Source organism: Acinetobacter sp. ANC 3832 (genome assembly GCF_002135415.1).
In the GTDB taxonomy this organism is placed as follows: Bacteria; Pseudomonadota; Gammaproteobacteria; order Pseudomonadales; family Moraxellaceae; genus Acinetobacter.
This window is the reverse complement of record NZ_NEGJ01000002.1, coordinates 1-115343: the sequence shown is the minus strand read 5'-3', so window position 1 is coordinate 115343 and position 115343 is coordinate 1. Positions and strand designations below refer to the sequence as shown.

The 115343-nt window shown below is 38.2% G+C and carries 120 protein-coding genes, 4 tRNA genes and 1 pseudogene (1 of these 125 running past the window's edge); 80 read left to right on the top strand and 45 right to left on the bottom strand.

Features of this window, described 5'->3' with window-relative positions; translation table 11 throughout:
* Nucleotides 1-2061, top strand: the 3' portion of a protein-coding gene (locus B9T35_RS03000; RefSeq protein ID WP_086189646.1) for a hypothetical protein. The gene continues 309 nt to the left of window position 1, outside the view; only the last 2061 of its 2370 coding nucleotides appear in the window; the start codon falls outside the window, past its left edge; its stop codon occupies nucleotides 2059-2061.
* Between the two features lie 127 nt (nucleotides 2062-2188).
* On the opposite strand, the gene aroE is transcribed toward B9T35_RS03000, so the two are convergent.
* The 4 genes from aroE to ribA form a co-directional block, all read right to left on the bottom strand.
* Nucleotides 2189-2977 (bottom strand): shikimate dehydrogenase, encoded by a 789-nt coding sequence (gene aroE / locus B9T35_RS02995; protein WP_086189645.1) that lies wholly within the window; start codon nucleotides 2975-2977, stop codon nucleotides 2189-2191.
* A 167-nt stretch (nucleotides 2978-3144) separates the two neighbouring features.
* Nucleotides 3145-3282 (bottom strand): hypothetical protein, encoded by a 138-nt coding sequence (locus B9T35_RS18370; RefSeq protein ID WP_171264202.1) that lies wholly within the window; start codon nucleotides 3280-3282, stop codon nucleotides 3145-3147.
* 334 nt (nucleotides 3283-3616) lie between these two features.
* Nucleotides 3617-4558: an oxygen-dependent coproporphyrinogen oxidase gene (gene hemF / locus B9T35_RS02990; protein WP_086189644.1), complete on the bottom strand. Its 942-nt coding sequence runs from the start codon at nucleotides 4556-4558 to the stop codon at nucleotides 3617-3619.
* A gap of 151 nt (nucleotides 4559-4709) precedes the next feature.
* Nucleotides 4710-5312 carry a GTP cyclohydrolase II gene (gene ribA, locus B9T35_RS02985; RefSeq protein WP_171264201.1) on the bottom strand — a complete coding sequence of 201 codons (603 nt, stop codon included), beginning with the start codon at nucleotides 5310-5312 and terminating at the stop codon, nucleotides 4710-4712.
* Between the two features lie 306 nt (nucleotides 5313-5618).
* Between ribA and dxs the strand changes: the two genes are divergently transcribed.
* From dxs to B9T35_RS02940, 9 genes are all read left to right on the top strand, one after another.
* The gene (gene dxs, locus B9T35_RS02980; protein WP_086189642.1) at nucleotides 5619-7538 is read left to right on the top strand and encodes a 1-deoxy-D-xylulose-5-phosphate synthase; all 1920 of its coding nucleotides are present in this window, start codon (nucleotides 5619-5621) and stop codon (nucleotides 7536-7538) included.
* A 119-nt stretch (nucleotides 7539-7657) separates the two neighbouring features.
* Entirely contained in the window at nucleotides 7658-8488 is an 831-nt protein-coding gene (locus B9T35_RS02975; RefSeq protein ID WP_086189641.1) for an inositol monophosphatase family protein, read from the top strand.
* A 73-nt stretch (nucleotides 8489-8561) separates the two neighbouring features.
* Entirely contained in the window at nucleotides 8562-8723 is a 162-nt protein-coding gene (locus B9T35_RS18600; protein ID WP_228147068.1) for a shikimate kinase, read from the top strand.
* 994 nt (nucleotides 8724-9717) lie between these two features.
* Nucleotides 9718-11670 carry a DEAD/DEAH box helicase gene (locus B9T35_RS02965; RefSeq protein ID WP_086189640.1) on the top strand — a complete coding sequence of 651 codons (1953 nt, stop codon included), beginning with the start codon at nucleotides 9718-9720 and terminating at the stop codon, nucleotides 11668-11670.
* Nucleotides 11671-12094: 424 nt separating this feature from the next.
* Entirely contained in the window at nucleotides 12095-12913 is an 819-nt protein-coding gene (locus tag B9T35_RS02960; protein WP_086189639.1) for an ABC transporter ATP-binding protein, read from the top strand.
* Complete coding sequence (mlaE, locus tag B9T35_RS02955; protein ID WP_086189638.1) at nucleotides 12910-13689, top strand: lipid asymmetry maintenance ABC transporter permease subunit MlaE; 780 nt, start codon at nucleotides 12910-12912, stop codon at nucleotides 13687-13689. The genes B9T35_RS02960 and mlaE overlap by 4 nt, the downstream gene beginning before the upstream one ends.
* Entirely contained in the window at nucleotides 13689-14363 is a 675-nt protein-coding gene (locus B9T35_RS02950) for an outer membrane lipid asymmetry maintenance protein MlaD (protein ID WP_086189637.1), read from the top strand. The genes mlaE and B9T35_RS02950 overlap by 1 nt, the downstream gene beginning before the upstream one ends.
* 20 nt (nucleotides 14364-14383) lie before the next feature.
* Complete coding sequence (locus tag B9T35_RS02945) at nucleotides 14384-15013, top strand: MlaC/ttg2D family ABC transporter substrate-binding protein (RefSeq protein WP_086189636.1); 630 nt, start codon at nucleotides 14384-14386, stop codon at nucleotides 15011-15013.
* Nucleotides 15014-15030: 17 nt separating this feature from the next.
* A complete protein-coding gene (locus B9T35_RS02940; protein ID WP_086189635.1) occupies nucleotides 15031-15318 on the top strand; it encodes an STAS domain-containing protein in 288 nt (95 codons plus the stop codon).
* Between the two features lie 164 nt (nucleotides 15319-15482).
* On the opposite strand, the gene B9T35_RS02935 is transcribed toward B9T35_RS02940, so the two are convergent.
* Nucleotides 15483-16496 carry a magnesium and cobalt transport protein CorA gene (locus tag B9T35_RS02935; protein WP_086189634.1) on the bottom strand — a complete coding sequence of 338 codons (1014 nt, stop codon included), beginning with the start codon at nucleotides 16494-16496 and terminating at the stop codon, nucleotides 15483-15485.
* Nucleotides 16497-16654: 158 nt separating this feature from the next.
* On the opposite strand from B9T35_RS02935, the gene B9T35_RS02930 reads away from it, so the two are divergent.
* Together B9T35_RS02930 and B9T35_RS02925 are read left to right on the top strand one after the other, a co-directional pair.
* A complete protein-coding gene (locus tag B9T35_RS02930; protein WP_086189633.1) occupies nucleotides 16655-17263 on the top strand; it encodes a TIGR00730 family Rossman fold protein in 609 nt (202 codons plus the stop codon).
* An 11-nt stretch (nucleotides 17264-17274) separates the two neighbouring features.
* The gene (locus tag B9T35_RS02925; protein ID WP_086189632.1) at nucleotides 17275-17664 is read left to right on the top strand and encodes an NUDIX hydrolase; all 390 of its coding nucleotides are present in this window, start codon (nucleotides 17275-17277) and stop codon (nucleotides 17662-17664) included.
* Nucleotides 17665-17708: 44 nt separating this feature from the next.
* Here B9T35_RS02925 and B9T35_RS02920 read toward each other — a convergent pair whose 3' ends face one another.
* Both B9T35_RS02920 and recG read right to left on the bottom strand, forming a co-directional pair.
* Nucleotides 17709-18338, bottom strand: coding sequence for a ComF family protein (locus B9T35_RS02920; RefSeq protein ID WP_086189631.1), 630 nt, complete (start codon nucleotides 18336-18338; stop codon nucleotides 17709-17711).
* Nucleotides 18339-18594: 256 nt separating this feature from the next.
* Nucleotides 18595-20640, bottom strand: coding sequence for an ATP-dependent DNA helicase RecG (recG, locus tag B9T35_RS02915; protein ID WP_086189630.1), 2046 nt, complete (start codon nucleotides 20638-20640; stop codon nucleotides 18595-18597).
* Between the two features lie 82 nt (nucleotides 20641-20722).
* Between recG and B9T35_RS02910 the strand changes: the two genes are divergently transcribed.
* On the top strand, nucleotides 20723-21490 hold the full coding sequence (locus B9T35_RS02910; RefSeq protein ID WP_086189629.1) for an NAD(P)H-binding protein: 768 nt from the start codon (nucleotides 20723-20725) through the stop codon (nucleotides 21488-21490).
* A 10-nt stretch (nucleotides 21491-21500) separates the two neighbouring features.
* On the opposite strand, the gene B9T35_RS02905 is transcribed toward B9T35_RS02910, so the two are convergent.
* Nucleotides 21501-22997: a DKNYY domain-containing protein gene (locus tag B9T35_RS02905; RefSeq protein ID WP_086189628.1), complete on the bottom strand. Its 1497-nt coding sequence runs from the start codon at nucleotides 22995-22997 to the stop codon at nucleotides 21501-21503.
* A 70-nt stretch (nucleotides 22998-23067) separates the two neighbouring features.
* Nucleotides 23068-25638, bottom strand: coding sequence for a glycerol-3-phosphate 1-O-acyltransferase PlsB (gene plsB / locus B9T35_RS02900; protein WP_086189627.1), 2571 nt, complete (start codon nucleotides 25636-25638; stop codon nucleotides 23068-23070).
* 305 nt (nucleotides 25639-25943) lie between these two features.
* Here plsB and B9T35_RS02895 point away from each other — a divergent pair, with 305 nt between their 5' ends.
* Together B9T35_RS02895 and B9T35_RS02890 are read left to right on the top strand one after the other, a co-directional pair.
* On the top strand, nucleotides 25944-26819 hold the full coding sequence (locus B9T35_RS02895) for an acyl-CoA thioesterase (RefSeq protein ID WP_086189626.1): 876 nt from the start codon (nucleotides 25944-25946) through the stop codon (nucleotides 26817-26819).
* 143 nt (nucleotides 26820-26962) lie between these two features.
* Nucleotides 26963-28213 (top strand): dicarboxylate/amino acid:cation symporter, encoded by a 1251-nt coding sequence (locus B9T35_RS02890; RefSeq protein WP_086189625.1) that lies wholly within the window; start codon nucleotides 26963-26965, stop codon nucleotides 28211-28213.
* Between the two features lie 102 nt (nucleotides 28214-28315).
* On the opposite strand, the gene B9T35_RS02885 is transcribed toward B9T35_RS02890, so the two are convergent.
* The 6 genes from B9T35_RS02885 to B9T35_RS02860 form a co-directional block, all read right to left on the bottom strand.
* Nucleotides 28316-29263 (bottom strand): metal-dependent hydrolase, encoded by a 948-nt coding sequence (locus B9T35_RS02885; RefSeq protein ID WP_416202415.1) that lies wholly within the window; start codon nucleotides 29261-29263, stop codon nucleotides 28316-28318.
* Nucleotides 29264-29405: 142 nt separating this feature from the next.
* Nucleotides 29406-30275 (bottom strand): ribosome biogenesis GTP-binding protein YihA/YsxC, encoded by an 870-nt coding sequence (gene yihA / locus B9T35_RS02880; protein ID WP_086189623.1) that lies wholly within the window; start codon nucleotides 30273-30275, stop codon nucleotides 29406-29408.
* Between the two features lie 90 nt (nucleotides 30276-30365).
* Nucleotides 30366-30809 carry an RrF2 family transcriptional regulator gene (locus B9T35_RS02875; RefSeq protein ID WP_086189622.1) on the bottom strand — a complete coding sequence of 148 codons (444 nt, stop codon included), beginning with the start codon at nucleotides 30807-30809 and terminating at the stop codon, nucleotides 30366-30368.
* Between the two features lie 134 nt (nucleotides 30810-30943).
* Nucleotides 30944-31705 (bottom strand): globin domain-containing protein, encoded by a 762-nt coding sequence (locus B9T35_RS02870; protein WP_086189621.1) that lies wholly within the window; start codon nucleotides 31703-31705, stop codon nucleotides 30944-30946.
* Nucleotides 31706-31937: 232 nt separating this feature from the next.
* The gene (locus tag B9T35_RS02865; protein WP_086189620.1) at nucleotides 31938-32519 is read right to left on the bottom strand and encodes a hemerythrin domain-containing protein; all 582 of its coding nucleotides are present in this window, start codon (nucleotides 32517-32519) and stop codon (nucleotides 31938-31940) included.
* 48 nt (nucleotides 32520-32567) lie between these two features.
* Nucleotides 32568-33389: a DUF3050 domain-containing protein gene (locus B9T35_RS02860; RefSeq protein WP_086189619.1), complete on the bottom strand. Its 822-nt coding sequence runs from the start codon at nucleotides 33387-33389 to the stop codon at nucleotides 32568-32570.
* A gap of 370 nt (nucleotides 33390-33759) precedes the next feature.
* Between B9T35_RS02860 and B9T35_RS02855 the strand changes: the two genes are divergently transcribed.
* On the top strand, nucleotides 33760-34197 hold the full coding sequence (locus tag B9T35_RS02855) for an RrF2 family transcriptional regulator (protein WP_086189618.1): 438 nt from the start codon (nucleotides 33760-33762) through the stop codon (nucleotides 34195-34197).
* Nucleotides 34198-34247: 50 nt separating this feature from the next.
* Here the strand turns inward: B9T35_RS02855 and B9T35_RS02850 are convergent, their stop codons facing one another.
* On the bottom strand, nucleotides 34248-35819 hold the full coding sequence (locus B9T35_RS02850) for a helicase HerA-like domain-containing protein (RefSeq protein ID WP_086189617.1): 1572 nt from the start codon (nucleotides 35817-35819) through the stop codon (nucleotides 34248-34250).
* 29 nt (nucleotides 35820-35848) lie between these two features.
* Nucleotides 35849-37051, bottom strand: a complete 1203-nt coding sequence (locus tag B9T35_RS02845) for a PLP-dependent transferase (protein WP_086189616.1) — start codon at nucleotides 37049-37051, stop codon at nucleotides 35849-35851.
* Nucleotides 37052-37214: 163 nt separating this feature from the next.
* On the opposite strand from B9T35_RS02845, the gene B9T35_RS02840 reads away from it, so the two are divergent.
* From B9T35_RS02840 to B9T35_RS02690, 31 genes and pseudogenes are all read left to right on the top strand, one after another.
* Nucleotides 37215-37943: a type 1 glutamine amidotransferase gene (locus B9T35_RS02840; RefSeq protein WP_086189615.1), complete on the top strand. Its 729-nt coding sequence runs from the start codon at nucleotides 37215-37217 to the stop codon at nucleotides 37941-37943.
* A 274-nt stretch (nucleotides 37944-38217) separates the two neighbouring features.
* Nucleotides 38218-38529: a 30S ribosomal protein S10 gene (rpsJ, locus tag B9T35_RS02835; RefSeq protein ID WP_004725677.1), complete on the top strand. Its 312-nt coding sequence runs from the start codon at nucleotides 38218-38220 to the stop codon at nucleotides 38527-38529.
* 59 nt (nucleotides 38530-38588) lie between these two features.
* Entirely contained in the window at nucleotides 38589-39227 is a 639-nt protein-coding gene (gene rplC, locus B9T35_RS02830) for a 50S ribosomal protein L3 (RefSeq protein WP_086189614.1), read from the top strand.
* 11 nt (nucleotides 39228-39238) lie between these two features.
* Nucleotides 39239-39841, top strand: coding sequence for a 50S ribosomal protein L4 (rplD, locus tag B9T35_RS02825; protein ID WP_086189613.1), 603 nt, complete (start codon nucleotides 39239-39241; stop codon nucleotides 39839-39841).
* A complete protein-coding gene (rplW, locus tag B9T35_RS02820; RefSeq protein WP_086189612.1) occupies nucleotides 39838-40158 on the top strand; it encodes a 50S ribosomal protein L23 in 321 nt (106 codons plus the stop codon). The genes rplD and rplW overlap by 4 nt, the downstream gene beginning before the upstream one ends.
* A gap of 11 nt (nucleotides 40159-40169) precedes the next feature.
* On the top strand, nucleotides 40170-40994 hold the full coding sequence (gene rplB / locus B9T35_RS02815; RefSeq protein WP_086189611.1) for a 50S ribosomal protein L2: 825 nt from the start codon (nucleotides 40170-40172) through the stop codon (nucleotides 40992-40994).
* A 19-nt stretch (nucleotides 40995-41013) separates the two neighbouring features.
* Nucleotides 41014-41289 (top strand): 30S ribosomal protein S19, encoded by a 276-nt coding sequence (rpsS, locus tag B9T35_RS02810; RefSeq protein WP_086189610.1) that lies wholly within the window; start codon nucleotides 41014-41016, stop codon nucleotides 41287-41289.
* Nucleotides 41290-41298: 9 nt separating this feature from the next.
* Nucleotides 41299-41628 carry a 50S ribosomal protein L22 gene (rplV, locus tag B9T35_RS02805; RefSeq protein ID WP_086189609.1) on the top strand — a complete coding sequence of 110 codons (330 nt, stop codon included), beginning with the start codon at nucleotides 41299-41301 and terminating at the stop codon, nucleotides 41626-41628.
* A 1-nt stretch (nucleotide 41629) separates the two neighbouring features.
* Nucleotides 41630-42446 (top strand): annotated as a pseudogene (gene rpsC, locus B9T35_RS02800) (30S ribosomal protein S3).
* Nucleotides 42386-42799 (top strand): 50S ribosomal protein L16, encoded by a 414-nt coding sequence (rplP, locus tag B9T35_RS02795; RefSeq protein WP_086189607.1) that lies wholly within the window; start codon nucleotides 42386-42388, stop codon nucleotides 42797-42799. The pseudogene rpsC and the gene rplP overlap by 61 nt, the downstream one beginning before the upstream one ends.
* Nucleotides 42799-42996 (top strand): 50S ribosomal protein L29, encoded by a 198-nt coding sequence (rpmC, locus tag B9T35_RS02790; protein ID WP_086189606.1) that lies wholly within the window; start codon nucleotides 42799-42801, stop codon nucleotides 42994-42996. The genes rplP and rpmC overlap by 1 nt, the downstream gene beginning before the upstream one ends.
* On the top strand, nucleotides 42993-43250 hold the full coding sequence (gene rpsQ, locus B9T35_RS02785; protein ID WP_086189605.1) for a 30S ribosomal protein S17: 258 nt from the start codon (nucleotides 42993-42995) through the stop codon (nucleotides 43248-43250). Before rpmC ends, rpsQ begins: the two co-directional genes overlap by 4 nt.
* A 92-nt stretch (nucleotides 43251-43342) precedes the next feature.
* Nucleotides 43343-43711 (top strand): 50S ribosomal protein L14, encoded by a 369-nt coding sequence (gene rplN, locus B9T35_RS02780; protein WP_053579510.1) that lies wholly within the window; start codon nucleotides 43343-43345, stop codon nucleotides 43709-43711.
* A gap of 11 nt (nucleotides 43712-43722) precedes the next feature.
* On the top strand, nucleotides 43723-44040 hold the full coding sequence (rplX, locus tag B9T35_RS02775) for a 50S ribosomal protein L24 (RefSeq protein WP_086189604.1): 318 nt from the start codon (nucleotides 43723-43725) through the stop codon (nucleotides 44038-44040).
* A gap of 15 nt (nucleotides 44041-44055) precedes the next feature.
* Nucleotides 44056-44592: a 50S ribosomal protein L5 gene (gene rplE, locus B9T35_RS02770; protein ID WP_086189603.1), complete on the top strand. Its 537-nt coding sequence runs from the start codon at nucleotides 44056-44058 to the stop codon at nucleotides 44590-44592.
* A 9-nt stretch (nucleotides 44593-44601) separates the two neighbouring features.
* On the top strand, nucleotides 44602-44907 hold the full coding sequence (gene rpsN / locus B9T35_RS02765; RefSeq protein ID WP_086189602.1) for a 30S ribosomal protein S14: 306 nt from the start codon (nucleotides 44602-44604) through the stop codon (nucleotides 44905-44907).
* Nucleotides 44908-44918: 11 nt separating this feature from the next.
* Nucleotides 44919-45314, top strand: coding sequence for a 30S ribosomal protein S8 (rpsH, locus tag B9T35_RS02760; protein ID WP_086189601.1), 396 nt, complete (start codon nucleotides 44919-44921; stop codon nucleotides 45312-45314).
* A gap of 13 nt (nucleotides 45315-45327) precedes the next feature.
* The gene (gene rplF / locus B9T35_RS02755; RefSeq protein ID WP_086189600.1) at nucleotides 45328-45861 is read left to right on the top strand and encodes a 50S ribosomal protein L6; all 534 of its coding nucleotides are present in this window, start codon (nucleotides 45328-45330) and stop codon (nucleotides 45859-45861) included.
* A 14-nt stretch (nucleotides 45862-45875) separates the two neighbouring features.
* Nucleotides 45876-46226 (top strand): 50S ribosomal protein L18, encoded by a 351-nt coding sequence (gene rplR, locus B9T35_RS02750; protein ID WP_002049741.1) that lies wholly within the window; start codon nucleotides 45876-45878, stop codon nucleotides 46224-46226.
* Between the two features lie 2 nt (nucleotides 46227-46228).
* Nucleotides 46229-46726 carry a 30S ribosomal protein S5 gene (rpsE, locus tag B9T35_RS02745; RefSeq protein ID WP_086189599.1) on the top strand — a complete coding sequence of 166 codons (498 nt, stop codon included), beginning with the start codon at nucleotides 46229-46231 and terminating at the stop codon, nucleotides 46724-46726.
* A 6-nt stretch (nucleotides 46727-46732) separates the two neighbouring features.
* Nucleotides 46733-46909 (top strand): 50S ribosomal protein L30, encoded by a 177-nt coding sequence (gene rpmD / locus B9T35_RS02740; protein ID WP_086189598.1) that lies wholly within the window; start codon nucleotides 46733-46735, stop codon nucleotides 46907-46909.
* 3 nt (nucleotides 46910-46912) lie between these two features.
* Entirely contained in the window at nucleotides 46913-47353 is a 441-nt protein-coding gene (gene rplO / locus B9T35_RS02735) for a 50S ribosomal protein L15 (RefSeq protein ID WP_086189597.1), read from the top strand.
* 45 nt (nucleotides 47354-47398) lie between these two features.
* Nucleotides 47399-48715 (top strand): preprotein translocase subunit SecY, encoded by a 1317-nt coding sequence (secY, locus tag B9T35_RS02730; RefSeq protein WP_171264206.1) that lies wholly within the window; start codon nucleotides 47399-47401, stop codon nucleotides 48713-48715.
* Between the two features lie 20 nt (nucleotides 48716-48735).
* Complete coding sequence (gene rpmJ / locus B9T35_RS02725; RefSeq protein WP_017395330.1) at nucleotides 48736-48852, top strand: 50S ribosomal protein L36; 117 nt, start codon at nucleotides 48736-48738, stop codon at nucleotides 48850-48852.
* 106 nt (nucleotides 48853-48958) lie between these two features.
* Nucleotides 48959-49315 carry a 30S ribosomal protein S13 gene (rpsM, locus tag B9T35_RS02720; protein ID WP_086189595.1) on the top strand — a complete coding sequence of 119 codons (357 nt, stop codon included), beginning with the start codon at nucleotides 48959-48961 and terminating at the stop codon, nucleotides 49313-49315.
* 19 nt (nucleotides 49316-49334) lie between these two features.
* Complete coding sequence (gene rpsK / locus B9T35_RS02715) at nucleotides 49335-49721, top strand: 30S ribosomal protein S11 (RefSeq protein WP_004281491.1); 387 nt, start codon at nucleotides 49335-49337, stop codon at nucleotides 49719-49721.
* A gap of 12 nt (nucleotides 49722-49733) precedes the next feature.
* Nucleotides 49734-50360, top strand: a complete 627-nt coding sequence (gene rpsD / locus B9T35_RS02710) for a 30S ribosomal protein S4 (protein WP_086189594.1) — start codon at nucleotides 49734-49736, stop codon at nucleotides 50358-50360.
* Nucleotides 50361-50377: 17 nt separating this feature from the next.
* Complete coding sequence (locus tag B9T35_RS02705) at nucleotides 50378-51385, top strand: DNA-directed RNA polymerase subunit alpha (RefSeq protein WP_086189593.1); 1008 nt, start codon at nucleotides 50378-50380, stop codon at nucleotides 51383-51385.
* A gap of 18 nt (nucleotides 51386-51403) precedes the next feature.
* On the top strand, nucleotides 51404-51769 hold the full coding sequence (rplQ, locus tag B9T35_RS02700; RefSeq protein ID WP_004650463.1) for a 50S ribosomal protein L17: 366 nt from the start codon (nucleotides 51404-51406) through the stop codon (nucleotides 51767-51769).
* Between the two features lie 197 nt (nucleotides 51770-51966).
* Nucleotides 51967-53457: a flavin-containing monooxygenase gene (locus B9T35_RS02695; RefSeq protein WP_086189592.1), complete on the top strand. Its 1491-nt coding sequence runs from the start codon at nucleotides 51967-51969 to the stop codon at nucleotides 53455-53457.
* 194 nt (nucleotides 53458-53651) lie between these two features.
* Nucleotides 53652-54440, top strand: a complete 789-nt coding sequence (locus B9T35_RS02690; protein ID WP_416202416.1) for an alpha/beta fold hydrolase — start codon at nucleotides 53652-53654, stop codon at nucleotides 54438-54440.
* A gap of 38 nt (nucleotides 54441-54478) precedes the next feature.
* On the opposite strand, the gene B9T35_RS02685 is transcribed toward B9T35_RS02690, so the two are convergent.
* The gene (locus B9T35_RS02685; RefSeq protein WP_086189590.1) at nucleotides 54479-55651 is read right to left on the bottom strand and encodes an acyl-CoA dehydrogenase family protein; all 1173 of its coding nucleotides are present in this window, start codon (nucleotides 55649-55651) and stop codon (nucleotides 54479-54481) included.
* A gap of 187 nt (nucleotides 55652-55838) precedes the next feature.
* Here B9T35_RS02685 and B9T35_RS02680 point away from each other — a divergent pair, with 187 nt between their 5' ends.
* From B9T35_RS02680 to B9T35_RS02655, 6 genes are all read left to right on the top strand, one after another.
* Nucleotides 55839-56096, top strand: coding sequence for a succinate dehydrogenase assembly factor 2 (locus tag B9T35_RS02680; RefSeq protein WP_086189589.1), 258 nt, complete (start codon nucleotides 55839-55841; stop codon nucleotides 56094-56096).
* Nucleotides 56089-56496 carry a hypothetical protein gene (locus B9T35_RS02675; protein ID WP_086189588.1) on the top strand — a complete coding sequence of 136 codons (408 nt, stop codon included), beginning with the start codon at nucleotides 56089-56091 and terminating at the stop codon, nucleotides 56494-56496. Before B9T35_RS02680 ends, B9T35_RS02675 begins: the two co-directional genes overlap by 8 nt.
* Before the next feature lie 556 nt (nucleotides 56497-57052).
* Complete coding sequence (locus B9T35_RS02670; RefSeq protein ID WP_086189587.1) at nucleotides 57053-58147, top strand: hypothetical protein; 1095 nt, start codon at nucleotides 57053-57055, stop codon at nucleotides 58145-58147.
* A gap of 79 nt (nucleotides 58148-58226) precedes the next feature.
* A complete protein-coding gene (rrtA, locus tag B9T35_RS02665; RefSeq protein WP_086189586.1) occupies nucleotides 58227-58808 on the top strand; it encodes a rhombosortase in 582 nt (193 codons plus the stop codon).
* Nucleotides 58809-58984: 176 nt separating this feature from the next.
* Nucleotides 58985-61204: a TRAP transporter large permease subunit gene (locus B9T35_RS02660; RefSeq protein WP_086189585.1), complete on the top strand. Its 2220-nt coding sequence runs from the start codon at nucleotides 58985-58987 to the stop codon at nucleotides 61202-61204.
* A 299-nt stretch (nucleotides 61205-61503) separates the two neighbouring features.
* A complete protein-coding gene (locus tag B9T35_RS02655) occupies nucleotides 61504-63696 on the top strand; it encodes a TRAP transporter large permease subunit (protein ID WP_086189584.1) in 2193 nt (730 codons plus the stop codon).
* A 372-nt stretch (nucleotides 63697-64068) separates the two neighbouring features.
* On the opposite strand, the gene B9T35_RS02645 is transcribed toward B9T35_RS02655, so the two are convergent.
* Complete coding sequence (locus tag B9T35_RS02645; RefSeq protein WP_086189582.1) at nucleotides 64069-64839, bottom strand: AraC family transcriptional regulator; 771 nt, start codon at nucleotides 64837-64839, stop codon at nucleotides 64069-64071.
* Nucleotides 64840-64959: 120 nt separating this feature from the next.
* Between B9T35_RS02645 and B9T35_RS02640 the strand changes: the two genes are divergently transcribed.
* Nucleotides 64960-65874 (top strand): DMT family transporter, encoded by a 915-nt coding sequence (locus B9T35_RS02640; RefSeq protein ID WP_086189581.1) that lies wholly within the window; start codon nucleotides 64960-64962, stop codon nucleotides 65872-65874.
* Between the two features lie 67 nt (nucleotides 65875-65941).
* On the opposite strand, the gene B9T35_RS02635 is transcribed toward B9T35_RS02640, so the two are convergent.
* From B9T35_RS02635 to rnr, 5 genes are all read right to left on the bottom strand, one after another.
* Nucleotides 65942-66385, bottom strand: coding sequence for a hypothetical protein (locus B9T35_RS02635; RefSeq protein ID WP_086189580.1), 444 nt, complete (start codon nucleotides 66383-66385; stop codon nucleotides 65942-65944).
* Between the two features lie 13 nt (nucleotides 66386-66398).
* Nucleotides 66399-66608 (bottom strand): YheV family putative zinc ribbon protein, encoded by a 210-nt coding sequence (locus tag B9T35_RS02630; protein WP_171264205.1) that lies wholly within the window; start codon nucleotides 66606-66608, stop codon nucleotides 66399-66401.
* 54 nt (nucleotides 66609-66662) lie between these two features.
* Nucleotides 66663-68705 (bottom strand): M3 family metallopeptidase, encoded by a 2043-nt coding sequence (locus B9T35_RS02625; protein WP_171264204.1) that lies wholly within the window; start codon nucleotides 68703-68705, stop codon nucleotides 66663-66665.
* 300 nt (nucleotides 68706-69005) lie between these two features.
* Nucleotides 69006-69200 (bottom strand): hypothetical protein, encoded by a 195-nt coding sequence (locus B9T35_RS02620; RefSeq protein WP_086189577.1) that lies wholly within the window; start codon nucleotides 69198-69200, stop codon nucleotides 69006-69008.
* A gap of 368 nt (nucleotides 69201-69568) precedes the next feature.
* Nucleotides 69569-72010, bottom strand: coding sequence for a ribonuclease R (gene rnr, locus B9T35_RS02615; protein WP_086189576.1), 2442 nt, complete (start codon nucleotides 72008-72010; stop codon nucleotides 69569-69571).
* A gap of 266 nt (nucleotides 72011-72276) precedes the next feature.
* Here rnr and B9T35_RS02610 point away from each other — a divergent pair.
* From B9T35_RS02610 to B9T35_RS02590, 4 genes are all read left to right on the top strand, one after another.
* Nucleotides 72277-72368: transfer RNA gene (locus B9T35_RS02610), tRNA-Ser, on the top strand.
* 15 nt (nucleotides 72369-72383) lie between these two features.
* Nucleotides 72384-72460 (top strand) — tRNA-Arg (locus B9T35_RS02605).
* A 50-nt stretch (nucleotides 72461-72510) separates the two neighbouring features.
* A tRNA-Arg gene (locus B9T35_RS02600) sits at nucleotides 72511-72587 on the top strand.
* Between the two features lie 595 nt (nucleotides 72588-73182).
* Nucleotides 73183-73259: transfer RNA gene (locus tag B9T35_RS02590), tRNA-Arg, on the top strand.
* Between the two features lie 326 nt (nucleotides 73260-73585).
* On the opposite strand, the gene B9T35_RS02585 is transcribed toward B9T35_RS02590, so the two are convergent.
* Nucleotides 73586-74881: a hypothetical protein gene (locus tag B9T35_RS02585; RefSeq protein ID WP_086189574.1), complete on the bottom strand. Its 1296-nt coding sequence runs from the start codon at nucleotides 74879-74881 to the stop codon at nucleotides 73586-73588.
* A gap of 166 nt (nucleotides 74882-75047) precedes the next feature.
* On the opposite strand from B9T35_RS02585, the gene B9T35_RS02580 reads away from it, so the two are divergent.
* From B9T35_RS02580 to B9T35_RS02570, 3 genes are all read left to right on the top strand, one after another.
* The gene (locus B9T35_RS02580) at nucleotides 75048-75548 is read left to right on the top strand and encodes a YcxB family protein (RefSeq protein ID WP_086189573.1); all 501 of its coding nucleotides are present in this window, start codon (nucleotides 75048-75050) and stop codon (nucleotides 75546-75548) included.
* A gap of 43 nt (nucleotides 75549-75591) precedes the next feature.
* Nucleotides 75592-76230 (top strand): fumarylacetoacetate hydrolase family protein, encoded by a 639-nt coding sequence (locus B9T35_RS02575; protein ID WP_086189572.1) that lies wholly within the window; start codon nucleotides 75592-75594, stop codon nucleotides 76228-76230.
* A 427-nt stretch (nucleotides 76231-76657) separates the two neighbouring features.
* Nucleotides 76658-78019: an NAD(P)-binding domain-containing protein gene (locus tag B9T35_RS02570; RefSeq protein WP_086189571.1), complete on the top strand. Its 1362-nt coding sequence runs from the start codon at nucleotides 76658-76660 to the stop codon at nucleotides 78017-78019.
* A 65-nt stretch (nucleotides 78020-78084) separates the two neighbouring features.
* On the opposite strand, the gene B9T35_RS02565 is transcribed toward B9T35_RS02570, so the two are convergent.
* Nucleotides 78085-79230 carry a TIGR00341 family protein gene (locus B9T35_RS02565; protein WP_086189570.1) on the bottom strand — a complete coding sequence of 382 codons (1146 nt, stop codon included), beginning with the start codon at nucleotides 79228-79230 and terminating at the stop codon, nucleotides 78085-78087.
* A gap of 400 nt (nucleotides 79231-79630) precedes the next feature.
* Here B9T35_RS02565 and yddG point away from each other — a divergent pair, with 400 nt between their 5' ends.
* Nucleotides 79631-80518, top strand: coding sequence for an aromatic amino acid DMT transporter YddG (gene yddG / locus B9T35_RS02555; RefSeq protein WP_086189569.1), 888 nt, complete (start codon nucleotides 79631-79633; stop codon nucleotides 80516-80518).
* Between the two features lie 94 nt (nucleotides 80519-80612).
* Here the strand turns inward: yddG and B9T35_RS02550 are convergent, their stop codons facing one another.
* Nucleotides 80613-81857 carry a YihY family inner membrane protein gene (locus B9T35_RS02550; protein ID WP_086189568.1) on the bottom strand — a complete coding sequence of 415 codons (1245 nt, stop codon included), beginning with the start codon at nucleotides 81855-81857 and terminating at the stop codon, nucleotides 80613-80615.
* Between the two features lie 114 nt (nucleotides 81858-81971).
* Here B9T35_RS02550 and wrbA point away from each other — a divergent pair, with 114 nt between their 5' ends.
* On the top strand, nucleotides 81972-82568 hold the full coding sequence (gene wrbA, locus B9T35_RS02545; RefSeq protein WP_086189567.1) for an NAD(P)H:quinone oxidoreductase: 597 nt from the start codon (nucleotides 81972-81974) through the stop codon (nucleotides 82566-82568).
* Between the two features lie 136 nt (nucleotides 82569-82704).
* Here wrbA and B9T35_RS02540 read toward each other — a convergent pair whose 3' ends face one another.
* From B9T35_RS02540 to B9T35_RS02520, 5 genes are all read right to left on the bottom strand, one after another.
* Nucleotides 82705-83070, bottom strand: a complete 366-nt coding sequence (locus B9T35_RS02540; protein ID WP_086189566.1) for a hypothetical protein — start codon at nucleotides 83068-83070, stop codon at nucleotides 82705-82707.
* Between the two features lie 201 nt (nucleotides 83071-83271).
* Nucleotides 83272-84141 (bottom strand): acyl-CoA thioesterase, encoded by an 870-nt coding sequence (locus B9T35_RS02535; RefSeq protein WP_086189565.1) that lies wholly within the window; start codon nucleotides 84139-84141, stop codon nucleotides 83272-83274.
* A gap of 148 nt (nucleotides 84142-84289) precedes the next feature.
* The gene (locus tag B9T35_RS02530; protein ID WP_086189564.1) at nucleotides 84290-84865 is read right to left on the bottom strand and encodes a xanthine phosphoribosyltransferase; all 576 of its coding nucleotides are present in this window, start codon (nucleotides 84863-84865) and stop codon (nucleotides 84290-84292) included.
* Between the two features lie 103 nt (nucleotides 84866-84968).
* Nucleotides 84969-85673: a DUF3108 domain-containing protein gene (locus B9T35_RS02525; protein ID WP_086189563.1), complete on the bottom strand. Its 705-nt coding sequence runs from the start codon at nucleotides 85671-85673 to the stop codon at nucleotides 84969-84971.
* 165 nt (nucleotides 85674-85838) lie between these two features.
* Nucleotides 85839-86519 carry a hypothetical protein gene (locus tag B9T35_RS02520; RefSeq protein WP_086189562.1) on the bottom strand — a complete coding sequence of 227 codons (681 nt, stop codon included), beginning with the start codon at nucleotides 86517-86519 and terminating at the stop codon, nucleotides 85839-85841.
* A gap of 233 nt (nucleotides 86520-86752) precedes the next feature.
* Here B9T35_RS02520 and B9T35_RS02515 point away from each other — a divergent pair, with 233 nt between their 5' ends.
* Nucleotides 86753-87634 (top strand): energy transducer TonB, encoded by an 882-nt coding sequence (locus B9T35_RS02515; RefSeq protein WP_086189918.1) that lies wholly within the window; start codon nucleotides 86753-86755, stop codon nucleotides 87632-87634.
* 159 nt (nucleotides 87635-87793) lie between these two features.
* Entirely contained in the window at nucleotides 87794-87970 is a 177-nt protein-coding gene (locus tag B9T35_RS18365) for a hypothetical protein (RefSeq protein WP_171264200.1), read from the top strand.
* 35 nt (nucleotides 87971-88005) lie between these two features.
* Here the strand turns inward: B9T35_RS18365 and ptsP are convergent, their stop codons facing one another.
* Both ptsP and B9T35_RS02500 read right to left on the bottom strand, forming a co-directional pair.
* Entirely contained in the window at nucleotides 88006-90300 is a 2295-nt protein-coding gene (gene ptsP, locus B9T35_RS02505; protein ID WP_086189560.1) for a phosphoenolpyruvate--protein phosphotransferase, read from the bottom strand.
* Nucleotides 90301-90373: 73 nt separating this feature from the next.
* On the bottom strand, nucleotides 90374-90874 hold the full coding sequence (locus B9T35_RS02500) for an RNA pyrophosphohydrolase (protein ID WP_086189559.1): 501 nt from the start codon (nucleotides 90872-90874) through the stop codon (nucleotides 90374-90376).
* 184 nt (nucleotides 90875-91058) lie between these two features.
* Between B9T35_RS02500 and B9T35_RS02495 the strand changes: the two genes are divergently transcribed.
* The 3 genes from B9T35_RS02495 (at nucleotide 91059) to B9T35_RS02485 (ending at nucleotide 92749) form a co-directional block, all read left to right on the top strand.
* Nucleotides 91059-91709 (top strand): HAD family hydrolase, encoded by a 651-nt coding sequence (locus B9T35_RS02495; protein ID WP_086189558.1) that lies wholly within the window; start codon nucleotides 91059-91061, stop codon nucleotides 91707-91709.
* Between the two features lie 175 nt (nucleotides 91710-91884).
* On the top strand, nucleotides 91885-92127 hold the full coding sequence (locus tag B9T35_RS02490; protein WP_086189557.1) for a DUF2789 domain-containing protein: 243 nt from the start codon (nucleotides 91885-91887) through the stop codon (nucleotides 92125-92127).
* A 115-nt stretch (nucleotides 92128-92242) separates the two neighbouring features.
* Nucleotides 92243-92749 carry a DUF2628 domain-containing protein gene (locus tag B9T35_RS02485; protein ID WP_086189556.1) on the top strand — a complete coding sequence of 169 codons (507 nt, stop codon included), beginning with the start codon at nucleotides 92243-92245 and terminating at the stop codon, nucleotides 92747-92749.
* Nucleotides 92750-92801: 52 nt separating this feature from the next.
* Here the strand turns inward: B9T35_RS02485 and B9T35_RS02480 are convergent, their stop codons facing one another.
* A complete protein-coding gene (locus tag B9T35_RS02480) occupies nucleotides 92802-93659 on the bottom strand; it encodes a LysR family transcriptional regulator (protein ID WP_086189555.1) in 858 nt (285 codons plus the stop codon).
* Between the two features lie 416 nt (nucleotides 93660-94075).
* On the opposite strand from B9T35_RS02480, the gene B9T35_RS02475 reads away from it, so the two are divergent.
* Nucleotides 94076-94756: a hypothetical protein gene (locus tag B9T35_RS02475; RefSeq protein WP_086189917.1), complete on the top strand. Its 681-nt coding sequence runs from the start codon at nucleotides 94076-94078 to the stop codon at nucleotides 94754-94756.
* 30 nt (nucleotides 94757-94786) lie between these two features.
* Here the strand turns inward: B9T35_RS02475 and B9T35_RS02470 are convergent, their stop codons facing one another.
* On the bottom strand, nucleotides 94787-95032 hold the full coding sequence (locus tag B9T35_RS02470) for a DUF2061 domain-containing protein (RefSeq protein WP_086189554.1): 246 nt from the start codon (nucleotides 95030-95032) through the stop codon (nucleotides 94787-94789).
* 241 nt (nucleotides 95033-95273) lie between these two features.
* On the opposite strand from B9T35_RS02470, the gene leuC reads away from it, so the two are divergent.
* The 4 genes from leuC to leuB all read left to right on the top strand — a co-directional run bounded on the left by leuC (nucleotide 95274) and on the right by leuB (nucleotide 99195).
* Nucleotides 95274-96722, top strand: a complete 1449-nt coding sequence (gene leuC, locus B9T35_RS02465; RefSeq protein WP_086189553.1) for a 3-isopropylmalate dehydratase large subunit — start codon at nucleotides 95274-95276, stop codon at nucleotides 96720-96722.
* A gap of 22 nt (nucleotides 96723-96744) precedes the next feature.
* Complete coding sequence (leuD, locus tag B9T35_RS02460) at nucleotides 96745-97395, top strand: 3-isopropylmalate dehydratase small subunit (RefSeq protein ID WP_086189552.1); 651 nt, start codon at nucleotides 96745-96747, stop codon at nucleotides 97393-97395.
* Nucleotides 97396-97499: 104 nt separating this feature from the next.
* On the top strand, nucleotides 97500-98069 hold the full coding sequence (locus tag B9T35_RS02455) for a hypothetical protein (RefSeq protein ID WP_086189551.1): 570 nt from the start codon (nucleotides 97500-97502) through the stop codon (nucleotides 98067-98069).
* 46 nt (nucleotides 98070-98115) lie between these two features.
* A complete protein-coding gene (leuB, locus tag B9T35_RS02450) occupies nucleotides 98116-99195 on the top strand; it encodes a 3-isopropylmalate dehydrogenase (protein WP_086189550.1) in 1080 nt (359 codons plus the stop codon).
* A 242-nt stretch (nucleotides 99196-99437) separates the two neighbouring features.
* On the opposite strand, the gene B9T35_RS02445 is transcribed toward leuB, so the two are convergent.
* Entirely contained in the window at nucleotides 99438-99842 is a 405-nt protein-coding gene (locus B9T35_RS02445) for a hypothetical protein (RefSeq protein ID WP_086189549.1), read from the bottom strand.
* A 640-nt stretch (nucleotides 99843-100482) separates the two neighbouring features.
* Entirely contained in the window at nucleotides 100483-100704 is a 222-nt protein-coding gene (gene infA / locus B9T35_RS02440) for a translation initiation factor IF-1 (RefSeq protein WP_001284370.1), read from the bottom strand.
* A 228-nt stretch (nucleotides 100705-100932) separates the two neighbouring features.
* Between infA and B9T35_RS02435 the strand changes: the two genes are divergently transcribed.
* Nucleotides 100933-101943, top strand: coding sequence for an AraC family transcriptional regulator (locus B9T35_RS02435; protein ID WP_086189548.1), 1011 nt, complete (start codon nucleotides 100933-100935; stop codon nucleotides 101941-101943).
* A gap of 130 nt (nucleotides 101944-102073) precedes the next feature.
* Entirely contained in the window at nucleotides 102074-102853 is a 780-nt protein-coding gene (locus tag B9T35_RS02430) for an SMI1/KNR4 family protein (protein ID WP_086189547.1), read from the top strand.
* Between the two features lie 70 nt (nucleotides 102854-102923).
* Here B9T35_RS02430 and truA read toward each other — a convergent pair whose 3' ends face one another.
* The 5 genes from truA to asd form a co-directional block, all read right to left on the bottom strand.
* On the bottom strand, nucleotides 102924-103721 hold the full coding sequence (gene truA / locus B9T35_RS02425) for a tRNA pseudouridine(38-40) synthase TruA (RefSeq protein WP_086189546.1): 798 nt from the start codon (nucleotides 103719-103721) through the stop codon (nucleotides 102924-102926).
* 17 nt (nucleotides 103722-103738) lie between these two features.
* The gene (locus B9T35_RS02420) at nucleotides 103739-104704 is read right to left on the bottom strand and encodes an asparaginase domain-containing protein (protein WP_086189916.1); all 966 of its coding nucleotides are present in this window, start codon (nucleotides 104702-104704) and stop codon (nucleotides 103739-103741) included.
* 51 nt (nucleotides 104705-104755) lie between these two features.
* Nucleotides 104756-105988, bottom strand: a complete 1233-nt coding sequence (locus B9T35_RS02415; protein ID WP_322853538.1) for a hypothetical protein — start codon at nucleotides 105986-105988, stop codon at nucleotides 104756-104758.
* A gap of 55 nt (nucleotides 105989-106043) precedes the next feature.
* Nucleotides 106044-107498, bottom strand: a complete 1455-nt coding sequence (locus B9T35_RS02410; RefSeq protein WP_086189544.1) for a FimV family protein — start codon at nucleotides 107496-107498, stop codon at nucleotides 106044-106046.
* 139 nt (nucleotides 107499-107637) lie between these two features.
* The gene (gene asd, locus B9T35_RS02405) at nucleotides 107638-108756 is read right to left on the bottom strand and encodes an aspartate-semialdehyde dehydrogenase (protein WP_086189543.1); all 1119 of its coding nucleotides are present in this window, start codon (nucleotides 108754-108756) and stop codon (nucleotides 107638-107640) included.
* Between the two features lie 185 nt (nucleotides 108757-108941).
* Between asd and B9T35_RS02400 the strand changes: the two genes are divergently transcribed.
* Nucleotides 108942-110054 carry an endonuclease/exonuclease/phosphatase family protein gene (locus B9T35_RS02400; RefSeq protein ID WP_086189542.1) on the top strand — a complete coding sequence of 371 codons (1113 nt, stop codon included), beginning with the start codon at nucleotides 108942-108944 and terminating at the stop codon, nucleotides 110052-110054.
* Between the two features lie 526 nt (nucleotides 110055-110580).
* Nucleotides 110581-110793, top strand: a complete 213-nt coding sequence (locus tag B9T35_RS02395) for a hypothetical protein (protein ID WP_228147067.1) — start codon at nucleotides 110581-110583, stop codon at nucleotides 110791-110793.
* Between the two features lie 99 nt (nucleotides 110794-110892).
* On the opposite strand, the gene B9T35_RS02390 is transcribed toward B9T35_RS02395, so the two are convergent.
* Both B9T35_RS02390 and B9T35_RS02385 read right to left on the bottom strand, forming a co-directional pair.
* A complete protein-coding gene (locus B9T35_RS02390) occupies nucleotides 110893-111420 on the bottom strand; it encodes a hypothetical protein (protein WP_086189541.1) in 528 nt (175 codons plus the stop codon).
* A gap of 98 nt (nucleotides 111421-111518) precedes the next feature.
* Nucleotides 111519-112121 (bottom strand): 2OG-Fe(II) oxygenase, encoded by a 603-nt coding sequence (locus B9T35_RS02385; RefSeq protein WP_086189540.1) that lies wholly within the window; start codon nucleotides 112119-112121, stop codon nucleotides 111519-111521.
* Nucleotides 112122-112237: 116 nt separating this feature from the next.
* Between B9T35_RS02385 and B9T35_RS02380 the strand changes: the two genes are divergently transcribed.
* The 3 genes from B9T35_RS02380 to B9T35_RS02370 are packed head-to-tail and all read left to right on the top strand — an operon-like array spanning nucleotide 112238 to nucleotide 115069.
* Nucleotides 112238-113095, top strand: coding sequence for a 23S rRNA (adenine(2030)-N(6))-methyltransferase RlmJ (locus tag B9T35_RS02380; RefSeq protein ID WP_086189539.1), 858 nt, complete (start codon nucleotides 112238-112240; stop codon nucleotides 113093-113095).
* A 59-nt stretch (nucleotides 113096-113154) separates the two neighbouring features.
* Nucleotides 113155-113982, top strand: a complete 828-nt coding sequence (pssA, locus tag B9T35_RS02375; RefSeq protein ID WP_086189538.1) for a CDP-diacylglycerol--serine O-phosphatidyltransferase — start codon at nucleotides 113155-113157, stop codon at nucleotides 113980-113982.
* Between the two features lie 16 nt (nucleotides 113983-113998).
* The gene (locus tag B9T35_RS02370) at nucleotides 113999-115069 is read left to right on the top strand and encodes a DUF6670 family protein (RefSeq protein ID WP_086189537.1); all 1071 of its coding nucleotides are present in this window, start codon (nucleotides 113999-114001) and stop codon (nucleotides 115067-115069) included.
* Nucleotides 115070-115343 lie beyond the last annotated feature (274 nt).

Genomic DNA, 115343 nt, shown 5'->3' with positions numbered 1-115343 from the left:
GATTTATACCAAGCCATTGCCAAGAAAGATCGGACATCGTCATCAAAAACTTTTGAGAAGTTTGGTCAGTCGATTATGGATCTTATCAGTACGATGCAATTTAGCTATGATGGTTCGGTGCATTATAAAGAGAAATTGGCATCTTTAAATTTAACTGCAAAATATGAAAAACCAACGCTTTTAGTCCAAGCGAAAGTACCGATGGTGCTTGATTTTCAGAATCATAAGTTTTACACCAATTATTTTGCTTTAATGCCGTATTTGGTCAATAAAGAAAGTCAAAATAGTTTTGCCTATATTGATTTCTCTAAATATAAGCATGAAATTGATCGGGTTGATTTTAAAAAACTAGTGGCTTATTTAAAACAATCGACAGCTTTGCCTTATTTATTGGCAGATCATCAACAGATTCAAAATATTAATTTAAGTGCACAAGATAAAGCACAAGGTGTGGTTGAAAAAATTCGCTTAAATGTTTCTTTGGAAGAAATGTTATTACAAATGCGTTTATTTGAATTGGTCAATAAGCCTTATTTTGCACAATCGATTGTGGGTATATCGAATGCTGAGCAAGCGAAGGACGCAACGAAGAATATCGAAGGAAAAGATGATGAAAGCTCTGATGACTTATCAGGTTTGGCAACGTATGGAATGAGCGCGGCAGAAGCGGAAGCATATCGTTCAAGCAAAAAGTTGTATAAGTTGGTGAGTCAACGCTTTGGTCATGATGATGAAGCGCAGTCTGATTCTGAGACAGAAATAGATGAAGAGGCTACAGCAACAGCAGAAGTGGTAAGCAATGAGAGTGACACTGTAATAGCAACTCAAACAGGTGCGACGACCAGTTTAAATGATTCGGAAGAAGAAACAACAGAAGATGGTTATTTAACAAAAACACAATGTGAAGCACTCATCACACAAAAAACTCAAGTGGCAATGGGCGATTTAACATTCTGTAATGCTGAATATAGAATTGATGTATTAAACAAAGACGCACAGTCAAAACAGAAGCCAACCATTTTTTCTACTGATACAACAGCATTGGATCATCTTTTTGAGCGATATGCCTCAACTGACTTTAAAGATGCAGAGACTTTTAAACAGTTGTGGAATAAACATCATGTTGAAATCAAAAAATATCTATCCGATGTTAAACCGCTCAATCCATTTGTGATTGATATTGGCTTAGATGCAAAAGGTCGTGCGGTTAAAATGGATTATGATGTCGCGTATTCTATTCAGGACTTAGGTAAATTCAAGCTTAAGGCGGATATGAATGTGTTGAATTATGGTCAAGGTACTGCAATTAATCGCGCTGAATTAAAAAATGCCAAGTCCATTGAGGAAGTAAGTAAAGGCTCAATGCTTGAAAATATGGTAAAAGGCTTTAGTAAATCTTTGGGTGTGTCTGATACAGATAAAAGTAAATCAAAACAGAATGTAGTTGCATCTTTAGATGATCAATTAGAACAGCTAGCGACACAGGTTTATGATCATTCAAAATCATATATCAAGACGTATCAAGCTGTTTTTATTATGAAGCTTACAGCAGAGCAGCCAGATGTAGTGAAGCATTATAGTACGCAAGAGCTAAATGAAATTGCACGAGTTTATGCCTATGGTTATGCAGGTGAAAGTATTTACAATCCAAAAGGCAAAGAGCTTGCTGAGCTAGAAAGCCTCGGTAAAAAGCATCATATTGAACGCAGTGAACAATATGATGATGAGGTGGGTGAAGAGACCTACAATATTGTGGTTAAAGCAATAAATGGTACTGCAGGTCGCCAAGAATGGAATACATTTGTACAGCAATACAAACAACCTCAAGCTATTTTTGCGCAGTATTATTATCAACAATTTCTGAAAGATGAAGATTTAGATCCATCACAAAAAGCCAGTTTAAAAGCAACATCTCAAATTCTAGCCAAAGCTTTTGAGGATTCAAGAAAGAATCAATTGACGATGAAATCAATTGAAAACTTGAAAGACGAAAGTACTGAATATATTGATTATGATCTGTATCGTACAGTGTATGAGAAAGTACAAAAATCAGTTCAGTAATAAGATCGTTAAGTAAAAAAGCCAGTCTATGTTTAGCAGACTGGCTTTTTTATACATCTAAAATTTAGATGTATTATTCTGCGTTTTAAAAGCCTTTTTATCTTTTTAAGACAGAGTTAGGCGGCTCCTATATAAAATCTTTTAAATTGGGTTTTACCCCATTCCAAATTGAAAATGCTTCAATTGCTTGTCCCACCAACATACCAAAACCTTCAGATGTAGGAACACCTCGGCTTTTGGCTTGATCCAAAAAGCTAGAAGGCTTGCCATACGCCATTTCATATGCATATTTAAAGTGTAAGTTATCAGGTAAAGCTAATACATCCCCAGATAAGCTGGCAGATGTGGCATTAATCACAAGGTCAAAATCACCTTGTAGCTGATCTAAGCCACATGCTTTAAGTTGCGCTTCGGGTACAGCATGTTGTAGATCTGAAATAAGCTGTTCAGCACGTGCTAAAGTACGATTTGCAATCACAATTTCTTTTGCACCCGCTTTAACCAATGGATAAATCACACCACGGGTCGCACCACCTGCACCAATAATTAAAATTTTACTCTTTATTAAATTCCAATCTAAAGCTTGAATCGCCTCAACTAAACCTTGCCCATCGGTATTATCACCATGTAGCATGCCATTTTGCATCCATAATGTATTTACAGCTTTGGCAATTTTTGCTCGTTCAGTCAGTTGCTCACATAAGGCAAAAGCTTGCTCTTTAAATGGCACAGTGACATTCATACCGATACCATTGTCAGCAAAAAATTGTTTTACACTGCTTTCAAAGCCATCGAGTGGCGCTAAACGTTGGGTGTAATTTAGATCAATTCCTGTTTTTTCAGCAAAAGCATGATGTAACTCAGGAGAACGGGATTGTTCAATCGGATTACCAATGACAGCAAATTGCTTACTCATGTGAAAATGTCCAAATTAGTAGAATTGAGATGGCAATAATATACGTGAATTCTGAGTAAGCGCCAAAGTATCTAAATGTTATTGTTTAATTTATTTTATTGGAATAATGATGTTGTTTTAGGGGGATATTAAAATACATATTTTAGAAGTACAAATAAAGAGTTATTTTATGGATTACAAATGGATTCAAGCGTTTCTAGAATAACAGCGGAAAATACAACGACAATCGCTAAACAGATAAATACACTAACCGCAATAGACACGCCATCCGTGACATCGTTTTCAAAAGAAAAAGTAGTTGCCATAGAGCAGAATAAAGAAAACAGCAGAGCAATAGACAATATAATTTTCTGATTCATTTTCAAATTCAACATCATTATTCGCTCTGTCGTGTACCCATATTCATCCGATTCAAAAATATTGCATCTTAGGATACATCTACTTTTGATCGATCAGTTGCGAAGTGTAGTCCGATGTTTGCCGGAATGATATTTAAAAATGAGAATGATTCTTAAAAATTGTGAGATTTCATTTCTGAAAATAAAATTAAAAGATGAATAGAATGAAAAGAAAAAATAAAAAGCGACCTTTTATTGGATGTGAATGGTGTCCCGCATCATTAAAAGGTCGCCAAGAATACTATTTAAGTTCTGCTAACCAATCCTGTGGTTTTAAATAATAATCGGTTAAACGTTTTTCAGGAGAATCAGCATCCCATTCAGGACGATAAGACCAGCCTGCTAAGTTGGGTAAACTCACTAAAATCGATTCAATTCTGCCACCTGTTTGCAAACCAAACAAAGTGCCACGGTCATAGACCAAATTATATTCTACATAGCGACCACGGCGGTAAATTTGGAACTCACGCTGTGCTTCGGTATAGGCTTTATCTTGGTTTCTCTTGAAGATGGGTAAGATGGCTTCTAAATAACCATTGCCTACAGCTTGAATATATTGAAAGCAAGTTTCGAAATCCCATTGATTTACATCATCAAAGAATAAACCACCCACACCACGCTGTTCATCACGATGTTTTAAATAAAAATAGTCATCACACCATTTTTTATGTTCAGCATAAACGTGATCACCAAAAGGGACACAAAGATCATGGGCTTTTTGATGCCAAGCCAACACATCTTCATCATTTGGGTAAAATGGTGTCAGATCAAAACCACCGCCAAACCACCAAATTGGTTCTTGTCCTTCAGGCTCTGCCACAAATAAACGAACATTAGCATGTGAGGTTGGGACATTCGGATTTTTAGGATGGATAACCAGAGATACACCCATGGCTTGTGCTTTTGCACCTGCAATTTGAGGATGTCGTTCGGTGGCTGAAGCAGGTAAATTTGAAATATTGATGTGAGAGAACATCACACCACCTTTTTCAATCACAGTGCCATTTTGCAAGACACGTGAACGACCACCGCCACCTTCAGGACGTTGCCAATCATCTATTTCAAACTGTGCAGTACCGCCACCTACTTGTTCCTGTTGTTCCAAAGCAGCACAAATACGTGCTTGTAAATCAAGAAGAAATTCACGTACGCGTTGAATATCCGCTGAAGTTGGATTCTGCATGATGACCCTCTCAGAGAGAATTTAAGAATGAAGATTTAATGACTAAATACATCAAAACACAAAACCATAAAAAAATTAAGGGATTTTTTAATCTTTTGTTAAAAAACCCCTATCATCGGTTTGATGTCATCTGAATGGTTAAAATAATGACTTAGAAGTCATCTTTCTGATACATATGCGACATACGATCATGCTTTGTTTTTAAATATTCAGCATTAAAAGGGTTTAAACCCACCGTAAGCGGAACACGATCAGTCACATCAATTCCCAAATCTTTTAAAGCAGCAAGTTTTAATGGATTGTTGGTAATTAACTTCACCTGTTCGATCTGCAAGTGTCCGAGCATGATGCTGCACATATCATATTTACGGGCATCCGCAGGTAAGTTCAGCAATAAATTGGCATCAACCGTATCATGGCCTTGATCTTGTAAAGCATAAGCGCGGATTTTATTGGTCAAACCGATACCACGTCCTTCTTGGCGTAGATATAAGATCACGCCTTGTCCTGCCTCATTAATCATTTGCATGGTGTTATGCAGTTGAGGACCACAATCACATTTTAATGAAGCAAAGGCATCGCCCGTTAAGCATTCAGAGTGAATTCTGACCAATACAGGTGCTGTCGGTGGCGTATCTAAGCCTTTAGAAAGTGCCACATGTTCTTCACCTGTTTTCGGATCTTGAAAGACCGTGATTTTAAAATCACCAAAAGCCGTTGGGAGTTTAGAGGTTGCAACAAATTCAATTGGCACTGGCGCATCCATTTATTGTTTAGAAATTGCTTTAAAGTATAGCCTAATGCTAGGACATTGGTAGAATTGCTCATCACGTTTTTTATACAAGAAAAATTCTTTTTTGTATAAAGAGAACGATAATAGTTGATAAGTAGTAAGATTATTCAGGATAATCACACTGAAGAGCACATGGCTTGCTAAGTACTTCTCAAAAAGCATCATTATAAGTGTGGCTGATTGGATGTGATATTATGCAATCTCACGATCGTGCTAACCCGTTTACCTAGCTTAGGATTTGCCAGGCTTTAGAAGGCTTTGCCACATATGTTGTATACAGAAATACCAACTCAACGTCCAGTTACACCATTGTTAGATGGAATTGATCATCCTCAACAATTGCGTGACCTAGAGCAAGACCAATTGGAACAAGTCTCGGATGAGTTGCGTCAATATATTTTATATGCTGCTGGTCAAAGTGGCGGGCATTTTGGTGCAAATCTGGGTGTCGTTGAACTGACAGTGGCTTTGCATTACTGTTTTAATACGCCAAATGACCGTTTGGTCTGGGATGTGGGTCATCAGGCTTATCCACATAAAGTACTCACAGGTCGCCGTGAACAAATTACAACAATACGTGCAAAAGATGGTTTAGCTGCTTTTCCAACACGTGAAGAATCAGAATTTGATACTTTTGGGGTAGGACATTCATCGACTGCAATTTCAGCAGGATTAGGAATGGCTTTAGCAAGTCGTTACCAAAAGAGTTTGCGTGAAGTTGTGGCAATTGTCGGTGATGGTGCAATGACTGCTGGAATGGCTTTTGAAGCCATGAATGATGCTGTGGCACATCATGCTGATTTAATTGTGGTCTTAAACGACAATGATATGTCGATTTCATGTAGTACAGGTGGTTTCGCAAAACACCTCGCTGCGATTTGGGAAAAAGGTCAGTCTGTTCATATTGATGAGAATGGTGATGCGTTCATTCAATCTCATCCAGATTGTTGGGACTACAATTCACGTTTACATCAATCTGCCACAGATGCAGCAGATAATTTATTTAAAGCGATTGGCTTTGATTATTTTGGTCCATTTGATGGGCATGATGTTAAGCAATTAGCGAACGTATTTGATGCCTTGAAAAAACGTAAAGGGCCACGTTTAATTCATATTTATACCGTCAAAGGCAAGGGCTTTGCACCTGCTGAAGCTGAACAAATTAAATACCATGCCATTGGCAAAGTGAATGCTGCTCAATCGACTTCGAAAGCACCTAAATATGCCGATGTGTTTGGGCAGTGGTTATGCGACCAAGCTGAGCTAGATGATAAATTGCTAGCGATTACACCAGCAATGTGTGAAGGTTCAGGTATGGTGGAATTTGCCAAAGCTTATCCTGAACGCTATTTTGATGTCGCGATTGCAGAACAACATGCAGTGACTTTAGCTGCGGGTATGGCATGTGAAGGTTTAAAACCCGTTGTTGCGATTTATTCAACATTCTTACAACGTGGTTATGACCAACTGATTCATGATGTCGCATTACAAAACTTAGATGTTACTTTTGGGATTGATCGTGCTGGCTTGGTAGGTGAGGATGGCCCAACGCATGCAGGTGCATACGATTATGCCTATATGCGTACTGTTCCCAATATGGTAATCATGGCACCAAAAGACGAAAATGAATGTCGTCAGATGTTGCATACGGCTTATTTATACAAAGGCCCTGCTGCTGTGCGTTATCCACGCGGAGTAGGCATGGGTGTAGAAATTCAAAAGCAAATGACTCAGCTTGAGATGGGCAAAGCAGAAGTTGTGGCGAGTTTTAATACATCTAATAATGCAGGGCATGATGAACACATCAGTATTCTTGCATTTGGTAGTCGTGTTCAAGCTTCCATTGTTGCTGCTGAAAAGTTTGCACAAGCGCATGACTTGGCTGTCAAAGTCGTTAATATGCGATTTGTGAAACCTCTAGATGAAACACTTATTTCTCAATTGGCTGAACATACCAGTTTATTCGTGACTGTTGAAGAACATGCGGTGATGGCAGGTGCAGGTAGTGCTGTAAATGAATATTTGGCACATGCTCAAATTTTAAAGCCAATGTTAAACTTAGGTTTAGCCGATGACTTTATGGCTCAAGCCACGCATGAGCAAATGCTTCAACAAGCTGGATTGGATGCAGCAGGTATTCAAAACTCGATTGAAAAAGCATGGTTGAAGCTAATGCAAACCGTGTAAATACAATGATGTAAAAATTTAGAAATATTTTTTCCCTAAAAGCGCCGATATTTGTTAAAATATTGGCGCTTTTATGCATTATTCTTTATCAGTATCTTCAGATTTGTAGTGAGTGTTCAATGGAACCTATGGTGGTTATGGCTGCGCGCGCGGCTCAATTAGTTGGTCAAGAGCTTTTAAAGGCGCATCAAAATCGTCATAAACTCGATCTACAAGTCGAAGAAAAAGGGATTGATGGTCCTGTTACACGTGTAGATCGCTATTTAGAACAATTGACGATTGATACACTGAAAAAAAGCTATAAAAATCACAGCTTCCATGGTGAAGAGTTTGGTCTACAAGAAGGTAAAGGTCACGATGCTGATTGGTGTTGGGTAATTGATCCACTTGATGGCACTTTAAACTTTATTAATGCATTCCCTCATTTTTGTATTTCTATTGCTGTTCAGCATAAAGGGATCACTCAACACGGCGTTATTTATGACCCTGTGAAAGATGAGTTATTCTCTGCAAGTCGTGGTCGTGGTGCCATGATGAACCAACGCCGTATTCGTGTAAATGTAAAAGATAGCCTTGAAAATACATTCATGGGTGTTGGACATGCTTATCGTGCGAAACGCAATGGTGAAGTAATTTCTTATGCAAAAAACCATTTTGAATCGCTTCTTAAAGTAACCGAAGCGGGTGCTCAATACCGCCGTTCAGGTTCTGCTGCTTTAGATTTAGCTTATGTTGCTGCGGGTCGTTTTGATGGTTACTTTGAACTTGGTTTAAAACCATGGGATATCGCTGCGGGTGAACTTCTTGTGAAAGAAGCGGGCGGTACTGTTGTAGATGCACGCGGTGGTGCGGATTCTATGGAAAATGGTCAAGTGATTGCTTGTTCAATGAAAATGTTAAAACCGCTTATGCAAACTGTTGTTCCTGCATGGGGCGATGCTGCTAAATAAGCAGACGAATTTGTTAGATAAAAACCCTCCGAATATGTGAGGGTTTTTTTATAAAAAGAATAGGCAGATTTGTATGATCATACATTTTATTGGTTTGGGTGGAGTAGGGAAAACAACAACAGCGAAGCTACTTGCCCAGCAACTAAAATTAGATTGTTATGCTTTAGATGAATACTTCATGCAAGTTGAAGGAGATATTTCACAGTTCATACAGAAATATGGTTATCACTCTTAGACAAAGCGAAATTTTGAATTCTATTTAGAGCTTAAGCAAAGTATTTATAATAGTGTATTGAGTATTATTGTGTGCTCATTAGGATTCATGACTTATTTCAGATCAGACCCATTTAGAGTACATACAAACAAAACAAGAAATTGAATATCATCTACCGACTTTTCTTTTAATGCCATCATTGGAGTTAGAGGAATGTGTCAATATTCTTATCAAAAGACAAATATATAGAGAGTATCTACATACAACTCTGGAAAAAGAAGAGGTGAAAATTAGAAAACGGTTTCAGCTTTACTCAAATTTAAATTGTGAAATAATTTTGACAGATAATGAACCGAATAAAACTGTTGAAAAAATAAGGATGAAAATATCTCAATTGATCGATAATGAAACCTAAAATTTATTATCCGAATAGATATGATAAAAAGGGAAATCATCAATCGTATGATTTGGTTTCTCACATCAAGTCTTTTAATTTCTCCTTCTGGAAAAACTATAAACTCATACACGATACGTATTATTGAGTATTGTATTGAAGCTGTGACTAATATCTTAGATAGAATTGTTTTGGATCATTGATATCTTAATAGGTGAAAAATAGGTTGCACATTTAATTGATCAATTGTGTTAAAAATAAAATATTCTAATTAAACAGTGCATAAGCTAGATATACAGGAAAAAACAATAAAACTTGGTGACATTATTAAAAATTCTGCTATAATCCGCCCACGCACTAAATTTCGTTCATTACCTGAACATTTCTCTTCTATATTGTGTATGCGCGTCCGGTCCCAAGAGAGGACAATATTTCGCGCCCCACCCAATCGCTTAAGCGATTCCTTCAGGTTGCGGCTGTTATCAAATGTGCGTTATACGCATCGTCGTTCTCGGATCGCCGCTGATTCTATATTTTCAGCGATTATTGCTGTGCCGCTTTTTGCCGATGTCCATCAGACCATATATTTAATGGAGCACCCACATTAGGGTGAATACCTCTATGAGCAAAACTTTTGCTGACTTTTCTTTAGACGAATCTCTTCAAAAGGCCCTTGAAAGCCTAGGTTTTACTGCACCTACAACAGTACAAGAACAAGCGATTCCTGCAGCTATGGAAGGTAAAGACCTTCTCGTATCAAGCCAAACTGGTTCTGGTAAAACTGCTGCATTTTTACTTCCTACATTAAATGCTTTAGCGGGTGAAGACACGCTAAACTCATTTAAAGATCGCATGAAAGCGGTTACTCAGCCAAATATTTTGGTGATTTCACCTACTCGTGAACTTGCACAGCAAGTATGTCAAGATGCAATCGCACTTGTACGTCACATGAAAGGTGTTCGTGTTGCTGCAATCATGGGTGGTATGCCTTTTGGTAAACAAATCCAGCAATTAAAAGGTGCACAAGTTGTAGTAGCGACTCCAGGTCGTTTACTTGATCTTGTAAACCGTCGTCAAATTAAACTTGATTTAGTTGATGCTTTAATTGTCGATGAAGCTGACCGTATGCTTGATCTAGGTTTCTCTGAAGACCTAGAAGCAATCAGCGATTTGGCTTTAAATCGTAAACAAACATTAATGTTCTCTGCAACATTTGCACCACGTATTATTAGTCTTGCTGAACGCATGATGAAAGATCCTGTACGTATCGCAATTGAAACAGGTCATTCTACAAATACTGATATTACACAGACTTTACATTGGACTGATGGCTTTGAGCATAAGAAAAAATTGCTTACGCATTGGTTAAGTGCTGATGATGTAGATCAGGCAGTTGTTTTTGCTTCAACTCAAGAAGACACCGATATGCTTGCTGAAGAGCTTGCAGAAGCAGGTCTTTCAGTTGTAGCGCTTCATGGTGCTATGCCACAAACTGTACGTAACCGTCGTTTACGCAGTATCCGTGAAGGTCGTGCAAAAATCCTAGTTGCAACAGATGTAGCAGCTCGTGGTCTTGACGTACCAACAATTTCACACGTAATTAACTTTGGTCTTCCAATGAAGAACGAAGATTATGTACATCGTATCGGTCGTACAGGTCGTGCAGGTCGTACTGGTAAAGCAATTACATTAGCGACTTACCGTGAACGCGGTAAAATTCGTGCATTAGAAGAATATTTAGAAGCGCGTTTAAACGTTTCTGAAATCGAAGGTCTTGAGCCTTCTCCACCTCCTGCACGCGGTAGTCGTGATGGTGGCGGTCGTGGTCGTGATGGCGGCGGTCGTGGTCGTGATGGCGGTCGTGGCGGTTTCGGCGGTGGTCGTGATGGCGGTCGTGGTCGTGATGGCGGTGGTCGTAGCTTCGGTGGCGAAAGCAGCTTTAAACGTCGTGAAGGCGGTGATGATCGTCCTAAGCGTGATTATGGTGATCGTCCAGCGCGTCCTGCATTTGGTGGTGATGATCGTCCTAAGCGTGATTTCGGTGATCGTCCAGCTCCACGTCGTGAAGGCGGTTTTGGTGATCGTCCACAACGTTCGTTTGATGACCGTCCAAAACGTGATTTCGGTGATCGTCCAGCTCCACGTCGTGAAGGCGGTTTTGGTGATCGTCCACAACGTTCTTTCGATGATCGTCCTAAGCGTGATTTCGGTGATCGTCCAGCACGTCCAGCGTTTGGTGACAAACCACGTTCGGCTGATGACAACCGTGGTAACCGTGTAGATTACAAACCAAGTGGTGATCGTCCACAACGTTCGTTTGATGACCGTCCAAAACGTGATTTTGGTGATCGTCCAGCTCCACGTCGTGAAGGCGGTTTTGGTGATCGTCCACAACGTTCTTTCGATGATCGTCCTAAGCGTGATTTCGGTGATCGTCCAGCACGTCCAGCGTTTGGTGATGACCGTCCAAAACGTACTTTCGGTGGTGAAGATCGCCCTAAACGTGAATTTAATTCAGATCGTCCACGCCGTGAAGGTGGTGAAGATCGTCCACGTCGTAAATTTAACGACTAATCGTTAGATTTATCGATATAAAAAACCAGTCTTCGGACTGGTTTTTTATTGTCCAAAATATTTGCACTTATTAAATAAAAGTGTATACTTTGTCATGGTTTGGATATAAAAAGATAATTATGGATAATAAAAATTCGTTGCAAATGTGTGGGGACGCCAATTTTGGAGCTATTATGTTTTATCTTTTTTCAGTTTTATTAATCTCAAATATTACTTATTTTGCTTACAGTATGTTGTCTTAAACAAATAAATAGCTGTGCCTAATAAAAATAAGTATATCAATTTAAAATCAATAAAATAATAACAAACAGTTTTTCTGCATAAAAATGATACAATAGTTCGCGATTTGTTATCCTTTTATAACAACAAATTTCAGTGGGTTCGGAGTATAGTAGTCGAGCTGAAAAATGCAGGAAATGTTCATATGAATAATCAAACGCTTCCCGATGGTCAAGCTTTAATTGAAGTTAGAAATTTAAGCTTTAACCGTGGTGAACGTGTCATTTATGATAATGTTAATTTAAAAATTCGTCGTGGACAAATTACCGCAATTATGGGGCCATCTGGGACAGGAAAAACTACATTGCTTCGATTGATTGGTGGGCAATTGACACCAGATCACGGTGAAGTCTTATTAGATGGTACAAATATTGCGAGTATGTCGCGTTCAGAATTGTTCGCTGCACGCGCTCGAATGGGGATGTTATTTCAAAGTGGTGCATTATTTACAGATATGCCAGTCTATGAAAATGTCGCATTTCCAATTCGGGCACATACCAAACTCCCTGAAAACTTAATCGCAGAATTAGTGGCATTAAAATTAGAATCTGTGGGTTTACGTGGTGCAGAACAATTGATGCCTGCTGAATTATCAGGTGGTATGAATCGTCGTGTGGCATTGGCTCGTGCAATTGCGCTTGATCCAGATTTGATCATGTATGATGAACCCTTTGCTGGACAAGATCCAATTGTGATGGGTGTGCTAACGCGTTTAATTCGTTCTTTACGTGATGCTTTGGATTTAACTTCTATCATTGTCTCGCATGATGTGTCTGAAACGCTTTCTATTGCTGATTATATTTATGTGGTCGCAGAAGGTAAGGTTCAGGGCGAAGGTACGCCGAATGAGTTGCGTGTACATGCTTCACCTTTTGTGCAACAGTTTTTGACAGGTTCTATGGAAGGTCCTGTAGATTATCAGTTTAGCCATAAAGCCTATTTAGATAATGAGGTGCGTTCATGAATGCAATTGCCTTATTAGGTAGACGCGTAATTGAACGTGTTGAAGGCATTGGTGTAGCAGCTTTAATGTTGTTACGAATTTTATGCTCAATACCAACACTATTGGGTGTGAAGTTATTTATTTATCAGATGTATCGAGTAGGTGTTTTATCACTGCTTATTATTTCTGTATCTGGTTTATTCATCGGTGCCGTACTTGGTTTACAGATGTATAGCATTCTAGTCAATTTCGGCAGTGAAGCGATGTTGGGAACAGCGGTATCCTTAACATTATTCCGCGAATTGGCACCTGTAGTCGCTGCATTATTATTTGCTGGTCGTGCGGGTTCAGCATTAACAGCTGAAATTGGCTTAATGAAAGCAACAGAACAACTTTCCAGTATGGAAATGATTGGGGTTGATCCATTAAAACGTGTGGTTTCACCGCGTTTATGGGCAGGAATTATTAGTTTACCGATGTTATCTGTTATTTTTGCTGCCATTGGTGTGATGGGCGGTAAAATGGTGGGTGTTGACTTTTTAGGTGCCGATGAAGGCTCTTATTGGGGCGGCATACTGAATAGCGTTGATTTTTATAAAGATGTTTTGAATGGTACGATTATTAAAAGTTTTGTATTTGCTTTGATTTGTACTTGGATTGCTGTGTATCAGGGTTATGCATGTGAGCCGACATCTGAAGGTATTGCGACATCTACAACACGTACAGTCGTTTATTCATCACTCTGTGTTTTAGGTTTTGATTTTGTGTTGACTGCGGTCATGTTTGGAGGTGTTTAATGAAATCACGTGCAAGTGAATTGGCCGTAGGTATATTTGTCGTTATCTTTGGTATTGCATTATTTTTTATTGCAATGAAAGTGAGTGGTTTAGTCGGTACAAATTTAAAAGACAGCTATAGCATGACAGCGACTTTTGACAATGTGAATGGCTTAAAACCGAAAGCAAAAGTCAGTATGAGCGGTGTTAAAATTGGTGAAGTTGAATCGATTAGTTTAGACCCTGTCACCCGTTTAGCGACGGTTACGTTTGATTTGGATGGTCAATTAACCACATTTAATGCAGCACAATTAAAAACTGTTGAACAAAATGCTTTAGATGAATTGCATTACAGCTCAGATTATAAGTCTGCTGATCCTGCGCAACAAAAAACTATGGAACAGCAACTGTTAGCTAACATGAAATCCATCACCAGTATTGATGAAGATGCTTACATTATGGTTGCAACTAATGGTTTATTGGGCGAGAAATATTTGAAAGTTGTACCTGGTGGCGGATTGAATTTCCTTAAACGTGGTGGCCGTATCTCAAATACTCAAGGCACAATGGATCTTGAAGATTTAATTACTAAATTTATTACTGGTGGTGCAGGGAAATCTGTAGGTGGTACAACAGATTCGAAAGATGCTACTACACCTGAAACTACAGATGCCCAAACATCATTTGCTGAATAGCATTAGAGGAGTTATTGAAAATGAATATGTTATTAAAACAAACTTTGACTGCAAGTGTATTAGCAACAATGCTAGCAGGTACAGCTTTTGCTGCACCAGCAGAAGCACCACCAGCATTTATTAAACGTGTTGCAGATGGCTTAATTACACGCTTAAAAGCAGATCATAATAAATTGCAAAATAACCCAGCAGCGGTTAAAGCGATTGTTCGTCAAAATTTAGACCCATTTGTTGACTCACAATCATTCACACGTATTGTGCTTGGAACTTATGCGACCAATCAAAATAGTACAGCAGCGCAACGTGCACAGTTTGAACAAAATTTCCGTGAAACGTTAATTGAAAACTATGGTTCTGCTTTTGCGAAATATAGTAATCAAAATTATTCAATGCGCCCGTATAAAGCAACAGATAGTCAGTTTCCAGTTGTGACACTTGATTTTAGTAATAATGGTGAAAAAATTCCTGTGTCTTTCCAATTGGTAGACAAAGGCACACAATGGAAAATTCGTAATATCAATGTTTCTGGTATTGATCTAGGTTTGCAATTCCGTAATCAGTTTGCTGCTAACGTAAAACGTAATGGTGGTAATTTAGATAAAGCAATTGCGACATTCCAACCAGATGCTGACGCAGCTGTTAAAAAATAAATAAAGATAGGTGTCGGGTGATAGAGTTAAAAAATCAGGAACTATGTGTTTCTGGAAAAATTGGTTTTAAAAATGCTGGCACTATTTATAGTCAAGGTCTAGCATTGATTCAACATCAGAATGTTTTTCCAGTCACAGTGAATTTGGCACAGCTTGAGCATGGAAATACTTTGGCTTTGGCTGTATTGGTGCAATGGTTGCGCCAAACCCCAAAATCAAAAGGCTTACATTTAACAAATGTGCCTGAGAAAATGATGAAAATTATCCAATCTTGTCATCTACAAGATGATTTAAATATCAGTTAATTTTGTAGAAATAAAAAAGCACCGTAAGGTGCTTTTTTATTTTGAAGAAAAAAAAGTGGGGTAATCTCAGCATTAATTTAGTGTGGGAAAAGAAAAATATCCAAACTTTTCCACAGACTGTGTATTGCTTGCGCTTCGCTTTGAAGCGGTACTTCAACGCTTGTTCAAATCCATTTTTTCCATCTAAAGTAAATCAGTGGTCCAACAAAGAAAGCGATGAGTATTGAAATCACAACAATAAAGCTAGTTTTGCCATGTGCAAAAGGTAAAATTTCCGTATTCATCCCATAAATACTGGCAATCAACATCGGTGGTGCAAGCATGCTGGGTAAAATGGAGAATCGACGAATCGTGTCATTCTGTTCAGTGTTAATAAAGCCTGACGTTGTATCCAGTAAGAATCGGACTTTTTGAAATAAGAATGCATCGTGTTCTACCAGTGAGCGTACATCTTCACTTAACTCGCGAATGTCTGCATCATAGATATGACTACCCAAAGCACGTGGGCGTGATAAGAAGGTAAGTACACGCCTTAAATCGATGAGACACAGTTGAGCTTTACCTAAAACATCTTCCTTTTGTGCAAGTCGCGTAATCATGTCGTCAAGATCAAGAATTTGTTCACGATGTCGCACATTCAGGACTTCAGTTGAATATGTTTCGAGGTCTTTGTGGATATCTTCCAAGATATCCGCAAGTTCATCTAGTTTTGCTTCAAGTAAGCCCAATAAAATCCAAGTTGGATCTTTGTAGTCGATATCATAATCATTACGTCGTGCACGTGCTCTAAATGCTCTAAATGCAACGAGTTTTTCGCCACGCAAAGTAAATAAGCGATCTTTATGTAAAATAAAAGCAACGGTTTGTACGGTTGCAAGCATATTTGATGAATCGTCGGGGTCGGCTTCTACTTGATAGTTTTTATTTTTTGTTAAAAAGTAGGTGCTAATATGTAAAATACCATCATCATCACGGTAAAATCGGGCAGATGAGGAGATGTCTTCTAGCGATTTTAAAGTCGGAAGATTTTGTTCATAGGCTTCAAGTACCCATTCTTGTTCTTCTTGCGAGGGAGCAATTAAGTCAACCCACACCAATTCTGGGTGTAGATCGAATCCTCCATTGATAGTAGCGTCTTCTAAGCTACCGCGCTCTGTGGCGTAAAAGGCTTCAAGCATTGTGTCTTTTCTCCCTTACGCAGTATTGTGTTCAATCGATGGGTGTATTTTAGACAAGGATTTCAGGAAAAACACTGTTAACATTGTTCTTTTGTAAAAAAAATCTCTCAGCGCTGTCTAGTTGTATAGCATGAGAAAATTAAAAATAGGTTAAATTTATGAATTCTATTGCTATTTTTTGTGGTTCTGCTTTAGGTACGGATTCTATATTTGTAGAACAGGCACGTTTAATTGGCGAAACTATCGCCAAGCAAGGTAAAACATTAGTCTATGGTGGTGGTCGTTCGGGCTTGATGGGGACTGTGGCTGACAGTGCCTTACAAGCAGGTGGTAAAGTGATCGGTGTAATTCCGCAAAACCTTGTGGACAATGAATTAGCACATCCACATTTAACAGAGTTACATATTGTAAAAGATATGCATGAACGTAAAACAAAAATGTCAGCGCTTGCAGATGGTTTTATTGCATTGCCAGGTGGTTCTGGTACATGGGAAGAAATTTTTGAACAATGGACTTGGGCACAACTCGGTATTCATTTAAAACCATGTGCTTTTCTGAATGTTGAAGGTTTTTATGATGATTTATTTAAATTCATCCAACTGAGTACCGAAAAAGGTTTTACCAAGAGTCGTTTTACTGAAACCTTAATTGCATCTAATTCGATTGATGTAATTTTAGATGAGTTTGAAAAGTTTGTTGCGCCTGAACCGAAGTGGGGAGCTCAGGAACGTACGGATTTAGATTTGAAAATGAATAAATTGGCTTAAAGTTGGGAATAATGAATACGATTACTGTGGCAGCAGCTGTTATTTTAAATGAGCAAAATCAGTTGTTATTGGTGCGAAAAAAGAATACGCAATTTTTTATGCAGGTTGGCGGAAAGTTAGAATCTGAAGAATTACCTGAAAATACCATGCTTCGTGAGATTCAAGAGGAAATTGGCGGGCAGGCAACGATTCAGCAATTTATTGGTCGTTTTGAGACTCTGGCTGCCAATGAAAAAAATCATCAATTGGTGAGTTATGTCTATCAGGTCGAATTGGATCAAGCACCAAAAATTGATGCTGAAATTGCAGAAATGAAATGGATTGATTTAGATGATGATCAGACCTTATTGGCACCTTTAACCAAAGAAATTGTGATTCCGTGGTGTCGAAAAAATTTATAAATCTTTCCTTATTTTCTCCTAAAGAAAGATAAGTGTCGGTAGCTTTATTCCGCAGCTGCGATGCATGCTGTGTAAATCTGCTGGCAACCTAAGCTCTCCAATGCTGTTGCTAGGGCATGGACTGAACTGCCTGTCGTCACCACATCATCAATGATCAATACTTTTTTATATTTTCTACGTTCTGTTTTAATGATCTGAAATTGATTTTCGATATTTTCCATACGCTCAATTCGTGTTAATCCTTTTTGTGAATGCTGTGCTTCTCGAACGACAGGTTGCCATATGGGAATATTCAATTGTGTTGCCATGATTTTAGCAATAATCAGCATTTGGTTATAACCTCGTTCAACCAGCCGTTCTGTTGAGATGGGCATAGGAACAATTGCGTGAACTTTGGGTAATCTTAAACTGAGTAAGCTTTGTGCTAATAAGTTTTGATAGTGAAGTTGTTGCTCGTATTTATATTTTTGGATGATGCGATCTATCGGAAATTGGTAATGTTGTGCGACTTGAATGCTACGTTCATGTCGTTCAATGTTTTGTTTAAACCACGGTAAATTATTCCAACAGTCTACACAGAGTGAAGGGTAGTATTGATGCTCCAGTCCACATAGTTGACAGGGTGTGAGCCTTTGAATGATTTTATGAGTTATTTGGTTGATGAGTTGGAGCATAATTTTTATTTTAAGTTTTGATCATGAATAGATTTTAATCAAAGTTTAGGCATAGATGAAGTTTTATTTTTATAGTGAATATTTATCACTAATCTACTACAGCCCCAAAATAATTGCGTTCACTGAACAGTGAACGAGCTAAATATATTAAGCTGATTTTAAAAGTTTAATTGAAGAGAAGTGCTATTTTTAATTTCTCTTCAAATGCGTCATATTCATTTTAGGTTGAATAAAAAAGCGACATGCAATCAGTGCATTAAACATAGGCATAACGTGGCGCTTCAGGTAACCATCGTTTAAGTAAAGCTTCTGCATTTTTCGGATAGTCTTTAAGGACTTGCCCTGCGACATAATGTGCTTGTGCCAACAGATGATCATCACGTTCCAGTTTAGCAACACGAAAACCCATATCACCTGTTTGTTTGGTGCCGAGTAATTCACCTGGACCACGAATTTCTAAATCCTTTTCCGCAATAAGAAAACCATCATTGGTCTCCCGCATAATACGTAAGCGTTCCTGTCCATTTTGAGAGAGCGGATTTTTATAAAGCAGGGCACAGAAACTTGCTGTCGCGCCACGTCCAACTCGACCACGCAACTGATGCAATTGTGAAAGCCCAAGCCGTTCTGCATTCTCAATTACCATAATTGAAGCATTCGGGACATCTACACCTACTTCAATCACTGTGGTCGCAATGAGTAATTGCAATTCATTGTCTTTGAACTGTTTCATCACTGTTTGTTTTTCATCAGCCTTCATCTTGCCATGAACAAGGCCAATATTAATATGTGGGAAACGCTCTTTAATTTCCTGATAGGTTGCTTCAGCAGCCTGCGCATCTAAAGTCTCAGACTGCTCAACAAGGGTGCAAACCCAATAGGCTTGTTTACCATCAGCACAGTTTGTCGTAATTCGATTGAGCACTTCTTCACGACGATCTAAAGGAATAGTGACCGTCTGAATTGGAGTACGCCCAGGAGGAAGTTCATCAATCACAGAGGTATCTAAATCACCATAAGCAGACATAGCGAGTGTTCGGGGAATAGGTGTAGCAGTCATGACCAATTGATGTGGTGTGGTGTTATCTACCCCTTTATTACGCAGTGCTAAACGCTGGTCGACGCCAAAACGATGTTGCTCATCAATAATCACTAAACCGAGTTTGGCAAATTTTACATTGTCCTGAAACAGTGCATGTGTTCCGACCACAACATTTGCCGTACCCTCTTGAATTGTTTGTTCGGCAGCAGTTCGAGCTTTACCTTTTTGCTTGCCTGAAAGCCATGACACGGTTAAACCGAGTGGCTCAAACCATTTCTTAAAATTTAAATAATGTTGTTCCGCTAAAATTTCAGTGGGTGCCATCAATGCCACTTGCCAACCTTCTTCGAGGGTATGACAAGCAGCCACGCCTGCAACGAGCGTTTTACCTGCGCCCACATCGCCTTGCACCAAACGAAGCATCGGTTTGTTTTGTTTTAAATCTTTAGCAATTTCATTGGATACACGCTTTTGCGCACTTGTCATTTCAAAAGGAAGGCTTGCTAGAAGCTGTTTGGCAAATGTTTTACTCGTTGAAAATGACGGTGCTGCAATTTGCTGAATATAAGCACGACGAGTCAATAAACTAATTTGATGTGCCACCAATTCCTCAAAAATCAGTCGTTGTTGCGCAGGGTGCGAACCTTGCGACAGTTGCAACATATTGGCATCTACAGGCGGATGGTGAATATATTCAAGGGCTTGATTTAGTGCATAACCGTTGGTGAATTTTTCAGGCAATAATTCAGGCAGATCATCGGCATGATGATTCAGTGCTTGTTTGACGTATTCACGTAGTTTCGGCTGCGTTAAACCTTCGGTTGCAGGGTAAATGGCGGTGAGTTCAGTGTGTGGTAAAGGTATATGTTCGGTAATGAGCTGTATTTCAGGGTGATATAACTCTAAGCCTCGTGCGCCAACACGGACTTCACCGAATATTCTCAAGCGATTGCCTGCTTTGGCACGATCCATCAAGGCTTTATAAATATGGTAAAAACGTAAGGTGACTTTGCCAAAATCATCTTGCAATAAAATCGCCATCGACTTGCGTTTTCCGGGTGGCATCTCAATGGACCTAACCACGCCCTCCATGAGGTAACTACGCCCAACCTGTAATTGGTTCATGGGAATGATCGTGCTACGATCTTCGTAGTCACGTGGTAAATGGAACAGCAGGTCATCTGTCGTGAAAATATTCAGTTTTTCAAGTAAAGCTGCGGCAGCATTGCCAACGCCTTGTAATTGATGAACAGCAGCCATTTTCCCTCAACTTAGTGTGTACTGATTTAATTATCAGTTTCGGTGCGTCAATTTTGATGAATCGGTTTAAATAGGTCGGATCATGCATATTCTATTTATGGGTTATGGTAAAACATCTTCGCGGGTTGCTAAACAATTATTTCAGCAGAATCACCAAATTACCACAGTGAGTCGTAGTCCAAAGGTAGATGATTTCACGCAGCATTTGACACAAGATATTTATCAATTGGATTTATCGCAAATCAAACCTGTCGATGCTGTTTATGTCTTGCTTTCGCCATCTCGAAATACATCTTTAAGTTCTATTGAAGCTTACACGCAGACCTATGTAAATTCGGTTCAGCCGATTGTCAATGCGTTAAAAAGTCATCCCGTAAAACGCATTATTGTGGTGTCATCGACGCGTGTGTATGGTGAGAATGGTGGTGAAGTGATTAACGATGATTCTCCAATCCATCCAAGTGATGAGCAAGGGCGTTTGTTGTTGAAAATGGAGCATTTATGGCAACAGGCTTATCCCAATGAATGTGTGATTGTTCGTCCGACAGGGATTTATGGGACATCGTCTGCGAGAATGGTCAAACTGGCTGAAACTACAAAAACTTACCCCAATATTCATTGGTCAAATCGGATTCATATTGATGATCTTGCAAACTTCTTAGTGCATTTACTTCACGTGGAACATCCTGAAAAATCATATGTTTGTACCGATAATCAACCTCAGCCTTTACATGAAAAGATTCTCAAGATTCAACGTGAATTAGGTTTGCCTGAATTGGTTTTGGAGAGTGAAAGGGAAACAGGAAAGAAGATTTTTGCGAGGTGGGGAGGATTTAATTTTAAGTTTTAAAAAGCCTAAATTAAGGAAAATAATTTTTAAAACAAAAGCGGTTTGTATTTTGAATTTTTGCAAATTTCTTACCTGTCACAGGTTTAAATATTTCAGTGTTAGTCAATAATTTTTCAGCATCTACATAGTTAAATTTATTGTATATTAGTTTGTTAACATCCGCTGTTCTACTTACTTTTAATAATGAATATTGGTAGCTTCCTATTTCGGGTAAGTAGTAAAGGTCATTATTGTATTCCCAAAAAGTACCTTGAAATGAAATGCTTTTGTATTCAGGATGTTGAATTTTTAAATCAGCTATTTTTTTCCATTTAAACAAAGGCATATCATGTAATACTCTTATTTCAGAAGTAGTTGAACATAGCTCTGAAAAGAACATAGTAATTGTGCTTGAAAATCTATTATATTTTCGAAAAAAATAAATATTTTGATCGTTGCTCAGTACACTCTGTGATAGTGGGTAGAAATGTTGAGTAAAAGGATTTTCACTTATTTCTTCTAGTTGAAGTGTCTTGGTGTTGAAAAAGGACAAATATTTATCATAAGTGAAAATAGGATTAAATGAATGATTATCTTCACTTTTAATCATCTTTAGGTTTTTGTAATCAATTTTGTGATATTTATAAAAATAAGTTTTAGTATTCGGGTCGAATAGGTATATTTCAAAATCAAAAGGAATTGATTTAAGGTTAGGGTGGAATTTTAAATTAAGCATTTCATTTTTTAAATACACATTTTCTTTATCGGTTGTATAACTTTCCGTTTGCCATATTTTTTCATCTGGTTTGAATGTGAATAAATATTCTAATTGATAAGGGTAACTTGTTTTCAGAAGTTGTCCATCAACATAAGTATTCTGACCATTCGTGATTGTATTAGGAAGTATAAGTTTATAAGGCTTTATTCCATTCGATAGCTGAATAAGGGGGTAGTAATATCCTGACCGAGCAATTTTAGTTCCTAGTAATGCATAATCTATTTTTTCCAAAATATTAGGTTCAATCATGTCTGATTTGGATTTGAATTGCCAATCACAAAAGTAGGTATTTTTATTGTCAGTTAAATAACCATTACCAAGATAAGTTAGATGTGATGGATTTAGGCTAGGGATTTTTTGAAATCCACAATAGACATGATGCTTATCTAGACCAATATTTCTTCTACGAAGCTGATCTTGATCATATCGATCTTCCCATTTCAAATATTGAGATAAAGTTTGAAATGAATCTGTATTCGCTTCAGGAATAGGAACATGATATCCATCTATAGGTATGTCGAAACTAAAGTAGATTTGATTGTTAAATTTTTTAAAATAATTCAATGTATTTTTATCAATCGACTCGCTTTCATTTGAAGGAAAAAAACCTCTCATTAAGCCTTTAGGATAAAATTTTTTTAGACGCTCTTCTTTCGTTAGAAAATTATTTTTTAAGTTAGTTAAGTAAGGGAATGTAATTGTTATAGTTATTGTAAAAATTATAAATACAATTGAAATTTTCTTTAGCATAAATACTTTATGGAAAAATTAACTATTGGGCTAGATTATCATGATCTAGCCCAATAGTTAAAAATATTATCTACTTCTTCTTTCGCTTCAATCGTTTCTTCGCTTGTTGCGCAGCGACAGCATCCAAGGCATCTTTCAATTCTTCATCAGTAAAAGATGTAATATGTTGCAGCATTTGTAAAGTCACATCATCTAAAACTAAATTGGCGTATTCAGCGACATTACGGAAGTTATCATCAAAGGTAATTGCGCCTTCTTCATTTTTGCCAATATAACCTTGCTGAGTCAGCACTTTAATGAAGCTTTGGAACAGTGCTTTATCAAAAAATTCAGGTGAGTTGAACTCATAAAGCACAGACAAACGGTGACCCAATAAATGGCTGAGTACCTCAACTTGATTGGTTGAAATATTACCCGAACCACGTTGAGTAATCAGCGCCAAAGTCATGTAATAACGTTCAAGGCTTTGTTTGACGGGTGCTGCAAGAACAATAAGTTGATTATGATCTTCTGAATTTGGTGCAGGGCTGTGAATATCACCATTTTCATCGACAGTAATTAAATTTGCCTGAGCCAAAGCTTTTACATATTCACAAACTTGATCTTTAACTTCTTCATCTTTCCATTTTAAGAACAGTTCAGCTTTTAAGAATGGATAAAGTGTGCGAATCACATTAATCAAATCGGCATGTTTAATTGAACCATTATGTTCAACTAAGGCAGCAATCAGTGATGGTAAAACAAATGCATGTAGAATGTTATTGCGGAAGTAAGTCAGCAAAATCGCTTGATTGTCTTCAATAGCAATGATGTCACCAAGCACGTGTTTAACGCGCTTAATCAGTTTAAGTTTCATGCCATAAGCAATGATTTCTTTACCTGAAAGTGATGTGATTTGCGTACGTTCATCATAAGGTAATGCCGAAGCAAGTTTACGATAAGTATCAAGCTGCTTAATGCAGATTTCTTCATCTAAAGTATGCTTAGGCGTTGCAAGTAGAATTAAAGACAATAACGAAACTGGGTTGATGACCACTGCACGATTAATATTTTCTAAAATCGCATTGGCTGAGCTATTTACGACTTCTGTAACTTCAGGTGGAACAGCATCATCATTGTGTTCAATTTTGATTTGATCCGCACCATGCGCTTTAAGCAAATCATCTAAAAATACAGGTTCACCGAAATTCACATGTACTTTACCGAAAATACGTTCAATCTTTTTCAGTGTTTGTAGAATACCCCAGATTGATTCTGATTCTTTCGCTTTACCATTCATTTCACCGACGTAGGTTGCACCTTCCATCAAACGTTCATAACCAATATAGGTTGGAACAAACGCAATTGGTTTTGCACGACCGCGTAAATGGCTATGTACCGTCATTGCCAACATACCCGTTTTAGGTGGAAGCAAGCGGCCTGTACGTGAGCGACCACCTTCAATAAAGTATTCTAAAGGTGTGTTGCGAGATAGAATGCTGTACAAATATTCTTTAAATACTGATGTGTAAAGTGCATTTCCACGGAATGAACGGCGAATAAAGAATGCACCACCACCACGCAGTAATTGTCCTACGAATGGCATGTTGAGGTTGTCGCCTGCAGCAATATACGGCACCATCAAGCCACGTTTATAAATTACATAAGACAATAATAAGTAATCAATATGGCTACGATGACATGGGGTATAAATGATCTCGTAATCTTTCGCTAATTCACGAACTGTACTGAAGTTATGTACTTCGACACCATCATATAGTTGCGTCCACAGTCGAGTCAGGGCTTTGTCAGCAAAACGCACAGCTGAAGCAGAATAATCAGATGCAATTTCGTTCACAAAACCAATCGCACGGCGTTCAGATTCAATCATACTGACTTTAGATCGGATACTTTCTTTACGAATCGCATCTTGAACATCAGGTGATTTAATCAATGAATGCATGACATTGCGACGATCAGATAAATCTGGTCCCAATACAATTTCACGTTGGCGATCTAAATATTCATTCAACTCACTGACGATGTAGGTTGCTGGAGAAAGATTTGGATGATGTTTTTTTGCGTATTGCACCAATTCTTTTAATGATTGAGCATCATGGAATTCTAAATAAGATTCACGACCATGTAAGCCAATATTCATCAATTGTTTTACTTTACTCGGCGTTGCCCACGTGTCAGTAAAGAGGAGTTTAAACCAAGAGTCTTCTTTGTCAGGAGAGCGTCCCCACAGTACAGTCACGGGAACAAGCTCAATATCATAATCAGGATACTGTTCTAACAGCTCGATCATGCGAAGTAAGCGAGGAGGAAATGCATGTGGAGGTGGATTGAGTAAATTGGTCTCATCTTGATGCTGTAAAAATAAAACAGCCGCTTTCTCTTGTTGAGTCCCGACCACCATTGGGTCTAAGGCAGCAGGAAGTTTTAGGCGACGAGTCTCACCATCAACAACAAGGGCATTACTACGTGAATAGTTTTGTAAAACGTAGCAGACTACTTTCTTCTTCGCATCATCTACATGTTGATTTTCTGAAAGTTGGGTTTCAGTAGGAACTTCTCCAAGAACATGCGGTGTTACCACAAGGTCAAGTAGCTTACTAGAAAGCCGACGATACATTTGACCAAAGCCACTCTTGGACATACACACTCCTAGCCAAAGACGAATATTGCTTATTGAATAAATAAGGATAAATAATTTTGAAATATAAGCACAAAACAAGATGTCATTTTCGGACAAATTATATCGGTATAGGTAGATTTTATCGTTAAAAATCGTATTTTTAGCATTATATCAAATAAGCATGGTGACAATACAGTCAATCAAACTTTAGTTGTTTGCTCAGGTTTTATGGCAAAATAGAAAAATCGATGTGAATTTTCAATCCAATCTTCACTTTGCAAGATATCAATCTACTGCTTTTAAGTAGGGTAAAATATAGGTTTAATATGAATGATTTAACCAAAGAACTGGTCGAACTTCTCACTTTAGAAAAGCTAGAAGAGCACATTTTCCGTGGGCAAAGCCGAAATTTAGTGGGTAAACGTGTCTTTGGTGGTCAGGTGCTTGGTCAGGCATTACGTGCTGCATCCTATACAGCGGATCGTCCTGTGAATTCATTACATGCTTATTTTTTGTATGGTGGTGATATTAATGCACCCATTATTTACGAAGTAGAAAAGTTACGTGACGGTAAAAGTTTTTTAAGCCGTCAAGTCCGTGCCATTCAGCATGGTCGAACTATTTTTTCTGCGATGGTGTCTTTTGCAAATCCAGAAGAAGGTCTGAATTATCAAATTCAAGAACCTGAATATCCTGCACCTGATGAAATTAAATCTGAACAAGAACTTAAAGAAAAACTGATTAGCTTTGTTCCTGAAAATATTAGGACTGCATTTATGCGCCCACGTCAGGTGGAAATAAAACCCATTAATATTGGTAATCCGTTTCAGCCTCAACCTGAAGCGCCAAGTAATGCTTTTTACATGAAAACATTTGATAAATTGCCAGCAGAATTGGCTGATGATGTGGCACTGAATCAAGCGATTGTTGCTTTTTATTCAGATTACTCATTTATGGTGACGGCATTAAGACCACATGGAGTTAACTATTTAACACCAAGTATTCAAATTGCCAGTATCGACCACACCATTTACTTCCATAAGCCTGTGAAAGCAGATGAGTGGATGCTTTATGATATGGATGCAACTGTTACAGCCAGTTCACGTGGTTTGAACCATGGGCGTATGTGGCAGAATGGTGAGTTGGTTTGTAGTACGGTTCAAGAAGGTTTGATGCGTATGCGTGAAATTGAAACCAAGTAATTTGAACTTCAATGCTTAAATAAAGCCATCCATTTGAGATGGCTTTTCTATGTTTAAGCTTTGCTTGTCACAAAATAATTCTCGATTCTTCAATCCTACAATGGCATAGTGCCGAAAAGGATTCACAATAAAGTAAGCAAAAGATGAGCTTAAATACCCAAATTTTTATTGCTGCGGTCATCGGTGTCGCATTTGGTTTTCTTCTCAATTTATTTCCGCAAACGCAATTTTTTGATATCAGTCTCTATGCCTTGGGTATAGCGAGTAGTGTTTTTATTGGTTTATTAAAAATGCTGCTTGTTCCGTTGATTTTTAGCTCGATTGTTGTCGGTGTTTCAAATTTAGAAGCAGGTGGGCAGCTTGGACGAGTCTGGAAAATCACCTTAGCGAGTTGCGTTACCACGACGACTTTGGCGCTAATTTTAGGCTTAGCTTGTGCGCATATTTTTCATGTCGGGCAGGGTGTTGATATTGGGCTGTTTAAAGAAGCGATGAGTCAGCATCAAAGCCCAGCAACATTAACCCCGAGTTCTTTTTTAACGAACTTTATTCAAAATACTTTAATTAATCCATTCAAGGCTTTTAGTGATGGCAACATTCTTGCAGTCGTGGTTTTTGCCTTATTTTTAGGTTTGGCATTGGTGCATGGTGGCGAACGCTTTAAAACGGTTCGGGATATATCTCGGCAGTTTTTTGATATCATGATGATGCTTGTGTCATGGGTAATGAAGCTCGCACCTTTAGGGATTTGTGCATTGCTTGCAAAGCTGATTGCGACTGAAGATATCTCTATTTTAAGCCGTTTAGCTGAGTTTGCTGTTGTGGTGACAGGAACGACGATTTTCCATGGTGTGGTTGTGTTACCAATATTACTGTGGATTTTTGGTCGGATGGATCCGATTACCTTCTTTAAAGGCACTCGTGCAGCACTGATTACCGCATTTGCAACCAGTTCAAGTTCGGCAACCTTGCCTTTAAGTTTGAAATGTACCCAAGAAAACTTAGGGGTTAGACCGCAAATTGCAGGTTTTGTGGTGCCATTTGGTTCACAGTTAAATATGGATGGTACAGCACTCTATGAAGCGGCAGCCGCTTTATTCATTGCAAATTTGATGGGGATGGAGCTTTCACTGACACAACAGGTTATCGTGTGTTTAACAGCAATGATTGCTTCATTGGGTGCACCTGGGATTCCAAGTGCAGGAATGGTCACCATGATCATGGTTTTACAGTCTGTGGGTTTACCTGCTGAGGCAATCGCAATTCTATTACCGATAGATCGTTTGTTAGATACTGTGCGTACAGTGGTAAATGTACAAGGCGATATGATGATTAGTGTGGTTGTAGATCGTCATACTCGTGAAGAAGGAATGGGCTCAGAAGCTTCTTCATAAAGTGTTTTTTAGCTTTGTAATTGTGATAATCCAAAAGTATTGATACAGATAAAGAAAAGCGGGATATCCCGCTTTTTTGTGTTTTTAGATTTTAAATCACTTCTAAGCGACTTTAGGTAATGCTCTTTTTGCAGCAGGAGAGCTATCTAAATACGCAATCGCATCTTCTGTTTTAGCTTCATGCACAGGATCATACCAAGGGGTTAAATAGCCCAATTGTTGTGAAGCAAGCCAAAATGGGCTAGGTAGAATACGATTGTCATTTTGAGCAATACTATTCCACTTTCTCCAAATCCATGGTTTATAAACTGCAGGTTTCATTTCAGCAAAGCGCGGATCTTGTCCCATAATATGTGCTGCACCATCCACCCATAAAAGGAAAATAGCAGTCATTGCAATAACGCTTTGATAATAACGTGAAATATATCCCCCACCTAAGTGACGATATAAATCAAAAGCAACTGTACGATGTTCTATTTCTTCTGCACCATGCCATTTCACCAAATCAAGCATATTAGTATCTGCACCTAAACGCTCCCATTCAGTATTGTAGAGTACGTATTTACCCAAGACGCAAGTCATGTGTTCAACTGTTGCAATGATGCCTAAACGGAACAAATCCCATTGATGATCTAAAACTTTAGGTACGGTAATACCTAAAGGCTGATCAGCAAGTAGGTTGCCAAATAGGAAATCCATAATTTTTAGATTACGTTCAATATTGATGTTACGTGTTTTTAGATATTCATTATTGGCAGAGTTATGCGCTTGAGCATGCATCGCTTCTTGACGGATAAAAGCGCGAACATCTTCTTTTAATTTTTCATCTGTAATTTGTGGTAAAACTTTATTGTATAAGCGACAAAACCAAAACTCGCCTGCGGGAAGAATATTATTAATTTCATTAATAAAGTAACTTGCAAAAGGTTGGGTTGGAATCCAATCCAATGGCGTCTCTTCCCATTCAAACTTCACTTTGCGTGGTTTAATATGATATTGAATGGATGATCCAAGTTTACTATTTTTTAATCGCGAAAATAATTTCATCACTCTATCCTGATTTTTATTGATGTGACGCTATGCACTATACTTTCCAGTATAAAAAAATGCCCTGAATTGTGCTTAGCAATTTAGGACATTCGAATATCAATTAGTGATGATTTTGGTCAGACAATGTGAATTATTGAATGAATTACTCAGGTTTGACTTGGATCTCATTATTTTTCACTTCAGTTTCATGATCTGGTGATTCAGCTAAATCGCTGTCATCATCATTTTCTTCATCAAGATCGATGTCATCTTCAGAGGCTTCTGGAATAGAATCTAAGTCGAAGTAAGCAGGTTGCTCAAGTGTATAGTTCAAACGACCCGCCATAATACTTGCAAGTTCTTCTAATCCAATTTTATGCAAAGCAGAGAATAATTGAATAGAGAAATGTAGTTTCATCTTTTTCAATTGTTCTTGAACTTCAAGCAATACTTTACTTGCAGGACCACGATTGAGCTTGTCTGCCTTCGTCAGCATCACGTGTACGAATAATTGACGTGAATACGCCCATTCCAACATCATCACATCAAAATGTTGTAATGGATGGCGAATATCCATCAATAACACTAAACCTTGTAAGCTTTGACGATGAATCAGGTAATTTTCTAACTCTTTTTGCCAAACAAGTTTCATTGCTTCTGGTACGGCAGCATAACCATAACCAGGTAAATCGACCAAGCGTTGATCAGGATTACCTAAGCTGAAAAAGTTAATCATTTGTGTACGACCGGGTCTTTTTGAAGCACGAGCCAGTTGTTTTTGATTGGTTATTGCATTAATTGCACTTGATTTACCCGCATTTGAGCGACCTGCAAAAGCAATCTCATAACCTGTGTCTTCTACACACAGATTGAGTTTTGGTGCACTCATTAAAAATTCAGCTTGGCGTAACCAGATTAGTGATGAAGATGAATATTCTGAAGTCGCAGAGTCCACTTTTTTCTCATAACTGATTTTTTGCTTAGGAGCATGAGATGCTCTGCTGTTTTTGGATTTGCCACTGCTGCGATGCATAATTCAACTTCAATAAAATAATCTACATGGGTATTATAAAGGAAGTCCGTAATTCAAGCGAACTTTGCCTACAGATAAGCATTTACGACTTTATAAATTGACCAATGCGATTGGAGATAGACTCTGGGAGAGAGGAGGGAGTGATCGTTGAATCACATCCGATAACGTATATTGATCAAGGCTTTGATAAAAATCACTGACAGCATCATCCAAAATACCTTTTAAACCACAGTGTGTACGTAAAACACAGGGTGGGGTATTGCATTCTACGATTGGATTTTCACCTTGTAAAATACGAACAATTTTGCCTAAACGAAGTTCAAGTGAGAGTGTATTGAGTTGAATGCCACCACCTTTACCACGACTGGTTATGATCCATTCTTGCTTCCCCATAAAATGAACAATTTTAACCAAATGATTCTGAGAAACATGCAAATCTACAGCAATTTCAGCAATGGTATATGGCGTATCTTTCGGGCGAGCGATATACATCAATACACGTAAAGCATAGTCTGTAAATTTATTGAGTTGCATGATTAAACAATCGAATCGTTAAAAAGTGAGCGAGTCATCATAACCTGATTTTTTTGATAAAGATATGTCGCTTATGAGGTATAAAAATAGACCACCGCGTTGATCTATTTTTATACTGTTGATTTCAAATATGTTTACTTGATTTGAGGTGCAGACAATAGAACTTGATCACCAATCTGGTAATGCTGTAGTAAAATATTTGGTACAGAGTATTCTGTATGATTTTCTTCAGCTTTGACTTCAAATTGATATTCGCCATCCGTTGAAGGAAGGGCAATAAACTGATGAGGTTGTTCAAGTTCTTGCTGTGGAATTTTCACTTTTACCGATATTTTTTGTGGTGTTGACGTTGTGATAATCGCTTGTGCATCACTGGCTTTTACTGTAAATATTTTACTGATGCCATTATCTGAAATTGCACTAATTTCAAAACCACGCCATCCTGCCCATCCACCTGTTTGCGCCGTTAAATGATGATATTTTTGCTTTTCAGCATTAATCAGAATATCTGCAAGTTGTAAGTATGCTTCTTTCCACGCGGCAATCAAATCAGACTCAAATGGAACGTTCAAAACTTCACTAATCGAGTGTAATAAGTTGTCGCCCACAATTGCATATTGTTCAGGCTGAATATTCAAACTGACATGTTTGGTGCTGATGTGCTCAATGGCTTTCGCGAGGACACTCGGATTTTCAATATTTTCTGCGTATGCCAATACGGCTGCTGCTAAAGCACGTGGTTGCCGTCCTGAATTTTGGCTATCTAAATTAAAGATATTTTTTAATTCAGGATTATTGTTCAGCATACGTTGATAAAAATAACTGGTTAGCGCAACTCCGTTTTCGCGTAATACAGGGACTGTACTTTTAACGAGTTCAATATGTTGTGGATTCATAAGATGGGTGCCTTTGACTAACGAATTTAAAGATGTATTTTAAATATATATTATAAAGGACATAAAGTGTATTTTAAATACATATTATTAATTAAATGATTAATACTTTTTAATTGCATTTGTAATCAATAAGTTGAATTATTTTATTTGTGCAATATTTAGTCTTTTTAAGAATTTAAGGCAATAAAAAACTCACCGAAGTGAGCTTGTTATATCATAACGAGAAGAGGATTTAGATACGACCATATAGGATGTAGAGCTCTTTTTCTTCACTTTCAATACGTTTTACTAATGCGCCACCAATCGCATCATATTCAGCTTTAAACTCTTCAGAGCTTTCAGGTTTAATCCCATCCGTCATCCATTTTTCTAAGAATTTAATCACTGTTCTTTCGATGGTGCGCATTTCTTTACGGAAGTTACGCATTGCTGCAAATTCTTCAGGTTTATCTTTTAAACTTTGTTCTAAATAACCATAAAATTTAATGTTTTCAGCATCAAGATGCGCTTTTAAGTTTTCTTGGAACATTCTCAATTGTCCTGGAATAAGTTGATATTCACGGATATTGAAGGTATTGCCAATATTGGTATATAAACGGACCAATTGTTGATGGTCTGCTTCCAAATGATCAACTAATTTTGGGTAAAACTGAATATTGCTATCAGGTTCACGGTCATAAATACGGGCTTTCGGTGAAGCACTGCTTTCTGGAGTCGCTGTTTCAACAGTTTCGTTTGTGGTTGTATTGACAAGTGTTTGTGGCTTAAACAATCTAAAGAATGCTAAAAATAAATTTTTGAACCAATTTGACATAATCTTTCCCTTCTTTATTGTAAGGAGCTTTGGGAAGCGTTGTGCAGTTTATGCAACTGCAGCATGAAGTTGAGTTGTTGTTTTTATTGCTTTTGTCGAATTAATTTCTTGCTCAAGGGCATCCCAAAGTGCAATACGTAAATCAACTGCGTGAATTGCGCTATCAAAAAGCTCATGCCAAGCTTTGACATCACCCTTTAAGCGATTATTCATAATTTTTTGCACAGCAGGGCCATGTGCATCACCATCAAGTTCAATATGACGATTCAGGTAATACACAAAAACTTCAGCATCTTTTTCTCGGATATTCCAAGTTTTTAGTAAGTGGTCAAACATTTCCGGAATTGAGTCTTCACGACCATAAAAGAAACTGCCAAGTACTTCAGAGGTTTTGCCATGCATTGCAACCAGCATTGTGGTGAGTACAAAGTTTTTAATGGCTGGACTAACTTTTAAATTGGTTAATGCATCTGCTAAATCTGCACCATTTGAAACCATGGTGAGTAAGCGGTTAATTTGGTTGGTTGAAGCACCAATTTCTTGCATTGCAATCAAATACATTTCAAAGTGAGATGCTGCTTGACCATTTGGCATTACATCGGTTTCTTCACCGAGTATGATTTCATTGACTAAGCGTGCAGCTTCAATTTCAGTAGGTGGCATCCAAGGTAAGGTCACACAGGTGAAATCTTGTTGCAGACGCTTCGCCAGTGACATAAAATCCCAAACAGCAAATACATGCCATTGCATGAATGTTCTAAGGTCTTCAACGCTTTGAATTGAAGAAAATACATTGTGTTGACGCATGTCTGTTAATTTTTTTTCTAGAAGCTCATATTTAGATTGAACTTCGCTTGGTACATTAATCATTTTCTAAACCTCAATAATCTGGCTAAATTTATAAAAATTCTTTTATTTGTGATATGTGTCACATTTTATTTGTTTATTATGCTTTATATCAATGATTTTATCGGACTGTTAACATTTGCAACACAGTGACTTAATTGTTTTTATACAACTTATTGTTTAGTAAAATTAAATTTATAAAGTGTATGTAACATAAATATTAACAAAGATGTATATTCAATAGATGAATATAAGATAAAATAGTTTCAGTAGATATATAGTAAATATATATTTACTATAGTTAAAATGATTGATTAGTATAATTAAACTGTTTGCCTGTTGTTTTAAATTGATATAATATTTTTCAAAATATTTGCGAAAATTAAATAAGACTATGCAATTAAATAAATTCACAGATTATGGTTTTCGCCTGTTGCTCTATCTAAGTCAAACAGATGCGAGAGAAAGCTACACAATTGCTCAAATCGCAGATGATTTGCAAATATCTCAGAATCATCTGGTTAAAATTGTTCATCATTTTTCAAAAAAAGGTTGGGTCATTACCACAAGAGGTAAAGGTGGCGGTGTGCAATTAGCCCCTCATTCTTTAGGTTTGCGTGTCGGTGATGTAATTGCAGATTTAGAAGCCAATACTGCATTGGTTGAATGTAATGTACCGCCTTGTGTATTACGTATGAACTGTAATTTAAAAGGGCATTTAGATAAAGCAACCAAAGTATTTTATGACTATTTAAATCAATATACTCTAGGGCAAATGATTCGCAAGAATAAGACTGATTATTTAAATAAAATTGATTTACAGAATTTATAATGCATAAAAAAGGAGTCTAATCAGACTCCTTTTATTTTTTTCATTTCTAATTATCTTTTACCAAATAGAGAACCCAATAAACCACGTACTAGTTTTTGCCCTGTTGGACCACCTAAGGTACGTGCAGCACTTTTGGCAAATGTCCCGACAATATCTTGTGTGAGCTTTTCACGTTGTTTACTCACACGTTCAGCTTCTTTCTGTTGCTCTTTATCGATCCGTTCTTGTTCTTTCTGCTGTTGCTTGGCTAAAGCATCCTGTTGTTTGCCCATTGCTTCTAATTGCTTGGCTTGCTCAGCAGCGATGTCAAAAGCAATTTGCTGTTGAGTGCTATCGCTCATTTTCTTTTGAAGCATTTCATAAGCACTGTCACGATCAACTTCTTGATCATAAACACCCGCAACAATACTTTGCGCCATCAGTGCTTTACGTTCTTCGAGTGTGATTGGGCTAAATGAGGAATAAGGCGGCATCACCATCCCACGTTCAACGATTTGCGGTGTACCTTGTTCATCTAAGCAACTAATTAAGGCTTCACCCACAGCGAGTTGAGTAATCGCATCATCCACCTTAAATTCAGGATTGGCACGGAAAGTATCTGCTGCAGTTTTAACGGCTTTTTGATCTTTAGGGGTGAAAGCACGTAAAGCATGTTGTACACGATTACCAAGTTGTCCTAAAACATCTTCTGGAATATCTAAGGGGCTTTGAGTGATAAAATAAATCCCAACACCTTTGGAGCGAATTAAGCGAATTACTTGCTTAATTTTTTCTTGTAAAGTTGGGCTAGCGTTATCAAAGAGTAAATGCGCTTCATCGAAGAAAAACACCAGTTTAGGTTTATCCAGATCACCGACTTCAGGGAGCTTTTCAAACAGTTCTGAAAGCATCCAAAGAAGAAAAGTTGCATATAGCTTAGGTGTATTCATTAATTTATCGGCAGCCAATAAGTTAATATAACCACGACCTTGTGTATCCGTTTGGATGAAATCTAGAATATCTAAACTCGGTTCACCAAAGAATTTATCACCACCTTGATCGCCTAAAGCCAATAGATTACGTTGAATTGCGCCTAAACTTGCAGGCGATAAATTGCCATATTCTGCTTTTAAGTTGGAAGCATTTTCACTGACATAGGTCAGCATCGCTTTCAGGTCTTTAAAGTCGATGAGTAATAAGCCTTGATCATCTGCAATTCTAAATACAGCAGCCAATACACCTTCTTGGGTATCATTCAGATTCAGCATTTGTGCGAGTAATAAAGGTCCAATTTCTGAAATAGTGGTACGAATTGGATGCCCTTGTTCGCCAAACAAATCCCAGAAAATCGTTGGTGAAGCTGCAAAGAGAACACTATCAATACCTAAATTTTTAATTCGTTCATCAAATTTAGGATTGCTAGAGCCTGCTTTGGCAATGCTTGAAACATCACCCTTTGCATCGGCGAGGAAAACAGGAACACCAATACGAGAAAAGCTTTCAGCCAAAACCTTAAGTGTGACGGTTTTGCCTGTACCTGTTGCACCTGCAATAAGACCATGACGATTGGCAAATTGTGAGTGAATCACGATATCTTGTGTAGTATCTGAGGTTTTTTTAGCAATAACGATTGGTGTGCCCATAATTCTTCCTATTCTATTGATCAATCTATTTATTGGGATTGTGGTTTATTCATTTTTTCTAATGCATTTGCAATATCTTGGATTAAATCTTCGGGCTTCTCAAGTCCAATACAAAACCGAACCAATAAACCGTGTTGCAGATGCTGTTGTGGTAAACGACGCATTTCACTTAAGTTGTAGAGCATCACTAAGCTGATTGGACCACCCCAACTAAAGCCAAGTTTAAATAAAGATAAATTATCACAAAATGAACGAATTGCAGTCATGTCATATTCAGGCTTAAAAATAACACTAACCAATCCTGCACTTTGTTTTGTTTCGCAAACTTCTTTCCAATATTCGTGTCCTGCGGAATGTTCATCTGCGGGATGAAGTACTTGAATAATTTGTTCTTGTAGTTTGAGCCATTGCAAAACAGTTAAAGCACTTTGTGATTGCTGTTGATAGCGAATTTTCATCGATGCTAAGCTCCGTTGCACCAGTGCAGCATCATCGCCTGAAATCGCTATGCCTTGTAATGCATGCATACGGAATAATTGATGATGTAGATTTTTATTTTGTGTGACCACTGAACCCATTAGAACATCACCCCCACCACTTGGATATTTGGTCAGTGCGTGAATAGTCAAATCGACACTTAAATGTTCTTCACCAAAATCAAAGGCATTAAAGGCTAGACCTGCACCCCAAGTATTATCTAAAGCTGTTAATACTTTGGCCTCTTTGGCTTTTTTAACAAAATTGATTAGGTCAGGGAATTCTAAGGTGACGGATCCTGCTGCTTCAAGCCAAATCAGTTTGGCTTTATCAGAGGGTTGAAAACTATTGATATCAATTGGGTTGTAAACCTTAACTAGAATGTTATATCGAGTTTCTAAGTTACGTAAATGCTCCATATTTGGACCATAGATATTATCTGCAACCCAAACTTCATCACCATGACTAAGAAAGCATGAGTTGACGAGATTAATCGCTGATAAACCACTGGGTGCAAGTAAACAATAATCACCGCCTTCGATTTGAGCGATATTGTCTCCCAATGTATATGTAGTGGGCGTGCCATGCGTGCCATAACTGTAATCATAGTCATCTGTCCAATGACGATCGAATAATGCACTGGTATTTTTAAAAATAATCGTAGATGCACGAAATAGGGGAGGCTGTACTGTCTCTATATATTGTGGTGCTTTACGAGGAGCATGAATTAAGGCTGTTTGCGGATCATATTTCACAAGAATACTCAGAAAAGAAAGCTGAAATCATAAACTTAAGAAAAGCATAATAAATGCAGAGGGCAAAGTGTTGAATTGTGAAAATTTATGGCAAGCACTGTAGTTGGCTCTATTTTTGCAAAGCTATACGACATGAATGGTGAAAACAAAAAATAGGATGTCGATGATGAGCCAACTTAAAGTACATTATTTTCAGCATATTGCAGGCGAAGGTTTTGGTAGTTGTTATGATTATTTGAAATCAAAAAATGCAGAAATTACAGCAACGGAATTTTTTGCTTTACCTATGGATTTACCATTAGATATAGAGGCGCTTCCAGATATAGAGGATGTGGATCTGCTGATTATTATGGGTGGCGCAATGAGCGTCAATGATGAAGTAAACTTTCCATGGTTAAAGATTGAAAAACGTTGGATCCGACGCTATTTGGCTGAAGCTAAGCCTGCAATTGGTTTGTGTTTAGGTGGGCAATTGATTGCACATGCTTTGGGCGCAAATGTACATCGGAATCCACAGCAAGAAATGGGTTGGACGTCAGTTTATCGGAGTGAAGCAATCGCAAAGGATGTTTTTCAAGTTCCAACAACATTTGAAGTGATGCAATGGCATAGCGAAACATTTGATATTCCGAAAGGTGCAGTCCGATTAGCACAAAATACAGCCTGCTTGAATCAGATGTATCAAATTGCAAATAATGTTTTAGGTTTTCAATTTCACCCAGAAATGACGCCACGAGTACTCCAAATGTATATTGAACATGAGGAAGATCAGCACATATTTCAGGGGGATTATGTGCAAGCTTTAGAGTATTTAAAATATACAAAAAAAACAGACTTTAATGTGGGAAACCTCTTATTAAATCGAGCAATTGATTATGTTTTGCAGGCCTAAAGCGTTGGTTATTTCTTAAACTGTTTTAATTACAATAAATTATTTAAAAAAGGGTGAAAGTGTGCATTTTTGTTTGCTTAAGCGTTAAACAATCGCTATAATGAGCGACCCTCCGATAGGAAGGGCTGAATGACGAATAAAGTCGTTCAGATCGTTACAGTCATGGCATCGATCATGACCTTAGTGATTTTCACTGCCTTTGACACTCGCCCATTTAGTGGGGGGAGATGCGTCAAGGGTGATTCTTTATATTTTTGGCTTGGAGTTAACTGGTATGTCTAACCAGAGAATTCGTATCCGTCTTAAGTCTTTTGATCATCGTCTGATTGATCAATCTTCTCAAGAGATCGTAGAAACAGCAAAACGCACTGGCGCACAAGTTTGTGGTCCAATCCCGATGCCTACTCGTATCGAGCGTTTTAACGTTTTGACATCACCACACGTAAATAAAGATGCGCGTGACCAATATGAAATCCGCACATATAAACGTTTGATCGACATCGTTCAACCTACAGATAAAACTGTAGATGCGTTGATGAAGTTAGATCTTGCAGCTGGTGTTGATGTTCAGATCGCATTGGGTTAAGGCTTTCGGTTAATTAACGCTCTAAGTTAATTAAGCCGCTTTTTTAGAGGTTTATGCACATGGCTATTGGTTTAGTCGGTCGCAAGTGCGGTATGACACGTATCTTTACAGATGCTGGTGTTTCTGTACCTGTAACAGTGATTGAGGTTGATCCTAACCGCATCACTCAAATCAAAACGCTTGAAACTGATGGTTATCAAGCGATTCAGATCACAACTGGTGAACGTCGCGAATCTCGCGTAACTAACGCTCAGAAAGGTCACTTCGCGAAAGCGGGTGTTGCTGCTGGTCGTTTAGTTCAAGAATTCCGCGCTACAGAAGCTGATCTTGAAGGTCGTGAAGTTGGCGGTACTATTGGCGTTGACTTATTTACAGTTGGTCAAGTTATTGACGTAACTGGTCAGTCTAAAGGTAAAGGCTTCCAAGGTGGTGTTAAGCGTTGGAATTTCCGTACGCAAGATGCTACACATGGTAACTCATTGTCTCACCGTGTTTTAGGTTCTACTGGTCAAAACCAGACACCTGGACGCGTGTTTAAAGGCAAGAAAATGGCTGGCCATATGGGCGCTGAACGTGTAACAGTACAGGGTCTTGAAGTTGTATCTATCGACTTAGAACGTTCAGTTCTAGTTGTTAAAGGTGCGATTCCTGGCGCTACTGGTGGCGACGTTATCGTTCGTCCTACGATCAAGGCCTGAGGGGAAATAACGTGAATTTAAAAACTGTTTCCGGCTCTGCTGTTGAATTATCAGAAGTAGCTTTCGGTCGTGATTTTAATGAAGCTCTTGTACACCAAGTTGTTACAGCTTATTTAGCTGGTGGTCGTCAAGGTTCTAAAGCTCAGAAATCACGTGGCGAAGTATCTGGCGGTGGTAAAAAACCATTCCGTCAAAAAGGTACTGGCCGTGCTCGTGCTGGTTCTATTCGTAGCCCGATCTGGGTTGGTGGTGGTAAAACTTTTGCTGCTCGTCCACAAGATTGGTCTCAAAAAGTTAACCGTAAAATGTACCGCGGTGCAATGCAATGTATCTTGGCTGAACTTGTTCGCCAAAATCGTCTTGTATTAGTTGAAGAGTTTTCTGTTGAAGCTCCAAAAACTAAAGAGTTGCTTGCAAAACTTAGCGACTTGAATGCAACTCGTGCATTAATCGTTACTGATGCTGTTGATGAGAATCTATATCTTGCTGCACGCAATATTCCACACGTTGATGTGGTAGATGCTGCTGCAATTGATCCAGTAGCTTTGATTGCGTTCGATAAAGTTGTTATGTCTGTTGCTGCTGCTAAGAAAATAGAGGTAGAACTAGGATGAACAACGAACGTTTATATCAAGTCCTACAAGGACCTGTATTCTCAGAGAAAGCACAAGTTTTAGGTGACACTGCTGGTGTTCAAGTATTTAAAGTTGCACTTAATGCAAACAAGCTTGAAATCAAAAAAGCAGTAGAGCAACTCTTTGGTGTGGAAGTTGTTAAAGTTAACACGACTATCACTAAAGGTAAAACTAAGCGCTTTGGTAAAACATTAGGACGTCGTTCTGATGTTAAAAAAGCATACGTCACCCTGAAAGCTGGCCAAGATGTTGAAATGGCTGACTTGGGCGATACCGCTGAAAGCGCAGCGGAATAAGGACGAAATTTATGCCTATTCAAAAATGTAAACCAACGTCACCTGGACGTCGCTTTGTAGAGAAAGTGGTTCATAACCATCTTCACAAAGGCGCGCCATACTCACCGTTGGTTGAAGCTAAAAAACGTACTGGTGGCCGTAATAACAATGGTCACATTACTACTCGTCACGTTGGTGGTGGTCATAAACAAAACTACCGTATCGTAGACTTTAAACGTAATAAAGATGGTATCCCAGCGACTGTGGAGCGTATTGAATACGATCCTAACCGTACTGCACACATTGCTTTAGTTTTGTATGCTGATGGCGAACGTCGTTATATCATTGCGCCTAAAGGTTTACGTGCTGGTGATAAAGTTCAGTCTGGTAACGATGCTCCAATTCGTTCAGGTAACTGCTTGCCACTTCGCAACATGCCTATCGGTTCTACTCTACACAACATTGAACTTAAAATCGGTAAAGGCGCGCAATTAGCTCGTTCTGCTGGTACTTCTGCTCAATTGTTGGGTCGTGACGGTTCTTATGCCATCGTTCGTTTACGTTCTGGTGAAATGCGTAAGATACATGTTGAATGTCGCGCTGTGTTGGGTGAAGTTTCCAACTCAGAAAGCAACCTTCGTTCACTTGGTAAAGCAGGTGCAGCACGCTGGCGTGGTGTTCGTCCTACCGTTCGTGGTATGGCGATGAACCCAGTTGATCACCCGCACGGTGGTGGTGAAGGTCGTAATAAAGGTATTCAACCTGTAAGCCCATGGGGTCAAAAAGCTAAAGGGTACAAAACACGTACCAATAAGCGTACGACTAAGATGATTATTCGCGACCGTCGCGTTAAGTAACAAGTAAAGGAATCTGACAATGCCTCGTTCTCTGAAAAAAGGCCCATTCGTCGATGCGCACTTGTTTGCTAAGATTGAAGCGGCTGTTGCAAGTAATTCTCGCAAGCCGATCAAAACTTGGTCACGTCGTTCGATGATCCTCCCGGATTTTGTTGGTTTAACAATTTCTGTTCATAATGGCCGTAATCATGTACCAGTAATCGTATCTGAGCATATGGTTGGTCATAAACTCGGTGAATTCGCGCCAACTCGTACCTATCGTGGTCACGGTGTTGACAAGAAATCTAAACGTTAAGGTGCTATGATGGAAGTTACTGCTAAATTACGCGGTGCCGCTATCTCGGCACAAAAAGCACGTTTGGTTGCGGATCTTATTCGTGGCAAATCTATTGCTCATGCTTTAAATATCTTAAATTTCAGCAACAAAAAAGCTGCAGTTTTAGTAAAAAAAGCATTGGAATCTGCAATTGCAAACGCTGAACATAATAACAGTTTAGATGTAGACGACCTTAAAGTTTCTACGATTTACGTTGATGAAGGCACTAGCCTTAAACGTATTTTGCCACGTGCCAAAGGCCGTGCAGATCGTATTACTAAGCGTACTTGTCACATCACCGTTAAGGTAGGGGTTTGATATGGGTCAGAAGGTTCATCCAATCGGTATCCGCCTAGGTGTTGTGAAACGTCATAACGCTAACTGGTATGCGAGTCCGAAACAATACGCTGAATATTTGCTTAAAGATCTTCAAGTTCGTGAGTTTTTGCTTAAAAAACTTAAGAATGCGATGGTGAGCAATATTCTTATCGAACGTCCTACAGGCGCTGCTAAAGTAACTATTAGCACTGCTCGTCCAGGTATCGTAATCGGTAAAAAAGGCGAAGATATTGAAAAATTACAGCGTGAACTTACCACTATCATGGGTGTTCCAGCGCAAGTAAGCATCAATGAAATCGATCGCCCAGATTTAGACGCTCGTTTAGTTGCTGAAGCTATCGCTTCTCAATTAGAAAAACGTGTAATGTTCCGTCGTGCTATGAAACGTGCGGTTCAAAATACGATGCGTGCTGGTGCTAAAGGTATCAAAGTTGAGGTTTCAGGTCGTTTAGGCGGTGCTGAGATTGCTCGTACAGAATGGTATCGTGAAGGTCGTGTACCTTTACATACGCTTCGTGCGGACATCGACTATGCAACTATGCGTGCTGAGACTACTTACGGTACGATTGGTGTTAAAGTTTGGATTTTCCGTGGTGAGATTTTAGGTGGCATGAAACAAGTCATGAACCCTGCTCCTGCTGAAGAACGTCCAGCTAAACGCGGTCGTGGTCGTGGTGAAGGTCAAGAGCGTCGTGGTCGTCGCAATGATCGTTCTGCTGAAAAAGGAGAATAATCCATGTTACAACCTAAACGTACTAAATTCCGTAAAGTGCAGAAAGGCCGTAACACTGGTCTAGCGCATCGCGGTAGCACTGTATCTTTTGGTACTATTGCACTGAAAGCAATTGGTCGTGGTCGTATGACTGCTCGTCAAATTGAAGCAGCGCGTCGTACAATTAGCCGTCGTGTTAAACGTGGTGGTAAAATCTTTATCCGCGTATTCCCAGACAAACCAATTACTGAAAAACCATTAGAAGTTCGTATGGGTAAAGGTAAAGGTTCAGTGGAATATTGGGTTTGCGAAATCAAACCGGGTAAAATCCTGTACGAAATGGACGGTGTGAACGAAGAGTTAGCGCGCGAAGCATTTACGCTGGCTGCTGCTAAACTTCCGTTTAAAACCGCTATCGTGACTCGGACGGTAATGTAATGAATACTAAAGATCTACGTGAAAAATCGGTAGAAGAGTTGAAAGCTTTGCTTGATGAGCAACAGCTAAACCAATTCCGTCTTCGTATGGCAAAATCAACTGGTCAATTGGGTAAATCGCATGAAGTTGCGCTTACTCGTAAGACTATTGCTCGTATTAAGACACTCCTTACCGAAAAACAGGGGAACGGACAATGAGTGAGCAAACAGTTCGCACGTTAACTGGCAAAGTCGTAAGCGACAAAATGGACAAGTCTATTGTTGTGCTTATTGAACGCCGCGTTCAACACCCGTTGTATGGCAAATCAATCCGCCGTTCAACAAAATTACACGCTCATGATGAGAATAACACTGCTAAAACTGGCGATGTTGTGATCATTAAAGAAAGCCGCCCAATTTCTAAAACTAAAGCATGGACTTTGGTTGAAGTTGTTGAAGCAGCTGCTGAGTAATTAGACGTTCTTGTTGCATCATCGGTTAATTTCGAGTACTCTTTGAGCCTTTCGAAATTTCGACCGGTGTTGCTCGGTTTTGGAGTAGGGCAATGATTCAGACCGAAAGTATGCTCGACGTAGCAGACAACAGTGGAGCTCGCCGCGTACAATGTATTAAAGTACTAGGTGGTTCACATCGTCGTTATGCTTCTGTTGGCGACATTATTAAAGTTACTGTAAAAGAAGCAATTCCACGTGGTCGTGTTAAAAAAGGCGACGTGATGAATGCAGTTGTAGTTCGTACTAAGTTCGGTATTCGTCGTTCAGATGGTTCTGTGATCCGTTTTGATGATAATGCTGCAGTTATTTTGAACAACAACAAAGCGCCGATTGCAACTCGTATTTTCGGACCAGTGACTCGTGAGCTTCGTACTGAACAGTTCATGAAAATCATTTCATTGGCTCCTGAAGTTCTATAATAGAGGCAATCATGGCTAAGATTAGAAAAGGCGATCAAGTAATTGTGATCGCAGGTAAAGAAAAAGGCAAACAGGGTACTGTTTTGTCTGTTTCTAATGACCGAGTTAAGGTTGAAGGCCTTAACTTAGTTACGAAGCATCAAAAGCCGAATAAAGTAACTGGCGCTGAAGGCGGTATTGTTACTCAGGAAGCTACGCTTCATATTTCGAATGTAGCGGTTTTTAATGCTACAACCCAAAAGGCTGACCGTGTTGGTTACCAAGTTGCTGAAGGCGTTAAAACTCGCGTCTACAAGTCAAATGGTGAATCAGTGGCGGTAGCGAAGTAATAGGTTGAATCGGCTATGGCCAGACTTAGAACACGTTATAACGAAGAACTTAAGACTCAGTTGAAAGAAACTTTGAGTCTTGAGAATGTAATGCAGATTCCACGCATTACTAAAATCACTCTAAACATGGGTGTTGGTGCTGCTTCTGCTGATAAGAAATTATTAGACGGCGCATTATCAGATATGCAAGCAATTGCTGGTCAAAAACCAGTACTTACTCTTGCACGTAAATCAATCGCAGGTTTTAAAATCCGTGATGGTTGGCCAATTGGTTGTAAAGTTACTTTACGTGGCGACCAAATGTACGAATTCTTAGACCGTTTGATTTCTATCGCAATCCCGCGTATCCGTGACTTCCGTGGTTTCTCAGCGAAATCTTTTGACGGTCGTGGTAACTACTCGTTGGGTTTGAAGGAACAGATTATGTTCCCAGAAATCGATTTCGATAAGATTGATCGTATTCGTGGTATGGATATTACTATCACTACTACGGCTCGCACCGATGACGAAGGCCGTGCGCTTATGCGTGCATTCGGCTTCCCGTTCAAATAAGAGGTCGATATGGCTAAGAAAGGTATGATTAATCGCGAGTTGAAACGCGAAGCTACAGTTGAGAAATACGCTGCAAAACGTGCTGAATATAAAGCAACGATTGCAAACGTAAATGCAACTGATGAAGAACGTTTCAATGCGATGTTAAAGTTACAAGCATTGCCACGTAATGCATCTCCGGTACGTCTTCGTAACCGTTGTGGTTTAACTGGTCGTCCTCATGGTTACTTCCGTAAGTTCGGCTTAAGCCGTAACAAATTACGTGAAACAGTAATGCAAGGCGATGTGCCGGGCGTTGTTAAGGCAAGCTGGTAAGGAGCGTCTAAATGAGTATGCAAGATACCGTTGCCGACATGTTAACACGTGTTCGTAACGCACAAATGGCTAAGAAACAAACTGTTTCTATGCCTAACTCTAAGTTGAAAGTTGCTATTGCAAATGTTCTTCAACAAGAGGGTTATATCGCTGAAGTAGCGGTTGCTGAGAATGAAGGCAAACCTACATTAACGATTACTTTAAAATATTTCGAAGGCAAGCCTGTTATCGAAACTGTGAAACGTGTAAGCCGTCCAGGTTTACGTCAGTATCGCGGTAAAGATAACTTACCTAGCGTTAAGCAAGGTTTGGGTGTTGCGATTGTTTCTACAAGCAAAGGCATCATGACTGATCGCGCTGCACGTGCTGCAGGCATCGGTGGTGAAGTTATTGCTTTTGTTTCTTAATAGGTGATTCCTCATGTCTCGTGTGGCTAAAGCCCCAGTAACTGTACCTAACGGTGTAACAGTTACTCAGAACGGCCGGCAGGTCGAAGTGAAAGGCACAAAAGGTACTTTGTCTTTCAACCTGCATGCGCTGGTCGAGCTTAAACAGGAAGAAGGTGCCCTTCAACTTGCTCCAGTTAAAGAGTCGAAAGACGCTTGGATGCAAGCAGGTACTGCTCGCGCTGTTTTAAATAACCTTGTAAAAGGTGTAAGCGAAGGTTTCGAACGTAAGTTACAACTTATTGGTGTTGGTTATAAAGCTGCGGTTAAAGGTAACATTGTTAACCTTAACCTTGGTTACTCACACCCGATCGATTACACGCTTCCAGAAGGTGTAACTGCTGAAACTCCAACTGCTACTGAAATCATTTTGAAATCAGCAAGCAAACATATGTTGGGTCAAGTAGCTGCAGATATCCGTGGATATCGTCCGCCAGAGCCATATAAAGGTAAAGGTGTTCGTTATTCGGATGAAGTTGTTCTTCGTAAAGAAGCTAAGAAGAAATAAGGCGCGAGGTTCTTATGAACGAAAAGAAACAATCCCGTTTGCGTCGTGCGAAAAGCACACGCTTGCACATCCGTGCATTGGGTGCGACTCGTTTGTGTGTAAACCGCACTCCGCGTCACATCTATGCGCAAGTTATTTCAGCAGATGGTGGCAAAGTATTAGCGCAAGCTTCTACTTTGGACGCATCTTTACGTAGCGGTACTACGGGTAACGTAGATGCTGCAACTAAAGTTGGTGCTTTAATCGCAGAACGCGCGAAAGCAGCTGGTGTAACTAAAGTTGCATTTGACCGTTCTGGTTTTAAATATCATGGTCGTATCAAAGCCTTGGCTGATGCTGCTCGTGAAAACGGCTTGGAGTTCTAATCATGGCTAAAGTTGAACAAAACGAAGGTCTTGTTGAAAAGCTGGTTGCCGTTGATCGTGTAGCCAAAGTTGTTAAGGGTGGTCGTATCTTCTCTTTCACAGCATTGACTGTGGTTGGAGATGGTAATGGTCGCGTAGGTTTTGGCCGTGGTAAAGCACGTGAAGTTCCAGCTGCTATTTCTAAAGCACTTGAAGCTGCACGCCGCAACATGATCACTGTTGATCTTGCTGATGGTACTTTACAACATCCAATCCGTGCTCGTCATGGCGCAAGTCGTGTATACATGCAACCTGCTTCTGAAGGTACAGGCGTAATCGCTGGTGGTTCTATGCGTGCCGTACTTGAAGCTGCTGGTGTACGTAACGTACTGACTAAGTGTTATGGTTCTACAAACGCTGCTAACGTAGTAAACGCGACTTTTAATGGTTTGCGTGATATGACTTCCGCTGAGAAGGTTGCTGCGAAACGTGGTTTAACCGTAGAACAAATTCAAGGGTAATCAATCATGAAAACGATTAAAGTTACCCAGACTAAATCTTCTTCGCATCGTTTGAAAAATCACAAACTTTGTCTACAAGGTTTAGGTCTGCGTCGTATTGGTCATACTGTAGAAGTGTTAGATACACCTTCTAATCGTGGTATGGTCAACAAAGTTTACTATATGGTTAGTGTAGAGGAATAAGCCATGACTCTGCGTTTAAATGAGCTTGCACCTGCTGAAGGTGCAAAACGTGACAGCCGTCGTTTAGGCCGTGGTATCGGTTCTGGCGTTGGTAAGACTGGTGGCCGTGGTGTCAAAGGTCAAAACTCACGTAAAAGTGGTGGTACGCGTCCAGGTTTCGAAGGCGGACAAACTGCGTTATATCGTCGTTTGCCTAAATTCGGTTTCACTAGCCAATTGGCTTTGAAAACTGCTGAAGTACGTTTGTCTGAACTTACTAAAGTTGAAGGTGATATTGTTTCACTTGAAACTTTAAAAGCTGCAAATGTTGTACGTAAAGATATGATACGTGCTCGTATCGTACTTTCTGGTGAAATCACTCGTGCATTCACTGTTCAAGGTGTTGCATTGACTAAAGGCGCTAAAGCTGCTCTAGAAGCTGCTGGCGGTAAAGTCGAGGAGTAATCGCGAGTGACTATGTCTCCTAGTTCTTCAGGTCATGTTAACATGATGAAAGGCCAGCCATTTCATGTGAAATATCGTGAAGTTATTCGTCGATTAATGTTCTTAGTTGGCGCATTGGTTGTTTTTCGACTAGGAGCGCATATTCCGCTGCCAGGTATCGATAATGTCGCACTAGAACGTTTTTTCAAAGCTAATGAAGGTACTTTTTTAGGTTTGTTTAATATGTTCTCTGGTGGGGCATTAGAGCGAATGTCAATTCTTGCGTTAGGAATTATGCCGTACATTTCTGCATCTATTATTGTGCAGTTAATGTCTACGGTAGTTCCTTCGCTGGAAGCATTAAAGAAAGAGGGTGAACAGGGTAAGCGTAAGATTAATCAATATACGCGTTATGGCACACTTTTACTTGCAGTCGTGCAAGGTATTGGAATGTGTGCAGGGCTTATTAGTCAAGGGATTACCTTAACTTCTGGTCTTGCTTTCTACATTCCCGCACTAACTTCGTTAGTTGCAGGTACCATGTTCTTGATGTGGTTAGGGGAACAAATTACCGAGCGTGGTATTGGTAATGGTATCTCTATGATCATTTTTGCAGGTATTGTGGCGGGTTTACCAAATTTAGTAATTCAATCATTTTCTTCTGTAGAAAATGGTCAAACCAGTTTAATCGGTTTGGCAGTTTTTGCTTTACTGTCTTTAGCTGTACTTGCTGCCATTGTATTTATTGAGAAAGCTCAACGTCGCATTCCTGTGAACTATGCTCAAAAACAGCAAGGTCGTCGTGTATTTACTGCACAGCAAACACATTTGCCATTGAAAATTAACATGGCAGGGGTTATTCCAGCAATTTTCGCTAGTTCGTTATTGTTGTTCCCTGCAAGTTTAGGTCAATGGTTAGGTAGTGCTGATCCAAATGCAGGAATTGTAAAACGCTCTTTGCAAGATTTGGCATTGGTTTTATCGCCTGGACAACCTTTGTATTTAGTGTTATTCGGTGCGTTAATTATCTTCTTCTGTTATTTCTATACGGCACTGGTTTTCAGTCCTAAAGAAGTTGCAGAGAATTTGAAGCGCAGCGGAGCTTACGTACCTGGTATTCGCCCAGGGGAGCAAACTGCTCGTTACTTAGATCATATTCTTAATCGTTTGACTTTTATTGGCGCGATCTACATTACAATCATCTGTTTAATGCCGATGATTTTGCAAAGTTCTTTTGGTATTCCATTCCATTTGGGTGGTACTTCTTTGCTGATTGTAGTTGTTGTTGTGATGGACTTTATGGCTCAGCTTCAAGCTCATCTCACTTCACGTCAGTACGATAATCAAACGTTAATGAGAAAGACTGCTCATCCTAAGGGATAAGCGCACTTAGAGGTTTCATCATGAAAGTTCAAGCTTCTGTTAAAAAAATTTGTGGTAGCTGTAAAGTTATCCGTCGTAATGGGGTTATCCGCGTGATTTGCAACGCAGAACCTCGTCATAAGCAGCGTCAAGGTTAATCTGATCAAGACCTGTTGATTTCAGTAGGCTAATTAGGTTATTATCCGCCCCTCAAGATTTTTTGTGGGGCGGTTGATTATCTACTGCCTTTTTGGAGAAAAGTGAATGGCTCGTATTGCCGGTGTAAACATTCCGGATAACAAGCATGCTGTTATCTCCCTCACGTACATTTTTGGTGTTGGTCGCCACACTGCTAAGAATATCTTAGCTGCTGTTGGTATTGCCACTACTACTAAGATCCGTGAATTGGATGATGCTCAGCTTGATGCGATTCGTGCAGAAGTTGCCAAGGTTCCGACCGAAGGTGATTTACGTCGCGAAATTTCCATGAACATTAAACGTTTAATGGATTTAGGCTGCTATCGTGGTCTTCGTCATCGTCGCAGCTTGCCTGTCCGTGGACAACGCACCAAAACTAACGCACGTACCCGTAAAGGTCCGCGCAAACCTATTAAGAAATAAGATTTCTGGAAGCTAAAAGATGGCTAAAGATACTCGCGCACGCAAGAAGGTCACTCGTACCGTCTCTGAAGGTGTTGCACACATTCACGCTTCTTTTAATAACACCATTGTGACTATTACCGATCGTCAAGGTAATGCACTGGCTTGGGCCACTTCGGGTGGACAAGGCTTCCGTGGATCACGTAAATCAACTCCGTTTGCTGCTCAGGTAGCTGCTGAAGTTGCTGGTAAAGCAGCTTTGGATTACGGTTTGAAAAACTTGGACGTCCTTGTAAAAGGTCCTGGTCCTGGTCGTGAATCTGCGGTTCGTGCTTTAGGTGCAGTGGGTTATAAAATTAACAGCATTACCGATGTGACGCCAATCCCGCACAACGGTTGCCGTCCACCTAAAAAACGTCGCGTCTAAGGAGAATCATTCATGGCTCGTTATATTGGTCCAAAATGCAAACTCTCTCGCCGCGAAGGGACAGACCTGCAACTTAAATCAGGCGTTAAACCGTTTGACGTTAAGACAAAAAAACATGCTAAAGCTCCTGGCCAACACGGCGGAGCTCGTGGTAGTAAACAATCTGAGTACTCACTACAATTACGTGAAAAACAAAAAGTACGTCGTATGTACGGTGTGTTAGAACGTCAATTTAGTAACTACTATAAAGAAGCTGCTCGTGTTAAAGGCGCAACAGGTGAAAACTTGTTGAAATTGCTTGAAAGCCGTATTGATAACGTTGTTTATCGCATGGGCTTTGGTTCTACACGTGCAGAAGCTCGTCAGCTTGTATCTCACCGTAGCATTACTTTGAATGGCCGTCGTGTTAACATTGCGTCTATCCAAGTTAAAGCTGGTGATGTTATCGCAGTTCACGAAGGTGCTAAACAACAATTACGTATTAAAAACGCAATTGAATTAGCTACTCAACGTGGTACTTCTCCTTGGATCGAAGTAGATCATTCGAAACTTGAAGGTACATTTAAAGCTGCACCAGATCGTTCTGATTTACCTGCTGAAATCAACGAAAGCTTGATTGTAGAATTGTATTCTAAATAATCCTTGAGGTAGCAATAATGACGCGTACTGCAAACGAGTTTCTTACTCCGCAAGCGATCAAGGTCGAAGCGGCAAGCGGGACCTCGGCAAAAGTGATTCTGGAACCTTTAGAGCGTGGCTTTGGTCATACTCTAGGTAATGCTTTACGCCGCATCCTTCTTTCTTCTTTACCTGGCGCAGCTGTGGTTGAAGTTGAAATTGAAGGTGTTGAGCACGAGTACAGTACTTTAGAAGGCTTGCAGCAGGACATCGTCGAGCTCTTGCTGAACCTTAAAGGATTGTCTATTAAGCTGTTCGATCAAAATGAAGCGTATTTAACATTAGAGAAACAAGGTCCTGGCGATATTACTGCTGCTGATCTTCGTTTACCTCATAATGTTGAAGTGGTTAACCCGGAACATTTGATCGGCACATTGAGTGCTTCAGGCTCTATTAAAATGCGCCTGAAAGTTTCTCAAGGTCGTGGTTATGAAACATCTGACTCACGTTTCCCAGAAGGCGAAACTCGCCCAGTGGGTCGTTTACAGTTAGATGCTTCTTATAGCCCTATCAAACGTGTTTCTTACACCGTTGAAAATGCGCGTGTTGAACAACGTACAGACCTTGATAAATTGGTCATTGACCTTGAAACCAATGGTACAGTTGATCCAGAAGAAGCGATCCGCAAAGCGGCAACAATCTTGCAACAACAAATTGCAATTTTTGTTGATCTTCAGAAAGATCAAGCTCCTGTTGCTCAAGAGCCTCGTGAAGAAGTTGACCCAATCTTGCTTCGTCCAGTAGATGATCTAGAGCTTACTGTTCGTTCTGCTAACTGTTTGAAAGCAGAAAATATTTACTACATCGGTGATCTTGTTCAACGTACTGAAGTTGAGTTGTTAAAAACTCCTAACTTAGGTAAAAAATCGTTGACTGAGATTAAAGATGTTCTGGCTTCAAAAGGCTTACAACTCGGCATGCGTTTAGAGAACTGGCCACCAGCTAGTTTACGTATGGACGATCGTTTTGCCTATCGTAGCCGTTAATTAAGTAGGACTATCACCATGCGTCATCGTAATAGTGGTGTGAAATTAGGCCGTACAAGCAGTCATCGTAAAGCGATGTTCCAAAACATGGCTAATTCTTTGTTTGAACACGAGTTGATTAAAACAACTGTTCCTAAAGCAAAAGAATTACGTCGTGTTGCTGAGCCTTTAATCACTTTAGCTAAAAACGATACAGTAGCAAACCGTCGTTTGGCATTTGCTCGTACTCGTTCAGCAGTAACTGTAGGTAAATTATTTACAGTTCTTGGCCCTCGTTATAAAGAACGTAACGGCGGCTATCTACGTGTTCTTAAAGCGGGCTTCCGTGCAGGTGATGCTGCACCGATGGCTTACGTTGAGCTAGTAGATCGCGAAGTTAAATAATTTCGTGTAGAATGACTTTTAGTTGTTCAGAAGAAGGCCGGTTAATCACCGGTCTTTTTTTATGTCTATTGTTAGACAATTTTATCATTTGTCCTCAAGTGACATAATTTTTGTCTGAAAAATACTAACTTGACATTGCGTATTGTCAAATTTGTGCTTTAATAAAAATGTACAGACAAACAGGTTATAAAAAGAACATGGAAAAGCAAATTGATATTCTCATCGTAGGTGCTGGAATCTCTGGATTAGGCGTAGCAGCACACCTTTCAAAAAACTGTCCGAATCGTAAATTCGAGATTATTGAACGACGCGAAAGTTTTGGTGGTACTTGGGATTTCTTTAAGTATCCTGGTATTCGTTCAGATTCAGATATGTCGACTTTTGGTTATCGTTTTAAACCGTGGCAGAAATCGAATGTATTGGCAGATGGTGCTTCAATTAAGGGCTATCTTTCAGAAGTGATTGAAGAATATAAGTTAAAAGAAAAAATTAAATTTCAGCATCGAGTATTGGCTGCAAATTATGATTCAGTTCAAAAAAAATGGATCGTTGAAATTGAAGATGCGAACCAGAAGAAACAAACTTGGGTGGCTAACTTTGTTGTAGGATGCACAGGTTATTATAATTATGACCAAGGTTTCCAACCGAATTTTCCAAATCAAGAAGCATTCAAAGGTCAAATCATTCACCCACAATTTTGGCCTGAAAACTTAGATTACGCAGGTAAAAAAGTCGTTATTATTGGTAGTGGTGCAACTGCGATTACATTAGTACCTGCAATGGTGAAAGGTGGAGCAGGGCATGTCACCATGCTACAGCGTTCTCCTACTTATATTGCAACTGTACCTTCAATTGATTTTGTTTACGAAAAAATGCGTAAAGTTTTACCTGAAGATTTGGCATACAAATTAACTCGTGCACGTAATATTGGGATGCAACGTGGTATTTATGCGCTAGCGCAGAAACAGCCGAAAATTTTGCGTAAATTACTGTTGAAATCAGTTGAAATGCAATTGAAGGGTAAGGTGGATATGAAACACTTTACCCCAACTTATAATCCTTGGGATCAACGCCTTTGTGTTGTTCCCGATGGTGATTTATTTAAAATCTTACGTTCTGGTAAAGCCAGTATTGCCACAGATCAAATAGATAAATTTACAGAAACGGGTATTCAACTTAAATCTGGTGAACACATAGAAGCTGATATTATTGTTTCAGCGACAGGTTTAGAGATTCAAATTTTGGGTGGGATTAAAGCAACCATTGATGGTAAGCCCATGAATACCTCACAACACATGTTATATAAAGGTGTGATGGTGAGTGATGTACCAAATATGGCGATGATTATTGGCTATATCAATGCATCTTGGACACTAAAAGTGGATGTTGCTGCCGATTATATTTGTCGTTTGTTAAATTATATGGATAAAAAAGGCTACGATGCTGTCATTCCTGAAGGTGATGCAACTGAATTGATGGATGATACTGTAATGGGCAGTTTATCTTCAGGTTATATTGCACGTGCGGCAGAAGTTATGCCTAAACAAGGTAAACATGCACCGTGGAAAGTATCGAATAACTATCTTGCTGATCGTAAAGAGTTAAAGCAGGCTAAATTTGAAGATAACGTCCTTAAATTTGAGAAACGTGATGCTGATGCGGCACGTAAACCTAAATTAGTGTCATAACAAGATTTAAATGAATATCTTGCTTAACAAGCTTATAAAAAGCGAGGTAAGATATTTAATTTAACCAATAAAAAGGAGCTTAGGCTCCTTTTTTACGTGCATGCATAATGAATGAAGACCTATGGGTTTCGCTATAATGAAAGAATCTGTGCTAAAAAATAAGATAAGAAGAAGGAGTTTTTACATTGGATTATATCGAAATAAATGAGCAGTTTTTAACATTAGAACAGGGACAGATCTTTGTTAAACAATGGAAATATAAAAATACAGCGCTTTTAAAAAAAAGCCCTATTATTTTATTTCATGAATCTTTAGGGAGCGTGGCTTTATGGCGAGATTTTCCTGAAAAATTAGCTTTAGCGACTCAAAGAGATATCATTGCTTATGACCGTTTAGGTTTTGGTCATTCATCTGCTCTCATTGATCCACCTGACTTTAATTTTGTGGCAAAAGAGGCAGAAGAAACGTTACCTATCTTATTAAAACAACTCGGTTTAAATCATTTTATTGTGATGGGACATAGTGTCGGTGGTGGTATGGCAAGCATTTGTGCCGCTTTATATCCACAACAGTGTAAAGCTTTGATTACTGAGTCAGCGCAATCAATGGTTGAAGAGGAAACATTAGACGGTATTCGTCGAGCTAAAGTAAATTTTACCAATGAAAAGTTTTTAAGTCGTTTAGCAAAATATCATGCAGATAAAACACAATGGGTTTTAGATGCATGGACAGAAACATGGTTATCACCTGAGTTTAAAAAGTGGGATTTAGATGCTTATTTACAACGAGTGCATTGTCCACTTTTGGCGATTCATGGTGAAACTGATGAGTATGCTACGATTGCTCAGCCCAAACGCTTTGTAGATTTAGCACAAGGCGAGACTGAGCTGTGCTTAATTGAAGCGTGTGGTCATTTTCCACATCAAGAAAAACAAGAACAAGTTTTGCAAAGTATTCAACAATTCTTAAAAAATATAGATTAAAAAATGGGGCATGAGCCCCATTTTTTTGCATTTAAAACTTAGAGTGAACGTGAAATTAATTCTTTCATAATTTCATTGGTTCCTGCATAAATACGATTTGCACGGTTATCAATATAAGCACGAGCAATCGGATATTCCAACATATAACCATAACCACCATGAAGCTGTAAGCATTCATCGACTACAGAAGAGAACATGTCTGAGATTTTGTATTTTGCAGCAGCAGCAGCGTCTACACCAAGATTACCTTCAAGTTGCAGTTCCATACAACGGTCTAAGTATGCACGGCTAAAATCGATATCTGTACGCATTTCAGCAAGTTTAAAACGTGTGTTTTGGAAAGCACCAATTGGCTTACCGAAAGCTTTACGGTCTTTGGTATATTGAACAGTATGTGCAAAAGCTGCTTCTGAACCTGCTTGGCAAATAATCGCAACCAACATACGTTCCCAAGCTAATTCTTTCATAAGCATGATAAAGCCCATGCCTTCCATACCGAGTAAGTTTTCTTTCGGTACACGCACATCTTCAAAGAACAACTCGCAAGTATCTTGTCCTTTCATACCGATTTTATTGAGTGGTTTACCTTTGCTAAAACCTGCGCGATTTGCTTCAACAATAATTAAAGATAAGTTTGCAGAACCTTTTTCGCTGCTACCTGTTTTACATACAACAATTGCCATGTCGCATAGATAACCATTGGTAATAAAGATTTTAGAACCATTGATCACATATTCGTCGCCATCTAATACCGCTGTAGTACGAACACCTTGTAGATCTGAACCTGTACCAGGTTCAGTCATGGCAATTGCTGTTACCGTTTCACCAGAAACCATTTTAGGAATCCAGTGTTTCTTCTGTTCTTCATTACCAAAGTTATTAATATAATTGGCAACGATATCTGAATGCAGTGAAAAACCTGTTGAAGAATCCATAGCATAGGCTTGTTCTTCAATCAAAATCATACTGTACAAACGATCTACGCCATAACCACCATATTCTTCAGGCATGGTTGCACAAAGTAAGCCCATTTCGCCTGCTTTATTCCATAAATCACGGTCTACATGTTGCTGTTCTTCATATTTAGCAATATTTGGAACAACTTCTTTTTCATAGAATTTACGTACAGTTTCACGGAATGCTTCATGTTCAGCATTAAATAAAGTACGGGGTAACATATTAGCTAATGGACGAATTGCACCTGATTGCATTTTTATTGTTTCCTAAATTACGGAGTAGTATTGTTAGGCTAAAACTAAGTGATGTGGACTTTAGGCACAATGTGATGAATGCTCATTTGTTTGTTATAAATGATAAATTTGGTCATTTAGCACAATTTCTTTAAAACTCATCGGTCAATCAGTTAAACTAATCGAGTCAAATTGCAAGGCTATGAAGATGTCTGAAGAGTTAACTTTAGAAGAACGTAAAGTGATTTATCGTGCACGTCGTGGATTAAAAGAAATCGATGTGTATTTTGACCCTTATGTTAAACAACACTATTTACAAGCAGATGCATTTGAAAAAGAGATGTTTGCGGAGTTAGTGGAACAAGAAGATCCAGATTTACTGGATTGGTTTATGGAAGTCTCTGAACCACCACGTCCTGAATTGAAAACTTTTATTTTAAAACTGAAACATTATGTTCATGGCTGATGTACGTATCAATCAAATTCAGCGTCGTTTCCAACTGAAACCGAGTCGTATTGCACGCGGGTTTCAGTTGTTAAGCGGACTATTTATTTTGATTTGTTTATTTCAGGTTTTGAATATTGGGCTCTGGATTATGAGCTTAATTTTTCTTTGTATCGCTTATTTTCTATTTTTAAAACAAGCTCAAATTCAACAAGTCGAGCAGTTGGATGGATTAGATTGGTCTATTCAATGTGTAAATTCGACTGATATTATCAGATCACAAATTGTTAAAATTATTGATCATAGAATATATATCGTGATTTATTTAGCAGACAAAAAATTGAAACCTGTAGTGATTTGGCAGGATCAATTGGCTCTAAATCACTGGAAAATCTTAAAAACCACAGCAAAAATTGCCTAATTGTTAGACAGTTTGATAAATTAAAATATTATAATAATTATGAATATCAGTTATATATGTTTTTTTAACAGCAAATTATTTCTGTTGTCTAACCAGATTGGCACATAAATCCGAAATCGATAAATTGTTAGACAATTATACAGGTGTATTTTTGAATCTAACGGTACATTAGTTCTACCAACAGCCAATGAAGGATTCCCAAATGGGTGACATTCATACATATTGGTTTCTAGTGATCGCAATTGTTATGGCGATTATTTTTGGAAGACTAGGAACTATGCTGAAGGACCAGATTGAGAAACTTAAAACTAGTAAGCTCAAAACAAATAAACTCTCCTGAGAGTTTACCGTTTAATAAGTAGCATGTGCCGAACCGTCGCAATGCTACTTTTTTTTGCCCAAAATTTGCATTAAACTTGAATTGAGTCAATTTTTTATTAAATTATAAATGGCAGTATAGAATATTAAAATTAGAGTAATTACTCTTTAATTCGGATTAGGCATCTGATATTTTAATTAAAAAGGAATAAACACAATTATATAGAGGACAGGAAGTATGTCTAAAGTCCATAAAATTGGTCAATTTGTTGTAACAGCGGTTGTTGCCTCATCTATTTTATCTGGTTGTTCTTACGTTATTAAATCAGGTGCAAATGTCGCTTTAGGGTTTAGTGAAAAGCATATCGTTCCTCCGATCTTAGGAATGGGTGATGCTGACATGGCGTGTAATACAGGAAATGCATTAACTCCTGCGATTATGGCGACCAAGGACATGGGTGCTGACCCAACCAAAATGGCGGTGTTGCTTTATTCTGCTGCGGGTATGTGTGCTGAAAACCATGCATTAGATGCAGAATTACGTTATTTACGCGCTTCCAAAGCAGGTCAAGTGACAGAAGCGCAAGATGCACGTATTGAACAAAAACGTTGGGCTGCACTTGCATCCGAACGCCAGTATGCGGGTTATCAATTGTTTGCTGAACGTTGGCAGAGCAAATATAAATATACTTTGGGTGACTCTTGCCCAACCATGCATAAAGATTTAGATCAAACCATCTATTTATTAGGTCTTGTGAGTGGCTTACAAGCCATGACCAATGACATTAACTCCGGTGGTCAAGTGAATGTGCCTAAAGATATCGCAGCGATTGTTGAACGTGGTATGGCATGTCTAGATAACAATAAATTCTGGGGCGCGCCAAATGCAACACGTGCTGTAATTTGGACGTTATTGCCAGGTGCTGGAGATGGTAAACCTGATCCATATCAAACCTTACAGCAATCAATGAAAATTGGTGAGCAGAAAGGTGTTCGCCTCGCACATGCATTGAATGCAGTTGCTGCGCAAGCCAGTGGTGATGATGCAAGAATTCGTGAATCATTACGTGCTTATGCTGCATCTAAAGGTGACGATAAGCCAGTGAATCCAGAGTTCCGCTTGATTGATAGCATGGCGGGTCAGATGGTGCAGGGTATTGCAGACCGTTATTGGACAGAACATACAGGTGTACGTGCTGCTGATGATGGAATGACAACATTCTGGGATGATCAAGGACATTCTGGAGATGATGATTTATTTGAAGATGCACCTCCTGTAGCAGGTTCTACAGAGACTGCTCCAGCAGCAGATAGCGCAGCACCTTCACAATAAAAAGACCAATTTCAATTTTCTCAAATAATTCCAAGAAGGGCATGAAAGCTTTTCTTGGATTTCACAAATAGAGAGAGTGATGAAAGATATAGATGTGAAAAAGAAAATTATTTTTTTAGCATTGTGTATAAGTCTCTCTGCTTGTTTACAAGTTTTTCAGCATGTTTTTATTTATTGGCGTTATAGCTTTTTTTCTGAGCCATGGCGTTGGTGGACAGCACATTGGGTTCATGTCGGATGGATGCATTTTTTCCTAAATATGCTCGCATTTGTATGTTTACCTTTTATTTTTCCTCATATTAGAACTCGATTTTTTTGCCTTTTGCTCTTACTCGAAGCACCTCTAATTAGCCTCTGTTTTTATTATCTTTATTCAAATATTGAAGCCTATGCGGGTTTGTCCGGTATTTTGCATGGACTTTATATTGCAGCAGCAATTCTATATTTACCTTATAAAAAAGAGCGAAATTTTGCCTTACTGGTCTTAGGTTTAGTACTGGTTAAATTGCTTTGGGAAAATACATTTGGACAAGTGGGAACAGCGGAATTGATTGGAAGCCCCGTTTTAGTAGAGGCACATTTATTGGGAGCAATATGGGGAGGTATTTTTGCCATCATGTATTTATTTTTTCAGCAACAGCGTAAGCGTTGCTCCAATTGACTGAATGAACCTGAAACAAAAGAACTTCAGTCATTATATTTATTGTAAATTTTGATTGAAATTCAGTCATACTCGCGGGGTAATTATGAGGTTAAAAATACTCATAATTTTAGAAAATTATAGGCGATATCTTAGTGATTATAAGATCAGAGCTAAATAATAAAAGTGGAATTTAGATGGAAACGAATCAGGAAAAGAAGTCAGGACTTGGCTTCATAAGTCATATTTGGAATGAGTGGATTGCCACTTTTGTTATTTTATCTCTTTTATTACTGACCTTGATTATTGGTACAGGGGAGATGATTCATGGTCAAATGCTCCGCCTCGGAGAGAATTTGTATGGTGACCCTAAAACAGGAATGCAATATTCATTCTTACGTGCAGAGCCTGAGACACCAACCTGTGATCGAAACCCCAATGTAGATGCACTTGTTCAACAACAAATGCAGAGTAATGCCAAAGATGAGTTTGCTGATATCTTTGGGACAAGCTCACAAGAAGATGTGCGTAAATCAGTTTTGGCTGGAAAGAAATTATGTGAAGACAAATATGCTTTTCATGATACGGCGACTAAATATTTAGATGATCATCCTTCGATTCGACCTTATCGAACGATGGAAACGACCTTCTTCGGTATTTTCCAATTTGGTTCAGACAACAAAGCCATTTTACTGATTTTGATGGTGGTTCTGGCTGCTATTACGACCACATTAAAGATTCATCATATTGGCTTACGCAGTCCAAGTACGCGTTTAGATTATCGTGTCTACGCTGTTGCAATGACGGCTGCCAATGCTTTGTTGACCAGTTCAGCAATTAGTCAGTATCAATCTGTGGTTCGCTCTGGTGTGCCAATGACCACTGAAATGAGTGTCATCTATTGGTTATGGATGATTCTATTCTCTGTCTTAACACTGATCAGCATTTACCAGTTTTTTATTGTACCGAAAAGTGCAAAAACAGGCGGTAATATTGGCTTATCTCTACTGTCAGTGCCGTTATATGCCTTTATGGCGATTATTACGGGTGTAGCCTTTACCTTCTTCATGGATTATCCAATGGGGCAAGGGATTTATTTAGGACAGTTGGTTGAGTTCTCTTCTATCTTCTTAAATTTAGCACTGTTCATTTGGGCAGGGATGTTGTTAAAACAAACCCGTATTGTAGATGTGTTCCTGAACATCTTACGTCCGTGGAATTTAGCACCTGAAACCTTAACTTGGATTATTTTAATCGGCGCTGCATTACCAACGGCATATACAGGTGCATCAGGTATCTTTGTTATTGCAGCAGGTGCAATCATTTATAAAGAAGTTTGGAATGCAGGTGGTCGTCGTCAATTTGCTTTAGCCACAGCTGCAATGTCAGGTTCTTTAGGTGTCGTATTACGTCCATGTCTATTGATTGTTGTCGTTGCATCTTTAAATAAAGAAGTCACAACTGATTTACTTTATCACTATGGTTTGTATGTTTTCCTCATTACTTCAACTATGTTCTTATTGGTTTCACTGTTCTTTGCCGAGCAGAAATTCCGTATTGCATCGCCAGCAGAAGCATTACCACGTTCAGCAAAAGCATTGCTCAGCGTTATTCCTTATGTGATCGTTTTCTTATTGGTTTGGATGTTCTACAAATACGCACTGAATACCAATATGAATGAATTTACCGCACCAGTGATGATGCCAATTATTCTATTGATCATGGTTCTGTATGAGAAGCTACGCCATCAACCTGCACCATTAGCAGCTGTTGGGCATTGGGACAGTACATTAGCTGAAAATACACCTGAGCAAATTGCCAATCAAGCACATGTTTCAACTGAGAAAGTTGCACGTGATGACAATCCAAATAATCCTGAGCGTCAAGTAAGCTTCTGGAAAGCCATTCATTTGTCCGCAAGTGAAACAGTTGGGCATATTGGTGCATTGGTTATTCTAATGGCGCTTTCTGTCAGTGTTGGTGGTTTCTTAGAACGCATTGAAATCATGGAATTATTCCCAACCGATATCAGTAGTATTTATATCGTAATTACATTGATCGTTGCATTAATGATCTTTGTGGGTATGATCATGGATCCGTTTGGTGCCGTGATTCTGATTTCAGCAACTGTTGCACCAGTGGCTTATAAATATGGTATTGATCCTGTGCATTTCTGGATGATTACCTTAATTGGCTTTGAATTGGGCTATGTTTCTCCACCAGTTGCACTGAATCATTTATTAGCGAGGCAATCTATCGGTGATGAAGAAGTGGCAGCAGCAGATGCTGAAGTTCGCCATATGTCATTCTATTACCGTTACGAACGTTGGATTTTACCGCTGATTGTGATGTTCCCTGCGATGTTGATTATTGCTTATGTACCTTATATGTTTAAATTATTTGGTTGGTATCAATAATTAATTTTAAATTGTAAATAAAAAGCACTTTCGAGTGCTTTTTTTATGTCTATGATTTAAAAAAACTTAATAATAAAAACGAAAATTTTGAGCAAATATCTATATAAAAACAGCATGTTCTTGGCATAAAATAATTAAAAATAACAGAAAAATGTCATATTAATTGAGCGAGAACTACGGCACATTTAAGCCGTAATACCAAGAATGGATATTGGGTGAAGGATTTTACCTAAAATCAAAAATAAAAGATGAGCTGTACATATCAATGTACGGTGGCAATATATAAAACTGGAATAACAATGCAAGAACCTGTAAATAAAAGATCGGGATTAGGTCTACTCAGTTATCTCTGGAATGAGTGGTTCTCTACCTTTGCAATACTTATTTTACTTCTGCTGACCCTAATTATTGGGACAGGAGAAATGATTCATGGGCAATTACTCCGTATAGGTGAAAGTCTATACGGGGATGAAAAAATAGGAATGCAATATTCCTTTTTAAGAGCTGAACCAGAAAAGCCAACGTGTGACCGCCACCCGAATGTTGATGCTTTAGTACAGCAACAAATGAAGGCAAATTCAAAAGATGAATTTTCCGATATTTTTGGTACTTCATCAGAATCCGATGTTCGTCAATCTGTGATGGCTGCTCAACAACAATGTGAAGAAAAATTTACATTTTATGATAAATCAATCAAATACCTAGATGATCATCCTTCAATTCGTCCCTATAGAAATGTAGAAACGGGTTTCTTTTGGCTATTTAAATTTGGTACAGATAATAAAGTATTAATTTTATTGTTGATGGTGGTTATTTCCTCCATTACCGCTTCAGTCAAAATGCATCATATTGGTTTGCGACCGCCGAAAACCAAACTCGATTTCCGTATTTATAATTTATTTATGGTCATCGGTAATGCATTACTCAGTTACTCCGTCATTTGCCAATACAACTCCGTACTTAATTCAGGAGTTGCCTCAACATATGAAACCATTGGCGTGTATTGGTTGTGGATCACGTTATTTATCAGTTTGACCATTATTAGTTTGTTCCAATTGTTCCGAATTCCTTCCACTGCGGAAGAAGGTGGGAAAATTGGTCTAGCCTTATTGAGTGTTCCCTTATACGCATTCATGGCCATTATTACAGGTGTAGCATTTACCTTCTTTATGGATTATCCAATGGGACAAGGTATTTACCTAGGTCAGTTGGTTGAGTTCTCGGGTATTTTCCTTAACCTTGCATTGTTCATTTGGGCAGGGATGTTACTAACTCAAACTCGAATTATGGATTTATTCCTTGCGATTCTGCGTCCTTGGAATTTAGCACCAGAAACTTTAACTTGGATTATTTTGATTGGTGCTGCAATTCCAACTGCTTACACAGGTGCATCAGGTATCTTCGTTGTTGCCGCAGGTGCAATTATTTATAAGGAAGTTTGGAATTCAGGTGCGCGCCGTCAATATGCACTGGCTGTATCTGCAATGTCTGGTTCATTGGGTGTAGTATTACGTCCATGCTTATTGGTGATTTTGATTTCGATGTTGGATAGTCGACATGTCACTTCTGATGAACTGTTTAATCACGGTATTTATGTCTTCTGGTTAACTGCCTTTATTTTCCTTGCTGTATCTTTATATCTAGCTGAAGATAAATTCCGTATTAATTCACCGAAAATTGCTTTGCCAGGTATGTTGCGTGCAATGGTGCCTGTAATTCCTTATGTTGTGATCGTATTCTTAATCATCGGTTTCTATAAATATGGTTTAGATACACAGATGGATGAGTTTACTGCCCCTGTTATTTTGCCATTTATGCTGTTGGCTTTCATTTTGTTTGACAAGATGTTTGGTGATCGTTTACCGATTCCAGAAAGCTACAATGCCTTGGCAGTAGAGCATGAAAAACAGTCAGCTTATTTACAAGAACATAGTGAAACAGGTCATAAACGTGGGTTTGGTGCTGCAATTCGTTTTGCGACCTCTGAAAGTGTTGGGCATATTGGTGCGTTGATTATCCTTATGGCTTTATCTGCAAGTATGGGGGGGCTTATCGAACGTAGTGAAATCGTGACGATGGTTCCAACGCATTTAGGTAGCATTCTCATCACACTTGGCTTTATGGCATTACTATTGGCATTGGTTGGTATGACTACTGATCCATTTGGTGCGGTAATTCTAGTTGCTGCAACGATTGCCCCAGTTGCATTTGAAAATGGTATCCATCCGATTCACTTCTGGATGATTGTCTTGGTTGCTTTCGAATTTGGTTATGTGACACCACCAGTGGCATTGAATCACTTGCTGACGAGGCTCTCGGTTGGTGATGCAGAAGTCGCCGCCGCCGATGCAGAAGCGAAAGAAAAATATACCAGTTTCTATTATCGCTATGAACGTTGGATTTTGCCGATTATGGTCTTGTTCACCTCATTATTGATTGTGACCTATGCACCATACTTCTTTAATCTATTCGATTGGTATCCGCATAAGTAAGTTTTGATCATAAAGAAAAGCACCTACGGGTGCTTTTTTGATGTGTGTAGTCATCGCTTTATTGAGTAAGGATCTTGTATAAGTATTTATAGCTTTTTTTAAATAAAGAGAAAGGCTTTTAATAGGCTTCTTGCGAAAGTCGAAAAATGGACAAAATTTTATAAGCAGAAATTGCATTTGATTAAGATTGAATATTTCTTCTCCCTTTGGGGGAAGGTTAGGATGAGGCTGAATCTTAAAGATAATCCTCTCCCTAGCCCTCTCATTAAAAAGGAGAGGGAACATCCATTATGAATTAATATTGATTAAAAGCTGATCTATGCAAGAGATCTAACGAAAAAAGTCTATCATTTAAAACGAGAATGAAATCAATCAGTGTTTGAGTTGCTGTAAATATTCAGTCGGTGTTAATCCTGTTTCTCGTTTAAACATCGCACTAAAGGCACTTGGGCTGTCATAGCCTAAATCAATGGCAACATTCAAAATAGATTTCTGCATACTTAAATCAATCATAGCCTGCATCAGTTTGGCTTGTCGAAGCCAATGTGAAAAATGTAAACCTGTCTCTTTTTGGAAATGCCGTGCAAAAGTTTTACTACTCATGTGAAGCTGTTGAGCAACTTTTTCTAAATTCCAATTTAATGCGAGGTTATTTTTAATTGTCTTGCAAAGCTGTTGTAATTTTTGATTTTGTGGTTCGGGTAAATTAAATGCCAAAGAGGGTAGTATTCGTACTTCATCAAGGATTAATTTGAGCAATCGCTCATTACGGCTACCCACTTGTATTTCAGTTTGGATAGACATCGCACTGCTCATGAGCTCGCGTAGTAATGCTGGAATCACCACCACACGACAATCATTTACTAAATCTGTCTGAATATTCGCTTCGATAAAAACACCACGGGCTTTTACCTCTCCACTAATCAATAAAGCATGTGGTTTAGTTGCAGGAATCCATACGCCACGTCCAGGGGGTGTAATCCAGAGACCTTCCTCTGTTTGAACTCGAATCACGCCAGATAAAGTATGGATCAGCTGAATTCGATCATGCTGATGCCAATCTTCAATATGACCATGTGGATAGTTTTCTGAAAATGCATAAATTGGATAGTTTAAATATCCATGATCAAAATTTTGCCCCAATTTTTAAATCCTTGGCTAATTGTATTTGTCCGTTTCTCGATAGTAATTGTCTATTTATCGAGTAAAAGTAGAATGATTATTTTTTAACATGATCCTATCGCATTGTATAGGTCACCCTTCATGTTCCAAAAAGCATCTATTTACCCTTTACTTGCCATTTTATTTTGGTCAGGTAATGTAGTGGTCTCCAAAATGGCAAGTCATAGTATTTCTCCAGTCGCCATTACATTTTATCGTTTGGTTCTTGCACTGGCTGTGATGAGTACCTTTATTCTGATTCCTGTATGGAAAAATCGACAAGTCATTTCATTACATTGGAAAAAATTGGCATTGGGTGGATTTCTTTCCGTTTCTTTATTCCAGTTTTTATCTTATCAAGCTGCCAATACGACAACAGCAACCAATATGGCCATTGTGACGACTTTGATTCCATTATTAACCCTAATTTTGAGTAGTGTGATTCTAAAAGATCGAGTTAGCTATGGAATGTTGATTGGTGGGGTCATTTCTTTCTATGGCATTTTATATTTATTAGGGCGAGGTTCTGTTTCAGAAGTTTTAGCGCAAGGTGTACATTTGGGTGATGTACTGATGTTGATCGCTGCTATTGGTTATGCCTTATATGGCGTATTGTTAAAAAAATGGAAGATGCCGATTCCTGCATGGCAATCTAATTTTGTTCAATCTACATTTGCCCTCATCTATGTCTTACCATTCTTCGTATTTTTACCTGCTGTAGATATACAATTGAATCGACAAACGATTCCTTTGATTGTGTATGCCAGTATTTTTTCATCCGTCCTTTTGTCTTATTTATGGATTGAAGGTGTGAGGCATTTAGGGCCAAATAAAAACAGTATATTTATGAATTTATTGCCTTTATTTACAGCACTTATCGCTGTGATATTACTCGGTGAGAAGTTGCAGACATTCCATTATATTGGTGGTGGGTTGACCTTATTGGGTATTCTGATTGCACAATTGATGCAACGACCAATCATTTTGAATACTTTAAAACATAAATTGAATGATTAAATTAATAAAAAAAGCTTTAACGTTGAGTTAAAGCTTTTTTTATTTTCGACTGAGATCTTAAATTCAATTATTTATTTTGTGCTGCCAATTGTTGTTCAAGAAGTTTGATTTGTTCCTCTTTTAACTTAATCAATTGATCCGCATCTGAATGCTGTGAAGCAAGATTTTTTTCTTGTTCATTGAGTTGCTTTTGAATATCGTCAAGTTTAGCTACTTCCTCTTTGGCTAAACTGGCACTCTTTGGAATTTCATCTTTCAGAATTTTTTCATCAATCAATGTAGATGCAACAGGTTCAGAGGCTGTACTTTGTTCCACAGCTTGAGGGGTTGCTGTCGCAGAAGCTGCTATTTCTTTCTTCTGTGTAGACACAGTTGCTGTAGGAGTAGCGGATGCATTTTCTTCAGTATTTGAGCCGATCCAAAGATAGGTGAGCAATAATAGAATGAGTGCGGTCAATCCACCTGCAATCATCCAAATTAATTTAGAATTTTCACTCTGATTTAAGGTCATTTTATTATCCAATTTATTTAACCGGACGCGGTTTGAATTGAATAACCCCAATTTCATCAGGTGTTTCTGGTTCTGCGGGTTCATCCACTTTGGTGGGACGATTTTCAGAATAGTCACACTCGATGCATTCAATCCATTCAGCATCGCCTGTGGTGAGCATAATGATACGATCCATCGCTTCACATCTAGGACATTTTGCACCCGCAATGAAACGACGTTTGATATTCATACTCTCACCACACTTTAATTATCTACGATGCCTAGTTTAAGCGGTTTTTTATGTGTTCGTCCAACCTTGGTGACGTAACAATGCATCTATTTTTGGTTCACGTCCTCGGAAATTGATAAATGCGTCAAGTGCTGTATCTTTTCCGCCAACTGCTAATATTGCCTTACGGAATTCAGTACCTGTTTGTGTATTAAAAATACCTTCATTCTCAAAGCGATCAAAAGCATCACTGGCTAAGACTTCAGCCCATTTGTATGAGTAATAGCCAGCAGCATATCCACCTGCGAAAATGTGGCTAAAACTATTTTGAAAGCGGTTATAACTTACAGTCGGTAGTACGGCAAATTTTTGACGAATGTCATCTAAGGTCGCTTGGATTTGTGTCGCATTGAGTGCAGGTGTGATTTTGTGAATGTTTAAATCAAACAATGCAAATTCAATTTGACGTAAAGTTTGCATACCCGACTGGAAGAAACGCGCATCTAATAATGCTTTTAGCAATTCTTCTGGCAAGGTTTCTTTACTTTCAATATGTTCGCTTAAAGAGTCGAGGCTATCTTTATCCCAAGTCCAAAATTCCATAAATTGGCTAGGTAATTCCACAGCATCCCACGCCACGCCATGTGTACCTGCAACAGAAATATTATCTACTTCTGTTAACATGTGATGTAAACCATGTCCAAACTCATGGAATAAAGTATTGACTTCATCATGGGTTAATAGCGCAGGTTGATCACCAACAGGCGGTGTAAAGTTACCCACCATATAGCAAATTGGTTTTTGTAATCCATTTTCAGTTTGCATACGAGAGCGGAAACCACTCATCCATGCACCGCCACGTTTTCCACTGCGTGCATAGAGGTCGAAATAGAATCCACCAATCACAACGCCTTGGTCTTCAAGTTCGTAATAATGAGCATCTGCATGCCACAGTGGGGCTTCACGTTCTACTACAGTGATCCCGTATAAACGATTGACTACACTGAACAAGCCTTGAATCACTTTAGGTGCAGGGAAATAAGGTTTAAGTGACTCTTGGGAAAGATTAAATTGCTGTTGTTTTAATTTTTCAGAATAGTAAGTGCTATCCCACGGTTTTAACTCTTCAATACCATCTTGTTTGGCAATGTCTTTAAGCTCAGCAATTTCTTTTAATGCAGGTGTACGTGCGTGTTCTGCAAGTTCAACTAGAAATTGATTTACAGTTTCGACATCGGGCGCCATTTTACTTGCAAGTGAATATTCTGCGTAATTATCAAAACCCAGTAGTTTTGCCATTTCTTGACGTAAGCTCAGGATTTCTTCCATCACTGGTGTATTGTCAAAACTTGGGTGGGCTGATTGCTCAGAAGCACGTGTTACATATTCTTTATACAGTTCTTCTCGAAGTTCACGATCATCTGCATAAGTCATAATTGCCAAGTAAGAGGGGATATCTAAAGTGGCAACAGGCTGTTCTAATTCACGTTGTTGACCATATTGTTTTAAAAGTTCAACACTACTTTGCGGTAAACCTTTCAGCTGAGCTTCTGTTAATGGCTTACTAAAAGCTTGAGTTGCATCTAAAACATGATTGGAGAAGTCAGAAGCCAATTGTGATAAACGTGCTGAAATTTCTGCGTAGCGCTTTTTATTTTCACCTTCTAAGGCAACACCTGAAAGTTTAAAGTCACGTAATGCAAGTTTAATTGCACTTTGTTGTGCAGGGGGCAAGGTATCAAATAGAGATGCATCATGTACATGCTGATAAGTTTGATATAAGGGTACATGTTGCCCAAGTGCTGTGTAGTATTCGCTTAAAGCAGGAAGTAAGGTTTGGTAAAGCTCACGTGTTTCTACATTATTCATCACTGCATTTAAGTGTGACAAAATTCCCCAAGATTCACCCATGTTATTTTCAAGGGTATCAATCTTATCTAAGACACTGAGCTGGGCTTGAATACTTTGCGGTACTTCTTGTAATTCATTTAGAAAGTTTTGCCCTTGTTCAATCGCTTGTTCAATTTTCTGTTTTAAATCATCTAATGTAATTTGATCAAATTGTGGTACAGGCAAAGTCGCCTTTTCTAATGTCATAAGTCTATGCCAAATAATTTTCTAGGTTATTTGTAGATGTAGGGCTTCTGGGCGGATAAATCAAGGTGTAGCAATAAATTAAAACAGATGTGAATTATTGAATGTCTTTGCTTTTCAAGTTGTATTCAAATGCATGGGTACATTCCATATCTTTAAAAGCAATACTGATGATGTTTTTTCAGTACAATCTAGTCGTGTTTTATCGTCTTATTTATCTGAATTTATTTGTCTGAATTTTTTGTGGTAATACTTCAATATGATGAATAGAGCGAATGATCGTTCCCATTGAGCTTTGTTGGACTGTCAACTTTAACGTTAAATCTTGATTTTGATATTGCTGAAATTGTTGTGATTCAATTTTAAAAATTGGTAAGCATGAATAAACCGTATATAAACAATATGTGATGTTACTTTATACGTTTTCTTTTGTGCTTCTGCTTTTTGAATCAGTGTTTTTTGTGCACCGAATAGGGCTGTATAGACCATAGGGAAAGTAGAAGAAAAATTCATCCAGAATATCCCAATAAAAACTATGGGGAAGATGAGTGTGCTGTAAAAAGTAGGTCTTTTACGAAAGCTTGCCCAGTTGTGAGGAATGATCCATTGTTGTTTTTGATGTAAGCAGAAAAAATAAAAAAGCACGCCGAAATAAAGTACGGAAGAAATCCAAAAGCTATAAATTTCAATATTTCGAGTCGGTGAAAAATTACTAAACAGAAAAGTAATTGTTCCACTACAGAGTAAAATAAACAGAATGAATAACAGATAATAGTGATAATAATATTTCGTAATTAGAATTGTTTTCATATTTTATGAGTATTTGAAATTTAATGGATTATGAATAAAAGAGAGCCGAAGCTCTCTTTTATTTAACAAATTTATTCAGTCTTTGCTTTTGCATTGGCCTTTTTCTTTTTGGCTTTTGCTTTTTTCTTTACTTTATCTTTAACCTTTGCGTCAGGCTTTGCTGAAGCATTTTTTGAAGGTTTTTTAGCGTAAGTGGTTGGTTTTGGCTTTTTCTTTCGAAAGGGACGTTCCCCATCTTCACTGGCGTTCGACTTTTCAGCAGTATTCACTGCTTTAGAAGGTCGTTCAGAAAAAACTTCTTCTTTGTTCACTTGTTTGGCAACACGCGGTGCACGACTACGTATAGCACGCCCAGCATGGGTCAATTGTTGAATCAATTCAAAATCAATCTTACGATCTTCTAAATTAACCCCAGCAACTTTAATTTTTACTTCATCGCCCAAGCTAAAGGTTTGACCACGATTTTGGCCTACTAGACTTTGGCTGGCTTGGTCAAAGACAAAGTAATCATCGCCTAATTGGCTCACATGAATCATGCCATCGACATACAAGTCTTTCAGTGTGACAAATAAGCCAAACTCAGCAGTTGCACTAATTGTTCCGACAAATTCCTCACCAATGTGCTGTTGCAGATAGTGACATTTCAACCATGTGGTCACAGAGCGAGAGGCTTCATCTGCACGACGTTCAGTCGCAGAGAAATGCTGACCTGCTTCATCTAAAGCAGCACCTGAAAGTGGATAAGGCTGTTGCTTTAACTGAGCTTTAATCGCACGGTGTAATAACAAGTCAGGATAACGACGAATGGGTGATGTGAAGTGAGTATACGCTTCATATGCCAAACCAAAATGACCTGCATTTTTTGCACCGTAATAAGCTTGCATCATCGAACGGAGTAATACCGAGTGAATACTTGGCGCATCAATACGGTCTTTAGTCGCTTCAATGACTCTTTGATAATCCGCTTGAGTGGGTTGTTCTGGGAACGGTAAACCAAGCAATTTAACAAAGTCGCGCACTTTTTGAATACGTGAAAACTCAGGTGGCTCATGCACACGGTAAAGCATTGGAATTTCATTTTTTAATGAATATTCGGCAGCTGCGACGTTTGCCAACAACATGCATTCTTCAATGAGTTTATGCGCTTCATTACGTGAACGCGGAAGAATTTCTTTAATTCCACCAAGTTCATCAAAGGTCATGTAAGTTTCGACAGTCTCGAATTCCATTGCATGGCGTTCGGCACGTAAACCTTTTAGCGTTTGATAAAGTTGGAATAATGTATTCAGTGATTTGCGAACATCACGATCTTCAGTAACAGCAGCGCTATCCCCATTCAAATATTCAGCAACTTGTGTATAGGTTAAGCGTGCTTTTGAATGCATCACTGAAGGGTAGAATTGGAATCCAGTGACTTTACCTGCACGAGATAATGTTAAATCGCAGACCATGCAAAGACGATCAACATTTGGATTTAAAGAACATAAACCATTAGATAGTGCTTCAGGCAACATTGGTAAGACAAAGTGCGGGAAGTATACAGATGTACCACGTTCCTGAGCTTCATCATCCAATGGCTTGCCTACACGAACGTAGTGACTGACGTCTGCAATCGCAACAACAACGCGATAGCCACCGCCAGCACGTTTTTCCGCATAAACAGCGTCATCAAAGTCACGTGCATCTTCACCATCAATGGTGACTAATGGTAAATCACGTAAATCTATACGACCTTCACGATCCTGAGCATTGGGTTCTTTAAAGCTTTCAGCTTCTTTGACAACTTCTTCTGGGAACTCATACGGTAAACCAAATTCCAAAATCGTTTGAGGAATAATAATTTCTGTATCGGCTTTATCCGCCATTGATTGAATAATATGACCTGTTGCCAACTCTTCACGGGTTGGATAGTCATCAATCTCGACACGTAATGCATCGCCTACATTGGCTTTTGCATGCTCGATGAGCTCTTTTTCTAGCGTAATCGGTTGATGCGCATTGGGATGACTCGGCTGAATAAAATATTCACCTTCATGAATCGCAAGCTTACCAATTAATTGTTTTACACGACGTTGTGTGACTTCAGTAATATAGCCCCAAGCTTTACCTTTGCGATCTACTGACGTTTGCTGAACCTTCACTCGATCGCCATGAAAGACTTGGCGAAGTTCACGTTCAGGTAGAGACATTTCGTCTTTTTTACCATCTAAGTTGGCTGAACCAAAACCTTTAGAATTGATATAGACAGTTGCATCAAAAGTCGGTTGGTCTGTCATCAGTTGGAATTTGAATCCGTCTTTCATGAGCTGACCATCACGAACCATTGCACTTAAACGGTGACTTAAAGCATCAATACTTTTTTGATCTGCAATGTTAAAGCGTTCCACCAAGTCTGAATGTGATAATGGTGTTTTTAGTTGTTCTATCGTCTCTAAAATAAGAGTACGACTAGGAATAGGATTATCGTAACGTTCAGCTTCCGCTTTGGCTTCAGGATCGACCCAATTTTTCATATGTCTTTGGCTTCATGTCAGAAGATATGTTTAGCATAAGTCATGCAAGCGCAGACTGCACGCAAATGATTGCAATATTGTGTTTTCTGCCTGTTTTTTCCAATTGAATGGACTTAGGTAACACTAAATTTTTTATAAAAAGGGTATTAAAACCAAAAAAAGACTGTAAATCGTTTAAAAAATAGATGATTGATCAAAAAAAGCAGAATTTTTTCAAATGTGACTTGAAGATAGGGGACGAAGTTTGTATTATGGCGACTCGTTACGGTGAGGTGGCCGAGTGGCTGAAGGTACTCCCCTGCTAAGGGAGCGTGGGTCTTAAAGCCCACCGAGGGTTCGAATCCCTCCCTCACCGCCACGAATAACTTATAATGCGCTCATAGCTCAGCTGGATAGAGCACTTGGCTACGAACTAAGGGGTCGGGAGTTCGAATCTCTCTGAGCGCACCAATTAAGTTATTCATGTATGTAACGAACGCCGTTAAAGGCAACACAAGTTTGCGCTCATAGCTCAGCTGGATAGAGCACTTGGCTACGAACTAAGGGGTCGGGAGTTCGAATCTCTCTGAGCGCACCAACTTGAACAATCAACCGCTTAATTGCGGTTTTTTTGTACCTGAAATTAGGTAAAATATAAAAATCAAAATAATGATTTATAAGGAAAGTATGATTGATCTACTTCCTATCCTTTAAATGACTATTCATTTAAAGGATTTTAGGCAAAATTTTAAAAAGAGAATAGTACGACAAATTTTGTCGTTTAGACCTGTAAAGGTTGATATTTCCTTAACCAAATCTTTTAAAATAGTGTTCTAAAATTAGAATTGCTGAATAAGGAAATGAAAAAATATACAGATGGTTATTATATTTATGAATATATTGATTTTATTTGCCTTTTAAATTTAAGACCATGTGATGGATGTAATCGATCACTCATCGGCTTTGTTTATGAACTTAAAATACAAAGTTTAGATAATGAACGAGTTACTTATTGTACTGAATGCATGAAAGTATTGGCGTTGTTAAATGTCGAATGAAATCTGAATAAGGTGTGCTTAAGGAATAATCATAAATATTGATTATGTTTAAATACTAAACATTCAGTTGCGAATTCGTTAAAAAGTACTTATCAAATAGGTGAAAAGGCGTATAATGCGTCCCATCAAGACGTCGCGCTCATAGCTCAGCTGGATAGAGCACTTGGCTACGAACTAAGGGGTCGGGAGTTCGAATCTCTCTGAGCGCACCAACTTGATCAAGATTGAAAAGACCGCTTAATTGCGGTTTTTTTGTGTCTGAAAAAGAATAACATAGCTATCAAACAGGGCTGATAGATAAAGTCGTTGGTTTAAATCCTGAATTGAGGGCATTAAAATACCAAAAAATCATTTAGGTTTATCCAATCAATATTTCTTTGGAAGGTAAAGTTAAAAAGTCTGTGAATACTCTAGTACTATTATAAAAAGTTGCTTTAACATCTGTTACCTTTGTCAATGATGTATTGATGATCCCTTTTACTTTATTTGTTGATGTCGCTAGTACCATTTGAGGTCTTTATCATCAATAAGACGGCTATTATTGATTGAGCAATTTAATTTTCTGCGCAAATATTGCATTGGTTCCTACAGCAGGTAACATTTCATGATAAGGCAGACTGCGTGCCACTCTTAATAAAAAGGGTGCTTTCTCATCAATTTTAACTGAAGTGGTCATTTTAAATAGAGAACCACTATCCTCAGGTAAGAACTGCATTTGGCCTTTTAAAAAACGTAAGTCTCCACCATTGGCATAGAAGTTATTTTCAGTACTTTGTGGAAAATTAAAGTGCATTTTAAAGTCAAAAGGAATACTAATCACACCTAAGCCGATACTCACTTTGAATTGAGTATCTTTCCCTTGAGCGGTTTGATTCGATGTCGTGAGCTTCTTAATTTGACGTGGAAATAAACTTTGATATGAACTTGGTTGTAGCCATTTTTGCATTTGCTGAGGTGTTTGAGGGTAGTATTGATAAGTCGTTGTAAAACGCATAACTTCGTTGCCATGCTGATAAGGCACAGCACTTTGTGTTAAAACAAAACTAACAGGCTGTTGTGAAACTTGGCTGAGTTGACTAATTTTATTCAATTGCGCTGTATTGAGTTGTGGAGTCGGGAATTGCCCCACATTTAATGTAATTACTTTTTTGGCAACATAGCGATTTTTCAGTGATTCTAGAATAAAAGCATTGGTTCCACTTGGAATACCTAATTTTACTTCTGGAATTGCACTTAGAATTTTTTTAAATAAGAAACCTTGGGGCTGATTTAAATCACCCCATTGAGTAAGCGTGACCAATGTTTTGTTATTGCCCAAACTAAACCATTCAAATTTACCCACACCATAGGGAATAGGTGCATCAATCACCAGGGTTGAAATACTATTTTGACCAATCTGATGTTGTAAGGTCACATCCTCATTAAAATTTAAAACAGGTATCGGGGTTGGAATAGAAATCTTGTATTTGACTTGGCTGATATTTGCTTTTTGTTCTAAGATTTTGGCAGATTTCAACGTCGGAAATAAACCGACATATTGGCTGTAATTGGTCAGTATTTTTGCAACTTCTTGTGTGCTAATTGGTAAGACAATGGCTGAACTGGTGAATTTAGCGAGCGGTTGTGGATTACTTTTGAGTGTGGGAAGAGAGGTTTTTGTTGCACCATGCGAATAAATAAAAATATCGTCTTGAGCCAAATTAGCCAGTTGTTGAGGATTATTTTGGAAAGGTTGTAAACTACTTGGAATATTATCGGTCCAAGTGATCATTTGGGCAAAGCCTTGAGTGTTTATACCAATCAATAAAAATAAAGCAAAAGAAAAGTTATTCATCACAATCCCTATCGTTTTTATTTGTGTGATCCATGAGGTTTCGTTTTAAGATGTTTTCACTTTGAAAGAAAGTGCTGTTGTGTAAAGTGTGATGAAAAGCATCAATTTGCTAATTAATTTAGTGTAATATCTTGGCAACTTGTATATGAAATGTGTTGAATAATCTATGTCAGACAGCAAGCCTGCATTATCTTTACGTTATTATTTAACCTTAGAAGAGTCTCAAGATGGCTTTTCACTTGCCACATTTGGCAAAAAACAACTCACACAATTTTTAACACCTTTAGTGAGTATTGCAATTTTAATTTGGGGATTATATCTCGGCTTAGATGGTGTTGGTCGCTACTATGTGGCATTGGGTGCTTTCTTCTTGGTTTTACAAGCATTGATGCGCTATTGGTTTTTACCGATGATGTTTAAGCGTCAATTCATCAAGCATCAGTTTGGAAAAAGTGAGCAAGGAATAGAATTATTCCAAGATCATATGGAACTTTTTGCCAGTGGTCGCCCAAAACAAAGTTTTAATTACACAGATGTACAGCAGTTTGCAGTGGGGAAACTGACGTATATGATTGAATTAAAAAATCGTACAGTGATTATTGTACCGAAAAGTGCTTTTGATTCGACAACGGATCAAACTGTATTTGAAAATACATTTAAAAAGTAGCCTTTAATTTTTGTGTCTCAGTAAAATCAGAAGGGAAGATGATATGAATGCACGTCCATCAAAAATTGTCTGTGTCGGTCGTAGTTATGCAGCACATGCAGCAGAGCTCGGAAATGCTATTCCAGACTGTCCTGTGTTATTTATCAAACCGCCGAGTAGTTTGATTTCTTTGGAAGATGGTATTTCATGGAATCCTGAGTGGGGCAATTGTCACCATGAGTGTGAGTTTACTTTGCGTATCGGTCGGCCGTTAAAAGGCGAGACAGATCCACAAAAAGCATTAGCCGCGATTGATGCGGTGACTTTGGGTTTAGATTTAACTTTACGTGATCTGCAAGATGACTTAAAGAAAAAAGGACAGCCTTGGGAACGTTCTAAAGCATTTGATGGTTCGTGTGTTTTAGCCGATTGGGTAGATATAAAAGAAGTAAAAGCTTGGGATGCAGTCACTTTTGATTTTAAAGTAAATGATCAAATGCGTCAGCAAGGTGATACCTCATTACTCATTTTTAATATTGGTTATTTACTTGCAGATATTAGCCAAGTTTTTTCTTTAGAAGTGGGCGATGTGATCATGACAGGCACACCAGCGGGTGTGGCAGCTTTAAGTGCAGGGGATCAACTGAGCATGACTTTACATGGTCAAACTCAAGATTTTGTATGGAAAACTTTTGTGAAATAAGTTTTAAGAAAATCTAAACTAATTTTAACGAATGGGCTAAATTGTGAAATTTAGTTCATTTTTTATGCCTGTTTTTTAGAAGTAATTAATAATTGAGTCAATTTATTAGAAATGTAACTAATTGTTATTTGTTAAATTGATTCATTTGTATTGGATGGATCAATATTTGTGATATTGTGTGGTTTCTTTGTGAGTATTTTTTATTCTATGGAGAGGTGCTAGGTATTAAAAACCCTATTCATTTTTATCTCTTCAGCTCATATTTCTAAAGCATCCTAATTAAAAAGATAGTGTCTATCTCTAGAATTATGGTTCTACGTTATTGTTGTTTTAACTCAAATAATGATTCTTTATAGAATCATAATATTTATTAGACCTATCAAAAGCAGGAGCTTTTTTACAGAACTCAAAACTAATGGAGATCGCAATGACTCGAATTGCAATTATCGGAGCTGGCCCAAGCGGTATGGCTCAATTAAGGGCATTTCAATCAGCAAAGGCCAAAGGTCAACAAGTTCCAGAAATTGTATGTTTCGAAAAACAAAACGATTGGGGCGGTTTATGGAATTACACTTGGCGTACAGGTGTAGATCAACATGGAAATCCAGTACATGGCAGTATGTATCGCTACTTATGGTCAAATGGTCCAAAAGAAGCACTAGAGTTTGCTGATTATACGTTTGATGAGCATTTTAAAAAGCCCATCGCATCTTATCCTCCACGCGCAGTACTTTGGGATTATATTAAAGGTCGTGTGGAAAAAGCAGGGGTGAAAGACCAAGTACGCTTTAATACGACTGTTAATAATGTTGAATTCAGTACAGACAGTCAAAAATTTAAGGTCACTGTGCATGATCATTCTCAGGATCAGGCTTATGAAGAGCAATTTGATTATGTAATTGTGGCTTCAGGCCATTTCTCTACACCGAACGTCCCTGAGTTTGAAGGCTTTAATATTTTTAATGGTCGAATTTTACACGCACATGATTTTCGTGATGCAGTGCAATTTAAAGATAAAAATATTCTAATTATCGGAAGTAGCTATTCTGCTGAAGATGTGGGTTCTCAGTGCTATAAATATGGCGCAAAGCAAATTTATAGCTGTTATCGCAGTCAGCCGATGGGCTATAAATGGCCTAAAAATTGGACTGAAAAACAACAGTTACTCCATGTAGATGAAAATACCGCTTATTTTGCAGATGGTAGTTTTGCCAAAATTGATGCCATTATTTTATGTACAGGTTATTTGCATCATTTCCCATATATGGCAGAGGATTTATGCCTAAAAACCCATAACTGTTTATATCCAGAAGGTTTATATAAGGGGGTAGTTTGGGAGAAAAATCCAAGACTCTTTTATTTGGGTATGCAAGATCAATGGTATACCTTCAATATGTTTGATGCCCAAGCATGGTATGTGAGAGATATTATCCTACAACAGCAGGTATTGCCTTCCCAAGCTGAAATGCACCAACATACACAGCAATGGGTTGAGAAAGAAAAAAATCTAAAAAATACGGAGCAAATGATTAAGTTTCAAGGAGCGTATATTCAGAAATTAATCGCTGAAACAGATTACCCAAGTTTCAATATTGATGCAGTTAATGATATTTTTATGCAGTGGAAAAAGCATAAGAAAGAAAATATTATGGGTTTTAGAGATAAAACATATCGTTCTGTGATGACAGGTAAAATGGCGAAACCTCATCATACTGCATGGTTGCACGCACTTGATGATTCTTTGGAAAGCTATTTAGACAATGAAAATCATGAGCCCAAAGCAATGTAAGTTATGCTGAATAGCTTTGGCTAAAAAAGACCTAAATTTTAGGTCTTTTTTATTCTTGTTTAATCTTAATTCGCCGTTTGAATAGACAGTTCTTGTGCATCTTGCTTGTCTAAATTCACAGTTTGAAGGGGGCTTGTTTGTATAATTTGCACTGGAATAAACCGAACTTGTAGATAAGATGGATGTCCCTTTCTATCTTTTGCGAGTTGAGTATTGATCTTTTCAATCTCTGAAGACATGGGTGGGGTATCACCACGAATACTGGTACGAACGATGGTAAAGTTTTCACGCTGATCAAACTGTATAGTGTCGATCACATTATTATTGATATTTAGATTCTGACTGATCTGTTGCTTAATTTGCGTTTCATAAAGTTGCTTTTGAACAGATTGCATGAGATTTAAAGACAAATAAATTGCCAATATCAATAGAATAATCAAACTAATACTATTTCGTTTAAAAAACCCCCACAGGCTATTAACGTCTTCATCCGAACCTCGTCTAAAGCCTGCAATCCACAAAACCAAAGAAGAACTGACTTGTATGGCAACCATATTGGTAAATGCTAATAGAAAGGCATTTGCTGAATTTTGGAATTGCCCATGTGCAAGTAAAATACCGCTTGCAACAAGTGGAGGGACTAGAGCGGTAGCAACAGCAACCCCTACTACAGCAACAGATAAGCGTGGCGAAACTGCAGAAAAAGCACCCGCAGCACCACCTGCCAAAGCAATCATTAAATCAATTGCCGTTGGTTTTGTTCGCGCTAAAATTTCATTGGTCATGGGAAGGTCGAAATGGATGAAGCCCATGATCATGCCAATGGCATAAATCATAATCACACCCAAAACTAAAGTTTTTAATGCGGTGCGTAGTAAAAGCCAACGAGCATCTATTAATGCCAATGCAATGCCTGAAATTGGACCCAGCATCATGGCAACAAGCATTGCACCAATCACCACCGCCGTAGAATCACTTAATAAGCCATAACCTGCAATAATGGCAGCCAATGCATTCATAATAAAAAATGTTTTACTGGGCAGCGCATCAGCCTGAATATTTAATCGGACTTGTTTATGGTCAATTTTTCTTGAATTTTCTCTTAAGGCTTGTTTGTATCTTAGCTTTTCTTTTAATCGCTCATATTTATTTTGATCAGGATTGTGCTCATCAATAATAATGGTCGGAACATCTTGTTCTTTCTTTTTCATTATTTTCTCAATGAGGCTAGTTTTTATTTGATGGTTAAATTATAGCAAGTTTTATGAGAACTTTTGTATAAGTGTTTATAAGCGCTTTATTTTTCTATTTCCATTGGCTTTTATATTGGGGCAAGCTGAAATTCATTGGACTCATATTGCGATTGGGAGCTTAGTTTTCCATACGCTGATCATGTCATTTATGAGCTTAATGCTGTAGTTTTGGTTATTCTGCAGTGATCTTTCGAACCATTTCGGTGTATCCTCTTTTTTAACACCCATTTTGGGTATGTTTTTTGGTGTAATTTTTGAAACGAAAGCATCGAAATGAATTTTATGATTAGAACAGCTTTGGTCATGCTGTGCGTTTTCGTTGTGAGTATGCAAAGTTGGATAACACGAAAGTTGGATCATGCACACTTTATTGAATAAACCCACCTTAATCGGCTTATCTTCTATTTTAATTTGGGCAAGCCTCGTTGCTGTTGTAAAACTCATTAGTGAAGCATTGAGTCCAATTTCAGCCATCGCATTAATTTATAGTTTTAGTGCAGTCAGTATTTTAGCTTTAAATGGTTGGCCTAAAATCCAGTCTATGCCGAAAGCCTATGTATGGGGTTGTGGGCTGTTATTTATTCTATATGAAATATTGTTCCTTAGTTCAGTGGCCTTGTCACATAATCATGAACAAGTCCTCATCATTGCCATGATTAACTATTTATGGCCACCATTAACGATTATTTTTTCAATTTTTGCTCAGCAACTGCATTATCGTTATAGCGTGATCATCGGGTTTGTCTTGTCTATTTTGGGTTTAATGTTGGTTGTAAATCCCAATATTTTTGATTTACAGCATTTTGGGAAAGTTTTACAGCAGAATCCGCTTGCCTATAGTTTGGCATTTATCGGGGCATTGCTATGGCCTTGTTATAGCGTATTAACCAAAAAATATGCCCAAGGACACAATGCTGTTCCATTATTTTTTACTATCACAGCAATTGCTTTGTGGATGATTCATTTTATTTTGCATGAACCTTTTATTTTTCCGACACTCAAGTTATGGGGAATGATTGTAATCGCAGGTAGTTTAGTTGGCATTGCTTATAGTAATTGGAATCAGAGCCTACAATTTGGCAATATGAAACTGCTGATTTTAGCGACCTATTTTATCCCCATTTTATCTTCAGACATGTCGATGCTGCTTTTAGATGTCAGTCCTGAGTTGAGCTTTTGGATGGGAACAATATTGGTCTCAATTGGTGCATTGATTTGCTGGAAAAGCACTTCAGAAAATATTTGAATTTGATCTTCCTCTCTTTGATGGTTTTCCAAAGAGAGGTGTTTTGTATTAGATACCAAAATATAAAAAGACAAATTTAAGCATCGGCCAATTTTTATTTCTCTTCTAAAATAGTTGAAAGTGGAATAGAAAGTTTTGCCGCTAGAAAATCATCAGAATCTATGAGCGCAGGTCCAATACGTTGCATCCATACATCATCAGGATGAACATTTCCAACATCATCGCGTCGTGGTAATGGGTAAGGTAATAATTTGTAGAATGTCCAAAAATCAACAGTATCTAGATTACGGACTAATACATATTCGTTATTGTCAGTACGTCTCACTAAATTCTGCTTTTCTAACATCACCACATAACTTGGCCAACGACCAATTTCACCGCGTCCTAGAATATTTAAGGCTTCGGCATCTGTTACAGACTGCCCAACTTTTTGCTTTTTATAAAACAACTCTAAAATATCAAGCAACATTAAAACAGGTTGGCGAGTTTGAATTTTCCCTGTATGGAAGGCAGTCAGCGCATAACTAATTTCAACACCAAGCAGAACTACATTCCATGATAAAAAAATCCATAAAAGGAAAATAGGCACTGCGGCAAAAGCACCATAAATTAAAGTATAACTGGTGAAATTACTCATCACGAAACCAAATAAATTTTTGAGTAATTCAAAAATAATGGCACCAAATAAACCTGCAATAAAGGCTGCTTTTATGGGTACACTGCGGTTTGGAATAGTCCAATATAGAATAAAAAAACCTAAGACGGTGAGTGCGAAGGAAATTAACCAAAATAGAAAAGTACCATCAACCTGATAAGTGCCTGTGAAACTACTCAGTACATTCATAGATGCTAAGGTAGATGAGATGACGAATGCACTGCCAAGTAAAATAGGACCCAATGAAATAATGGTCCAGTAGCGCATAAAGCCAATAATTCCGTTGCGAGTTTCTTCTACACGCCAAATACGGTTAAAAACAGTCTCAATACTGGTTAACATCATGACTGTGGTAATAAACAGGAAGAGCACACCAATCACAGTCAGATTACTTGAGTTCTGAGTGAAAACGTTAAAGGCTTTATCAAAGGCAATACTGGTTTTTGGCAAAAAATTGCTGTAAATCATTTGTTGCAACTGCTGTCTAGCAGGTTCTAGCGCTTTAATGGATGAAATGATGACCAAGAAAACCGTAAGCATCGGAACAACGGCGAACAATGTTGTATAGGTCAAAGAGCCAGCTTGTTCGCGACAGCGATCTGCTTCAAAACGTTTTATGACAAAAAAAATAAATTGAAACCATGTTTTGTCATAAAAGGGCAGTTTCTTTAATAAATCCATCATAAATATAAAGTCTCTATTCTTTTATTGGTATTTCTTACGTTTTCAAACATTAGCTTAACCAAAAAATGGGAAAAATACCGTATAGTTTTCTTTTTTCATCATATTCATAACAATATGCACACTTACATTTTGGTTTTATATTACAGCAAATATGGTTCAACCAAAGAAATGGCACACTTGATTGCCAATGGTATTGAAAGTTCTGGCATGGCTGTCAAAATTCGTACGGTTCCCAATCTTTCAACCGTCGTTACACAAGCTGAGCCAAGTATCCCAGAACAGGGTGATATTTACTGTACTTTGGATGATTTAGCCAATTGCTCTGGTCTGGCTTTAGGCTCGCCAACTCGGTTTGGTAATATGGCATCAGAAATGAAGTATTTTTGGGATCAAACCACCAGTCTTTGGTTGAATGGTGCATTACACAATAAACCTGCTTGTGTATTTACCAGCTCAGGTTCAATGCATGGCGGTCAAGAAAGTACCTTATTAAGCATGCTACCGCCATTATTTCATCACGGTATGATGATGATGGGTTTAACCAATGCCAATCCTGCTTTGTCCAATACTAAATCAGGGGGTACGCCGTATGGTGCGAGTCATGTGAGTGGCCCAAGGCATGACTTGGGCTTAAGCCAAGATGAAAAATCGCTATGTACAGAGCAAGGCAAACGCTTAGGGGAAATCGCCAAAAAGCTTTTAAATGTTTAGAGATTGACGTATTAAAGAAAGTTAGTATCGAATACTAACTTTCTTACTTAGATGAAAAAATAGTGCCGCTAAGTAATGACAAGTTTTTTATTTTTTTAAGAAGAAATAAAAGGTGTCATATAAAAAACTTTGCTCTTTAAGCTTTTTCTTTAAATCGGTGTTTGCACTTTAAACATTGGTAATCTAAGAAAAGATTCTGATCTACAATTTCACCTGCTTTTTTACCAAAGCGATGCCCTAAAAATCCACCTGTAATTCCAACACTAATCGCACCAACAAAAGTTCCGACTGTCCCGCCCATAATTACACCTAAAGGTCCTGCTATGGTTCCAATGGCAGCGCCAATGGATGCTCCAGTTGCAGCACCACCAACAGTCCCTGCTGTTGTCCCTGCTGCAGAGAGTAAAACCCCCCCTGTTTTTTGAAGCAATTGTTCATGGTCACGTTTTTCAACATCAGTAGAACCACATTTTGGGCAGGTTACTGTTATTTCATCAGTCATTGATTTTTACTCATACAAGACAAAGTCCTTTTGTGCTTCGTCAGATTTATTATGTTGAAAAGATTACAACTTATGCAGATTTTAGCTTATTCAGATGAAAAGTATTTAGCTTGCTTGTAACGATGTAAATGGAACAAATATTATCGTCAGAATAGCATTAAAATCTCAAAGCAAATTGGTTCTGTATGATGCTGAAGTTAGCTAAGATGACGAACGTAAATCTCGCATTAAACTTTCTTGAGTGACGCTACAGACGAGTTTGCCACCTTGCCACATACGACCAAAATTAAGCCCTCTAGATTGGCTTGAAACCGTGGCATGCATATCATAAAGCAGCCATTCATCGACTTTAAAATCATGATGGAAATAAATTGAATGATCTAGGCTGGCACTTCTGACATCACCTATTGCATAACTCACGCCGTGCGGTCTTAGAGATGTCGTCAATAGATTATAGTCGGAATAATAGGCGGCGATGGCTTGATGCATCATCCTCGAATTTAACTCATCAGGAATTGTTTCAAATGTTTGAAAATATTCCGCATAATTTGTTTCGCCTTTCACTGGCTTGAATGGATTAAAGGGTTGTACAGGATGTATTTTAATATTGAATTGTCGCATAACAATAGAACGCATAAATTCAGGAATATCTTCACTGATCATTTGTTTATGTTGTTGTTCTGATATTAATTCTTCAGGTGAAGGATAGTTAGGTTCGATGGTTTGATAATTTAAGCCATCTTCTGGAATAGCAAAGGAGATGAGCGCTGAAAAAATAACGAGACCTTCTTGCAAAGCATGTACTTGGCGAGTGGCGAAGCTTTTACCATCTCTTAAATTTTCGACTTTGAATAAAATGGGTAAATCTGTTCGGCCACTTCGAATAAAATAAGCATGTAAGGAATGCGCAGGGCGATCTGTGGTTTTTGAGGCGGCAATGAGTGCTTGTCCTAAGATTTGCCCACCAAATAAATGTGAGCCAAACAAGCGTGTATTCTGTCCTTGAAATAGATAATCATCCAACTGTTGTACATTCAGTAGATCAACTAATTTTTGTGTGATTGATCCCATCCATTATTTACCTAAGTGATATATTTATTAAAACAATATAGCGGAGGGGGTGCTTAAAATGAATGGTCAAAAAGATCCTATCATGACCTAAAGAGTATAAAAAAGAGCGCGAATGCGCTCAATTTTATAAAGTAACTGATGTTCAGAATTATTCTTGAACAAAGGTCACTGTACCATTCGCAAGTGATTCAACACGAGCCAATGATTCAACATGGTAGCCTTTATCTAACAATAATTGGCGACCTGGTTGGAATGATTTTTCAATCACGATGCCAATGCCAACAACTTCTGCATCAGCTTGGTGAATCAAATCTGCAAGACCTAAAGCGGCTTGACCATTGGCAAGAAAATCATCAATCACCAAAACTTTATCGTTTGCAGAGATGTGTTTCTTTGAAATCGCAATGGTGCTTTCAATCTGTTTGGTAAAAGAGAATACTTTAGAACGGTATAAATCATCTTTTAACGTCAAAGATTGGTATTTGCGTGCAAAAATAACAGGCACACCAAGTTCTAAACCTGCCATGACCGCAGGAGCAATACCAGATGCTTCAATGGTAATGATTTTAGTGATACCCGCATCTTTAAAAAGACGCGCAAATTCTTGACCAATCAGTTGCATCATTACAGGATCAATTTGATGGTTCAGAAAAGAATCGACTTTCAGAACTTGATCAGATAGAACGATACCTTCAGCTAAGATTTTCTGTTCTAGTGCATGCACGGGGAGAATCCTCTAGGGGCAAGGTGCTTTTTCAAGCAAAGACGTATTTTAAAAAGCACCAAAAAAAATGCAAGTCGAATTTGCTTAAAAGTTGATATTTCGTCTAATTCTTATATCCAGTGAGCAATAAACTGTACGAAGTGTTGCCATCTTGGTGGGTCATCTTCACTGGCAGGTAGTCAAGCTTAGGTGCTAGCCAGAAAGTTGAATTCTTATCATTGTTATCATGCTTCATGACAACTTTGATGGTATCAAAGGTACCGTAACTGGTTTTTACACTTTCAGTGCCTTGTTTTACAAATTGATGAGTATCAATTCCTTTGGCATCTGCAATTAAATAACTTGATTTTAATCCTGAAGATTTGAGGTCTTCACGCACTTGTAACTCAGCATTCAGTTCATCCAAAACACCTGCTTTCCAAGCAAAAGAACGTTCTTTGTCTTTTTTCTTGGTATTGATCATTTTTGTATTTGGATTGAAATTAATCGTCATCGTATCGTTATGCACTAAAATTTTACTGGTACGACTAAAATTACTCGAACTGATTTGACCATTATTCAATGTAAAACGACTGGTTTCAGTCGCTGATGCAATTGCAGCCGCTTTAGCAGCAAACACATAAGACCAAGTATTACCACTTTTGCTTAAGGTGCGAGTAGCCGTGCCCATATTTTTACCGTTATAACCAAATTGGTAACTTGCTTGGAATGGGCTCATGGCAAGAGCATGACTAGAAAACCCAGTAAATAATAGGGCAGTGGATAAGCCTGTCGCCATACTCAATGTTTTAAAAATAGTTGTTGCCATCAGTTAAAATCCTCTGCAATTAGAGTTGCGTTATTCGCTATGAATATATTATGCAACTCAATTGAGTAGAAAAGTTCAATTTTGCTGATGGAACTGTATATTTATGTATAAAATTTGAGTTGATATACTCTAAACGAAATTGAAAGAACCAAAGAAAAGCTTTTATTAGCTTTCCTTTTGTTGAATCGGTGTGACTTCAGATTCTTCAATATCGTCTTTATCATCCCAATCATCAATACTGTTCACTTTGCTGAATAATGCAGTGACATTCACATTACCCATGACGATCAGTTCAGTTTCACGTAATTCAGCATGGTTAACATGAACTTTATTTAACGTATCCATAATCGACCGGCTTTTTCCTAACCAACGATTGAGATCTAAATGTAAAAGTTCATCTTTGACTTTTACCACTTCAAATTTTTCTAAGATCATACCCAATGGATCTTTGCGTAATACTTTTTGATAGAAAAATAAGGCAGCGTTCACGCCCATTTTCATCCAAACTTTAGGATAGCTTGCTTCAATCACTTGGGTATTACTGATTTGTTCGAAAACAATTAGTTGCATATCTTTATTAAATTCCATTTGCACTAATTTTAGATCGACAGATAAAACCAAATGCATGCCTTTCACGTTTAATGTGGCATAAAGCCGTAACCAATCGTCATGCAAATCGGCATGTAAATCTTCTAAAATTGCAACATTGTCTGTCACAAAGCGTTTAAAGGTCGCATTTAAAAAAACTTGAGAAACAGGGAACTCACGCTCTTCTTCTATAAAGTCGCCAGCTTTTTGATAGAGTCGCTGAATACGGTTGGCAATAGTGGAAAGCAAAGAAGGCATAAGTATTGTCCCGAATAATCTTGATTTTATAAGGTGTAATCTTGTCGATTTGTTTAAAAAATTCCAGTTCAACGATTGCAGTTTAGCAAAAATCCATGCACCATTTTTACAGATTTGAGATAATGGTTTAAATTTACACAAGTTGATCACAAAAAATGTGTAAAACGTAAGAATAAACCTATTTTAAAGGTTTTTTATATTTATGGAATGGGATGTTTTATCGGTTTGATATCATGATAAAAAATATAGTTCATTATCCAAAGCAATTCATTCATTGGTGGCAAGATCCACTGTTTATTGGTGCAGTTTCTACTGCCGCGATTTTGCATGTGATTTTTTTATCCTTACAATTTACTATGCCTCAGGAAAGTGACTCGACCAGCGAAGAAATTGCAGTCAGCATTCGACCAAGCACAGAAAAAGTGAAAGACGCAGATTTTTTAGCGCAGGCAGATCAACAAGGTTCTGGCATCTTTCGCGAAACGCATCGTATGTCGAGTGACATGCCTGCCCAAGCGGAAGACTTAAGTGCAGGGGAGCAGCAATTACAAGCATTAGAAAAAGTTCAACAAAAGCGTGAGTTGAATTTTGACGAAAAAGTATTGATGACCGTGTTGAGCTGGCAGAAGCAAGCTGAACAAAATGAACGTAAAAAAGCCATGGATGAAATGCAAAGTCAGTTTCAAGCCAAGGCTGCTATGGTTGCAAGTTTAGAAGCGCAATATTTACAAAAACAACAAAACTTTAGCCGTCAGCAAAAGATTAAAACTTTAGATGGTATTCAAGCCAAGCAAGATGCCTCTGCTGGATATTTAGATAAATTTCGTGAGAAAGTCGAAATATATGGTAATCGTTTTTATCCAGAATTGGCAAAGCAACAACGGCTTTCTGGTGAAGTGCGTTTAATGGTGATTTTAAATGCAGAAGGTGGAATACGTGCTATTCGTTTGCTGGAAAGTTCAGGCAATCCCATGTTGGATGAAGCAGCCAAAGCTTCTGTACGTAAAGGTGCGCCGTTTGGACGTTTTGATGCAAAGATGAAAGATATTTCTGAGCTACGTATTATTCGGACATGGCGCTTTGATCCCGCAGAAGCGGAATTTGAAGTTCGTTAATAGTGAGATGACTTTCGATAAAATAATGATGAAATAAGCGCTTTAATCTCTTCTTTATTTTTTAATAAAAGTTTGCTTGAATTCTGTGCAAAAAGGCGTAATATTTCTATCCGCAGTGACGAACTGTGGATAGAAATGACAAGCTTAAAGGTGAGGAAAATGGCGAAGAAAATAGCAAAGCCAGAAATGGTGTTGAATAACTTTGTGGCAAAACACATGCATGAAGTCAACAAAAGCCAAGTGTTTGTGGATCGAAAGAAAGATGCAAAACGTGGTTATAGCAAACATAAGCAAGGGCGATATTCCGAAGAATACCGCCCTTTTTTATACTGCTAATTTTCTTAATTTTTTTACTTAAAATAAGGCTTAATTTAAAGAGCCATCATTCGATTTGATTTCACCATATCTGCTAAACCATGATGTTTAAAGTAATACTCCATCCAGCTTTTCACCATCAATGGATTATTCATTTTCATGACTTCTTCCAATAGAGTCTGTGCATCTGCCATTGATACATGACAAATTGCTTTACGCACTCTTAAAATATTACTTGAACTCATCGATAGGGTATTAAAGCCCATCGCCATCAATAAAATTGCCGAGAGTGGATCACCCGCCATTTCACCACAAATACTGACGGGTTTATCATACTTATGACATTCTTGCACCACACGGCTTAAAGCAATCAATACTGACGGATGGAAATGCGAATAAATACTAGATACACGTGGATTATTACGATCTACCGCCAATAAATATTGAATCAAGTCATTTGAACCGACTGAAAAGAAATCCACTAATTCTGCAAATTCACCAATTTGTAAAAGTACACTCGGTACTTCAATCATGATGCCAATTTTAGGTTTATTGATCTTGACTTGTTCTTCTTCCTGCACGGCAATCCAGTCACGTTCAAGTAAGTAAAGTGCTTCTTCCACTTCACTGACACTGGTCACCATCGGTAATAAAATATGAAGATTATTTAATCCGATACTGGCTTTGAGCATTGCACGAATCTGTGAAGAAAAAATTTCAGGATGATCCAGTGTAAAGCGAATTCCACGCCATCCTAAAGCAGAGTTTTCTTCATCAATTTGGAAATAAGGCAGATCTTTGTCTGCACCAATATCCAAGGTACGCATGACCACTGGTTTATTGGCAAAATGGCTGAGCTGTTGACGGTAGATGGCACGTTGTTCTTCTTCACCAGGGAAACGTTCACGTAACATAAACGGAATCTCTGAGCGATATAAACCAACACCTTTCGCGCCACGTTGTACACCACGAACTACATCAATCATTAAGCCCGTATTCACATAGAGTTTGACCGTTACACCATCTGGAGTAATGGTCTCTTTGGTTTCATACTGCTTTAAATCTTTAGCAATTTGCTCTTCTTCTTTTTGAATTTCTTTATAGCGTTGACGCAAACGACGAGGTGGGTTAATAAAAACACGCCCTTGATACGCATCAACAATCATTTCAACATCATCAAGAGTGTTTACAGGCAACTCAGTGACACCAACTACGGTTGGAATCCCGAGTGCACGAGCAACAATCACCATGTGTGAATTGGCAGCACCTTCAGTCGTAACAATAGCTGCAATTTTATCTACAGGGAGTTCAACCAATGCTGCAGTACTAATTTCTTCTCCTATGAGAATACTTTCAGCAGTGAGTTCACGATGACTTGAATCTGCCTCTTGGAGTGAGGCAAGAATACGGCGTCCTAAATCTTTAAGATCGGAAACACGCTCACGTAAATAGTCATCTTCCATTTGTGCAAAGAGTGCTACATGGCGATCAATGACATGTTTGACTGAGCCTTGTGCCCAATTACCATCTAAAATAAGTTCTTTAATTTCAGCAGGAAGGGCATTTTCATCCAACATACGTAAGAAGACGCTGAATAAAGCACGTTCTTCAGACATGAGTGAATCTTGCATTTTTTCATCAAGTGATTTGATTTCTGCTCGAACAGATTCAATTGCTTGATCAAGCAATTTGAGTTCTTCACTAATGTCATCTGCATCACGATCTGGTACTGCTGCCAAATCTGCTGCTGGATAAAGAATGATGGCGCGGCCTAAAGCAACACCGCCTGCGCCTGATGAGCCTTGGAAGGTTTTATAGGTTGGGGAATTACCAGGTTTACGAAACACATCAATATTCCCCACCGCATGCGCATGCGCAATTACACCTGAAAGCTGAGCACATAAAGTTACTAAAAAAGATTCAGCAACTTCACTAAAGTCTTGTGGTTCTTGGTTTTGTACAACCAAAACACCCATTACTTTTCGGCGATACATGACTGGAACGCCAAGGAAGGAATTGTAAATTTCTTCCCCAGTTTCAGGGAAATAGGCAAAACGTTCATGTTTAAAGGCATTGTCTAAATTGACAATTTCTTCACGTTGCCCAACCAAGCCAACTAAACCTTCACCAAGTTGAAGTGAAACATTACCAACAGACTCAGGGTTTAAACCTTTGGTTGCCATTAACACATAACGTTGATTACGTTCATCTAATAAATAAACAGAGCAGACATCCACATGCATGGCTTCAGAAACCTGACTGACCATGATCTCTAATGAATCATGCAAACTGACCGAAGCATTGATCTCTTGAACAATGCGTCTTAAGGTGTCTAGTTGCATGTTCGACATGGAAGTGTGCTCCTCAATTTAAATTAAAAAGTGTTAAAGGATTATTTATAACAGCACTATTTTGAAAAATCATTCACATTTTTGAAGAATTTTCAGATGATTGCCGTGGTAAGTGCATACACAGTTCCAACATGGCTTTACGGTAAACGTCACGTTTGAAATTCACCACTTGTCCAAGTGGATACCAATAACTGACCCATTGCCATTGATCAAACTCTGGCGGATCAGAAAGATTCAACTGAATATTTTTCGTTGAACCAATGAGCTTTAATAAAAACCATTTCTGTTTTTGCCCAATACAAATCGGATCTGAATCAGATCTGATGTATCGAAGCGGCAAACGATAATGCAACCAACCTTCGGTCTGCGCAATTATTTGGACATGTTCAGGTAATAACCCGACTTCTTCTCGTAGTTCTCTGAAAAGCGCCTGTTCAGGAGTTTCTCCAAACTGGATCCCCCCTTGAGGAAATTGCCATGCATTGTGACCAATGCGCTTTGCCCATAAAACTTGCCCAATATCATTTGCCAAAATGATCCCGACATTCGGTCGGAAACCTTCTGAGTCGATCATTTGGCTACCTAAAAATTGTGAATTTCATTAACTTTGTATATGGGGACGTTCACTTTTTACGTCCAACTCGACAAAGTCAAAGTAATAATGTTTTAAAATTGCTATGATCTTAACGAATTTCTATCCATTAGCGGTGATAGATTTACATTTTTTTTCTTAAATTTCAGTTTGAACGAGAATTTTTATGAAATTGGCGTTATTTGATCTAGATCACACCTTGTTAAACACCGACTCTGACCACTCATGGGGCGAGTTTTTAGTGAATGAAGGCTTGGTTGATCCGATCCATCATCGTCAAATGAATGACAAGTTTTATGAAGATTATAAATCAGGACAATTAGATCCAATTGCTTATAATGAGTTTGTATTTGAGTTTTTAACGCAACATGATAATAATTATCTTGCTGAGTTACATGAACTATTTATGAAAAAGGTGATTCGTGCCCAAATGCGCCCCGAAGGCTTTAAAGCGATTCAAAAGCATAAAGATGCAGGGCATGAAATTGTGGGTATCACTGCAACATCTGACTTTATTACTGCACCAATTTTTCGTGAATTTGGGATTACTGAAATTATTGCCACCAATGCAGAAGTTAAAAATGGGCAATACACAGGTAAGGTTTTAGGCTTGCCATGTTTTCAACAAGGTAAATTGGTACGTTTAGAGCAATGGTTAGCGGGTCGTACTGTTTCTGAGTCTTGGGCATATTCAGATTCTATTAATGATCGTTTTTTATTGGAATATGCAGATCAGGCGATAGCCGTGAATCCTGATGATCGTTTAGAAGTTTTAGCGAAAGAGCAGGCTTGGGACATTCAAGATTGGTCAATTTGATCTAATCATTTTTAGATACTTGATGAATGACAGCGCTTAGGTGCTGTTTTTTATATTGGATATTTATAAATATCATTTCTTTGTAGTTTTTTATAAAAATGAATGATTTGAACTTCACTTTTGCTCATAAAGTGCTATGTTTAAAGATAAGAATGATAAATGATGGGGAAAAGTAATGAATGGTGTACGTCCAAGAATGACCAATTTATTTGAACAATTAGGTCTAGATTCAAGTGAAGAAGCGATTGCAAAATTTATTGAAAGCCATCAATTAAGTGCGGATACATTAATCACGCATGCGAGTTATTGGACAGAGGCACAACGCCAGTTTTTAGCAGAAAAAATAAAGTCTGATGGTGAGTGGGCAATTATTGTCGATCAACTGAATGAATCTTTACACGAGGATTCAGTGAAGTAGTTCTAATGTTATTAGTTACTATGAAAACAGTGTCTTAGGATGCTGTTTTCTTATATAAGTATTAAAAATAATCTCATTAAATATAAAAGAATGATACAAAAAAAGGGATAATAATATGAATCAAAATGAAACTGTATTTCCACCACCATTTCCTCGAGTAGAAAGTACATCATCAGAATCTACAAAAGAAAAATATTACGAGGCATTCATTGGTGAAAAATATCAGCCTTATTATAAAGAAAAATTTCAAGGCTTAGAGGCTACTAAGCCAAAAGGTGGATTTAATATTGCAGCATTTTTCCTAGGCGCAGTATGGTTATTTTACCGTAAAATGTACGCTTATGGTTTTATGTATATCGGTTTTATCTTTATTTCAGGCGTTATTACGACGATGTTTGAGATGTCCGAATCTATAGATCGTGGTATTTCTATTGGACTTGCTGTTGCCATGGGATTTGGTGGGAATGGTTTGTATAAAGATTTTATTGATAAAAAGTTAAATGCTCAGAATATGACGATATCCGAAGTGGAAAAACAAGGTGGTACGAATCCTACCGCTGCTTGGTCTCTATTGTTGATTGCTATAGCACTTCTTAGTCTAGGAATTTTTTTAGAAGGATAAAGTATTAATTCCAAATAATCATGGCTGATTATTTGGAATTTTATTATTTTCTTTACTTCATCATCTCAATCAGTTCTTGTACCGCTCTAGATTGAGTCCGTGCAGGATGCCACACCATACCTAATTTACGATTCATTTCCACTTTAATATCGAGTTGTTGTAAGTCTGGATTGATCAGTGTCTTAGGCAAAACAGACCAGCCTAAACCGATTGAAGCCAACATACGAATAGATTCAAGTGGATTGTTACTCATCGTAATTTTAGGTTTGAGACCCTGTTTTTCAAATTCATCTAAAGTGATTTGACTAGTATAGGTTTGAGCAGCAGGAAGCAAACTTGGGTAAGAAATGAGATCTTCAAGTTTTAAGTTTTTTTGCTGAGCCAAAGGATGAAATGGAGCGGCTACAAAAACCAAAGGATCATTCCAAATAGTGACGTAATTTAGACGGTCATCTCCTTGTGGAGGTAAGGTTAAAAAAGCCAATTCTAAATCACCTGCAATCACTTGCTCATGTGCTTGTTCCGAGTCAACAAAATGCACATCAAGTTTGACATTGGGAAATTGTTGAACGTAACTTTTTAAATGGTTAGGCAAATGATGTAAACCAATATGATGACTTGTCCCAATTTTTAGCTTACCGCGAACCTCACTTTGTTCATGGCTTAAAGTATGATGGATATCCCCTAATTCATTCAGCCAGTTTTTAACTTTGGGTAACAGTGAATGTGCTGCATGAGTCGCTTGTACACCACGACCTGCAGATTCAAATAGTTTGACCCCAAAATAATCTTCTAAACTATGTATACGCTTGGTGACAGCAGGTTGGGTAATAAACAATAGTTCAGCTGCCATGGAAATAGATCCAGTTTCCATTACTCTAACAAATGCTTCAAAGGCAGCAAGGTTCATTTTAACTCCATCCATAAAGAATTTTTATGCGTATTTTATTATTCAGAAGTTTTAAGAATTAATCAAAATAAAAGTGTTACAAATTCAAACTTAATGTCGAAAATTGAAATATATTTAAAAAATTACACATTTATCTTTGTGGCACGAGGGAGAATTAAGCTAGTTTAGACATCAATAAAAGTAAAAAATAAAAAGGTTATTATTTGGTTCAACAAGATCACTTTCATCAGAATCCTCATACTTTGCCTCGTTATGCTTATACCGTATCTTGGGCGCGATTTTTTAAAATTGCAGTATCGAGTGGTTTCGTTGTTCTGCTGCTGACTTACTTTTTTCAATCACTGCTATTTTTATTTTGGGATTGGTTTCTTGTTTTTACGATATGGGCAATCTTGCGTTATAGAAAAATAAAAACAATGAATAGCCTCGAGGCATTTAAAATACCAGATGAAATTTGGACTGAGTTTAGAAAACAAAATCCTCAGATTCGTATAATAGATCAGAACCCAATAGAAGAAGCTTTTAAGGATTATTTGGCATTACACCTGATTAAACGGCAAGCTTATGCGATGCCTTCGCATTCAGTCGATGCGTTATGGCATTTATTATTAGACACATTTCCTGAATTTTATCAGCGCATGTGCCAAAAGCTACTTGGGTTTGAGTTGATTCATCGAGCACATCTAAAAAAACCAAGTAAGGCTCAGAAGCAAGGGCAACAGTGGCAGTTGCTGAATACATGGCAAGCAAGTTGCCGTTTACATCATCTTGATCCTAAAAGTCCTCAAACTTTTCCTCGATTATTCCAAATCGATAAAACTACACAATGGAACAATGGTTTAGTCTTTAATATGCTCATGATTATGGCCCTTTATAATCAATTTGATAAACAGGATGCTAATAACACTTCTTCATGCTCTTCTTCCACATCATTGGGTTCAGCTAGTGATGGATTCTCAAGTGATACGAGTTCAAATAATTGTGGAGATGTTCACTCAAGTTCAGGTCATGGTAGCGATTCGGATTCGGATTCTGGTTCAGATTCATCATCTTCTTGCAGTAGTTGTAGCAGTTGTGGAGGCGGCGGTGGTGATTAACCCCTCCATCACGCAGCATGCCTATTAACCTTAGACATTTGTCGGCTGTATATTTTCAGTCGCTTTAATATCTTTTTTATTCCATACTTTTTCATGAAAGAAAAAAGCAAAAGCTTGAACAGTAGGTTCGAGTAAGCTTAAAGTAATCGCCATCCATAAATTTCCTGTGACAAAATAGGCCACAATCATTGCCACAGTAATGTGCATGAGGTAATAACTAAAGGTTTTCTTTAAGGTTCTTTGATTAGAGTTATAGAATTTTTGAATGCGTACCATGATGATCACCACTTTAATTTGAAATTATTTAAATGATAATCATTATTATTTGAAATGTAAAAGAGGAATTTGCTTTTATAACAATCGATTTTGTAAATAAAAAATGGGGCAATATGAAAATGAGGTATTAATCATTCTAAAAAGTTTTTGAACTAATAAAAATGATAAATTAGATTTATGTGAAATCACCGTTATAATCGATTTATTGAAAGAATTACCCAGTCCAGTGGAGCACATCGACATGGCAGGCGAAAACCAAAAAGCAAAAACAGAATCTGCAAAAACATTGTATGACAAATTGTGGGATGACCACTTAGTAAAACAACGAGATGATGGTTCAGCCTTACTTTATATAGACCGCCACTTATTACATGAAGTGACTTCTCCACAAGCATTTGAAGGCTTGCAACTTGCAGGTCGTCAACCTTGGCGTTTAAGCGCAAATATTGCGACACCTGACCATAACGTTCCGACCTCTAAGAAAGAACGTGCGGAAGGAATTGCAGGTATTGAAGATGAAACCTCAAGAATTCAAGTTCAAACTTTAGATGATAACTGTAAAACGTTTAATGTTGCACAGTTTGATATTAATGATATTCGTCAAGGGATTGCACATGTTGTGGGTCCTGAACAAGGTTTAACTTTACCAGGCATGACCGTTGTTTGTGGAGATTCACATACAGCAACACATGGTGCATTTGGCTGTTTGGCACATGGTATTGGTACATCTGAAGTTGAACATGTATTGGCAACTCAATGCTTAGTTCAAAAGAAAATGAAAAATATGTTGGTTCGTGTTGACGGTGTATTGGGTCAAGGCGTGACATCTAAAGATGTGGTTTTAGCGATTATTGGCAAAATTGGTACTGCGGGCGGTACGGGTCACGCCATTGAGTTTGGTGGTCAAGTTTTCCGTGATATGTCGATTGAAGGACGTATGACGGTATGTAACATGGCGATTGAAGCAGGTGCACGTGTTGGTATGGTCGCTGTCGATGATAAAACAATTGACTATGTAAAAGGACGTCCATACGCACCACAAGCTGAACAATGGGATACTGCAATCAGTTATTGGAATACTTTACATTCTGATGCAGATGCACATTTTGATACTGTTGTTGTGTTGCAAGGTGAAGAGATTGAACCGCAAGTGTCTTGGGGAACGTCGCCTGAAATGGTGATTCCTGTGACACAAGCTGTACCGACTTTAGAACAAGCAAAAGATGATGTACAACGTAATGATTGGACGCGTGCTTATCATTATATGGGCTTAGAAGCAGGTCAAGCTTTAGCTGATATTCAATTAGATCGTGTATTTATTGGTTCTTGCACCAATTCTCGAATCGAAGATATTCGTGCAGCGGCAGAAGTGATTAAAGGTCGTAAAGTTTCAGCATCAATTAAACAAGCGATGATTGTTCCAGGCTCAGGCTTAGTTAAGCAACAAGCAGAAGCTGAAGGCTTAGATAAGATTTTTGTAGAAGCTGGTTTTGAATGGCGTGAGCCGGGTTGTTCAATGTGTTTGGCAATGAATGCTGATAAATTACAACCGGGTGAGCATTGTGCATCAACGTCGAATCGTAACTTTGAAGGTCGTCAGGGCAATGGCGGACGTACGCATTTAGTGAGCCCAGCAATGGCAGCGGCAGCCGCAATTGCAGGTCATTTTGTTGATGTTCGTTCATTTTAATTGGCGCTCATAGGAGCATATTATGAAAGCTTATACCGTTGAACAAGGTATCGTTGCACCATTAGACCGTGCCAATGTGGATACAGATTTAATTATTCCAAAACAGTTTTTAAAATCAATTAAACGTACTGGTTTTGGTGATAATTTATTTGATGAGTTACGTTATTTGGATGAAGGTTATCCGGGACAAGACAATTCTATTCGCCCAATTAATCCAGATTTTATTTTAAATCAACCACGTTACAAAGGCGCGTCTGTATTACTTGCGCGTACAAACTTTGGTTGTGGCTCAAGCCGTGAACATGCGCCATGGGCTTTAGAAGAGTATGGCTTTCGTACTGTGATTGCACCCAGTTATGCAGACATTTTCTTTAATAATAGCTTTAAAAATGGGATGTTGCCTGTGATTTTAGCTGAAGAAATTGTTGAGCAACTTTTTAAAGAATGTACAAACAATGAAGGTTATCAATTAACCGTTGATTTAGAAGCGCAAGAAGTTCGTACACCCAAAGGTGAAGCTTTTAAATTTGAAGTTGACCCATTTCGTAAACATTGTTTGTTAAATGGTTTGGATGATATTGGCTTAACATTACAAGTGGCTGATGATATCCATGCATACGAAGAAAAAACTAAACAGGCTCGTCCTTGGGTTTTTCAAGATGTTCGAGCTTAAGTGATGATCATTTAAGCATGGCGTGAATACCCAACTCTTGCTAACATGTGCTGTATAATAATATAGAAATATGTTTACTCAGTGAGTGAGGTTGGGTCTGAACCATGATTAAGGTCTTTGGCTATAGCGTTTTTATTGGTTTATCTTTCATTCTGAGTGCATGTCAATCGACACAACACTTTGTGGATGCTTCACGTATCAAAGATGCTGAAAAGAAGCAATTTAGCCAAAATAATGTCCAAATTTATTGTTCTGGTGCGGAAAATTGTGAATTTGATCGGATGAATAACATCAAGATTGTGGATCAAAATTCACATCGGGTGAATTCAAAGGCGATTAAAAAAGGCTATGTCAAACTAACAGGTGACGCGCTCGATAAAAATGGGCTTTATTTGACTATTCCTGCACAACAATATGAAATGGTGATTCGTTTTTATCCCATTTCTCAACAGCATGCAGAAGTTTTTCATGTTATTCATCAATTTAAGCCGAATCAACGCTATACCTTTAAAATGTATCGTAAAAGATCACAAAGCTCAGGAAGCTTATTGAATGTATCTGCACCAACTCCATTGTGTGTAGATTTGATTCAAGAAAAGCGCACAATTCGCCGTTTTTGCCGCCCATATGATGTTGTGACAGGTGTGAGCGAATATGTGGAGCAAAAAATTTAATCTCACTCAGTAGCAGTGCTGCTGATCCTAAAAAATGGAAATACAAATGTCTAAACAAATTTTGATCTTGGCAGGTGATGGTATTGGTCCTGAGATCGTTGCTGCAGCAGAAAAAGTACTTACATGTGTCAATGAAAGATTCAATTTAGGTTTGACTTGGGAACAAGGTCTTTTAGGCGGTGCTGCGATTGATGCACATGGCGAACCATATCCAGCTGTGACTGCTGAACAAGCAAAAAAAGCCAATGCTATTCTTCTTGGTGCTGTGGGTGGTCCAAAATGGGATACGATCGAGCGTTCGATTCGCCCTGAACGTGGTCTATTAAAAATCCGTAGTGAATTGAATTTATTTGCAAATTTACGCCCAGCAATTTTATATCCACAATTGGCAGATGCTTCCAGCTTAAAGCCTGAAATTGTATCTGGATTAGATATTCTGATTGTACGTGAATTAACAGGTGGTATTTATTTCGGTCAACCACGTGGTATTCGTGAATTAGAAAATGGTGAAAAACAAGGTTTCAATACAGACGTATATTCAGAGTCTGAAATTAAGCGTATTGCCAAAGTTGCCTTTGAAATGGCAAATTTACGTGGTGGTAAAGTTTGTTCGGTTGATAAAGCCAACGTTCTTGAAGTGACTGAGCTTTGGAAACAAACCGTAACTGCATTAAAAGAAGAAAAATATCCAGAAATTAACTTATCCCACATGTATGTGGATAATGCTGCGATGCAATTGGTACGTGCACCTAAACAGTTTGACGTGATTGTAACGGGTAACTTGTTTGGCGATATCTTGTCTGATGAGGCTGCAATGTTGACAGGTTCAATTGGTATGTTGCCATCTGCATCATTAGATGAAAATGGTAAAGGCATGTATGAGCCTTGTCATGGTTCAGCGCCTGATATAGCAGGTCAAAACATTGCAAATCCACTTGCAACGATTCTTTCTGTAGCGATGATGTTACGTTATACCTTCCGCGCGGAAGATGCCGCGAAAGCCATTGAAGATGCTGTCGGTAGCGTTTTGGATCAAGGCTTACGTACTGGTGACATCATGTCTGAAGGTATGAATAAAGTTGGTACTTCTGAAATGGGTGATGCTGTTGTTAAAGCATTAACTTAATATTTGATAGATTGAAAAACGCAGCTTTAGCTGCGTTTTTTATTGCTTCATATTTGCTAAGAGGACGAGTTGTATCTATTTTCATTATTATCGTTTAGACATTGGTTGGTATTTTTACAAATACTAGAAATAATCTGAAAGATGATGTGGCATATAAAAGTAGCTATCGTAATCAAATTTTAAAATAGTTAAGTGGAGTCAAATAGCACTCAACATTTTTCGATGTCATAAAATGAGCCTGTTTAACAGGCTTTACCATAGTAATTGATAGATTTGGCGACTCCATTTTCAAGGTTAAATACTACCTTACAGTTAAAGTTCACATCATAATGTGGCGTGGAAGCCGTATCATATCTAATCATGGGTGCACCCATTGCATTTGAACTGATTGATGCATTGCTACCCGCTACTGGAATATAAATTGGTCGGAGAATGGTGTAAATCAATTGATTTTTGGTTTGTTCTACATGTTGGCTAGTTTGGTAGCCCAATGTCTTAAAGTTTAAATTCTGTTGAATGACATCGCTTGATTGCCCAATAAAATTTTGTAAATAAGCATCTAAATTTTGAGTTCGCATCGATGGTGTTTGGCAAGCGACTAAAGACAAAATAGATAGACTGAGCGTAATTATTTGTATTTTATGCATGATCCTATTCTCCAATGTGAATATAAGATTTCTAGCATAAATAATAGGCATTTTGCATTAATATTCACAAGTGCTTTATTTTTGCCATCAAAGCAAAAATAAAAAGCTTGATGTAAGCAGTTTAATATTTACAAAATATTTTTAATTTTAATGTACTGGAAATCCTAAATTAGAGGATCTAAGGATGATTTATTTTTTAATTACCTCAAAAATAATTTCATATTACTCAATATAAAAAGTTGAATTTAGATTTCTAAAAATCGATATTGAAGATCTATACTCTAAAAAGAGTATTTTTTATTACTGTTCTGCCGATCTTTGTGAGTTTTTATCTTGGTCAATAATAAGTTGAACTAAAAAATCAGGCATTATGGGAATGGGATAATATTAAAAAAAGGTGATTCTAAAATCTATTCTAAGTTTCAATATTTGAGCAAAATAGGATGTTGATTGAAGTCAGCCTCATTTGGATACAGTCAAGTACTATTCGCAAAATGTATCATTTAATCAGAGATTGCTGTTATTTTGATGTAAAGATACTTTCTTAATATTTGTTTTAAACCAATATGTTGAGTCGTTTTATAATAGTTGTAAAAGTAAAAAAAGCCACTTTAACAGTGGCTTTTGCTTACACTAAAACTTAGCGTGCACGGTAAGTAATACGACCTTTGGTTAAGTCATAAGGTGTCATTTCTACCTTCACACTGTCCCCAGTTAAAATACGGATATAGTGTTTACGCATTTTACCAGAGATGTGGGCAATCACTTCGTGACCGTTTTCTAAACGTACACGGAACATAGTATTAGGAAGCGTTTCGGTGACAACGCCTTCGAACTCGATAAGTTCCTCTTTATTGGCCATAGCCTACCTGATGATCAAATTGGAAAGGGGCAAATTATAGGCAATTTTTTTGTAAAAAACAAGATGGTTAGGCTGTTCTAGCTGCCAGATGTGTCCAAAATAGGCGAACATCTGGTTAAATAATTTCTACAAAAAAATGCGGATACCTGTTGTCAGTTTGGTCAATCGTCTGTAATCTAAAATCTGTGTTTTTAGTATAAATGAATAACATACAAGGAAGGGCACTGCGTGAGTCAGCTAACTGATGCTTCGGTTGTTTTGCGATTAGGCTATCAAGCGATCCGTCGTGCGGGTTTGCCTACAGAAGAAATATTAACAAAAGCGGGTGTGGCATTAAATCAGGTCGATCAAAATGCACGTACACCCTTAAGTGCGCAATATGCATTTTGGGTGGCTGCGGAAGAAGTCAGTAAAAATCCTGATATTGGATTGTTTTTGGGTGAGAACTTACCACTGTACCGTGGACAAGTGATTGAACACCTATTTATTTCCAGTGAAAACTTTGGTGAAGGTCTAAAAAGAGCTTTAGCCTATCAACGTCTGATTAGTGATGCATTCCATGCCAAATTGATTGTGGAAGAGGATGGGCGTTGTTATTTAACCAATGGTGTTCAGCCTTGGGCAAATAACATTGTGAACCGTCATTTTTCTGAATGCGCAATTTCAGGTATTTTACGTTTCTTTAAATTCATTACAGAAGGGCGCTTTGAGCCAATCTATATTGATTTTAATTTCGCGGAAGGTGCAACAGATGGAGAGTATTTCCGTGTTTATGAATGCCCTGTTAGTTTAGGGCAAAAAGAAACACGCTTATATTTTGATCCTGCTATTTTGGATTATCCACTTTGGCAGGCAGAGCCCGAGCTATTGCAATTGCACGAGCAATTGGCAATTGAGAAGTTGCAAGAGCTTGCGCGTTATGATTTGGTCGGTGAGGTGCGTCGTGCAATTGGCTCGACCTTAGAAAGTGGTGAAACCACATTGGAAACAGTGGCTGCGCAACTCAATATCACTCCACGTCGTTTAAGAACACAGCTTTCTGAAGCGAATACTAGTTTTCAGCAAATTTTATCAGACTATCGTTGTCGTTTAGCCAAAAAGCTTTTGGCGAATACAGCGGAGAGTGTTGAGCGAATTGTATATTTAACAGGTTTCTCTGAGCCAAGCACGTTCTATCGCGCGTTTAAGCGTTGGACTAATGAAACACCTGTAGAATACCGAAAGCGTAAACAACGCTAAATGTTGAGTGAGTGATCGTAAGTGAAAAGTTCTCATGAGAACTTTTCACTTAAATTCATCTTATGTTATTCCGTCTTTTAATTTTTAAAGATGTTTTTAATGCATAAGATCGTCATACAGGATAATAAAAATGAATGAACACCTAGAAAGAATAATAACAAAGTTGGAAAAACTCAAAACCTTAGATCTAGATTACCGTTTATTCGGTTCAAACATTCATCAATATCATTTGAATCCTATTTTAACAGGACAAACTATTCAGCAGTTTGAAAGTCTTTATAATGTTACTTTGCCAAAAGAATATGTGGATTTTTTGATGCATGTTGGAAATGGTGGCGCAGGTCCATTTTTAGGTGTAGAGCCTTTTGAAAAAATCTTATATGTCGATTTAGACCGTCCAAGTTCAGCATCACTGCTCAATCCTGATTTACCCTTTTTACATACACAGCCTTGGAATGAAGTATTTAATGCAACGTGTGATGAGGAAGATGAGCAGGAATTTGAAAGGCAGTATTTTAAATTTCATCAACATCAAATGGATGGTGTCATTGCAATTTGTAATTATGGATGTGGTATCAGTTTAAATTTAGTGGTGAATGGTCAAGAATATGGCTATATCTGGACAGATGATCGGGCAGATGATGGAGGAATTTATCCATCTCGTGAGCTAGGTAACTCCGATAAACTCACTTTTTTAGATTGGTATGAGTTGTGGTTGGATAGTAGCTTGGCTGAAATGAAAGAAAAACAAATAGGGTTAATTGAACAAAACCAAAGTTTAGTAACCAGTGAATCATTACAACATCAACATCAACATCAACATCAACATCAACATCAACATCATATTATATCTAATGACGTGATATCTAATATAGAGAAGAATAAAAAACCATGGTGGAAATTTTGGTAGCTCAGCGTTTACTTATTAAATTTGTAAATTAAATATATCCCTCTTTTTAGAGGGATTTTTGATTTGAAAATCATTCAGGCATATTCAGCCAATGTGGTCCTAATGGAACTTTAGGTAAGTCAAATTGTTCAGGATAATGTGCTTGAATAAAATATAAGCCATCAGGTGGTGCGGTAATACCAGCAGCTTTGCGGTCTTCCGCAGCGAATATTTCATCAATATGATCAACGTCATACATTCCCTGACCGACTTCAAGTAAACAGCCCATGATGTTACGCACCATGTGGTGTAAGAAGCCATCTGCTTGAATATCTAAAACCAAATAAGCGCCATGGCGAATCAATTGGCAATGGGTCACATGGCGAACAGGTTTGTTGGACTGGCATGCCGCAGCGCGGAAGCTTTCAAAATTATGAATGCCCTGAAATTTTTTCGCAGCCTCAATCATTTTATCGACATCAAGCGGATAATAAGCATGGGTCACTTGCTTATGGAGTAAAGCAGGGCGACTTGGAGACTGATAAACCACATAACGATAACGACGTGCCTGTGCTTTAAAGCGAGCATGGAATTCGGAATCGACTTCTTTAATCCATTGAATAGCAATGTCTTTCGGAAGTGTACTGTTTGCCCCCATTAACCATCCACGAATAGGGCGAATGGCATTGGTATCAAAATGTGCCACCATATTGGTTGCATGTACGCCCGCATCAGTACGACCTGCACCATGTAATAGGATTGGTTCATCGGCAATTTTACTGAGGACTTTTTCTATGGTTTCTTGCAGACTGCGTACACCTGCTTGTTGCGTTTGCCAACCTTTGTATCGAACGCCACAAAACTCAATACCTACAGCAAAACGTTGCATAAAGACCTCTATTTAGCTTACTCGTACCAATGGTCATGCCATTGTTCAGAAGTCGGGTATTGTAAATAGATTTTGAGTATTTTGGCATAAAGATCTGCCTGACTTTTTGCATTACTCACTATTATTTTTGCATCTTTCACCCAATGACTAATCGCATAACGTTGATCCAAACCACCAAAAGGTACTTGGGTCGCTAAAATGATGAGACAATTTTTTTGCTGTAATGCTTTGAGTGTTTCAATAATGTCTTGATTTACCGCTAAGTTACCCACACCGTAAGCTTGTATTACTAAAAAATGTGGGGGTGAAAAGAGTAGATTTTTTAAATTCTGATTGAGCTGTTGTTTTTCAATGGGGAGCATCATCATATTACTGATATTTAAACTCTTACTCTTTTCAAGATCTGAGACCTGAATAGAATAAGCAACTTGATTTGTTGGCTCAATATTTTGATCTATTTTTTGTCCACGAAATGCATCTAAAGCAGTGGTATGTACTTTTAGTACAGTATTGGCATGAAAAACTTGATGATAAAAAGCAAGGTAAACACCAGCAGGGACTTTCACAACTTGGTCTAAGGCAGTAATGAGATTGTCAATTGCATCGGTAAATTCACGGCTATTATCCCCTTGAATATTGAGCAAGGGATATTGGCTACCTGTAAGAATTACATGGCAGGATTGTTGTAAAAATTGAGCCAGTACTGCAGATGCATAACTTAGTGTATCTGTACCATGGATAACCACAAAGTGTTGATAATTTTGTTGTTGTAAGCTTTGAATTTGTTGAATGAGCTTTAGCCAGTCTTCAGCGGTACATGCACTACTGTCGATAATACTGGGTGCTTTGAAGCATTCAATTTTGTAATGAATCGGAAGAATCCGTTTCAATTGCGGGAAAAAGAGTTCTTCAGGCATTGGCGCAAGTGGTTCACCTACACAGCCGAATGTACCACCCATATAAATTAAAGCAATTTTTTTCATAATCATAAAAAAGCAGCCATTAATGACTGCTTTATGTTAAGGCGAAATAGCTTAAGAAGCTATTTTATTGAGTAACAATTGAGATTTTTCACGTTGCTCTGGTGAATATAAGTGCTCATCTTGTGCAAGAAGCTCACGAGCAGATGCATACGCACCTAAACGAATATATTGCGATGCTAGCTCTAAATTCAATTGAATTTCATTCATATCGATGAGCGCAGGGAACGATTGAGCAAGAGGATCTTGGCTTTGAGTGATAGGCGCAGATTCTTGTTTCGTTTCAAACTGTAAAGATTCTACAACTACAAGTGGAGATTCTAACTCTAAATTAAAACTCGGTTGAACTTCCTCTACAACAGGTGCATCAAATTTAAACGCTAAATCAGGTGCTTGAACTTCAGGTTTTTCTTCAACTTTTGGATTTAAGTCAAATGTGAAATCAAGTGGTTGAATCGTTTCCGCTGTTTTTACTTCTACAGGCGGAGCAATGTACTCAGCACTCAGGTCTAAAACAGGTGTTGTATCCGTTGATATTTCACTTGATGTAAAATTAAATTCAAGGGGTTCAATTGTTGTTGCAGGTGTTTCTGCTTGAGGGCGAGTAACTGGAGCTGGCTCTTCTGTTAAGGAAAAGCTAAGCGGTTCTTGTTCAACGGGTTTATTTTGTAATTGTTCAAAATCATTGTGTTTTTGGACAGTAGGAGTGCTTCCTACAAGTGCATCAAATGCAGCATCAGTATGGGTCTGCTTTTCAGTTTTAGCTGCTGCTGGAAGGTCAAACTCAATCGCATCGTTATGAGCCAGTTGATTCTGAGATTCATAGGCTTGATTTTTTACTTCAGCTTGTTCTGCAATATCATCTAAGCCCAATGAACGAATATGATTCAGTAATTGACCAATAGCTAAATCATCTTTATGCGCAACATGTACATCTAATAGATATAAATATAGTTCATGTTGTGAGTTATCTTGGTTTAAAGACTGATTGATTTTGGCTTCAGCAGAAAAAAAGTTTTTCTCATGAATCAGCTTTTCAATACTTTTTTTAAAGTCAGCCGTTAAAGGGGTGGTCTTTTTTTGTAAGATGATGTCATCTTCAACAACTTTGCTCTGTGGTTGCTGTGTCTGTGAAGTTCGAGCAGAGCGTGCGGTATTTTTTTTCGCTGTTTTCTTACTGTTGGTATTTTTTGCTTTATTCGCACTATTTTCTTTATTGGCATCATCACGTTTTTTCAGGACGATGGCGATAACCAATAATAAAATAAAAGGAATCACATACAACATAATTTAACCCCTTCATTGAGATCAATGAACCTTATATATCTAAAATATTTGTTGATTAGTGTGTCGGCTTATTCGCCTGATTTTGTTGCTTCAATTGTTGTTCTAACTGAGCAAGTCGAGCATTTAATAATTGAATTCTGTGATCCTTTTGCTGTAAAGCCGACACTAATTGAGACACGTTCTGCTGTAATTTAACCGTTTTTTCACGAGCTGTCATAACTTTTGATGATAATTCTGAACTTGTTTGATTTTGCGAAGAATCTTTTTTTGCAGAACCTTGTGCTGAGACTTGATCATTGTCTGCAACCAAACTCATTTCAGCTTGATTGAGACGGTATTTGGCTTTTCCAGATTGCTTTTGTACGGGTGCCGATGAAAGAGCTGAGTTTTGTTTTTGAGCAGGCACAGCGTGATAGCTCGCAGCAATATTTAAAGCAGCGCCTTGACGAATTCGATTCGGATCACCTTGAATAAACGCAAATTGATTATTTGATCTAATTTGCTTCATGACTTCAGGAATGCTTTGTTTGGTTTCTGCTGCAATACGCGATGCAATCTTCCACAAAGATTCATTGGCTTGCACAACATGCTGTTGAGTATTAGATTTTTTATCTTGTGCAGTTTGAACTTGTTGCTTTGATGTTTTATTGACAGTTTGAGAATCGCTTGTTTTTTGTTTGGTTTTTAAAGCATTTTGATCTGATTCTGAAGCATCTTGGTGCATCGCTTCTTTATTGATAGGTGTTGTCTTAGTAATAGAATTTTGCATCGCTTTGATATCAATAGCGGGGGCAGTTTCTTGCTGAGTCACATTCGCTGTTGCTTGAGTTGTTTGCTGAACTTGAGCATTTATTTTGCTTTGATTGATATTTTTAGATGCTTGTGATGATGCACTATTAGATGTTTGAGTCTTCGGTGCTGCTGAAGATAAGGCTGGTGGTGCTGAAACACTAATCGTCAACGGTTTATCGCCAGATTTTGTAGTATTACTATTGGTTGTCGCATTATTATTTACTGCATATTGCGTGCTAGTCGGTAAATTTAATTGAATATCTTTTTCACTTACCACAATTTGAGGCTTTAATGCTTTTTCAATATTTGATGCCTTCACAACATCAGGAGTCGCTCGATTACGTACCAGTGGTGTCTTAATTTGTTGAATACGTGTAGCAGAACCTTCTTTGATCTTTAATAAAATATTCAGTTCTGATTCAATAATTGGGCGAGATGAGGTAATCACAATCACACCACTTCCATCACCAGAGCGTCGTGTGAAAAAATTGAGATGCCCAGGTGGTTGATGAGAAATCCCCATACTCATCAAATCATCGGCTTCAGCTAAACCCACTTCTATTTTAGCATTTGGATCAGCATGACTAAACTTCATTTCAGCATAGAGTAAATCCCCTGAACCCGATTGAATTTGGATCGGGTCAAGTATAATCGCAGAAATAGATTGCGAAGAAATAATGGCTAAAATGGCAATTTTTAATTTGTTATATACAGTCATCTCTATCCATTGCTCAGATGAAGTTCAAGGCAGCAAAAGTATACAATACCTAGCTGTTATTCAAATGTAAATTGTTAACGGTTGGGTTACATAAAAAAGCCGATCTAATGTGATCGGCTTTTCGTTTTAAGCAAAAAAATTAAGCATTTTTATAATCAATTAAGATACGTAACATACGACGTAAAGGTTCCGCAGCACCCCAAAGCAACTGATCACCTACGGTGAATGCGCCAAGGTATTCTTTGCCCATATTCAATTTACGTAAACGACCCACAGGTACAGTTAAAGTTCCAGTCACTGCAACAGGTGTTAGATCAGTCATTGATGCTTCACGTGTATTTGGAACGACTTTTGCCCATTGGTTTGATTGACGAATCATATCTTCAATTTCATCAAGAGGAACGTCTTTCTTCAGCTTTAGTGTTAAAGCTTGAGAATGGCAACGCATTGCACCAATACGAACACAGTGACCATCAATAGGAACAATTTGCTGATTGCCTAAGATTTTATTGGTTTCGACTTGTGCTTTCCATTCTTCTTTCGACTGACCGTTATCTAACTGTTTGTCGATATATGGAATGAGTGAACCTGCTAAAGGCACACCAAAGTTTGCAGATGGGAAGCCTTCGCCACGTTGTAGAGACGCAATTTTACTGTCGATATCTAAAATGGCAGATTTAGGGTCATCTAATAAATCTTGAGTATTGTTATACAGGTAACCCATACCTGTGATGAGCTCACGCATATTTTGCGCGCCTGCACCAGAAGCTGCTTGATAGGTCATCGCAGTCATCCATTCCACCAAATTATTTTGGAAGAGTGAACCCATACCCATCAACATTAATGAAACGGTACAGTTACCACCGACAAAGGTTTTAGTCCCTTTGACTAAGCCGTCTTTAATGACATTTAGATTGACTGGATCAAGTACGATGATTGCATCATCATCCATACGTAAAGTAGATGCAGCATCAATCCAGTAGCCATTCCAGCCTTCAGCTTTGAGCTTTGGAAAAACGTCAGAAGTGTAATCTCCACCCTGACAGGTAATAATGACATCCATTTGCTTTAGACTTTTAATGTCTGAAGCATCCATAAGTGCTGGGGCAGTCTTACCACCAAATGCAGGGGCTTGACCACCTGCATTACTGGTAGAAAAATAGAACGGCTCAAAGTGAGCAAAATCATTCTCTTCAACCATACGTTGCATCAAGACGGAACCAACCATCCCGCGCCAACCGACCAGACCTACTTTCATGTCATTTTGCCTCGGTGTGTTAAAAAATTAAAAGGGGTTTGAGTGTATCAAAAGTGCGCTCAACTACAAGCGCAACATAATCAAAACAGCAAATATGTTGTGCAATATATCTTGTTTATGTTACATGCAAAACTGATATAAATTTATGAATGAATAAAAAAATCAGAATATAAGAGTTACGAAATATGATCTGGATTGAAATTGCTGCGTGTATCGTTGTCTGGCTGACTTTTTGGTCACTGATTCCTCGGGATGAATGGTGGTTTCGAGGCGCAGATTTTCCACGATTACAAATTCTTTTTGTGGGAATAATTGCTCTACTATTCCTATTGTTTTGGCCTGGCTCATGGGATTTAATCCGAGAGATCATATTGGTTTTGTTGATTGCCGCTTTGGCTTATCAACTGAAGATGGTTTTGCCTTATACCTTTGTGTGGAAAAAACAGGTGAAGGAGGTCAGGCAAAATAAATTGAATCCCAAACAACAAATTTCAGCAATTATTTCCAATGTGCTGACTCCCAATGATCAATATTATCTTTTAATTGAACAGATTGAAAAACATCAACCTGATTTGGTTTTAACTTTAGAGACCGATCAAACTTGGCAACAACAACTTTCAGTGATTGAACAAGACTATCCATATAGAGTGGCTGTACCTTTGGAAAACTTATATGGAATGCATTTGTACAGTAAGCTTGAGCTAAAGGATGTGGATGTCAAATTTATCCTCAGTGATGAAATTCCTTCGATTCATTGCACTGTGATTCTAGCCTCGGGTCAACCCGTACAATTGTATTGTCTACATCCAAAACCACCGAGTCCAACTGAAGCGAAAGATTCAACTTTACGAGATGCAGAATTATTGATTGTGGGGGATCAAATTAAGGAACTGGATGAAAGTTGTATTGTGATGGGCGATTTAAATGACGTGGCTTGGTCTCGTACCACACGATTATTTCAAAGGATCAGTGGACTACTTGACCCACGTGTCGGGCGTAAATATGTGAATACTTTTCATGCCAATTATAAGTTTCTAAGATGGTCACTCGATCATGTATTTCACAGTACTGATTTTGCATTGGTGAAAATGGAGCGTTTACCTCATATTGGTTCAGATCATTTCCCTGTTTATGTGGTTTTACAGACAGGTCGGATTTTTGAGCAGGTTCAACAAGAACTTGAACAAACAGATGCCGATGAACAAGAAGCACAACAGGCGATTCAAGAAGGTATTGAAAAAGCTGAAAAAGAAGAAAAAATAGTGACGGATGAAATTGCTCAAGATTATAAGTGTTAGACAAAAAGGCATGAAAATGTGCTTAAAATGTACGCTATTGCTTACAAGGATTTAGGCGCAGAGCGGATGGATTCACATCTTCAATCATCATAATATGACTACATCGGCACACGGAGTAGGGAAAGGAAGAGTCCCACTAAGGAAGACGAAGCTGATGGGTAAATCATCATGGATATGATGTTGGAATGGACAACCAAATAAAATAAAAAAGTAATTGAAAGCACGACCTCATGAGCCCGAGTTTTGCAGGATGCAGAACTCGGGTTGTACTTTTTTAAAGATAAAAAATATCTCAATATTATAGATAGGCTTCTTATATAAAAGTTTTTTAATGTCTCATTATAGAAAATACAAAGTGCTGATTCATACTTGGCGAAGATGCTTTATTAAATAAAAAGCTAAAAAATTAATGATATTTTATGTATTTGTCTAAATTCCAAGAATTCAAAATTTATATTGTTCATTTTACTGATTTAGCCCGTGATACTTTGCATATTTTTACGCAGGCTTATTGGTGTTCTTTATTGTGGCTTTTTTACATCATCGACAGTTGAAATCACATTTTGCAATTTGGGCAGTGGTTATCGTTGCGGTTGGATATGAATTGTTTGATGCGCGTGATGATTTGATCAATCATGGTTATTGGCGTATTGGTGCAAGTATGCATGACATCATCAATACGATTTTTTGGCCGTTAATGATTTGGCTGATGGCAAAGTTTAAAGTTTGGAAGGGATAGTGGTAATTATGTAAGAGAATTATTTTATGTAATTCACTCTTGATTGGATTTGACCTACTCATGATAAAAATAAGCTGGTCAAATCCAAATCAGAATAACTTAATGTAATTTACTCTGAATAATTTTTACAAACCATGGCTCTTTATGCATAGCCTTGAAAGCAGGGTGTTGTTGTAAAAGGTCTAAATCAAATTCAGGTGTTTGAATAAATTTAGTTAACCAATGACGAGTTAAAGCACTTTCTTGTTTAGATGCAGATGCATAAGCCAAGAAGAAGTAAATATCTCCATTGTTATTCACAGCCAAAGGTTTAAGAATTTGTTGAGTAATTAAGGCAAAACGCAACTCTTTGGTGATTTCAAAATACACCATATAGGCTTTAGCCAAGTGTAAAGATAAGCTCAGATACTGGCGCATGGGCATTTCTTCATACTCAACACGAGCAGTTTCTAATAGAACAATGGCTTCTTGAAGAAAATGCAGTTGTTCCTGACGAAGATTACTCATCATCACCAATTGTAAGCGTAAATCAGCACGTTCTAAGGCAAGTTCAGGCGTATTATTTGTCAAATACAATTGGTCAGTTTCACCAATACGCGCGATCACTTGTTTTGTATTTTCAAACATAGCCTGTTCCTTATTTATGAATGCTGTGTATATAAGGCTGAAAATACAGATTTAAAGGGAAAACCAACATTCTATGTGATTCAAACAATGAAACATGCTTAAAACAGATGATTACCACTACGTAACCAAGCCGTGATAGAAAGGCGTTGATGTTTGGCTTGAATCACTTCATGCATTAAATCACTTTGAAAGAGCGCAATACGATTGGGTTTTGGTTGGATCAAATGCCATTGGTCATTTTTATCTTGTAAATGAAGTTCACCACCCCAGTTGTCCTGCCAGTCTTCATGCAGGTAATACACCACTGAAATGACACGATCATTTTTCTGTTGTGGATTATCTCGATGTAATGCATAAAATTCACCTGCGTTATAACAAGCGAAATGTGCTTCTACTTCTTTAATGCCTAAATAAAAGCATTGATTCAAATGTTGGGAAAGTTCTTTTAATGAATCAATATGTTGCTGTGCTGTCACTAAATCTTCATTAATCCACAAAATATGGTCACTGCGAATTTTGCTGACAATGCCACTTTGAACAGCAGCATCACGGAAACGATTTAAATTGGATATACATTCTTCGGCTAAAGCTTGTACATAGTCTTGGGGATAAGCTTCATCAATGATTGCAAAACCATGTTGATCTAAATCTGTAAGAATTTGATCAACATTCCATGACTTTGGGAGAAAAGTTGCTTCCATATAATTCCGAGAAATCAATATAATAATAAGAGTGACTATCTTAGAACAATCGATGGGCAGTGAAGAAATCTTTTTTCGTGCTAAAATACCCGTTGAACTCAGGAATTAATTGAAACATGAATTACCGTCACCATTTCCATGCAGGCAACTTTGCTGATGTCATGAAACATGTGTTATTGCTGCAACTTTTGACACGCTTAAATGCCAAAGACAAACCATATCGTTATATCGATACACATGGTGGTGCGGGTAAATATGATTTATCTACTGCTGCTGCGCAAAAATCTGGTGAGTTTTTAACAGGTATTCATCGTTTAGTTAAACTGGATGATTCAATTACTCGTCAAGCACCTGAAGGCATTAAACAATATCTTAAAATTGTTGAAGATATGCGCGCAACATCAGGAAAAGGTGCATATCCAGGTTCGCCATGGTTTGCACTTGAAGGCATGCGTGATATTGATAAAGCAACTATTTTTGAAATGCAACGTGATGTATTTCAACAGTTGTATTTCAATATTCGTGATCGTCGTGCAGGTTTGCATGAACGTGATGCTTATGAAGGTTTACTGGGTGTCATTCCACCACAAGAAAAACGTGGTTTGGTGATGATTGACCCACCTTATGAGCTTGAACGTAAAGATTTTCCACAGTTGGTTGAATTACTCGCTGCGGCACATAAAAAATGGTCTACAGGCGTTTTTGCCGTTTGGTATCCAATTAAAGACCGTGCCATGATTGATCGTTTTGAGAAGAAAATGATTAAAACTGGTATTCGCCGTCAATTGGTTTGTGAAGTTTGTGTATGGCCTGATGATACTCCTGTAGGTTTGAATGGTTGTGGTTTACTCATCATTAACCCACCTTGGAAGTTTTCAGAAGATGCGGATGAAGCACTACAATGGTTATTCCCACATTTACGCATGAGCGATAATGGTGGACATGCTGCTGTACGCTGGTTGGTTGGCGAATAATTTAAAATTCGAAAAGTCGTATTAATTTGAGATAAGGTCACCCGTTAGGATCAACAAGAATGACAAATACAAATAAGCCTGAAAGTGAAACTTCTTCAATTGATGATCATAGTTTTGATGGCATCACTTTTGAGGTTGAAGAAGAAGAGCACACCCATGAAGGGCAAAAGGTCAAACGACGTGGTATCTACTTGTGGCCAAATCTTATTACGACTGCGGCACTGTTGTCAGGGTTCTACTCAATTATTGCGAGTATGAATGGTGATTATACGCAAGCCATATTTGCTATTTTTATTGCAGCACTATTGGATGGTTTAGATGGGCGTGTTGCACGTGCCATCGGTGCGCAAAGTGCTTTCGGAGAACAGTTTGACTCACTCTCTGACTTATTGGCATTTGGTGTTGCTCCTGCAATCCTGATGTATAGTTGGAGTTTGCATGATTTAGGTCGTATTGGTCTGGCTGCTTGCTTTGTGTATACCGCATGTGCGGCTTTTCGTTTAGCACGATTTAATGTACAAATAGGTGTGGTGGATAAACGCTATTTCATTGGTGTTGCCAGTCCACTCGCTGCGGTAATGATTATTTCATTGGTTTGGGTTGGTCGAGACTTTCCATTTATCTTTGATATAAAAGATACGGTGATTCAAACAATCAATGCTGTGGTTATTATTGCGGTTGGTTTGTTGATGATTTCGAATATCAAATATTATTCGTTTAAAACAGTAGATCGTAAACGTGTACCTTTTGCAGTGCTACCGATTGCAGTCTTTATCCTTGCAGCGATTACGTATAATATTCCAGTCGGAATACTCATCTTATCGATTATTTACGCACTTTCAGGTTTTGTTACCACGTTTCTGGCGAGAAAAAATATAACACCATAAAAATAAGGAGCTTGATATGCAGTTGTTAATGAATTTTGTCGATGAATCCAAACAACTCAATCAAGCTCAGTTTCCACTGAAGCTTGGTTATCATGGTCCTAAGGGACGTTTTAAAATTATTCATCAAGGATTGATGATTCCTAATTTATCTGCACCCTTACATTATTTGAATTTCTTAACGATCATTGGGCAACCGAATGTACCCATGATTCGTAATCAATCTGCCATTCAAACGACTGCATTAGATACAGTCACAGTCATTAGTAGTACAAGTCCACACATGGTGGGGCATTCCAGCCGTTATTCGATTGAGCAAGATTGCCAATTTACAGATGAAGATTATTATTTTGCTAATAAAGAGCACTTACGCGGTACATTTCCTCATTTCCGTTTAACACGTGAAGATGATGAGCTTTCAATCGATCTAAATATTTATACTAAGCCGATTATTTCGCATTTCACGAAATTAAGATTAGGGTTGTTTGACCATTGGTCATTACTTTGCCAGTGTAAAGGTCAAATCGTTTATAAAGGTCAAAAGTATGAGATTGATCAGATGGGATCTTTTGAGTACGCAAGGGCAATCAATATTCCTTACTTACCCTTATGCTTTTTTACCTATCAAATTATTAATCTAAAAAATCAACGTCAATTACTTCTTGCGCAAATTCGAAATAACTTCAATCAAATTATCCAGTCTAGAATGTATTTGCGAGATGGAAATACTGCCATGGCAGAGATGTTTGATAATTATGTCTATTTCAAAGTCCATCGTGTTTATCCAAAAATGACCACACCCAATCATCAAGATATGTACTTGCCTCGAGAATTTGAATGGACATATCAAGATGAGCAACGATCCATTCATGTTTTAGCAGAAAGTCGCGGTGACTTTAAATTTGGCTTAGCCGCAGGCTATGTTGGAAGTTTTACTTATCAAGTGACGATTGACGGAGAGATGGAAGAAGGGCAAGCCGGTTACTGCGAATATATCGATTGTCGTCCTTTAAAGTGGCAAGAAAAGAATAATAAAGAGAAAAAATCAAAAGAAGTTGCGCATCCTGCGCCATTTGCGTGTAAAAAATAGTCAAAAACCTCAATTTTGAGTAATTATTAAGCTGTTGTTTGAGATAAATGAAAATAGTTTAAAAAGGGGGTTGTGTAGGATTAGGAATGCTGTAGAATGCACATCCATCGGCGGTGATGTTAAATAAAACTTCTGATAAATCAGTAGCTTGATTAAGATGTTAAGATTTCGAACTGGAATTTTAAAGATTGGTTAAGGAATGATTTGTTAAGAGAATTAAATAACAAAACCTGTTGACTATTCATCGAAAGAGAGTAGTATAGCCGACCTAGCT

Excerpts from the sequence above, each read along its gene's own strand:
- aroE (WP_086189645.1), bottom strand. The coding sequence starts at position 2,977 with ATGAGTAAGCAATTTGCTGTCATTGGTAATCCGATTGAACAATCCCGT.
- B9T35_RS18370 (WP_171264202.1), bottom strand. The coding sequence starts at position 3,282 with ATGGCAACTACTTTTTCTTTTGAAAACGATGTCACGGATGGCGTGTCT.
- hemF (WP_086189644.1), bottom strand. The coding sequence starts at position 4,558 with ATGCAGAATCCAACTTCAGCGGATATTCAACGCGTACGTGAATTTCTT.
- dxs (WP_086189642.1), top strand. The coding sequence starts at position 5,619 with ATGTTGTATACAGAAATACCAACTCAACGTCCAGTTACACCATTGTTA.
- B9T35_RS02975 (WP_086189641.1), top strand. The coding sequence starts at position 7,658 with ATGGAACCTATGGTGGTTATGGCTGCGCGCGCGGCTCAATTAGTTGGT.
- B9T35_RS18600 (WP_228147068.1), top strand. The coding sequence starts at position 8,562 with ATGATCATACATTTTATTGGTTTGGGTGGAGTAGGGAAAACAACAACA.
- B9T35_RS02965 (WP_086189640.1), top strand. The coding sequence starts at position 9,718 with ATGAGCAAAACTTTTGCTGACTTTTCTTTAGACGAATCTCTTCAAAAG.
- B9T35_RS02960 (WP_086189639.1), top strand. The coding sequence starts at position 12,095 with ATGAATAATCAAACGCTTCCCGATGGTCAAGCTTTAATTGAAGTTAGA.
- mlaE (WP_086189638.1), top strand. The coding sequence starts at position 12,910 with ATGAATGCAATTGCCTTATTAGGTAGACGCGTAATTGAACGTGTTGAA.
- B9T35_RS02950 (WP_086189637.1), top strand. The coding sequence starts at position 13,689 with ATGAAATCACGTGCAAGTGAATTGGCCGTAGGTATATTTGTCGTTATC.
- B9T35_RS02945 (WP_086189636.1), top strand. The coding sequence starts at position 14,384 with ATGAATATGTTATTAAAACAAACTTTGACTGCAAGTGTATTAGCAACA.
- B9T35_RS02935 (WP_086189634.1), bottom strand. The coding sequence starts at position 16,496 with ATGCTTGAAGCCTTTTACGCCACAGAGCGCGGTAGCTTAGAAGACGCT.
- B9T35_RS02930 (WP_086189633.1), top strand. The coding sequence starts at position 16,655 with ATGAATTCTATTGCTATTTTTTGTGGTTCTGCTTTAGGTACGGATTCT.
- B9T35_RS02925 (WP_086189632.1), top strand. The coding sequence starts at position 17,275 with ATGAATACGATTACTGTGGCAGCAGCTGTTATTTTAAATGAGCAAAAT.
- B9T35_RS02920 (WP_086189631.1), bottom strand. The coding sequence starts at position 18,338 with ATGCTCCAACTCATCAACCAAATAACTCATAAAATCATTCAAAGGCTC.
- recG (WP_086189630.1), bottom strand. The coding sequence starts at position 20,640 with ATGGCTGCTGTTCATCAATTACAAGGCGTTGGCAATGCTGCCGCAGCT.
- B9T35_RS02910 (WP_086189629.1), top strand. The coding sequence starts at position 20,723 with ATGCATATTCTATTTATGGGTTATGGTAAAACATCTTCGCGGGTTGCT.
- B9T35_RS02905 (WP_086189628.1), bottom strand. The coding sequence starts at position 22,997 with ATGCTAAAGAAAATTTCAATTGTATTTATAATTTTTACAATAACTATA.
- plsB (WP_086189627.1), bottom strand. The coding sequence starts at position 25,638 with ATGTCCAAGAGTGGCTTTGGTCAAATGTATCGTCGGCTTTCTAGTAAG.
- B9T35_RS02895 (WP_086189626.1), top strand. The coding sequence starts at position 25,944 with ATGAATGATTTAACCAAAGAACTGGTCGAACTTCTCACTTTAGAAAAG.
- B9T35_RS02890 (WP_086189625.1), top strand. The coding sequence starts at position 26,963 with ATGAGCTTAAATACCCAAATTTTTATTGCTGCGGTCATCGGTGTCGCA.
- yihA (WP_086189623.1), bottom strand. The coding sequence starts at position 30,275 with ATGCATCGCAGCAGTGGCAAATCCAAAAACAGCAGAGCATCTCATGCT.
- B9T35_RS02875 (WP_086189622.1), bottom strand. The coding sequence starts at position 30,809 with ATGCAACTCAATAAATTTACAGACTATGCTTTACGTGTATTGATGTAT.
- B9T35_RS02870 (WP_086189621.1), bottom strand. The coding sequence starts at position 31,705 with ATGAATCCACAACATATTGAACTCGTTAAAAGTACAGTCCCTGTATTA.
- B9T35_RS02865 (WP_086189620.1), bottom strand. The coding sequence starts at position 32,519 with ATGTCAAATTGGTTCAAAAATTTATTTTTAGCATTCTTTAGATTGTTT.
- B9T35_RS02860 (WP_086189619.1), bottom strand. The coding sequence starts at position 33,389 with ATGATTAATGTACCAAGCGAAGTTCAATCTAAATATGAGCTTCTAGAA.
- B9T35_RS02855 (WP_086189618.1), top strand. The coding sequence starts at position 33,760 with ATGCAATTAAATAAATTCACAGATTATGGTTTTCGCCTGTTGCTCTAT.
- B9T35_RS02850 (WP_086189617.1), bottom strand. The coding sequence starts at position 35,819 with ATGGGCACACCAATCGTTATTGCTAAAAAAACCTCAGATACTACACAA.
- B9T35_RS02840 (WP_086189615.1), top strand. The coding sequence starts at position 37,215 with ATGATGAGCCAACTTAAAGTACATTATTTTCAGCATATTGCAGGCGAA.
- rpsJ (WP_004725677.1), top strand. The coding sequence starts at position 38,218 with ATGTCTAACCAGAGAATTCGTATCCGTCTTAAGTCTTTTGATCATCGT.
- rplC (WP_086189614.1), top strand. The coding sequence starts at position 38,589 with ATGGCTATTGGTTTAGTCGGTCGCAAGTGCGGTATGACACGTATCTTT.
- rplW (WP_086189612.1), top strand. The coding sequence starts at position 39,838 with ATGAACAACGAACGTTTATATCAAGTCCTACAAGGACCTGTATTCTCA.
- rplB (WP_086189611.1), top strand. The coding sequence starts at position 40,170 with ATGCCTATTCAAAAATGTAAACCAACGTCACCTGGACGTCGCTTTGTA.
- rpsS (WP_086189610.1), top strand. The coding sequence starts at position 41,014 with ATGCCTCGTTCTCTGAAAAAAGGCCCATTCGTCGATGCGCACTTGTTT.
- rplV (WP_086189609.1), top strand. The coding sequence starts at position 41,299 with ATGGAAGTTACTGCTAAATTACGCGGTGCCGCTATCTCGGCACAAAAA.
- rplP (WP_086189607.1), top strand. The coding sequence starts at position 42,386 with ATGTTACAACCTAAACGTACTAAATTCCGTAAAGTGCAGAAAGGCCGT.
- rpmC (WP_086189606.1), top strand. The coding sequence starts at position 42,799 with ATGAATACTAAAGATCTACGTGAAAAATCGGTAGAAGAGTTGAAAGCT.
- rpsQ (WP_086189605.1), top strand. The coding sequence starts at position 42,993 with ATGAGTGAGCAAACAGTTCGCACGTTAACTGGCAAAGTCGTAAGCGAC.
- rplN (WP_053579510.1), top strand. The coding sequence starts at position 43,343 with ATGATTCAGACCGAAAGTATGCTCGACGTAGCAGACAACAGTGGAGCT.
- rplX (WP_086189604.1), top strand. The coding sequence starts at position 43,723 with ATGGCTAAGATTAGAAAAGGCGATCAAGTAATTGTGATCGCAGGTAAA.
- rplE (WP_086189603.1), top strand. The coding sequence starts at position 44,056 with ATGGCCAGACTTAGAACACGTTATAACGAAGAACTTAAGACTCAGTTG.
- rpsN (WP_086189602.1), top strand. The coding sequence starts at position 44,602 with ATGGCTAAGAAAGGTATGATTAATCGCGAGTTGAAACGCGAAGCTACA.
- rpsH (WP_086189601.1), top strand. The coding sequence starts at position 44,919 with ATGAGTATGCAAGATACCGTTGCCGACATGTTAACACGTGTTCGTAAC.
- rplF (WP_086189600.1), top strand. The coding sequence starts at position 45,328 with ATGTCTCGTGTGGCTAAAGCCCCAGTAACTGTACCTAACGGTGTAACA.
- rplR (WP_002049741.1), top strand. The coding sequence starts at position 45,876 with ATGAACGAAAAGAAACAATCCCGTTTGCGTCGTGCGAAAAGCACACGC.
- rpsE (WP_086189599.1), top strand. The coding sequence starts at position 46,229 with ATGGCTAAAGTTGAACAAAACGAAGGTCTTGTTGAAAAGCTGGTTGCC.
- rpmD (WP_086189598.1), top strand. The coding sequence starts at position 46,733 with ATGAAAACGATTAAAGTTACCCAGACTAAATCTTCTTCGCATCGTTTG.
- rplO (WP_086189597.1), top strand. The coding sequence starts at position 46,913 with ATGACTCTGCGTTTAAATGAGCTTGCACCTGCTGAAGGTGCAAAACGT.
- secY (WP_171264206.1), top strand. The coding sequence starts at position 47,399 with ATGAAAGGCCAGCCATTTCATGTGAAATATCGTGAAGTTATTCGTCGA.
- rpmJ (WP_017395330.1), top strand. The coding sequence starts at position 48,736 with ATGAAAGTTCAAGCTTCTGTTAAAAAAATTTGTGGTAGCTGTAAAGTT.
- rpsM (WP_086189595.1), top strand. The coding sequence starts at position 48,959 with ATGGCTCGTATTGCCGGTGTAAACATTCCGGATAACAAGCATGCTGTT.
- rpsK (WP_004281491.1), top strand. The coding sequence starts at position 49,335 with ATGGCTAAAGATACTCGCGCACGCAAGAAGGTCACTCGTACCGTCTCT.
- rpsD (WP_086189594.1), top strand. The coding sequence starts at position 49,734 with ATGGCTCGTTATATTGGTCCAAAATGCAAACTCTCTCGCCGCGAAGGG.
- B9T35_RS02705 (WP_086189593.1), top strand. The coding sequence starts at position 50,378 with ATGACGCGTACTGCAAACGAGTTTCTTACTCCGCAAGCGATCAAGGTC.
- rplQ (WP_004650463.1), top strand. The coding sequence starts at position 51,404 with ATGCGTCATCGTAATAGTGGTGTGAAATTAGGCCGTACAAGCAGTCAT.
- B9T35_RS02695 (WP_086189592.1), top strand. The coding sequence starts at position 51,967 with ATGGAAAAGCAAATTGATATTCTCATCGTAGGTGCTGGAATCTCTGGA.
- B9T35_RS02685 (WP_086189590.1), bottom strand. The coding sequence starts at position 55,651 with ATGCAATCAGGTGCAATTCGTCCATTAGCTAATATGTTACCCCGTACT.
- B9T35_RS02680 (WP_086189589.1), top strand. The coding sequence starts at position 55,839 with ATGTCTGAAGAGTTAACTTTAGAAGAACGTAAAGTGATTTATCGTGCA.
- B9T35_RS02675 (WP_086189588.1), top strand. The coding sequence starts at position 56,089 with ATGGCTGATGTACGTATCAATCAAATTCAGCGTCGTTTCCAACTGAAA.
- B9T35_RS02670 (WP_086189587.1), top strand. The coding sequence starts at position 57,053 with ATGTCTAAAGTCCATAAAATTGGTCAATTTGTTGTAACAGCGGTTGTT.
- rrtA (WP_086189586.1), top strand. The coding sequence starts at position 58,227 with ATGAAAGATATAGATGTGAAAAAGAAAATTATTTTTTTAGCATTGTGT.
- B9T35_RS02660 (WP_086189585.1), top strand. The coding sequence starts at position 58,985 with ATGGAAACGAATCAGGAAAAGAAGTCAGGACTTGGCTTCATAAGTCAT.
- B9T35_RS02655 (WP_086189584.1), top strand. The coding sequence starts at position 61,504 with ATGCAAGAACCTGTAAATAAAAGATCGGGATTAGGTCTACTCAGTTAT.
- B9T35_RS02640 (WP_086189581.1), top strand. The coding sequence starts at position 64,960 with ATGTTCCAAAAAGCATCTATTTACCCTTTACTTGCCATTTTATTTTGG.
- B9T35_RS02635 (WP_086189580.1), bottom strand. The coding sequence starts at position 66,385 with ATGACCTTAAATCAGAGTGAAAATTCTAAATTAATTTGGATGATTGCA.
- B9T35_RS02620 (WP_086189577.1), bottom strand. The coding sequence starts at position 69,200 with ATGAATTTTTCTTCTACTTTCCCTATGGTCTATACAGCCCTATTCGGT.
- rnr (WP_086189576.1), bottom strand. The coding sequence starts at position 72,010 with ATGAAAAATTGGGTCGATCCTGAAGCCAAAGCGGAAGCTGAACGTTAC.
- B9T35_RS02585 (WP_086189574.1), bottom strand. The coding sequence starts at position 74,881 with ATGAATAACTTTTCTTTTGCTTTATTTTTATTGATTGGTATAAACACT.
- B9T35_RS02580 (WP_086189573.1), top strand. The coding sequence starts at position 75,048 with ATGTCAGACAGCAAGCCTGCATTATCTTTACGTTATTATTTAACCTTA.
- B9T35_RS02575 (WP_086189572.1), top strand. The coding sequence starts at position 75,592 with ATGAATGCACGTCCATCAAAAATTGTCTGTGTCGGTCGTAGTTATGCA.
- B9T35_RS02570 (WP_086189571.1), top strand. The coding sequence starts at position 76,658 with ATGACTCGAATTGCAATTATCGGAGCTGGCCCAAGCGGTATGGCTCAA.
- B9T35_RS02565 (WP_086189570.1), bottom strand. The coding sequence starts at position 79,230 with ATGAAAAAGAAAGAACAAGATGTTCCGACCATTATTATTGATGAGCAC.
- yddG (WP_086189569.1), top strand. The coding sequence starts at position 79,631 with ATGCACACTTTATTGAATAAACCCACCTTAATCGGCTTATCTTCTATT.
- B9T35_RS02550 (WP_086189568.1), bottom strand. The coding sequence starts at position 81,857 with ATGATGGATTTATTAAAGAAACTGCCCTTTTATGACAAAACATGGTTT.
- wrbA (WP_086189567.1), top strand. The coding sequence starts at position 81,972 with ATGCACACTTACATTTTGGTTTTATATTACAGCAAATATGGTTCAACC.
- B9T35_RS02540 (WP_086189566.1), bottom strand. The coding sequence starts at position 83,070 with ATGACTGATGAAATAACAGTAACCTGCCCAAAATGTGGTTCTACTGAT.
- B9T35_RS02535 (WP_086189565.1), bottom strand. The coding sequence starts at position 84,141 with ATGGGATCAATCACACAAAAATTAGTTGATCTACTGAATGTACAACAG.
- B9T35_RS02525 (WP_086189563.1), bottom strand. The coding sequence starts at position 85,673 with ATGGCAACAACTATTTTTAAAACATTGAGTATGGCGACAGGCTTATCC.
- B9T35_RS02520 (WP_086189562.1), bottom strand. The coding sequence starts at position 86,519 with ATGCCTTCTTTGCTTTCCACTATTGCCAACCGTATTCAGCGACTCTAT.
- B9T35_RS02515 (WP_086189918.1), top strand. The coding sequence starts at position 86,753 with ATGATAAAAAATATAGTTCATTATCCAAAGCAATTCATTCATTGGTGG.
- B9T35_RS18365 (WP_171264200.1), top strand. The coding sequence starts at position 87,794 with ATGGCGAAGAAAATAGCAAAGCCAGAAATGGTGTTGAATAACTTTGTG.
- ptsP (WP_086189560.1), bottom strand. The coding sequence starts at position 90,300 with ATGTCGAACATGCAACTAGACACCTTAAGACGCATTGTTCAAGAGATC.
- B9T35_RS02500 (WP_086189559.1), bottom strand. The coding sequence starts at position 90,874 with ATGATCGACTCAGAAGGTTTCCGACCGAATGTCGGGATCATTTTGGCA.
- B9T35_RS02495 (WP_086189558.1), top strand. The coding sequence starts at position 91,059 with ATGAAATTGGCGTTATTTGATCTAGATCACACCTTGTTAAACACCGAC.
- B9T35_RS02490 (WP_086189557.1), top strand. The coding sequence starts at position 91,885 with ATGAATGGTGTACGTCCAAGAATGACCAATTTATTTGAACAATTAGGT.
- B9T35_RS02485 (WP_086189556.1), top strand. The coding sequence starts at position 92,243 with ATGAATCAAAATGAAACTGTATTTCCACCACCATTTCCTCGAGTAGAA.
- B9T35_RS02480 (WP_086189555.1), bottom strand. The coding sequence starts at position 93,659 with ATGAACCTTGCTGCCTTTGAAGCATTTGTTAGAGTAATGGAAACTGGA.
- B9T35_RS02475 (WP_086189917.1), top strand. The coding sequence starts at position 94,076 with ATGAATAGCCTCGAGGCATTTAAAATACCAGATGAAATTTGGACTGAG.
- B9T35_RS02470 (WP_086189554.1), bottom strand. The coding sequence starts at position 95,032 with ATGGTACGCATTCAAAAATTCTATAACTCTAATCAAAGAACCTTAAAG.
- leuC (WP_086189553.1), top strand. The coding sequence starts at position 95,274 with ATGGCAGGCGAAAACCAAAAAGCAAAAACAGAATCTGCAAAAACATTG.
- leuD (WP_086189552.1), top strand. The coding sequence starts at position 96,745 with ATGAAAGCTTATACCGTTGAACAAGGTATCGTTGCACCATTAGACCGT.
- B9T35_RS02455 (WP_086189551.1), top strand. The coding sequence starts at position 97,500 with ATGATTAAGGTCTTTGGCTATAGCGTTTTTATTGGTTTATCTTTCATT.
- leuB (WP_086189550.1), top strand. The coding sequence starts at position 98,116 with ATGTCTAAACAAATTTTGATCTTGGCAGGTGATGGTATTGGTCCTGAG.
- B9T35_RS02445 (WP_086189549.1), bottom strand. The coding sequence starts at position 99,842 with ATGCATAAAATACAAATAATTACGCTCAGTCTATCTATTTTGTCTTTA.
- infA (WP_001284370.1), bottom strand. The coding sequence starts at position 100,704 with ATGGCCAATAAAGAGGAACTTATCGAGTTCGAAGGCGTTGTCACCGAA.
- B9T35_RS02430 (WP_086189547.1), top strand. The coding sequence starts at position 102,074 with ATGAATGAACACCTAGAAAGAATAATAACAAAGTTGGAAAAACTCAAA.
- truA (WP_086189546.1), bottom strand. The coding sequence starts at position 103,721 with ATGCAACGTTTTGCTGTAGGTATTGAGTTTTGTGGCGTTCGATACAAA.
- B9T35_RS02420 (WP_086189916.1), bottom strand. The coding sequence starts at position 104,704 with ATGAAAAAAATTGCTTTAATTTATATGGGTGGTACATTCGGCTGTGTA.
- B9T35_RS02415 (WP_322853538.1), bottom strand. The coding sequence starts at position 105,988 with ATGTTGTATGTGATTCCTTTTATTTTATTATTGGTTATCGCCATCGTC.
- B9T35_RS02410 (WP_086189544.1), bottom strand. The coding sequence starts at position 107,498 with ATGACTGTATATAACAAATTAAAAATTGCCATTTTAGCCATTATTTCT.
- asd (WP_086189543.1), bottom strand. The coding sequence starts at position 108,756 with ATGAAAGTAGGTCTGGTCGGTTGGCGCGGGATGGTTGGTTCCGTCTTG.
- B9T35_RS02400 (WP_086189542.1), top strand. The coding sequence starts at position 108,942 with ATGATCTGGATTGAAATTGCTGCGTGTATCGTTGTCTGGCTGACTTTT.
- B9T35_RS02390 (WP_086189541.1), bottom strand. The coding sequence starts at position 111,420 with ATGTTTGAAAATACAAAACAAGTGATCGCGCGTATTGGTGAAACTGAC.
- B9T35_RS02385 (WP_086189540.1), bottom strand. The coding sequence starts at position 112,121 with ATGGAAGCAACTTTTCTCCCAAAGTCATGGAATGTTGATCAAATTCTT.
- B9T35_RS02380 (WP_086189539.1), top strand. The coding sequence starts at position 112,238 with ATGAATTACCGTCACCATTTCCATGCAGGCAACTTTGCTGATGTCATG.
- pssA (WP_086189538.1), top strand. The coding sequence starts at position 113,155 with ATGACAAATACAAATAAGCCTGAAAGTGAAACTTCTTCAATTGATGAT.
- B9T35_RS02370 (WP_086189537.1), top strand. The coding sequence starts at position 113,999 with ATGCAGTTGTTAATGAATTTTGTCGATGAATCCAAACAACTCAATCAA.